87 protein-coding genes and 1 tRNA gene (1 of these 88 only partly in view) are annotated in these 111,426 nt (G+C 42.5%); 69 read left to right on the top strand and 19 right to left on the bottom strand.

All coding sequences use genetic code 11. The features are described from left to right. Window positions 1-690, bottom strand: partial view of a glycerophosphodiester phosphodiesterase family protein gene (locus tag L3V43_RS09495; RefSeq protein ID WP_102056053.1) — the 5' portion only. 33 nt of this gene lie to the left of the window's left edge; only the first 690 of its 723 coding nucleotides appear in the window; its start codon is at window positions 688-690; the stop codon falls past the left edge of the window. Next, window positions 687-1,550, bottom strand: a complete 864-nt coding sequence (locus L3V43_RS09500) for a DMT family transporter (RefSeq protein ID WP_237116445.1) — start codon at window positions 1,548-1,550, stop codon at window positions 687-689. Before L3V43_RS09500 ends, L3V43_RS09495 begins: the two co-directional genes overlap by 4 nt. 246 nt (window positions 1,551-1,796) lie before the next feature. Between L3V43_RS09500 and L3V43_RS09505 the strand changes: the two genes are divergently transcribed. The 5 genes from L3V43_RS09505 to rlmB all read left to right on the top strand — a co-directional run bounded on the left by L3V43_RS09505 (window position 1,797) and on the right by rlmB (window position 9,001). Beyond that, the gene (locus L3V43_RS09505) at window positions 1,797-2,777 is read left to right on the top strand and encodes a sensor histidine kinase (protein WP_237116446.1); all 981 of its coding nucleotides are present in this window, start codon (window positions 1,797-1,799) and stop codon (window positions 2,775-2,777) included. Beyond that, window positions 2,774-3,376: a response regulator transcription factor gene (locus L3V43_RS09510; RefSeq protein WP_010605828.1), complete on the top strand. Its 603-nt coding sequence runs from the start codon at window positions 2,774-2,776 to the stop codon at window positions 3,374-3,376. The genes L3V43_RS09505 and L3V43_RS09510 overlap by 4 nt, the downstream gene beginning before the upstream one ends. Window positions 3,377-3,479: 103 nt before the next feature. Beyond that, window positions 3,480-5,669: an ATP-binding protein gene (locus L3V43_RS09515; RefSeq protein ID WP_237116447.1), complete on the top strand. Its 2,190-nt coding sequence runs from the start codon at window positions 3,480-3,482 to the stop codon at window positions 5,667-5,669. A gap of 79 nt (window positions 5,670-5,748) precedes the next feature. After that, on the top strand, window positions 5,749-8,238 hold the full coding sequence (gene rnr / locus L3V43_RS09520; RefSeq protein WP_237116448.1) for a ribonuclease R: 2,490 nt from the start codon (window positions 5,749-5,751) through the stop codon (window positions 8,236-8,238). Window positions 8,239-8,260: 22 nt separating this feature from the next. Then, window positions 8,261-9,001, top strand: coding sequence for a 23S rRNA (guanosine(2251)-2'-O)-methyltransferase RlmB (gene rlmB, locus L3V43_RS09525; RefSeq protein WP_102056057.1), 741 nt, complete (start codon window positions 8,261-8,263; stop codon window positions 8,999-9,001). A 719-nt stretch (window positions 9,002-9,720) separates the two neighbouring features. Here rlmB and yjjG read toward each other — a convergent pair. From yjjG to L3V43_RS09540, 3 genes are all read right to left on the bottom strand, one after another. Continuing rightward, on the bottom strand, window positions 9,721-10,398 hold the full coding sequence (gene yjjG, locus L3V43_RS09530) for a pyrimidine 5'-nucleotidase (RefSeq protein ID WP_206471833.1): 678 nt from the start codon (window positions 10,396-10,398) through the stop codon (window positions 9,721-9,723). Continuing rightward, window positions 10,398-10,931: an inosine/xanthosine triphosphatase gene (gene yjjX / locus L3V43_RS09535; RefSeq protein ID WP_010605825.1), complete on the bottom strand. Its 534-nt coding sequence runs from the start codon at window positions 10,929-10,931 to the stop codon at window positions 10,398-10,400. The genes yjjG and yjjX overlap by 1 nt, the downstream gene beginning before the upstream one ends. Window positions 10,932-11,028: 97 nt before the next feature. Continuing rightward, a complete protein-coding gene (locus L3V43_RS09540; RefSeq protein ID WP_010368692.1) occupies window positions 11,029-11,928 on the bottom strand; it encodes a phosphoribulokinase in 900 nt (299 codons plus the stop codon). A 135-nt stretch (window positions 11,929-12,063) separates the two neighbouring features. Here L3V43_RS09540 and L3V43_RS09545 point away from each other — a divergent pair, with 135 nt between their 5' ends. The 3 genes from L3V43_RS09545 to phnW all read left to right on the top strand — a co-directional run bounded on the left by L3V43_RS09545 (window position 12,064) and on the right by phnW (window position 15,294). Further along, window positions 12,064-12,948 carry a hypothetical protein gene (locus L3V43_RS09545; RefSeq protein WP_174170452.1) on the top strand — a complete coding sequence of 295 codons (885 nt, stop codon included), beginning with the start codon at window positions 12,064-12,066 and terminating at the stop codon, window positions 12,946-12,948. A gap of 60 nt (window positions 12,949-13,008) precedes the next feature. Then, window positions 13,009-14,022: a UDP-glucose 4-epimerase GalE gene (gene galE, locus L3V43_RS09550; RefSeq protein WP_237116449.1), complete on the top strand. Its 1,014-nt coding sequence runs from the start codon at window positions 13,009-13,011 to the stop codon at window positions 14,020-14,022. Between the two features lie 165 nt (window positions 14,023-14,187). Then, window positions 14,188-15,294, top strand: a complete 1,107-nt coding sequence (gene phnW, locus L3V43_RS09555) for a 2-aminoethylphosphonate--pyruvate transaminase (RefSeq protein WP_237116450.1) — start codon at window positions 14,188-14,190, stop codon at window positions 15,292-15,294. A 165-nt stretch (window positions 15,295-15,459) separates the two neighbouring features. Here the strand turns inward: phnW and L3V43_RS09560 are convergent, their stop codons facing one another. The 8 genes from L3V43_RS09560 to L3V43_RS09595 form a co-directional block, all read right to left on the bottom strand. After that, window positions 15,460-15,732 (bottom strand): hypothetical protein, encoded by a 273-nt coding sequence (locus L3V43_RS09560; protein WP_237116451.1) that lies wholly within the window; start codon window positions 15,730-15,732, stop codon window positions 15,460-15,462. 121 nt (window positions 15,733-15,853) lie between these two features. Continuing rightward, complete coding sequence (locus L3V43_RS09565; RefSeq protein WP_237116452.1) at window positions 15,854-16,222, bottom strand: hypothetical protein; 369 nt, start codon at window positions 16,220-16,222, stop codon at window positions 15,854-15,856. A 127-nt stretch (window positions 16,223-16,349) separates the two neighbouring features. Then, window positions 16,350-17,042, bottom strand: coding sequence for a UTRA domain-containing protein (locus tag L3V43_RS09570; protein WP_088531664.1), 693 nt, complete (start codon window positions 17,040-17,042; stop codon window positions 16,350-16,352). A gap of 80 nt (window positions 17,043-17,122) precedes the next feature. After that, window positions 17,123-17,671: an HD domain-containing protein gene (locus tag L3V43_RS09575; protein ID WP_211867698.1), complete on the bottom strand. Its 549-nt coding sequence runs from the start codon at window positions 17,669-17,671 to the stop codon at window positions 17,123-17,125. After that, entirely contained in the window at window positions 17,668-19,086 is a 1,419-nt protein-coding gene (locus L3V43_RS09580) for an FAD-dependent oxidoreductase (RefSeq protein ID WP_237116454.1), read from the bottom strand. The genes L3V43_RS09575 and L3V43_RS09580 overlap by 4 nt, the downstream gene beginning before the upstream one ends. Next, the gene (gene phnX / locus L3V43_RS09585; protein WP_237116455.1) at window positions 19,086-19,895 is read right to left on the bottom strand and encodes a phosphonoacetaldehyde hydrolase; all 810 of its coding nucleotides are present in this window, start codon (window positions 19,893-19,895) and stop codon (window positions 19,086-19,088) included. The genes L3V43_RS09580 and phnX overlap by 1 nt, the downstream gene beginning before the upstream one ends. A 17-nt stretch (window positions 19,896-19,912) precedes the next feature. Continuing rightward, the gene (locus L3V43_RS09590) at window positions 19,913-21,259 is read right to left on the bottom strand and encodes a DUF5690 family protein (RefSeq protein WP_237116457.1); all 1,347 of its coding nucleotides are present in this window, start codon (window positions 21,257-21,259) and stop codon (window positions 19,913-19,915) included. Between the two features lie 85 nt (window positions 21,260-21,344). Beyond that, window positions 21,345-24,140, bottom strand: coding sequence for a TonB-dependent receptor (locus tag L3V43_RS09595; RefSeq protein ID WP_102056071.1), 2,796 nt, complete (start codon window positions 24,138-24,140; stop codon window positions 21,345-21,347). A gap of 242 nt (window positions 24,141-24,382) precedes the next feature. On the opposite strand from L3V43_RS09595, the gene L3V43_RS09600 reads away from it, so the two are divergent. Next, window positions 24,383-25,597: a cation:proton antiporter gene (locus L3V43_RS09600; protein WP_010605810.1), complete on the top strand. Its 1,215-nt coding sequence runs from the start codon at window positions 24,383-24,385 to the stop codon at window positions 25,595-25,597. Between the two features lie 175 nt (window positions 25,598-25,772). Further along, entirely contained in the window at window positions 25,773-27,437 is a 1,665-nt protein-coding gene (locus tag L3V43_RS09605) for an alkaline phosphatase (protein WP_102056072.1), read from the top strand. A 30-nt stretch (window positions 27,438-27,467) separates the two neighbouring features. Here the strand turns inward: L3V43_RS09605 and L3V43_RS09610 are convergent, their stop codons facing one another. Further along, window positions 27,468-30,563, bottom strand: coding sequence for an EAL domain-containing protein (locus L3V43_RS09610; protein ID WP_237116459.1), 3,096 nt, complete (start codon window positions 30,561-30,563; stop codon window positions 27,468-27,470). 327 nt (window positions 30,564-30,890) lie between these two features. Between L3V43_RS09610 and mraZ the strand changes: the two genes are divergently transcribed. The 16 genes from mraZ (at window position 30,891) to lpxC (ending at window position 48,555) form a co-directional block, all read left to right on the top strand. Beyond that, entirely contained in the window at window positions 30,891-31,349 is a 459-nt protein-coding gene (gene mraZ, locus L3V43_RS09615; RefSeq protein ID WP_010368661.1) for a division/cell wall cluster transcriptional repressor MraZ, read from the top strand. Window positions 31,350-31,363: 14 nt separating this feature from the next. Further along, the gene (rsmH, locus tag L3V43_RS09620) at window positions 31,364-32,296 is read left to right on the top strand and encodes a 16S rRNA (cytosine(1402)-N(4))-methyltransferase RsmH (RefSeq protein WP_039494187.1); all 933 of its coding nucleotides are present in this window, start codon (window positions 31,364-31,366) and stop codon (window positions 32,294-32,296) included. Continuing rightward, window positions 32,296-32,619, top strand: coding sequence for a cell division protein FtsL (gene ftsL / locus L3V43_RS09625; RefSeq protein WP_010368658.1), 324 nt, complete (start codon window positions 32,296-32,298; stop codon window positions 32,617-32,619). The genes rsmH and ftsL overlap by 1 nt, the downstream gene beginning before the upstream one ends. Then, window positions 32,616-34,430 (top strand): penicillin-binding transpeptidase domain-containing protein, encoded by a 1,815-nt coding sequence (locus tag L3V43_RS09630; protein ID WP_237116460.1) that lies wholly within the window; start codon window positions 32,616-32,618, stop codon window positions 34,428-34,430. Before ftsL ends, L3V43_RS09630 begins: the two co-directional genes overlap by 4 nt. After that, window positions 34,423-35,886 (top strand): UDP-N-acetylmuramoyl-L-alanyl-D-glutamate--2,6-diaminopimelate ligase, encoded by a 1,464-nt coding sequence (murE, locus tag L3V43_RS09635; RefSeq protein WP_237116461.1) that lies wholly within the window; start codon window positions 34,423-34,425, stop codon window positions 35,884-35,886. Before L3V43_RS09630 ends, murE begins: the two co-directional genes overlap by 8 nt. Next, entirely contained in the window at window positions 35,883-37,277 is a 1,395-nt protein-coding gene (gene murF, locus L3V43_RS09640) for a UDP-N-acetylmuramoyl-tripeptide--D-alanyl-D-alanine ligase (RefSeq protein WP_102056076.1), read from the top strand. Before murE ends, murF begins: the two co-directional genes overlap by 4 nt. Further along, on the top strand, window positions 37,271-38,353 hold the full coding sequence (gene mraY / locus L3V43_RS09645; RefSeq protein ID WP_010368649.1) for a phospho-N-acetylmuramoyl-pentapeptide-transferase: 1,083 nt from the start codon (window positions 37,271-37,273) through the stop codon (window positions 38,351-38,353). Before murF ends, mraY begins: the two co-directional genes overlap by 7 nt. Then, complete coding sequence (gene murD / locus L3V43_RS09650; RefSeq protein ID WP_237116462.1) at window positions 38,353-39,675, top strand: UDP-N-acetylmuramoyl-L-alanine--D-glutamate ligase; 1,323 nt, start codon at window positions 38,353-38,355, stop codon at window positions 39,673-39,675. The genes mraY and murD overlap by 1 nt, the downstream gene beginning before the upstream one ends. Further along, window positions 39,672-40,847 carry a cell division protein FtsW gene (ftsW, locus tag L3V43_RS09655; protein ID WP_010368646.1) on the top strand — a complete coding sequence of 392 codons (1,176 nt, stop codon included), beginning with the start codon at window positions 39,672-39,674 and terminating at the stop codon, window positions 40,845-40,847. Before murD ends, ftsW begins: the two co-directional genes overlap by 4 nt. Continuing rightward, complete coding sequence (gene murG / locus L3V43_RS09660) at window positions 40,844-41,911, top strand: undecaprenyldiphospho-muramoylpentapeptide beta-N-acetylglucosaminyltransferase (RefSeq protein WP_010605802.1); 1,068 nt, start codon at window positions 40,844-40,846, stop codon at window positions 41,909-41,911. The genes ftsW and murG overlap by 4 nt, the downstream gene beginning before the upstream one ends. 8 nt (window positions 41,912-41,919) lie before the next feature. After that, window positions 41,920-43,353 (top strand): UDP-N-acetylmuramate--L-alanine ligase, encoded by a 1,434-nt coding sequence (gene murC / locus L3V43_RS09665; RefSeq protein WP_235366800.1) that lies wholly within the window; start codon window positions 41,920-41,922, stop codon window positions 43,351-43,353. Further along, window positions 43,350-44,261 carry a D-alanine--D-alanine ligase gene (locus L3V43_RS09670; protein WP_010605800.1) on the top strand — a complete coding sequence of 304 codons (912 nt, stop codon included), beginning with the start codon at window positions 43,350-43,352 and terminating at the stop codon, window positions 44,259-44,261. Before murC ends, L3V43_RS09670 begins: the two co-directional genes overlap by 4 nt. 1 nt (window position 44,262) lies before the next feature. After that, window positions 44,263-45,048 carry a cell division protein FtsQ/DivIB gene (locus L3V43_RS09675; RefSeq protein ID WP_010605799.1) on the top strand — a complete coding sequence of 262 codons (786 nt, stop codon included), beginning with the start codon at window positions 44,263-44,265 and terminating at the stop codon, window positions 45,046-45,048. Then, window positions 45,045-46,277, top strand: coding sequence for a cell division protein FtsA (gene ftsA / locus L3V43_RS09680; RefSeq protein ID WP_010605798.1), 1,233 nt, complete (start codon window positions 45,045-45,047; stop codon window positions 46,275-46,277). Before L3V43_RS09675 ends, ftsA begins: the two co-directional genes overlap by 4 nt. Before the next feature lie 21 nt (window positions 46,278-46,298). After that, a complete protein-coding gene (gene ftsZ / locus L3V43_RS09685; protein WP_010605797.1) occupies window positions 46,299-47,543 on the top strand; it encodes a cell division protein FtsZ in 1,245 nt (414 codons plus the stop codon). A gap of 88 nt (window positions 47,544-47,631) precedes the next feature. After that, the gene (gene lpxC, locus L3V43_RS09690; RefSeq protein ID WP_010368639.1) at window positions 47,632-48,555 is read left to right on the top strand and encodes a UDP-3-O-acyl-N-acetylglucosamine deacetylase; all 924 of its coding nucleotides are present in this window, start codon (window positions 47,632-47,634) and stop codon (window positions 48,553-48,555) included. 44 nt (window positions 48,556-48,599) lie between these two features. On the opposite strand, the gene L3V43_RS09695 is transcribed toward lpxC, so the two are convergent. Next, window positions 48,600-49,085, bottom strand: coding sequence for a DciA family protein (locus tag L3V43_RS09695; RefSeq protein WP_237116464.1), 486 nt, complete (start codon window positions 49,083-49,085; stop codon window positions 48,600-48,602). 483 nt (window positions 49,086-49,568) lie between these two features. Here L3V43_RS09695 and secA point away from each other — a divergent pair, with 483 nt between their 5' ends. From secA to L3V43_RS09720, 5 genes are all read left to right on the top strand, one after another. Beyond that, window positions 49,569-52,277, top strand: a complete 2,709-nt coding sequence (gene secA / locus L3V43_RS09700) for a preprotein translocase subunit SecA (RefSeq protein WP_237116465.1) — start codon at window positions 49,569-49,571, stop codon at window positions 52,275-52,277. Window positions 52,278-52,340: 63 nt separating this feature from the next. Then, a complete protein-coding gene (gene mutT, locus L3V43_RS09705; RefSeq protein ID WP_010605794.1) occupies window positions 52,341-52,739 on the top strand; it encodes an 8-oxo-dGTP diphosphatase MutT in 399 nt (132 codons plus the stop codon). A gap of 271 nt (window positions 52,740-53,010) precedes the next feature. After that, complete coding sequence (locus L3V43_RS09710) at window positions 53,011-55,083, top strand: M13 family metallopeptidase (RefSeq protein ID WP_237116466.1); 2,073 nt, start codon at window positions 53,011-53,013, stop codon at window positions 55,081-55,083. A 325-nt stretch (window positions 55,084-55,408) separates the two neighbouring features. Next, entirely contained in the window at window positions 55,409-58,000 is a 2,592-nt protein-coding gene (locus tag L3V43_RS09715; RefSeq protein WP_102056083.1) for a family 20 glycosylhydrolase, read from the top strand. A 246-nt stretch (window positions 58,001-58,246) separates the two neighbouring features. After that, window positions 58,247-59,488, top strand: a complete 1,242-nt coding sequence (locus tag L3V43_RS09720; protein WP_171039497.1) for a sugar MFS transporter — start codon at window positions 58,247-58,249, stop codon at window positions 59,486-59,488. Window positions 59,489-60,207: 719 nt separating this feature from the next. On the opposite strand, the gene L3V43_RS09725 is transcribed toward L3V43_RS09720, so the two are convergent. Further along, window positions 60,208-60,283 (bottom strand) — tRNA-His (locus L3V43_RS09725). 201 nt (window positions 60,284-60,484) lie between these two features. On the opposite strand from L3V43_RS09725, the gene L3V43_RS09730 reads away from it, so the two are divergent. The 16 genes from L3V43_RS09730 (at window position 60,485) to L3V43_RS23805 (ending at window position 77,521) form a co-directional block, all read left to right on the top strand. Continuing rightward, entirely contained in the window at window positions 60,485-61,303 is an 819-nt protein-coding gene (locus L3V43_RS09730) for a mechanosensitive ion channel domain-containing protein (RefSeq protein WP_010605790.1), read from the top strand. 15 nt (window positions 61,304-61,318) lie between these two features. Further along, the gene (locus tag L3V43_RS09735; RefSeq protein ID WP_010605789.1) at window positions 61,319-62,110 is read left to right on the top strand and encodes a DUF481 domain-containing protein; all 792 of its coding nucleotides are present in this window, start codon (window positions 61,319-61,321) and stop codon (window positions 62,108-62,110) included. 163 nt (window positions 62,111-62,273) lie between these two features. Then, window positions 62,274-64,868 carry an SLBB domain-containing protein gene (locus tag L3V43_RS09740; protein ID WP_235366803.1) on the top strand — a complete coding sequence of 865 codons (2,595 nt, stop codon included), beginning with the start codon at window positions 62,274-62,276 and terminating at the stop codon, window positions 64,866-64,868. Between the two features lie 422 nt (window positions 64,869-65,290). Next, the gene (locus L3V43_RS09745) at window positions 65,291-67,108 is read left to right on the top strand and encodes a hypothetical protein (protein WP_102056085.1); all 1,818 of its coding nucleotides are present in this window, start codon (window positions 65,291-65,293) and stop codon (window positions 67,106-67,108) included. A 65-nt stretch (window positions 67,109-67,173) separates the two neighbouring features. Further along, window positions 67,174-67,890 (top strand): thioredoxin domain-containing protein, encoded by a 717-nt coding sequence (locus L3V43_RS09750; RefSeq protein ID WP_010605786.1) that lies wholly within the window; start codon window positions 67,174-67,176, stop codon window positions 67,888-67,890. 65 nt (window positions 67,891-67,955) lie between these two features. After that, entirely contained in the window at window positions 67,956-68,366 is a 411-nt protein-coding gene (gspG, locus tag L3V43_RS09755) for a type II secretion system major pseudopilin GspG (RefSeq protein WP_010605785.1), read from the top strand. After that, the gene (locus L3V43_RS09760) at window positions 68,347-70,011 is read left to right on the top strand and encodes a GspE/PulE family protein (protein WP_235366810.1); all 1,665 of its coding nucleotides are present in this window, start codon (window positions 68,347-68,349) and stop codon (window positions 70,009-70,011) included. Before gspG ends, L3V43_RS09760 begins: the two co-directional genes overlap by 20 nt. After that, the gene (locus tag L3V43_RS09765; protein WP_010605783.1) at window positions 70,008-71,198 is read left to right on the top strand and encodes a type II secretion system F family protein; all 1,191 of its coding nucleotides are present in this window, start codon (window positions 70,008-70,010) and stop codon (window positions 71,196-71,198) included. The genes L3V43_RS09760 and L3V43_RS09765 overlap by 4 nt, the downstream gene beginning before the upstream one ends. Beyond that, the gene (locus L3V43_RS09770) at window positions 71,185-71,652 is read left to right on the top strand and encodes a type II secretion system protein (protein WP_266069667.1); all 468 of its coding nucleotides are present in this window, start codon (window positions 71,185-71,187) and stop codon (window positions 71,650-71,652) included. Before L3V43_RS09765 ends, L3V43_RS09770 begins: the two co-directional genes overlap by 14 nt. Then, window positions 71,639-72,043, top strand: a complete 405-nt coding sequence (locus L3V43_RS09775) for a prepilin-type N-terminal cleavage/methylation domain-containing protein (protein WP_102056088.1) — start codon at window positions 71,639-71,641, stop codon at window positions 72,041-72,043. Before L3V43_RS09770 ends, L3V43_RS09775 begins: the two co-directional genes overlap by 14 nt. Beyond that, on the top strand, window positions 72,024-72,725 hold the full coding sequence (locus tag L3V43_RS09780; RefSeq protein WP_010605780.1) for a type II secretion system protein: 702 nt from the start codon (window positions 72,024-72,026) through the stop codon (window positions 72,723-72,725). Before L3V43_RS09775 ends, L3V43_RS09780 begins: the two co-directional genes overlap by 20 nt. Continuing rightward, the gene (locus tag L3V43_RS09785) at window positions 72,709-73,548 is read left to right on the top strand and encodes a type II secretion system protein GspK (protein ID WP_102056089.1); all 840 of its coding nucleotides are present in this window, start codon (window positions 72,709-72,711) and stop codon (window positions 73,546-73,548) included. The genes L3V43_RS09780 and L3V43_RS09785 overlap by 17 nt, the downstream gene beginning before the upstream one ends. A 2-nt stretch (window positions 73,549-73,550) precedes the next feature. Beyond that, entirely contained in the window at window positions 73,551-74,507 is a 957-nt protein-coding gene (locus L3V43_RS09790; RefSeq protein WP_102056090.1) for a hypothetical protein, read from the top strand. Window positions 74,508-74,566: 59 nt separating this feature from the next. Further along, window positions 74,567-75,046: a hypothetical protein gene (locus tag L3V43_RS09795; protein ID WP_158299099.1), complete on the top strand. Its 480-nt coding sequence runs from the start codon at window positions 74,567-74,569 to the stop codon at window positions 75,044-75,046. Next, window positions 75,043-75,522, top strand: coding sequence for a hypothetical protein (locus L3V43_RS09800; protein ID WP_010605776.1), 480 nt, complete (start codon window positions 75,043-75,045; stop codon window positions 75,520-75,522). Before L3V43_RS09795 ends, L3V43_RS09800 begins: the two co-directional genes overlap by 4 nt. A 1-nt stretch (window position 75,523) precedes the next feature. Continuing rightward, entirely contained in the window at window positions 75,524-77,521 is a 1,998-nt protein-coding gene (locus tag L3V43_RS23805; protein WP_010605775.1) for a secretin N-terminal domain-containing protein, read from the top strand. A gap of 603 nt (window positions 77,522-78,124) precedes the next feature. Here the strand turns inward: L3V43_RS23805 and L3V43_RS09810 are convergent. The 3 genes from L3V43_RS09810 to L3V43_RS09820 form a co-directional block, all read right to left on the bottom strand. Then, window positions 78,125-79,378 (bottom strand): O-antigen ligase family protein, encoded by a 1,254-nt coding sequence (locus L3V43_RS09810; RefSeq protein ID WP_010605773.1) that lies wholly within the window; start codon window positions 79,376-79,378, stop codon window positions 78,125-78,127. Window positions 79,379-79,381: 3 nt separating this feature from the next. After that, entirely contained in the window at window positions 79,382-80,095 is a 714-nt protein-coding gene (locus L3V43_RS09815) for a WecB/TagA/CpsF family glycosyltransferase (RefSeq protein WP_237116469.1), read from the bottom strand. Window positions 80,096-80,258: 163 nt separating this feature from the next. Then, window positions 80,259-81,167 (bottom strand): Wzz/FepE/Etk N-terminal domain-containing protein, encoded by a 909-nt coding sequence (locus L3V43_RS09820; protein WP_010605771.1) that lies wholly within the window; start codon window positions 81,165-81,167, stop codon window positions 80,259-80,261. 470 nt (window positions 81,168-81,637) lie between these two features. Here L3V43_RS09820 and wecA point away from each other — a divergent pair, with 470 nt between their 5' ends. From wecA to L3V43_RS09930, 22 genes are all read left to right on the top strand, one after another. After that, window positions 81,638-82,675 (top strand): UDP-N-acetylglucosamine--undecaprenyl-phosphate N-acetylglucosaminephosphotransferase, encoded by a 1,038-nt coding sequence (gene wecA, locus L3V43_RS09825; protein ID WP_039841210.1) that lies wholly within the window; start codon window positions 81,638-81,640, stop codon window positions 82,673-82,675. 838 nt (window positions 82,676-83,513) lie between these two features. Continuing rightward, window positions 83,514-83,993: a transcription/translation regulatory transformer protein RfaH gene (gene rfaH, locus L3V43_RS09830; RefSeq protein WP_010605769.1), complete on the top strand. Its 480-nt coding sequence runs from the start codon at window positions 83,514-83,516 to the stop codon at window positions 83,991-83,993. A 753-nt stretch (window positions 83,994-84,746) separates the two neighbouring features. Then, a complete protein-coding gene (locus L3V43_RS09835; protein ID WP_010605768.1) occupies window positions 84,747-85,862 on the top strand; it encodes a polysaccharide export protein in 1,116 nt (371 codons plus the stop codon). 12 nt (window positions 85,863-85,874) lie between these two features. Continuing rightward, a complete protein-coding gene (locus L3V43_RS09840) occupies window positions 85,875-86,309 on the top strand; it encodes a low molecular weight protein-tyrosine-phosphatase (RefSeq protein ID WP_010605767.1) in 435 nt (144 codons plus the stop codon). Between the two features lie 14 nt (window positions 86,310-86,323). Beyond that, on the top strand, window positions 86,324-88,558 hold the full coding sequence (locus tag L3V43_RS09845; RefSeq protein ID WP_237116471.1) for a polysaccharide biosynthesis tyrosine autokinase: 2,235 nt from the start codon (window positions 86,324-86,326) through the stop codon (window positions 88,556-88,558). Between the two features lie 751 nt (window positions 88,559-89,309). Continuing rightward, on the top strand, window positions 89,310-90,584 hold the full coding sequence (gene tviB / locus L3V43_RS09850; protein ID WP_237116472.1) for a Vi polysaccharide biosynthesis UDP-N-acetylglucosamine C-6 dehydrogenase TviB: 1,275 nt from the start codon (window positions 89,310-89,312) through the stop codon (window positions 90,582-90,584). Between the two features lie 79 nt (window positions 90,585-90,663). Next, window positions 90,664-91,683: an NAD-dependent epimerase/dehydratase family protein gene (locus L3V43_RS09855; RefSeq protein WP_237116473.1), complete on the top strand. Its 1,020-nt coding sequence runs from the start codon at window positions 90,664-90,666 to the stop codon at window positions 91,681-91,683. Further along, entirely contained in the window at window positions 91,680-93,092 is a 1,413-nt protein-coding gene (locus tag L3V43_RS09860; RefSeq protein WP_237116474.1) for an oligosaccharide flippase family protein, read from the top strand. Before L3V43_RS09855 ends, L3V43_RS09860 begins: the two co-directional genes overlap by 4 nt. Continuing rightward, window positions 93,058-93,630, top strand: coding sequence for a CatB-related O-acetyltransferase (locus tag L3V43_RS09865; protein ID WP_237116475.1), 573 nt, complete (start codon window positions 93,058-93,060; stop codon window positions 93,628-93,630). Before L3V43_RS09860 ends, L3V43_RS09865 begins: the two co-directional genes overlap by 35 nt. Then, window positions 93,599-94,843, top strand: a complete 1,245-nt coding sequence (locus L3V43_RS09870) for an O-antigen ligase family protein (protein WP_237116476.1) — start codon at window positions 93,599-93,601, stop codon at window positions 94,841-94,843. The genes L3V43_RS09865 and L3V43_RS09870 overlap by 32 nt, the downstream gene beginning before the upstream one ends. Window position 94,844: 1 nt before the next feature. Beyond that, window positions 94,845-95,948, top strand: coding sequence for a glycosyltransferase (locus L3V43_RS09875; RefSeq protein WP_237116477.1), 1,104 nt, complete (start codon window positions 94,845-94,847; stop codon window positions 95,946-95,948). Next, window positions 95,935-96,471 carry an acyltransferase gene (locus L3V43_RS09880; protein WP_237116478.1) on the top strand — a complete coding sequence of 179 codons (537 nt, stop codon included), beginning with the start codon at window positions 95,935-95,937 and terminating at the stop codon, window positions 96,469-96,471. Before L3V43_RS09875 ends, L3V43_RS09880 begins: the two co-directional genes overlap by 14 nt. Further along, on the top strand, window positions 96,468-97,556 hold the full coding sequence (locus L3V43_RS09885; protein WP_237116479.1) for a glycosyltransferase: 1,089 nt from the start codon (window positions 96,468-96,470) through the stop codon (window positions 97,554-97,556). The genes L3V43_RS09880 and L3V43_RS09885 overlap by 4 nt, the downstream gene beginning before the upstream one ends. Further along, entirely contained in the window at window positions 97,553-98,662 is a 1,110-nt protein-coding gene (locus tag L3V43_RS09890) for a glycosyltransferase family 4 protein (protein ID WP_237116480.1), read from the top strand. The genes L3V43_RS09885 and L3V43_RS09890 overlap by 4 nt, the downstream gene beginning before the upstream one ends. Beyond that, entirely contained in the window at window positions 98,662-99,258 is a 597-nt protein-coding gene (locus tag L3V43_RS09895; RefSeq protein ID WP_237116481.1) for a sugar transferase, read from the top strand. The genes L3V43_RS09890 and L3V43_RS09895 overlap by 1 nt, the downstream gene beginning before the upstream one ends. Continuing rightward, on the top strand, window positions 99,255-99,890 hold the full coding sequence (locus tag L3V43_RS09900; RefSeq protein WP_237116482.1) for an acetyltransferase: 636 nt from the start codon (window positions 99,255-99,257) through the stop codon (window positions 99,888-99,890). The genes L3V43_RS09895 and L3V43_RS09900 overlap by 4 nt, the downstream gene beginning before the upstream one ends. Beyond that, on the top strand, window positions 99,890-100,735 hold the full coding sequence (locus tag L3V43_RS09905) for a 3-hydroxyacyl-CoA dehydrogenase NAD-binding domain-containing protein (RefSeq protein WP_237116483.1): 846 nt from the start codon (window positions 99,890-99,892) through the stop codon (window positions 100,733-100,735). The genes L3V43_RS09900 and L3V43_RS09905 overlap by 1 nt, the downstream gene beginning before the upstream one ends. Before the next feature lie 3 nt (window positions 100,736-100,738). Further along, window positions 100,739-101,914 (top strand): DegT/DnrJ/EryC1/StrS aminotransferase family protein, encoded by a 1,176-nt coding sequence (locus L3V43_RS09910; protein WP_237116484.1) that lies wholly within the window; start codon window positions 100,739-100,741, stop codon window positions 101,912-101,914. A gap of 130 nt (window positions 101,915-102,044) precedes the next feature. Continuing rightward, the gene (locus tag L3V43_RS09915; protein WP_237116485.1) at window positions 102,045-104,006 is read left to right on the top strand and encodes a nucleoside-diphosphate sugar epimerase/dehydratase; all 1,962 of its coding nucleotides are present in this window, start codon (window positions 102,045-102,047) and stop codon (window positions 104,004-104,006) included. A 557-nt stretch (window positions 104,007-104,563) separates the two neighbouring features. Continuing rightward, entirely contained in the window at window positions 104,564-106,684 is a 2,121-nt protein-coding gene (locus L3V43_RS09920) for a YjbH domain-containing protein (RefSeq protein WP_237116486.1), read from the top strand. A gap of 766 nt (window positions 106,685-107,450) precedes the next feature. After that, complete coding sequence (locus L3V43_RS09925) at window positions 107,451-109,061, top strand: hypothetical protein (protein WP_237116487.1); 1,611 nt, start codon at window positions 107,451-107,453, stop codon at window positions 109,059-109,061. Between the two features lie 322 nt (window positions 109,062-109,383). Continuing rightward, complete coding sequence (locus L3V43_RS09930; RefSeq protein WP_010605745.1) at window positions 109,384-110,997, top strand: hypothetical protein; 1,614 nt, start codon at window positions 109,384-109,386, stop codon at window positions 110,995-110,997. Window positions 110,998-111,426: the final 429 nt, after the last annotated feature.

Consider the following 111,426-nt stretch of genomic DNA (forward strand, 5'->3'; position numbering starts at 1 on the left):
CTGTAAATACATTTTGGTTTGGCATGGAAAGTTAGTGAAAATACCATCCACCCCGAAATTTAGCATCATATCTATGTCTTGTTGTTTATCGACCGTATAAGCAAATACCTTTAATCCGCGAGATTTTGCGTCCAACACATATTCATGATTAATAAAGTTTTTGTCCATATGAATGCTGTAGGCATGGAGCGATTCGGCAAATTGCGCATAATGAATTGGGATCGAAGCGGTTAACGCGCCAATTCTTACCCAAGGTAATTTTTGCTTTAGCCACAATAGTTGATGATGGTCAAAAGAGGAGATGAGTAGCTGCTCTCTGGTGATCACGCCTTGCTGGATATGATCTTCAATATAGGTAACGAATTTATCTAGGCCAAAGGTATGCTTCAGTTCTAAATTGATATCTGTCTGTTTGCCGATGGTGGCAAACACTTGCTGCAAGGTTGGAATTGATTGTCCTTTACCGGCATCAAGCGTGGCAAGGTAGGCTTGAGTTTGTTCATTAACTCTACCCACGCCATTGGTGGTCCTGTCTAGCCAAGTGTCGTGGATAATGGCGTAATCATCCGCGCAACTTTGCACATCCAACTCAATACCATCAACGCCAATATGGAGAGCTGCTTCTATTGCAGCAAGTGTATTTTCTGGATAGCTGCCACTGGCTCCACGGTGCGCTAAGACTTGAATCATGCTTTTTTCCTTGTAATAGACCAAGTTTCAAAACAGGCTGCACTAACTACCAACAACCCGCCAAGTAATGTTGTAAGTGTCAACGTCTCGTGTAACAGAATATAAGCTAATAGCGTTCCATACAATGGTTGTAAACAAGAAATTAACCCTGCAGTGGTGGCAGATAAATAACGTAGGCTAGAGGCAAATAAGGCGTGTGGAATTGCCGTAAATATTGCTCCTGCAAGCAAGATTAACCAGAGATTTTCTGTGGATACTTGCTGAATTGGCACTTCCACAAATGCTAACAGCATGAGGCATGCAACAAGCGTTTGATAAAGCATCGTGTGTGGGCCGCTATAGTGAGAAAAGAAGCGCTTTTGGAGCAAGTTGCGTAGCGCAAAGAGTGCGCCCGAGAATACGCCCGTAATAATCCCTAAGGTAACTTGGTTGCCAAGGTTCGCTTCTGGTACTAACAGATAGATACCAAATAGCACCGCGCTCGCACTGATAAAATCTTTTAGCTGTACACGGTTGCGAGTGAAGAGCGGCTCTAAAAAAACGGTGATAACGGGGTAGGTGAAAAAGGCAATGATCCCAACTGCAATTCCCGCCATTTGCATGCCTGCAAAGTAAGTCACCCAATGAAGTCCCACGATGACACCGAGAACTAAAGCCGTTAGATAATCTTTTTTGTGTATTAATTTTATCGGCAGCCGTTGTATTTTGAGTAACAGTAGTAGCACAACGAAAGCAACGGCGGTACGGTAAACGGTGATATCCAATGCTGAGAGTGAAATTAATTTTGAAAATAATGCTGTTCCACCAAATAATAAAACGGCACTATGAAGCGAGAGCAAAGCGGATTGTTGTGGGCGCATATCGAATATTAGAACTGTTTTTTAGCAGTCTATCATTTAATCGCTTTGAGATGACAAGATTGTTGACACTTGTCACTCAACATTCTGCGCTTAAACGTAAATAATAATAAAAAGAGTGAACCAGAGAAGCTTGTGTCCATTACCACAGAATTTACCCTAGTAGAGAAACGGCGCTCATTTTGGAATGCCGGACCCCTTATATTTTCAACCTTTTACTTTTTCCCGTTAATATTTAGCTGGGCGCAATTGAGCGCAGTTAATATTGCGTTGCAAGTTGTTGTGTACCTTAGTTTTGTCTTGCTCTATTGGCAGAGTATTACAAAAACGGGCAATGCGTTGGTGATGAATTTAGTAGTGATGGCAGGGCTTTGTGTCGCAGGTAGTTGGGTGACGACCGGGACGAGTTCGTTATTTGGCTTTATTGCTTTTTTCTGCGGTTTTAATTTTCTGCCTCGCTATAAAATCATTGCGATGCTGGTCATCATAGCGTTGGTATTGCTAACGGCTAAATTTATCGCGACCCAGCAAACGGTTTATTTCTTGATGCCTGCACTGTGCGTGGCATGTGGACTCTTTATTTTTGGTTGGATGTCACACCGAGAGCGAGTACATCAAGAGTTGCAGAGGCAAAGTGAAGAAGAGATTAAGCGGCTAGGCGCCGTGGCTGAGCGTGAGCGTATTGCACGTGACCTACATGATTTACTTGGTCATTCACTCAGCTCGATAGCATTAAAAGCAGAGCTGGCGAGTAAATTTGCAGCTGCAAATGCATTAGAGCAAGCGCAATCAGAAGCGCAGCAGGTTGCAGACTTAGCGAGAGAAGCACTAAGCGAAGTGCGCCAAGCCGTCACCGGCTACCATCAGCTAGCGCTTGATGCTCAGCTGCACATTTTGGCATCGAGGCTAAAAGATAAGGGCATTGCCGTAACGCTAGAATTGCAGGCGGTCACTTTAGATAAAGTAAGCGAAGCCTGTTTGTGCTTTTTTGCTAAAGAGATATGCACCAACATTATTCGTCACAGCGACGCAGATAAGGTTTGCTTCACACTACGACAAACTGACAATAATGTCTTTGTAGAAATTAAAGATAATGGCTCTATAAAGTCCATAAAAGAAGGAAATGGTTTAATGGGGATCCGTACCCGATTGAAAGAATGTGGTGGCCAATTATTTTATAACACCGAACAGGGCGGATACTTTAAGGCGGTACTAGGGGAAGCAGGATGATCAAAGTTTTTATTGTTGAAGATCAAGCATTAGTAAGAGGAGCTATTGCGGCATTATTGAGCTTAGATAGAGAGATTGAGGTGGTTGGCGAGGCTGAAAACGGTCAAGTTGCAAAGGAAAAGTTAGCAAAGTTAACGCCTGATATCGTGCTAACGGATATTGAAATGCCACAAGTCACTGGGCTTGAGCTTGCTCAGCACTTACAACAAAAAATGCCAGACACAAAAGTAGTTATCATGACGACCTTTTCTAAGGCGGGTTATATTCGTCGCGCGATCACTTTAGGGGTAAATGGCTTTGTATTAAAAGAAGCACCAAGTGAGTACTTGCTATCAACGCTGAAAAAGGTAATGAACGGATATAAGGTTATTGACCCAGAGCTTGCTCTGTACGCTTTGGAGGATGCTGACCCGCTTACTGATAAGGAGCGAAAAGCGTTGCGTTTGGCCAGTGAAGGACTAAAAACTGCTGAAATCGCAGGACAGCTATTTTTGAGCGAGGGAACGGTAAGGAATTATTTATCCGACGCTATCGCGAAATTACATGCGACAAATCGAGTAGATGCAGCAAGAATTGCTAAGCAAAAAGGATGGCTGTAACTCGGTGTAATAGCATATATCCAGTTAATACTTCAAAATAATGCAGTGCGGTAATATACTGCACCATCCGCCAAGTAATAATAATGTATTAATTTTGAGTGTAATGATGGATCCTAAATTACTTATTCAAGTTACCGCAATAACGACTGTGGTTTGTACAGTTTTTATGGCCGTAAACTGGTTTATTAATAAAGGCCTACCAGGCACTCGAGATTGGCTTGTTTTCATTGCGCTTACCGCAATTGGGTGTGGCCTGTTGGCCGCCTATACACTTCCCATTACGTTCTCAATTTTTATTCCCAATCTTACTATCGCATTTGGACTTTTTTATCTGGCTCGTGGTGTTGATGCGTTTTTTAGTGTGAAAAGCAATTACATGCCTTGGTATGTATTAGCCGCATTGGGTATTCCAAGTTTTACTTACTTTTTGTACGTGGATTTTAATTTTATAGCTCGTGTCGGGATCAACTACCTAGTCTGGGCGATGGCGATGATTTACTGCCTGCGAGCGTTAAATAAAGGCCATAAATTATTATCACAACAGTTTAGTGTGGCACATTGGGCGTTTGGCCTATCGTGCTTGAGCTTATTGGCCGTGTTTACTTTTAGAGTGGTCATGCTTGGCGGCTACTCGGTGACAGATAGCCTGGTTTCGGCAAATTGGGTTAACCAGTTTTTTGCAGTTTCAGTGAGTACGATGCCGCTGCTGTTGTGTTTTTCTTTATGCCTGTTATGTAGCAGTCGTCGTGAAAAAGAACTATGCCTGTTAAAAACTGCTGCTGAGCAGTCAGCGCAAGTAAAAGGACAGTTTTTAACGTTATTAAGTCATGAACTGAGAACACCACTAAACGCTATTGTTGGTCACGCAGAATCACTTAAAAAAGTGCCGCGTGAGCCCAATCGCCATGCTCAACTATGCGATGTTATCGTCCACGCCGCGATGTCGATGTCAGACTTAGCCAATCAAGTATTATTGCAAGCGAAAGGGGAATATGCCGCGCAAAATCGCGTGCCTGTCTCGCTTTATAGTCTTTCGCAAGAGTTAGTTCGCCTTTTACAGCCGCTGGCATTGGCTAAAGGGTTGAGTTTGAGGGTCGAGGTTAAAGGTCTGTATCCACAGGACGTTCATGTCGTCGAGCAAGATACATTGTCTTTGGTACTCAGAAATCTGCTTTCGAACGCGATTAAGTACACAGATAAAGGCATTATTACGCTGATCCTTGAAGGCACAAGTCGCGCTGAGGATAAGCAAACTATTCGTTTTGCAATTAAGGATACGGGCAAAGGACTGACTGAAGTACAAATGGAAAAGATCTTCGAGCCCTTTGTCACATTAAATACTGAACAATCCATCTCGCAAAGTTCAGGATTTGGGTTGGCGTTATGCAAGCAACTGCTGCAAGGGCTAGACTCTGAGCTTAACGTCGACAGCAAGCTTGGCAATGGCACTGTGTTTAGCTTTGAGTTAGATTGCCAGTGTAGTGATTCACCGTTACAGAGCACAGAGTTTAATACAGAGAAGCTAGCACTCAATGTGCTTGTTGTTGAAGATAACCTCATGAATATTGATGTGATCAGCACTTATTTAAACGATATGGTGAGCGAGTTTTCTATTGCTAAGTGCCTTGCTGAAGCGGAAGTCGCACTATTAGAACACAATTTCGATATTGTTCTGTTAGACATGCGACTGCCAGATGGTAATGGTCTTGAGTGGTTTAAAGAAGGCTTCAACGAAATTGGCTTTACCTCCAGCGTTAAGGTGATAGCGTTAACGGGTGATGGCGATCCTGAATTGAAAAGACAATGCCTCCGAGCTGGCATGCAGGACTGTTTAACTAAGCCTATCATGCCAAGCCGTTTATATGCGGCACTGGAATGTGCGACTGTAAAAACAACATCTCGCTTGGAATGTAAGACTTTGATTGATCAATCAAGATTTATGGATCTCGCAAACCGTGAAAGTTCAGGCGTGTTGGCAACGAAGTTAATGTATTTAGCAGACAGGTTTGAATATGAGATTGCGCAAATTAAAGGACTCACAGAGTTAAATGTAACAGATTTAGCCATTGATAAACTAGCCTACATTGAAAATGAAGCTCTAGAGCTCGGCATGGTGAATTTTGCAGAGCTTGTTCAAGCAGCAACAGTACAGCTGAGTTACTCTGAAGAGCAAGTCGATTGGGACGGTCTTGCTATGGTTGCTAGACGCTCAGTTGAGCGTTTATTAGAGCTTCACGCCCAAATTGCAACGTTGGAATCGACATCAAATTCAGTGGTTAATCTATCTGCATAAAAAGATTCATCGATCTTGGCCTAGGTCATTAGGCTATTTTGGGTTAAAATAACAGCATAGCTTATTTAACAAGACAGTAATGCCAAAACAGGATCCCTATCTCGATAGAGAACAGCAAAAATACGACAATCCAGTACCTAGTCGCGAATTTATCTTAGAACACATTAAAAGCGCGGCCAAACCACCTTCTTTCTCTCAATTGTGTAACGATTTAAAAGTGCAAGACGAAGAACGTCAAATTGCGCTTAAACGCCGCTTGCGCGCAATGGAGCGAGACGGTCAACTGCACTTCAATAAATTTAAGTGTTACACCATTCCAAGTGATGATGGTCTAGTCAAAGGCCGCGTTGTTGGACACCGTGACGGCTTTGGCTTTTTAGAAGTCGAAGACGAACCCAAAGATTGGTTTATCACTAAGTATCAAATGGAGCGCGTGCTACATGGCGATTGGGTGTTAGCAAAGGCTGGCAGCCGAGGCTCAGGTGGTAAGGTGGAAGCGCGCATTGTGCGGGTACTTGAAAAAGAGCGTGCGCCAGTCGTCGGTCGTTATTTTGTTGAGTTTGGCATGGCAGTCGTGGTGCCAGAAGATCCTCGCATTACTCAAGATATCATCATCGTACCTGGCCAAGAAAATGGTGCTCGCCATAATCAAATGGTGCAGGTAGAGATCACTCAAAGCCCTAGCAAACAAATGAATGCAATGGGTAAAGTACTTGAGGTGCTCGGCGATCATATGGCACCGGGTATGGAAATTGAGGTGGCACTTCGCAATCATGACATTCCTCATGAGTGGCCAAGTGAAGTAGAAGCACAAGTTGCAAATCTTGGTGAGTTTGTTGAAGAGTCTGCTAAACAGGGCCGAGTTGACCTGCGCGACTTACCGTTAGTGACCATTGACGGTGAAGACGCACGTGACTTTGATGACGCCGTATATTGCGAGCGTAAAAAGTCAGGAGGTTGGCGTTTATGGGTTGCTATTGCGGATGTGTCTCATTATGTAGGTAAAGGAACTGCGCTTGACAAAGAAGCGATTGAGCGTGGTAACTCAGTGTACTTTCCTGAGCAAGTTGTGCCAATGCTACCTAAGGTACTATCGAACGGTTTATGTTCATTGAATCCAAAGGTAGACCGTTTATGTATGGTTGCGGAAATGACCGTGTCCGAAGCGGGTCGTTTGTCTGGCTACCGTTTTTACGAAGCCGTAATGAACTCTCACGCTCGCCTTACTTACACCAAAGTCCATGCGATTTTACAAGGTGACGAAAAGCTCAGAGCGGATTATCAGCCTCTTGTGCCTCATCTAACTGAGCTCCATAACATGTATATGGCGCTGAAGGCTGCAAGGCAGGAGCGTGGCGCGATTGAGTTTGAAACCCTAGAAACGCGCTTTGTATTTAATGCCCATCGAAAAATTGATTCTATCGTGCCTGTGGTTCGTAACGACGCCCACAAGCTGATTGAAGAGTGCATGATCTTGGCTAATGTGTCAGCAGCAAAGCTGTTGGAAAAACATGAAGCCCATAGCTTGTACCGTGTTCATGATGAGCCAGACCCTGAAAGATTGAGCCAGTTTAGACAATTCTTGCAAGACTTGGGTATCGAAAGTCAATTACCTAACGATCCGTCGCCAGAGGAGTTGACCCAAGCGCTTGAGTCATTGGGAGATCGCCCTGAAAAAGAATTGATCCAAACCATGTTACTGCGCTCAATGAAGCAAGCAGTATATCAGCCTGAAAATATTGGCCACTTTGGTTTGGCATTAAAAGCCTATGCACACTTTACCTCACCAATTCGCCGTTATCCGGATCTGGTGGTACACCGCGCAATCAAAGGCATTTTACAGCAGCAACAACAGCCCGTGAGTGGCGCTTACATCTACAATGAAGATGAAGTGAAACAACTGGGTGAGCAGTGCTCGATGACAGAGCGCCGCGCTGATGACGCTACTCGAGAAGTTGCTGATTGGCTTAAATGTGAATTTATGCAAGATCATGTTGGCGATGAATTTACCGGTGTGATCTCATCAGTCACCAACTTTGGATTATTTGTGAGGTTGGACGATCTACAGATTGACGGGATGATCCATGTTAGCAATTTAGGGCATGAGTACTTTCATTTTGATGGTGCAAAGCAATGTTTGATTGGCGAGCATAGTCGCACAGTGTTTAGACTCGGCGATAAACTTACTGTTGTGGTTGCTTCAGTTAGCTTGGACGATCGTCGTATCAACTTAGCTTTGGCTGAAGAAGGTCAGCAAGACAGGTATGCAAGGCGTCGAAAATCGCCAAAAAGCACAGCAAGTAGTGTTCGTGAGCAGCTAAAAACGGGTAAAATCCCGGGAGCTAAGCGCCGTGACGGTGAAACGTCTGGTCGCGACAAAGATAATAAAGGCGATGACAAAGCCAAAAAGCGCAAAAGAACGACCCCTAAGGGTGAGCTCAAACAGGCGAAAAAGGCAGGCACGCTGAAGTCGAAGAAAAAATCGACGAGTAAAAAAGCCAAAGCGGCAAAGGGCAAAGCAAAACGCCCGGGTAAAAACGAAAGAAATCGTAGCAAAAAAGCGCAATAGATTATAAAGCGGGAGCTTTAACGTGAGTAACGAATTAATTTTTGGCTTTCATTCAATCGAAGCCATTTTGAATAACGCGCCGGAGCGCTTTTTAGAAATTTATGCACTAAAGGGACGTGAAGATCAGCGTTTAAATCAAGTCGTAAACGATGCCCGTAAGTTTGGTATTTCAGTGCAATTTATGCAGCGTAAAGCGCTTGATAACAAAGCGAATGGTGAGCAACATCAGGGCATTATTGCCAATGTTAAAGCGGCGCGCGGATACAATGAAAAAGATCTTGATGAGATCATTCAAAGAGAAACCACACCATTTTTCTTGGTGCTTGATGGGGTAACGGATCCTCATAACTTAGGTGCATGTCTGCGTAGTGCTGATGCAGCAGGTGTACATGGTGTTATCGTACCAAAGGATAAGTCTGCAAAGCTAAACGGCACTGCAAGAAAAGTAGCGTGTGGCGCTGCAGAAACGGTTCCGCTTATCCAAGTAACCAATCTTGCTCGCACGTTGCGTGATATTAAAGAAGCCGGTGTGTGGGTTGTGGGTACGGCAGGTGAAACCGATACAGCTGTTTTTGATGCAAACCTGACTGGGCCTATGGCCATTGTAATGGGCGCCGAAGGCGATGGCATGCGCCGTTTAACTCGAGAGCATTGCGATGAGCTGGTTAAGATCCCGATGGTAGGTAGCGTGTCTAGCTTAAATGTATCGGTTGCGACCGGTGTTTGTTTATTTGAAGTGTTAAGACAGCGCTCAGCACTTTAATCACTTAATAAGCGCCGGCTTTCACGGCGCATCTTCAAAAGTTTTAAGAGCTCGCAAGGTAAACTTGCTCCTACACAGGTCTACCTTTGGTAGGAGCCGATTTTCTCGGCGCATCTTCAAAAGCTTTAAGAGCTCGCAAGGTAAACTTGCTCCTACTCAGGTCTACTTTTGGTAGGAGCCGATTTTCTCGGCGCATCTTCAAAAGCTTTAAGAGCTCGCAAGGTAAACTTGCTCCTACACAGGTCTACTTTTGGTAGGAGCCGATTTTCTCGGCGCATCTTCAAAAGCTTTAAGAGCTCGCAAGGTAAACTTGCTCCTACTCAGGTCTACCTTTGGTAGGAGCCGATTTTCTCGGCGCATCTTCAAAAGCTTTAAGAGCTCGCAAGGTAAACTTGCTCCTACTCAGCTCTACCTTTGGTAGGAGCCGATTTACTCGGCGAGCTTTTAATAATCCGCAAGGTAAACTTGCTCCTACTCAGGTCTACTTTTGGTAGTAGCCGATTTTCTCGGCGCATCTTCAAAAGTTTTAAGAGCTCGCAAGGTAAACTTGCTCCTACTCAGATTTACCCTTTGGTAGGAGCCGATTTACTCGGCGAGCTTTTAATGATCCGCAAGGTAAACTTGCTTCCACTCAGGTCTACCTTTGGTAGGAGCCGATTTATTCGGCGAGCCTTTAAAACCCGACAGGTCAGCTTATTCCCGCACAATTGTACAGGGTATTACCCCATTAAAATCGCTTGCAACTCTTTAAGAGACTCTACGGTATAGGTTGGCTTGATATGCTCGGGGCAGACTTTGCCATCATGCTTTAACCAACAGCTGTCAATCCCAAAGCGGTTTGCGCCTAAAATGTCACTCGCTGGTGTGTCGCCAACCATTAATACTTTGGATTTGTCGGGGTTCCCCAACAGCGCTAACGTATGCGCAAAAATACTCGGATCTGGTTTTGCTTTACCTACCAACTCAGAGATCACCACTTCAGAAAAACGATCTACAAGGCCGGTGTGCTCTAAGCGCTTTTGCTGAAGCGCGGCAAATCCGTTGGTAATAATAGCCAAAGTACATTGGCCTTTCAGGCTGTCGAGCAAGGCTTTAGCTCCCGGTAACGGTTGGCAAATTTCTGCCATCGCGGCCAAGAATCCCGCATTGAGTACTTCAGGCGCGATATCGAGTTTTTCAGCCCAGCGACTAAAGCGCGTTACCTGAAGTGTTTTTGCGTCAATCTCACCATTTTGATACTGCACCCAAAGTGGCGCATTTAAGCTGTTATATTCTTCGTAGTCCTCGTCAGTGAACACAACGTCATATTGAGTAAACAGCGTTTGTAATCCAAATTTGGCATTAAAGCTAAATAAGGTTTCGTCAGCATCAAATAAAATATGTGTATAGTTCGGCATTATAAATACATCTCGGGGTGATTAAAGGGTGCCATTGCGAGTAATAAGGCTTGCGTGTAGCTACTCTCTCTGGTGGCAAGATGGTTGGTTAGTAAACCGATAGCACCGCCTTGTTGCTTGATATTAGTGGTATTGAACAAGTCGTCCATTACATGTCCTAGCTCTTCACCTTGTTCAAGACGCGCGTAGACCGATGCCGGTAGCGGCAAATTACAACTACGGCCGACACTCGTACGACGGTTATCCGCAATGACGACATAAGCGAAAGTAGCTGCACCGTATTCAAATTTGGCAGCGCCTCCTTCCATGGCACAATAAAAATCGGCTTGATGATGTTGCTGTAAGTAAGTAACACGATTCTCTGCGCCTTCGCGGGTGGCTTGTTCACCTAAAGGCTGATCCGCAACGAGACTCGGCGCTGAGATACCCTGACAGTCAATTTTTGCATTGGGAAAGTACTGCGCAAAGATGGTTTTTGCAGCATTGATTTTTACTGGGTTTTTAGACCCCACTAAAATGGTAAGCACGTCCATATAACAACTACTCGTGATGCTCTAAAAGGCGTCAGTGTAAAGTGTGATATGGAGCGATGCAAGGAAGCTATTATTCCTAATCAAAACATAAGCTGGGTTAAATCGGTAAATCGACTGGCGCCATATTCTCAAGGGCACGTTTCTTCACTAATAATTCTTTGATAAGTGGAGTCAGTACTAACTCCATTGCCAGCCCCATTTTCCCGCCCGGCACAACTAACGTGTTTACACGAGACATAAAGCTGCCTTCGATCATTTGTAAGTAGTAAGGGAAATTAACATCTTCGATGCCACGAAAGCGAATAACCACAAAGCTTTCGTCTAATGAGGGTATGTCTTTAGCACTGAATGGGTTAGAGGTATCCACGGTGGGCACGCGTTGAAAGTTAATATGCGTGCGAGAAAACTGGGGAGTGATGTGATTAATGTAGTCATCCATTGAGCGCACAATTGACGTCATAACTGCTTCTTTGGAGTGGCCGCGCTCATTGGTATCGCGAATGAGCTTTTGGATCCACTCAAGGTTGATGATAGGCACCATGCCAATCAATAGATCAACGTTGCTGGCCACATCATATTCGGGGGTCACGACACCACCGTGCAGCCCCTCATAAAACAGCATATCGGTGTTTTGTTCCAGTTCTTGATAAGGAGTAAAAGTGCCCGGTAGCTGATTAAATGGCACGGCATCGTCAAACGTATGAAGGTAGCGACGGACTTTGCCGTTGCCGGTTTCGCCATAGCTTTTGAACAGACTTTCTAATGCGCCGAAGTCATTGGCTTCTTCACCAAAGTAGCTAATGTGCTTACCTTCTTGCAGCGCTTCGCGACGCAATTTATCCATTTCAGGGCGAGTGTAGCGATGAAAGCTATCGCCTTCGACATAGGCGGCTTTGGTATTAAGACTGCGGAATATATGTTTTATCGCGCTTGTCGTTGTTGTAGTGCCTGCGCCTGAACTACCAGTAATGGCGATAATAGGGTGTTTGTCTGACATAAATCTGCCTTAGCTTTCATCATCCGTTAATTCGATGTTACGCGAAGCAAAGTTTTTGGCAAGCTTTGCTTGAGGGCGAGTGTTGGGTATCATAGCGGGGTGATATAACTACAATGAAAAATCAAAGGAACGTCCATGCCTATTTCAATGCGTGTGAAGCTCGCAGTTTGTCTATTCGCTTTCGCGTCTTGTTTACCAGCTTATTCAGCCATGCCCAAAAGCCAAATTTGGCTAGCTGAATTAGGTGAACATTTCAGTGCTAAACCAATTACCGAAAACACCGCATATTTTAATCAACCGCTAGTGACTGATTCTGGGGTTTACTATACCGCGGAAGTAAGCGCTGATGGCAATAGCCAAACGGATCTGTTTTTTTACGACTTTCAAAGCCAAAACACAACCAACCTCACGCAATCCCCTGTCTCCGAGTATTCACCCACACTGCATCCGAATGGGAAAGGGTTAACGACGATTGTGGTTGAGGGATCCGGTAAGCAAAAACTGTGGTTTTATCCGTTTGATCAGGCTACAAAACCAAGTCGTGTTTTTGAGCATATTGAACCTGTGGGGTATCATGCTTGGGGGAGCAACCAAGATCTGATTATGTTTATTTTAGGTGCGACTGAGAGTGCTCCGCATACCTTACAGTACACAGATATTAATGGTCATTTACCACAAATTCTTGCCGAAGATATTGGCCGAACTTTGTCTTACAACCGTGCGCGTGATGTGTTTGCTTTTACATATCAAGTCAATGGCTTAATGTGGTTCGCAACTTACCACAGAGAGAGCGATCATATTCAGCGATTTTTTGCTCTTCCCAGTCAAGTGCAAGATTATACCTGGTTGGATGATAATAAAGTGGCATATGCACTAGATAATAAAATTTATTATCGGGATTTAAATGCGCCTAAAAAAGTCCACTTATTAAGAAACTTAAGAAGTTACTGTCAGACTTCAATTTCTCGCTTGAGCTTTTTTGATAACAAGCTGGCATTTGTATGCTACCGCCAAGACTGACAATAACAAATTGAGTAGAATGCTCGATGCGATGCGTAGACAACAACCATAGGAAGAGATATGACGATTCTTGTAACTGGTGGTGCAGGCTATATTGGCTCTCACACTGTATTAGAGCTGCTACAGCAAGGCAAAAAGGTAGTGGTCGTAGATAATCTAAGCAACTCTCAGCAGACTTCATTACATAGAGTCGCTGAGATAGTAGGAAAGGAAGCTATATTCCATCAGGGTGATATTCTTGATAAGGCATTTCTTGATAGTGTATTCGCGCAATATGATATTGAAGAAGTGATCCACTTTGCAGGCTTAAAAGCCGTAGGAGAGTCGGTTCAAAAGCCAATCGAGTATTATCAAAACAACGTTCAGGGTACGTTGACGCTGCTTGATGCGATGCGTGACGCCAATGTATTTAAGCTAGTTTTTAGCTCGTCAGCGACGGTCTATGGAGATCCTGCCAGCCTTCCTATTCGTGAAGATTTCCCTGTTGGTGGCACAACCAATCCTTATGGTACGTCAAAGCTGATGGTTGAAATGGTGCTGCAGGATGTTGCTAAATCAGACCCGCGTTGGGCCTTTGCTATTTTGCGTTACTTTAATCCGGTTGGCGCACACGAGTCGGGGCTAATTGGTGAAGACCCAAATGGTATTCCCAATAACTTACTGCCCTACATCTCACAGGTTGCTGTTGGTAAACTGGCGAGTTTAGGCGTCTTTGGTAACGACTATGACACCAAAGACGGCACGGGCGTGAGAGATTACATTCACGTGGTTGACCTTGCTATTGGCCATTTAAAAGCACTTGAGAAAATCGCAGTAGCAGCAGGCACACATATCTATAACTTAGGTACCGGCAATGGCTACTCGGTACTAGAGATGGTTACCGCGTTTGAAAAGGCAGCGGGCAAAGCTATACCCTATGACATTAAACCGCGTCGCGATGGCGACATTGCCGCTTGTTACGCTGCGCCTGAAAAAGCCAAATCCGAATTAGGCTGGCATGCAGAGCGTGGTCTGGATGCTATGATGCAAGATACATGGCGCTGGCAAAGCAATAATCCAAATGGTTATAAATAAAATAACCTGAACATCTGTTGCTTCTCTTCGCCTTTGCCAATCAGGGTAAAGGCGAGGCTTCATTGAACATCATTACCACATCAATTTTAGTTTCATAAAACTGTCATGCCGTTGTCACCTAAACTCGGTTAAATAATCTGGTATAGACCAGTTTAGAGGCAAGTTATGAACAACGATTATTTACTCCTGACGCCAGGCCCACTTAGTACCTCTCACACCGTGAAAGAAGCCATGTTGAAAGACTGGTGCACTTGGGATGATGAATATAACCAAGGTGTGGTGCAAGTTATTCGCAATCAGCTTTGTGAAATTGCGGTTGCAGATCCGCAGTATCGCAGTGACTACAGTGCAACCTTAATGCAGGGCAGTGGTACAGCAAGTGTAGAGGCGGCTATTGGGACTTTTATTCCTAAGTCTGGCACTTTACTGGTTATCAATAATGGTGCCTATGGTGCGCGTATTATTGAGATAGCCAATTATCTAAATATTAATGTGATAGCGCTCAACTTTGTTGAAACCGAATTGCCGCAACTTGAGCAGATCTCACAAACGCTTGAGCAACACCCTGAGATCACCCACGTAGCAATGGTACACTGCGAAACTACTACGGGGATGCTGAATCCGGCAAAACGCGTAGCGGAGCTTGCGAAACATCACAACAAAGTAATGATCCTTGATGCCATGAGCAGTTTTGGCGGCATTGAGATGGATATGCACGAGTGGCAAATTGATATCCTCATTAGCTCAGCAAATAAGTGTATTCAAGGTGTTCCAGGTTTTGGCTTTGTGATTACAAAAACAGCGCTCTTGGTTGCCTCTGAAGGACAAGCACGCTCACTCTCGCTGGATCTTCACGCCCAGTGGAAAACCATGGAAAACCATCACGGTAAATGGCGTTTTACCTCGCCAACGCATGTTGTCAGGGCTTTTGCCAAAGCACTGGAAGAATTGGCGCAAGAGGGGGGCGCTTCTGCGCGATTTAAGCGTTACAGCGAAAATCAAAAACAGCTCGTTAGCGGCATGAAAGCCCTTGGTTTTGAAGCCTTGTTACCAGAAGTAATGCATTCACCTATTATCACTTCTTTTTATTCACCAAGTGACGAAAGCTATGAGTTTAAGCGCTTTTATGAAGCATTGAAGCAAAAAGGATATGTGATTTACCCCGGCAAAGTATCAAATGCAGATTGCTTTAGGATCGGTAATATTGGCGAAGTGTATGCCGCAGATATTAGCGGACTACTTAAAGCTATCGCACAAGCAAAATACTGGTAAACCGTTAGAGTAGGAGCCGCTTTACGCGGCGATGGGTGAAGCACAGGTCGTGCGTCGGTTTTGCCATACAAAATCGACGCAGAAAGAATAAAATACCATACTTAAGCAAAAATAAGCTCTGAAATAGAGCTTATTTTTGCTTTAGAAAGTTCATATGGAGTTATTTCAATGATTATTTTTTTTATCGAAAAGTAGTTTAAGCAGTCTTTCATAATCTCTTGAAAGTGCCGTCACCATACTAAAGATACCCACTTGCAGAAAGTAGTTGGCTACGGAGCTATAAAACCACCCTAACCCCATCCAGAAAACAATACAAACAACGGATAGCCAACCAAAAATAGCAGTTACAATAGCATATCGCTCACTCTTATGTTCTCCACCGTATAAGTTGGCAAATATTATTATCAATGCTGGTATCCACGGGTTTACAGACTCCATAGTTATTTCTCTCGTATTTCAATACGCTTATTTGATAATAAAATACTAAAGCAACTATTCAACTGCCAGAGCACGATAAAAAATTAAATTAGCTGCAACACGTTGCTTTTTGCTTGCTTACTTATACTCTACATCCAGCAGCCTGTAAGCCACTCACATCTAGACCAAACTCTAACTGATATAAATACACAGCCTTTTGCCATGTTTCTTGATTATCTTCGTCTGGGATATGGTGTAAAAATGCGCCAAAGAGGTTTTCACAGTCATTGTGATACGCGAGTGTATCGGTGATATGCTCATGCCATACCTCATCGGCAAGTTGCGGCGGTGTGATTGGCGTATCTGGATATTTTGACTTTAACACAAGAAATTGCCTGTACAGCACTTCTGCTTGTAAACAATCAGCTTCTGTCATACCTGTTGCGATTTTGAGTCTATGTGTTATCTGGCTCAGATCTAGGCCATTAAGTCGCTCATTAAAATTAGCCATCTTGATGTTCCTTGCAGTTGTCAAATGTGGGAGTACCAAATTTAAACTTAGCGCTATTTCTAAAATAGGACAACCGCAGGTGATAGGAAAGGTTGTCGTGCTAAAGCACGACCTACGGGGACGGGGGTTACACGCCTTCAACAATCATTTCTATGGCGTCATGGAGCCAATATTCAATATTGTAATCCACCAGTGCTTGCTCGGCGTCATAGCGGGCGCGCAGTACCTTTAAGCAAGGTGCGCCGCTGTTCTTTTCTAATTTGTCGGCAACGTCATCGGGTAGTACGGTGACGCTTATTACACACTGTTCAAAGCTGACGTCAACTTGGTAATGGGTCGACATCACTTCTGTGATTGAGCCATCCAGCGGTTGGTTGTGCAAGTCGGCAAAACGTTCGGCTGCACAATAGATCTGTTCCATCATTATTGCGCGACCATCTAACGCGCGTACTCGAGTTAATTCATATACAGGCTGGCCGTTAAAATGAGAGTGGCTAAACTCAGGCTCTGTGGAAGGGGCATTAATTGCCACTACTTGAGTTGTTGGTGTAAAGCCTTGTTCAATGGCAAGGTGGTTAAAGTTCACTTTTTTAGCTGGATGCCATTTGAGTTTTTCGGGGGTGACAAACCAGCCGCGACGCTTTTGGCTAAAGATAAGTCCTTCGGCTTCTAGTCGTGCTAGGGCTTCACGGACGGTGATCCGTGTTGAACTAAATGTTTCTTGCAGCGCGCGCTCTGAAGGCAACTTGGCACCGGGCGTCATGCTGCCAGCGGCGAGCAGCGCTTGGATATGGTTTCGAATACGTTGATAAAGCAGCATAATTGAGTCGATAAAACCTTTTGTGACAAGCTTACTATCGTTTTATGACAGGATAAATAGACTTGTAAACTCAGATTGATCTAACTCGCCAAATAGGCTTCTATTTGGCTAAACCAATAACTACTAGGCAAAACGGCTAAGCTCGGATCTTTCCCTAAATCATCAAAACGACGCAGCGCGATAATGGCGTCCAATTCAGGCAGCTTGGAGAATGCTGCAAGTTCTTCGCTGCTCATCTTTCCGCCTTGTCTTGTTAGTGTTAATTGGCTGGCTGGAGAGAGGGTTTGGTAATACTTCTCATCCATACTCACCAGATAGCGTTTCGCATCTACGTGTTTGCGCACTAGCATTGTCACCGCGCGATCAAAGCCAAGCTGAGTTAAATGATCTGCCCCTAAATCGCCATGATTGCTATATCCTTGTGGGGTAAAGTCCGGGTTATTCTGAGATTGAGCAACAAAATGGCCAATATCATGTAAAAATGCAGCGATTTGAGTCGCTTGATCATAACCATTTTCTTTCGCGAGGGTGGCGCATTGCTCGGCATGATAAATTTGGCTGCATGCCTCGTCATAGGTGGCGTGACCATATTGCTCGAATAGCTGTTTTATTTGTGCAATGGCATTCACTTTATATACTCCTGCTTCACGTTCGGATCTAATTTTGCTGCGCTGCCACTAAGCTTGCTTAGCCAAACATCGAGTTTATGCGGTGGCGTGTTGTTATCCTCAGCGCTTTCTTTACGGCGAATGGCATTTCTCACCATTAAGGCCCCCGCGGTGCGAAATGGCTCGACGGGAAACTGTTTAAGCGTTTGGTTGACCAAGGCGCAGTGACGCCAGTCGTTATGTTGATTAAGCAGTAGACTCGCTAAGATTTGTCCACCTAAATAGGATTGCACCACGCCGTTGCCTGAGTAACCGCTGCCATAAAACACATTAGCTTGACCATTTAAATGACCAAAGAAAGGCATGCCAGAGACACTTCGGTCTGAGGGGCCGGTCCAAGTTCTGTCTATCTCGAGCTGGTGATGCTCAAAGAAATGGCTAAATGAGCGTTCAAGAATGGCTTGATAACGGCTGGCGCGGTGAAAGGAGTCTCTCACTTGGTTATTGAAACTAAAATAATTCCCGCCTTTGCCAAGCATTAATCGACCGCTTGAGGTGGTGCGGTAGTAATTCACAAAAATGCGTGCATCAATCACCGGAGCGCCGTGGTTCAACCCCATTGCCGCAAGCTTTTCAGGCGCTGGGGAGGTGATCGCCATATCGCTTGAAACCAACACCACACTGCGAGAAAACTGCGGCAATAAGCTTGGCAACCAAGCGTTAACGGCAAATACCAGCTGATTGGCTCTGATCTCGCCTTTGTCTGTGGTAATGGTTAGCGTGTCTTGGCCTTGGTGCTTTAGGTAGCGGGTGTGTTCAAATACTTTGACCCCAAGTTTTTTTGCCACCTTCATCAGTCCACGCACAAGCTTGGCGGGTTGAACACTACCGGCATGGGGGGAGTAAATTCCAGCAAGGTTGGCATTAGAGCCCGTTGCTTGCAACTGCGATTTATCCAGTGTTTGCCACGCATTAAGCTGGTGTTGCTCGAGTAGGGTGGTAATGGGGCCAAAGGCATTACGCTGGCTGTGATTAGAAGCCGTATAGTAAGTACCATCAACGCGGCAATCACATTCAATCCCGTATTTACTGGTAAAGGCTTTAATATCATGAACGGCCTGCTCAGACTGGCGCACTAAAAAGCAGGCTTGTTCTAAGCCAAACTCTTTAATTAAGCTGGCAAACTTAGTCGACCATGTCAGCATAGCTCCGCCATTACGACCCGAAGCACCTTGTCCACAGAGGTCCTTTTCAATGATGGCGATATTTAGCTCAGGTTTTTGCTTTTTCAGCGTTATGGCTGTCCAAAGGCCAGTAAAGCCGCCACCTATGATACAAACTTGGGTATCTAACGCGCCATGAGACGGCGCGCTTGCTGCGGCTTCAATATCGGCTTGAGCGATTGCTTCATCAAACCAAAAAGGCTGAAAACGCATTACGGGCGCTCTCCACGGGCGATACGAGCAGAAATATCCACCAAAACCATTTCGATGTCGGCTAGTGAATCAATCACATAATGCGCACCGGCTTCGCCAAGCTGCTGATAAGCATTAAGGGAATGTGCACTTTGCTCTTCGTGACCAAGCGCCGTCCATTCTTCTTCGCTAAGCCCCACCGCATTACCCGTTAACGCAAGTCCTACGGTCCACATACCAGCATTTAACCCTTCGCTTATTCCCGGCGCGGAATCATCGACTTTTACGCATCCTGATACGCGATTAATCCCAAGTCTTTGCACGTTTTCTAACGCCATCCAGGGACCTGGGCGAGAGCCTGCTGCACATTCATCACTGGCAACCACACAATCTGGCTGATAACCATAGTCGGCAGCGGCAGGCACTAGTACGTCCATCACAGGCTTGGGATACCCAGAACAACTGCCAATCTTAACGCCTTGTTGTTGTAATCGTTTGATCACCGCAAGCACGCCCGGAATGGGGGCAGCTCGGTCGGCGACTTTTGCTTGTTGGAGCGGCATAAAGGTTTGATAAATATGGTCAACATCTGCCCTACTCGGTGCCTGACCAAATTGCGTTATCCAGCGGGTGCGGACACTCTCCATTTGTAGCAAGGTATTAATGTGATCCCACTTGCCCATTCCCATCGGACCGCGCGCTTCAGCTAAGGAAATATCAAATTGATACGCTTGCTTAAATGCTTCAACAAAAATACTGGTAGGGGCAATCGAACCATAGTCGACCACAGTACCTGCCCAATCCAAAATTAACGCTTCAATGTGTTTCATGTTGCAAAGACTCCTAGCTAGGAAATATGTGATGAAAGTGCCGTGGTGCGTACTTGCGTTGACGCCTTACGTGGTCGCTTTAATTTCACGGCAAAATAAATAATTGAACTCACTACGAGGGCGCTTGCGATAAACGCTACCCAATAGCAAGCCATGGTAAAAAAGTGCAGCCAGCTGAGCTCAGGTGTGGCAAAAGTTTTATAGAGCAAAATGCCCACTGAGCCGATGTAGCCCGCCGAATCCGCCAGGTAAATCAAAAACCCTGCGTTCGCAGTCGAGCCAACTGCTGAGATCATGCGGTCAAACATAAAGCAGTTATAGGGGATATAACTGATATAAAGACCAGCCCCAAGCAGTACCATCCACGTTTTAGGATCGAGACTTTGGGTTTGGTATAAATACGTACTGCCAGCCAGCAGTGAAGCCCCGAGTAAGACAAAGCCATGGTTGGCAAAAAATGCGATGTGGTTATTTTTAATTAACACCAAAGCGGCAAGCGCAATGAGCACGATAAAGGCGATGCGGATCCCGGCATAAGCAAAAATCGCGGGTTCTTGCCCATACCCTAAGGCCTGCCAGATCTCGGCTGAAAAGTTATCTCTAAAGTCACGAAAGCCGGTAAAGAGTAAAAAGCTAAGCACCAGTACGGTTATTCCAAACCAATACTGTTTAAAAAACGCCAGCCGGGCTTTGCCATCCATTGGCGCGCGCTTTTGTCGTAATTGTTCATCTTCTTGTGTAGGTTCTGGAATACTATTAAGACAAGCAACGCTGAGTACAAGCAGCGGCAGAAAAATCGCTCCGGTTGCCGCTGGCATCCACAGTTCAGGCACATTGAGTTCGCTCACCAGCCATTTGCCCACAGTTCTGACCAATCCAGAGGCAAGAATAAAAGTAACGCTGAGTACCGCACCTAAGATTTCGGTGGTTTTACGACCTTCTAAAAAGCTAAAAACCAAACCCCAGATCATGCCAAGGGAGAGGCCATTGGCAAACAGCCAAACCAGATTCCAGCCCGTAGGAGTGATGGCAAATAGCACCAGTGCAAGCTCGGCGGCTAAAATCATGGCCAAAATCGCACGACCGCGATAATGATGCTGCATTTCAGCAATCACTTTAACGCCGATAAATTTCGCGCATAGGTAGCCAAACACTTGCGAAAGGATCAGGGCAATTTTAAAGCTAACAACCCAGCTCGGGTCATCAAAGGCTTCATAGGTATTGACCGAAAATGGCTTACGAAAGGCGTACATACAAAAGTAAGTCATAAACGCACTGGTCGCGGCAAATAGTACAAAGCCGATACCTTGGGCGTCTTTTAGCCAGCGCGGGCGGGCGTTAAATAGGGTGATCTGCAACATCATAGGATCCTCGGTAATTCGAGGGCAATCCTTTGTGGATTGCCCGTCAACCGGTGTATACCAATCGGCTTAATCAAGTGAATTGGTATTAAAATTGGTAGTTAATGCCGACCATGCCGCGGATACCATAGTATTCCACCTGTAATGGACGGCCCTGCTCACCTTGGTAGTACTGCAATGCTTCATTGGTGAGGTTACTCAGCTCTAGGTAAACTAACGTTTGTTCGTTAAGTTGGTATGACGTTGTAAAGTCGACGCTGGTATTGGCACCATAGTAGCTATCCGATTGGCTATCGCCGCCGTGCTCTTCGATATAAGCACCTTTATGATTAAGTGCTATTCGAGCGGCAAAACGGGTGTCGTCGTAATACAGCGTAAAGTTGTAAAGCTCATTGGCCTGACGTGGAATGGCTACTTTTTCTGTGCGCTCTGGGATCTGCATTTCAGAGTCCATAAAGGTCGCATTGGTCATTACCCCAAAGTTGCTCAAACTGTCAGAAATAAAACCAAGGTCGCGGTTAAATGCCAGCTCAATGCCCGCAAGCCAAGCGCTATCGCCGTTTTCAGGACGGATGATGGTCACGCCTTGCTTGTTGTTGTAATTGCCAACGCTGGTGGCTTGGAAGATTGGGTCTTGGATATCTTTGTAGAATACCCCCGCAGAGACCAAGCCAACGCGGTCAAAATAATGTTCCACCATCAAGTCGAGATTATTTGAGTACGTAGGGTCGAGCGCTGGATTTCCTGAGTTAAGCTGGTTGTCTTGCTCAAGGTAAGTTGCCCCTGGTGTTAATGAGCCAAAGTCAGGACGGGCAAAGGTGCGAGTTAGTGCGAGGCGATAATTGGTATCATCATTGGCACGATAAGTAACATGTAGTGCGGGTAATATGGACCAATAATCATTGCTGTTGGTGGTATCAACAACTTTGTCTTCGTCGGCTAAATAAGTGTAACCAGACACTTCGGTATCGGTGCGGGTAACGCGTAAGCCGCCTAATACTTCCCAGTTGTCGTTAGCTTGGTAAGTTGCCATACCGTAGAGCGAGGTGTGGGTTTCTTCAACATCGAAGTTTCTGCCCAGCGCTCCACCGTTGCTGATGAGTGCTGATTCACCCACATCTAGCTTGAACTTATTGCGATTTTGCGTCCAAAACTGGGCAAGAGCATCGGTGGAAGCCACCTGCGACAACTGCGTGCGATAATCAAACTTGGCTTCGCTTAAGTAATCGCTGCGACCGGGTTGATCGCTTAAGGCAAAGTCTGCAAGCGTTGGCGCTGCGCCATATTGTTCGCTGTCCCACGCGTAAAACTCGTCGGCAAAGTCAGCTTTACGGACTTTGTCACGGTATTTTGCCCCAAATTTAACGGCTAGCTGGTTATTGTATTGCCAGTCAAAGTCGGCATTGGCTACCAGTCTGTCTTTTTCGTTGACGTAGACTTTGTATAGCTCAACCCAAGACAAACCCATTTTGCTTGGATCGAGTGTAAAGCCCGAGGGGAAGTGATTGCTAATGGCGTTCCAAGGGTCACTGCCGCCGTCTACTTGGTTGTAGGCATAATTTTTACCGGTATCGCGGTCTTCAAGTCCAACATATCCAACCTCTTTTTGATCAAAACGGGCGACAAAATAGCTATTGTCTTCACTGTTGGGTTTGTCGCCATAGCGAAACTCATTTTCGTACGTGGCTAGTTGCCAAGAGAGCGTTTTATCAAAGCCAAAGTCATGTTCACCTGCAATTTCAAAGCCTTGCATTTCGGTGATGAGTTCGTTGCGAATATGCTGCAGCTCAGCACGGTCTTTATCAAAACGCAGCCTGTGCTTATAGTGGGTTTCATCATCAATCAGTGTGCCATATAGCGCGCTGGCGCTGAGCGTGCCGCTTTCAAGTTGATATTCCAGCGAGCCATTTAAGCCGTAAGTTTCACGGGTTCCGGTATAATCACGCAGCTCTAAACGGTAAATGCCTAAGCCATCGTTACCCCGGCGCGGCTCATAATTATCGGTTGCCCAATCACGCTGCCACGCTGTGGCGTTAATGATAAAACCTAGCTTGTCGTCGAGTAGACGGTCGCCATACACCACATTGGCAGAATAATTTGTACCATCGGCCAGTTCGTTTTGGCCCACAGCAAAGTTGGTTTTGAGGATAAAATCATCAGCGCCTTTTTTGGTCACGAAATTAACATTACCGCCAATCGCATCGCCTTCCATGTCGGGAGTGATAGCTTTAGACACTTCCACAAACTCAATCAATTCGCTTGGAAAAAAGTCGAACGCAGTGGCGCGGCTGGTGGTTTCCTCTTCTGCGGTTGGAAGGCGGTTACCGTTGATGCTGGCCGAACTCCATTGTGACGGTAAACCACGCACTGCAACAAAGCGGCCTTCACCTTGGTCACGCTCTATCGACACACCTGGAATACGTTGTACGGCTTCAGCGGCATTTCTATCTGGTAACTTACCAATCCCATCGGCAGAAATGATACTTTTGATATTACTGGCATTTTTTTGGTTATTTGCAGCGGCCATTGCGCCACGGAAGATTTGCCCAACCGTGACCACTTCTTCCATCGCTTGTTGATGGTTTAATAAGATTGGAGACAACGTAGTGACTTTGCCATCAGTAACCTCAACCTGTAGTTCAGTTTCCTGATAACCCATATATTTCACGACTAAGGTGTAGCGACCGGCATCCAGTTTTGGTAGTTCAAAGCGACCACGATAATCAGATACTGTGGATACATCTTGGCCTTTTACTGAGATAACAGCGCCAGAAAGATTACTTTGTGGGTCTTTTACAACACCAACGAGTTTACCTGTTGCAGCATATAAGCTGGGACTGGTGGCGAGTAACACGGCAGCAGCGATTTGGGTTAGTTTTTTCATTGCTCTTTTCTCAAAAGTTTGGGTTAAATTTCTGGTCTAGTCCAGTTTGTTGCAGATAGAGTAATGACGGTTTTTTACATTCCGATGACACAAAGGTGAAAAATTAACTAGCGCCTACTGCTCTTTGTTGTTTGATTCGCTTTAAAGGAGATAGGAGGATGTTGTTAGATGTTTGGCTTAACTGAATAAGATTTGTCATACTCGCGTTATCAGCGACAGGTTTTCAGTAAAGGAATGGCAACGTGATTTATGCTTTGATTGCGGCGATTGGACTTTCTCTTTTTATTTATAGCATTACAGCTCGACAACTAGATAGGGCGGAGCTCACCGCACCTATGTGGTTTGTGCTAACGGGCGGGGCGATAGGCTTTGTGCTTGGTAATATTGAAGGAGGGCAACAAGCTTTAGCGGTAGATATTAATGGCCTACAAACTTGGTTGCCGATTATTGAGTTGACGCTTGCGATTTATTTATTTTCCGATGCTGCAAAAACGCGATTACGGGTGTTATCTCACAGCTTCCAGTTACCGGTTAAATTATTACTCGGGCTGCCATTAACCATGGTATTTGGCGCGTGGGTGGCCCATGAGCTGTTCCAGTTATCTTGGTTGGCTTGCTTTTTAATTGCGGTGATCATCACCCCAACCGATGCCACTTTATGCAAAACCTTCATTCAGGATAAGTCTGTGCCCACCAGATTACGTGAGGCAATTAATGTGGAAAGTGGCTTGAATGATGGCCTATGTATTCCGGTATTTCTGTTTTTACTGGGAGTATTAGCTGAGCGAATGCAAGCGACGACCGAATCATTTGCTTGGATTTTTATACGCGAAGTGGGGATTGCACTCGTTGTCGCGGGGTTACTGACTGGGGTGATCATTTGGTTACTTAAACGCGCCTATCAACATCATTACTTTGCGTCTAAAACCAGCCCTTTTCTCTTTGTTGGCATCGCTTTTTTAGTTTTCTCGGTAACTCAAGCTTTGCATGGCAGTGGCTTTATTGCTGCATTTGTCAGCGGTTTGCTGTTTGATAAATATTATCGTGATGAGTTTAAAGATCAGCTTATCGAAGAAGGTGAGCACCTCGCCGAATTTGCGGCTTTTATGATCTGGATTGTGTTTGGTTTGTCGGCCAGTGTAGTGCTGCTAAACGTTACCCAATGGCAGGTTTGGGTGTACGCAGTGTTAGCAACTGCCATGTTTAGATTGATCCCGGTATTCCTCTGTTTGTTAGGTGGTGCACTGACAACCAAAGAGCGCTTTACGTTAGCTTGGTTTGGCCCCAAGGGATTGGCTTCGGTGGTGCTAACCTTAATGCTACTCAGCGAAGAGTTGCCAAATGGTTTGCAAATTACTCAAGTGGCAATGGCAACGGTGCTGTTGAGCATTTTTGTGTTTGGATTATCTAGTCGACCCATTTCTAAATTATTTACCAGTGCTTCTGGTCGAGAGTGATTACTCTAAATAACAATTGGTATAGCGTATGATTTCGTATCTGAATTGTACTGTTATATTGTAACTTGTTGTGAAATAAAATATTTTTTGTCACTTTGCTGAAATAAAAAAGTCATGTAACGCGCCTAGACTGTGCCCGCCTTACAGACAAATATTACGTTTCAGGAACAGTACAATGAATAAAAAGTTACTTACAGTTGCTATCTCTGCAATTCTACTTACCGCGTGTGATGACGATACAAAAACCGTTGAGGTGATCAAAGAAGTTGAAGTCATCAAAGAAGTACCAGTGCAAGAAGTGACACAAGTAAAAAATGTGATCCTTATGATCGGTGACGGTATGGGACCACAGCAAGTTGGCTTACTTGAAGAGTATGCTCAGCGCGCGCCAAACTCAACTTATAAAAACAAAGGCAATCAAACAGCGCTGTCTAAACTTGCTGCGGGTGGTCATTTAGGCCTTTCCATGAACGCACCACATGGCGCGACTGGCAGTCTAGTAACTGACTCTGCTTGTTCGGCAACTCAATTAGCAACCGGCCTTGCAGCAGGCTCAGAAATGATAGGCCTTGATGCCGATGGCAATAAAGTAGCGACTATCTTAGAAAAAGCTAAAGCCGCGGGTAAAGCGACGGGTCTTGTTTCAGATACGCGTATTACGCACGCGACGCCAGCGGCATTTGCTGCCCATATGCCGCATCGTTCATACGAAGCTGAAATCGCTGAGCAATTAGTTCGCTCTGGCAGCGTTGATGTGATGTTATCTGGTGGTGCTCGCGTATTTGTACCAAAGAGCACGCCTGACAATGCTGAAGTACAAGCACAACTCGACGCGCTTGGCATGCCTAGTAGCGTATATAAAAGCTCAAAGCGTGGAGATGAAACTAACCTAGTTGTTGAAGCAAAAGAGCAACATGGTTATGGCCTTGCTTTTGATAAAGCACAATTAAGCAGTTTTGAAGGCGAAAAAGTACTAGGTCTATTCGCAAACTCTGGTATGAGTGACGCAATTGCTTACAAAGCTTGTCAACAAAGCAACAGCTGTACTCAGCCTTCATTAAAAGAAATGACGGTGAAAGCGCTTGATATCTTGTCTAAAGATGAAGATGGCTTTTTCTTGATGATTGAAGGTGGTCAAATTGACTGGGCGGGTCATGCAAACGATGCAGGTTGGATGCTAAATGAGCTGCTTAAATTTGATGAAGCCGTTGAAGCTGTGCATGAATGGGTAAAAGACCGTAACGATACGCTAGTCGTTGTGACTGCAGACCATGAAACGGGTAGTTTTGGCTTTAGTTATTCAAAGCATGAGCGTCCTGAAGCACAAACGCTGTCTGGCGATGGTATGTATGTAAATGGTGTTGCTAAAGAATATCATCCTAAATTTAACTTTGGTCCACTTGCGCAACTAGACAAGCTTTACGCGCAAACAGGCACTTTCTTCGATATCCTTGCAGAAGCTGCGCCTGATGAAGCCTATGAAAATGTATCGGGTCCAACTTGGAAAGCGACCATTGAAGATATGACGGCTTACACGGTGACGCTAGATAATGCCGCAAAAGTCGGTCAGAGTGTATACGATGAAAATAGCGCAGATATGATCCCAGCGTTTGAAGACTTTAGTGACTTCTATGTATATGCCAAAGAGGATTACACCGGAAAAATTGCTCGCGCGATTGCCTCAGAGCAAAGTGTAGTGTGGGGTACTGGTACACATACGGCAGCGCCAGTACCGGTTTATACTTTTGGTCCTGCGGGCGTAACTAAGCAGTTCTCAACCATGCAGCACCATGTGGACGTTGCAAACAAAATGATGACTGCGCTTGGTTTAACTGAATAAGCCAAGCACCTAGATTTTAAGTAACTTCAGTTAAGCTACAGCAATGTGGCTTTTTTCTGTCATTAAGGTCAGAAATTCGCGTTGTGGTAGCGGCTTTGAATAGTAATAACCCTGACCAAAATCACATCCAGCCTGTTTTAATAGCTGATGCTGAGTCGCGGTCTCAACGCCTTCAGCGATGACTTTTAAGCCTAGGCGGTGAGCCATCAAAATAATGGTTTCACATAGGGTTAAATCGTCTGCATTGGTTGCAATGCCATCGACGAAGCGTTTATCAATTTTCACAAAGTGACAATCTAATTGTTTTAGATACGCGAGTGATGAGTAACCCGTGCCAAAGTCATCTAACGCAAATTGAAAACCTTGCTGCTTTAAGCGTTCAACTCGTTGTTTAGTGCGGCTATCATTGTGCATCATCATTCCCTCCGTAACTTCTAAAACCACGTGTTCAGGGGGGATCGCAAGCGTTGTGAGTTTGTCACTCCAGCTTGCTAAGGTGCAATTTTTAGCGGCAAATTGGACCGGTGACACATTGATGCTAATTTGTGTTGTATGGCCTAAGTGCTGTAGTTGCGTCAACGTGTCAATAGACTGCGAAAATGCTAAATCGCCAATATGATGAATGAGCTGGGTTTCTTCGGCTAACGGAATAAACTCAGCGGGACTCACCATACCTTGCTCTGGGTGTCGCCAGCGGATCAAGGCCTCGGCTTTGGCGACGCGATTATCGTCAAGTGATACGATAGGCTGGTAGTGCATTTCAAATTGATTGTTATGCAGTGCAGTACGAATACCTTTGAGCATGTGCATTCTAGATTCTGCGACTTTGCGTAAAGCGTCATCAAAAATCACATAGCCGTTACGACCTTGCTGCTTTGCTCGATACATTGCTTGATCGGCAGCCTTTAATAGGGCTTCTGCACCATTACCATCTGTTGGTGCGGTGGCAATCCCCATACTTGCAGTGATATGGCATTGCTCATCTTGGATCTCAAAAGGCTGTTTGAATGCGGACTGGATCTGAGCTGCTAGTGCTTTGCACTTTGCTTTATGTTCGTCATCCTCCAACACAAAGACAAACTCATCACCTCCAATGCGGGATAAAAACGCATGCGGAGCCATACTCTTTAAACGTTGTGCGACTAACTTCAAGAGTAAGTCGCCGTAATAATGGCCTAATGTGTCGTTAATATCTTTAAAATTGTCGAGATCGAGTAATAACACGGCGGTTTGTTGTTGTCCGCTGGCAACCTGTTTTTTTAAGTGTTTTTTAAGTCCCACACGATTATGAAGATCGGTTAATTCGTCAAAATGTGCTTGTTTCCAGATCAGCGCATCTTTACGCTTTACTTCGGTAATATCGGTGAAGATCGCGACGCGGCGGTAGATCTCACGGTTGCTATCGTAAACGCTATCAATAGTCAGCCATTCGGTGTAAAGCTCGCCATTTTTCTTACGGTTGACAATCTCACCTTGCCAACGGCCGTGTTCGTTGAGCTGCTGCCACATCAATTCGTAAAAGCTACGGTCATGTTGACCCGATCCTAACATGGCAGTGGACTTACCCAGCACCTCTGAGCGTGAGTAACCAGTTACACGCGTAAAGGCAAGGTTGACGTCCAAGATAAAGCCATTGGCATCCGTGATGATCATACATTCGCTGCTATTGTTGTACACCAATGCTGCAAGGTTTAGTGCTTCTTCTTGATGCTTACGTTGGCTAATATCACGGAAAATCAACAACGCCTGTGGATGTGACTCAATGGCACATAGGCGACATTCAACCACTTGATTACTGGTTGGTGAAAACTCAAGTTGCACATAGGTTTTGTCATTCAACAGTGCAAGCTCTGCGCGGATCCGTTTATAGATATGTTCTGGGAGCAATTCCCTAAGCGTTTGTGCTTTGTCTGTGTAATCGCCATAACGAGATAAGATCTGAGCCTGTTGATCTAAGCGCACATAGCTATCGGGGAGTGCATTAATCAGGGCTTTTACAACGGCAAGTCTATGATTTGCATTGTCTTCAGCGGCTAAGCGTGTTTGCGCCATATGAGCAAAACGCTCGGCGATATGCTCAAATTCACTGGGCACTTTGGTTGCGTTAAAACGGCGATCTTGCTTGCCCGATTCAAGTTGTGCAATAGCATGCTTGAGTGCGCCTAGCGGTTTTAAAAGTTGTTGCTTTAATTGCCAATGTGTTTGCCAAAACAAAATAGACACAAGCGCCAAAAATATTCCTAGAAAGAGTGCAAAACGCTTATCTATGCTGCTCAACTGGGACTCAAAATCGAAACTAAAGTAGATTTGTAACGCTCGGTTGCTGTTATTGAGTGATTGCTTTACATACACCAAGCGATTGCCTTCTGGGGTGTTTAGTAGCGTCGCCTGTGTGCCTAAATTGCTTGGCCAAGAACTGCTAACAGCACGGCCAAGTTCTGCATTTGCTGCTGGATATTGCGCAATGATTTGCGCTTTAGCGTCGGCAATCATTACCCGAGTACCAACAGGAAGAGGCAGTTTTGCAAGGGTCTGGCTCCAATGCGTTAAGCCTTTGACCGCGACAAGCATAAATAAAAATTGTTGCTGATCATCGTAAATTGGTAGCGCGAAGTTGACTGTTGCACGCTGCATGCTGCGGTCAATTTGATACTCACCAATACTAAACTGGGCAGTGCGCATTGCGGTTTTAAAGTAACCACGATCGGCGATATTGATCTCGCGTTGATCTGCTTGATGCGTAGTACAAAGTACATTCCCTTGTGCGTCAACTATGCCAAGGTTAGCTAGGTTGGGGCTGAGCAGCATCGCGTGATAAAGCAGCGGCGGGCATTTGCCGTGCTCTACCGTAAGATGATCGATACGGGTCGACAGTTGCTGTAAGACTTGTTCTGTATCTGCGAGCTCTACCTGCTGGATCGCCGCAACTTGTTTGGCGTAATGCAGCGCCTGTTGTGACTGTTGTGTTAATGCCTGCTGACGTTGCTCACATAATAGAAATAAAATAATGATCAGACATGGCAAGCACAGTAGAACGAGTAAGCGATAAAATCGAAACTGTATTGAAGATTTCAGAATAATCCCACCTATGGAGCTGATCAGAGAGCGCGAATGATACCGAATCAAGTTAGGACAACCAAGCAAATTTGCATAAATAATTCAGCTGCAAAAGCATCACTGAGCAAGGGCTAACAGATAGAATTTTTAATTTCTAAATTGAAAGTATGATGTGATTATCCGGTCAAAAAAAATGGCATTTTTTCATCTCTCCACTTTTTTCCACAAAATTCATGATCTTCCACAAATCCCGCGATTTTTCTGGCTTTCAAAGGCGTTAAAGGTACCGACTGAGCTTGACAAAAGTGCTTGTCAAGCCCTAGACTGTTCTTCTGTGGTAAAAAGTGGGTTTTAGTGGATCAAACTGGATCAACTAACTTAGAAATAGGATCACGCATGTTTCGAGGTGCAAGTTCGCTAGCTTTGGATGACAAAGGGCGTTTTGCGGTGCCGACTAAGTACCGTCAACCGCTGCTGTCTGAAGATCAGGGAACCGTTATTTGTACTATTGCGATCAACGAACCGTGCTTATGGCTCTACCCACTCTCCGAATGGCTAGAAATTGAGACCAAACTAAGTCGCATCTCTAACACCAATCCCAGGGTGAGACGCTGGCAACGGATGTTGCTAGGTCATGCTACAGAATACCAACTAGACAAAAATGGCCGGATTTTACTGGCGCCTTCATTGCGGTCCCATGCGCAATTAGGCAAAAAGATTATGCTAGTTGGGCTACTCAATAAATTTGAAATTTGGGACGAAGAACGCTGGTATCAGCAAATGCAGGCAGATACCGAAATTGAACACTCAGGAAACTTTGAGGAAAGCCCTGAACTGGAAAACTTTTCCTTGTAGGGGTAAACAAATTAATGAGCGAAGAGTTTAAGCATATTTCGGTATTAATGACCGAAACCCTAGATGCCCTAGCAATTAACCCTGAAGGTATATATATCGATGGGACGTTTGGTCGTGGTGGGCATTCAGGTGAAATCCTCAAAAGGTTGTCGACTGGGCGTTTACAAGCCATAGATCAAGACCCTCAAGCGATTAAAGCGGCTGAAAAGTTTGCTGATGATACACGTTTCTCTATAGCGCGAAGCCGCTTCTCGCAAATTAAATCTGTCGCGGAACAAGCCGGTATCTTAGGTCAGGTTGATGGCATCTTGTTGGACATTGGTGTGTCTTCACCTCAGCTTGATGATGCAGACCGTGGCTTTAGCTTTATGAAAGACGGGCCACTGGATATGCGTATGGATCCCGACTCAGGTCGCAGCGCTGCACAGTGGCTAGCTGAAGCAGAGCTTGAAGAAATGGTGTTTGTGATCAAAAAGTATGGCGAAGAAAAGTTTGCCACTCGTATTGCTCGTAAAGTCATTGAAGTACGTGAGCACACCGCGATTACAACGACGGCGCAATTAGCACAACTGATAGATGAAGCTGTGCCTGTCAAGGACAAACATAAGCATCCTGCAACTCGTACTTTCCAAGCTATTCGTATTTATATTAACAGCGAGTTAGAAGAAATTCAGACTGCATTGCAAGCGTCACTTGAGGTGTTAAAACCTGGTGGTCGGTTAGTGGTGATCTCGTTTCATTCTCTAGAAGATCGCATTGTAAAGCAGTTTATCAAGAAGCAGAGTAAGGGAGAGGCGATACCCAGAGGTCTGCCTTTAACGGATGAACAACTTAAACAAAATCTCACCTTAAAGGCAGTGGGTAAAGCCATTAAGCCTAGCGATGCAGAGATTGCACAAAATCCACGCTCGCGAAGCTCAGTATTAAGAGTGGCGGAGAAGCTCTAATGAATGCAAGTAAGCAACGTCAACCAAATCTATTTGTAGAAATAGGCTATTACATCATTGCTAATAAGTTGACGGCATTCTTGCTACTTACGATTTTGATTTCTGCACTCGCGGTAGTGCAAATTACCCATTTAACTCGCCAGCAATTGATACAGCAGGATGAGCTATTACAACAGCGCGATGAGTTAGACCTACAATGGCGTTACCTCGTTGTGGAAGAAGAGTTTTACTCTCAGCATGCAAGGATAGAAGAGATAGCCAAGATGCAGTTAGAGATGAAACGCCCAACCAGTAAAGATGAACAGGTGATTGTGCTGCCATGAATAAACAAAAGCAAAAAACTCAATCTATTATCACCTGGCGCTTTGCTCTAGTTTGCGGCGTGATGCTCACCGTTTTTATGACGCTTGTTGCACGCGCTGCATTTTTGCAAGTAATTGAGCCTGATAAGGCAATTGAAGAAAATGATAAGCGCACCGTACGGGTTGAGAAACTCAATGTCCAACGAGGCATGATCTTCGACCGCAATGGCAAAGAGCTGGCAGTGAGTGTGCCGGTTGTGAGCGTTTATGCAGATCCCCTTGCCATTGACAAGGCACTGGCCAAAAAAGTGTTACGTAAAGCCCGTAAAGAAGGTGAAGATTACAAAGCGTTAGAGCAAAACGACGCTGAGATGAAAATACGGAAACAAGCTTGGTACGATGATGAGCTCAGGTGGAAAGAGCTTGCGGACGTGCTCAGACTTAAACCAGAAAATGTCGATGAACGGCTTAGGGGAGACCCAAGCCGTCGTTTTGTCTATTTGAAGCGTCAAGTGACGGCGGTTGTTGCCAACTATATTCGTCAAATGCGCCTGCCGGGCGTGCACTTGCTTGACGAGTCCAAACGTTTTTACCCAAGCGGCGAAGTAACAGCGCACATGATTGGTGTAACCGATATTGATGGCAAAGGTATTGAAGGCGTCGAGCGTATGTTCGACTCTGCATTAACCGGTACGGCTGGTAAACGCACCATTCGAAAAGATGCGCAAGGTCGTGAAGTACAAGTACTTTCAGAAGAACAGCGTGTCGAGCCAGAAGATGTTTACCTGAGTATTGATTTACGGATCCAAGCCATTGCCTACCGCGCGTTAAAGTCGGCGGTACTGAGCTATAAAGCTACCTCTGGTTCGGCGATAGTTGTTGATGTACACACTGGCGAAATTTTAGCTTTGGTGAATAGCCCAAGCTTTAATCCTAACGATCTAAGTACTGCCGCACCTTATAAACGTCGCAATCGTGCTATGACTGACCTATTTGAACCCGGTTCAACCTTAAAGCCTTTAGCGGTATTGGCTGGTTTAAATTATGGTGCAGTTAAGGCAACAGACACGATAGATACTTATCCGGGCTGGATGAACTTAAGCGGTGGCTTAGTGAAAGACACTCGCAACAATGGTGAGCTGAGCTTAAGAGAGATCCTTAAAATCTCCAGTAACATGGGAGTTGCGAAGATCTCGCAGATGCTGCCAAAAGAGTATTTTATCAATCTATACCAACAAGTGGGTTTTGGTGAGCCAACGGGCTCAAACATGATTGGTGAAAGCGCAGGTCTATTTTATCCAAACCGCCGTTGGTCTAATTTTGAAATCGCAACACTCTCTTATGGTTATGCGGTATCAGTAAGCACCGCACAAATGGCAAGACTTTACGCCATGTTTGGAGCCGGTGGTATCTTGCGACCACTTACAATAGTGAAGCAGGATGAAATTCCTGAAGGTAAGCGTATTTTTAGCGAGCAAGATACGCATGCTGTGGTAGAGATGATGGAATCTGTGTTCGAACGTGGTGGTACCGCTCGTAATGTTAAAGTTGATGGTTATCGTGCCGCTGGTAAAACAGGTACTTCAGAAAAAGCCGTGGCGGGTGGCTATGGTGATGAGTACGTTGGTTACTTTGCGGGCGTTGCACCAGTAAGCGACCCAAGGCTTGCGGTTGTGGTGATGGTCAATGAACCAGCGGGAGACGTTTACTATGGCGGTCAAACCGCAGGACCTGCTTTTGCTGAAATCATGTCTAATGCATTGAGAATTCTAAACGTAGCACCTGATAAAGAGCGTGTGGCTTATATTTCTGGAGCAGATAACGATGCGTGATCTGGCTCAGGTACTCAGTGATTACGGTGTCAATATTGCCCCAATTGAGGTTGAGCATCTACGTATAGATAGCCGAGCGGTTGAGCCGGGTGATTGTTTTGTTGCATTACAAGGTCATGCCCAAAACGGTGCTAAATATGCCGCCAGTGCCGTTGCGCAAGGCGCTAAATGTGTGCTTGCAGAAACGGGAAGTGAGCTTAATATTGCACCAGAGCAAGCGATTTTTATCGATAATCTTGCTGATAAGTTGGCAGCAATTGCAGCGCAGTTTTATGCATACCCGAGTAAAAAGCTCAAACTCACAGGCGTTACTGGCACCAATGGTAAATCTACCACGACAGCGATGATTGCCAATTTAGCCAGCCTAATCGGTAGTGCCGGGGCTGTGATAGGTACGCTTGGTTATGGCCAGCCAGAGAGTCTTATTCCGCTGGCAAACACCACGCCGTCAAACGTAGATTTACAACGTATTTTGGCGTTTTTACAGCAACAGTATGATCAAGTCGCGATGGAGGTCTCTTCCCATGGCTTGGTGCAAGGTCGAGTTGACGAATGCGACTTTGATGTGGCTGTTTTCACCAACTTGACGCGCGATCACTTAGATTATCACGGTGATATGCAAAGCTATGCAGAAGCTAAGAAACTGCTATTCACTCGCTGTGCGCCAAATCACAAAGTCATCAATATTGACGATGAAGTGGGTGCAAGTTGGGCCGCTGAGTTTAATGACGATACAGTGGTTGTTTACGGTCGCTGGAGTGAAAAAAATAGCTACCAACAATATGTATTCTTTGATGCCGTGTCGGCACACCCAAATGGTTTGACGGCGACATTAAAAACCAGCTGGGGTGAATGTGAAGTCAGTGTGCCACTGTATGGTGAGTTTAATCTTTATAATTTAGCTGCTGCGATTGCGACTTTACTATTGCAAGGCACAAGTCTTGAAGCATTAAGCGAAGCTTGCAGCCAGCTCGCGCCAGTTGCAGGCCGCATGCAGCCATTTAGTGCCCCTGAAAAGCCTACGTGTATTGTTGATTATGCCCATACCCCAGACGCTTTGGCACTTGCACTACAAGCCTTGCGAGCACATGTTCCGGGCAATCTTATCTGTGTGTTTGGTTGCGGTGGTGATAGAGATAAAGGTAAGCGTCCTGAAATGGCGCGAGCTGCAGAGAAATATGCAGATAAACTGGTGATCACCAGTGATAATCCACGAAGCGAAGATCCCAATTTAATCATTGACGACGTTAAGGCAGGACTCATCCACCCTGAGTATGCTGTCTGCCAGCCAGATAGAGGGCTAGCCATTCAACACGCGATAGACCTAGCTGATGAAAACAGCGTGGTGCTGATTGCGGGGAAAGGGCACGAGGATTATCAAATCATAGGTACTGAGCGCATTGATTTTTGTGATAGGCAATGCGTTGCAGCGATTTTACGAGGGGAAAAGGCATGATCAAGATGGATTTTTCTTGGCTTGCAGCAGTCTTAAAAACCCCTTACGACGGGGAGAATTTGGCAGTCGCCAATATTAATACTGATACCAGAACAATACAGTCTGGAGAGGTATTTCTAGCACTTAAAGGGCCTAACTTTGACGGCCACCGTTTCTTGGGTGTGGCCAAAGCACACGGTGCTATCGCAGCTATTGTGTCTGAGCACGATGAAGATATCGATTTACCACAGTTTGTTGTTACAGATACGCGCATTGCTTTAGGCCAAATTGGCCGAGCAGTGATTGAAACTGTCGCCCCTAAAACCATTGCAATTACCGGCAGTGTCGGTAAAACCACAGTGAAAGAAATGTGTGCGGCGATTTTGGCGCAAAAAGGCAAAGTCCTTGCGACGAAAGGTAATTTTAATAACGACATCGGGGTACCGTTGACGTTATTGCGCTTAAGTGAAGATGATGAATATGCGGTGATAGAACTCGGCGCTAACCACTTGGGTGAAATTGCTTATACCACTGCATTAGTAAGTCCAGACGTGGCGACAGTATGTAACGTCGCACCAGCCCACATCGAAGGGTTTGGTTCAATTGATGGCGTAGGAAAAGCGAAAGGTGAGATTTTCTCAGGCCTAAAAGCTGACGGTGTCGCAGTCATCAATGCGGATAGCGATTATGCTCAGATGTGGCAGGAAAGCTTAGCTGTTTCTAAAGTGAAACGTTATAGCTTAAATGCTCAGCTTGATATTTGGGTGGAAGCAATTGAGTTGGATGAGCTAGCTCGCCCTACCTTCACGCTATGTCTGGGAGAAGAGCGTACCACCATTAGTTTACCGCTTAGTGGCCAGCACAACGTTGGCAATGCGTTGATTGCGGCTGCATTGACAACCGAGCTTGGCGCAAGCTTAAGTGAGGTGGCAACGGGTCTTGGAAAAATGGCTGAAGTAAAGGGCCGTGTCAACATGATCCAAGTCTCGGACACGTTGCGTGTCGTCGATGACACCTACAATGCAAACGTGAAATCTGTCAACGCGGCGATTGATTTACTGGCGTCTATGTCTGGCTATAAAGTATTGGCGTTGGGTGATATGGCAGAACTGGGTGAAGATGCTCGCGAATATCACCGTGAAGTCGGCGAGTATGCTAAGCAGCAAGGCATTGATGAATTGTTTTCATTGGGGGTGCTGAGTAGCAGCGCTAGCAATGTATTTGAAAAGCCAAATCGTCATTTCTCGACTCGCGAGAACTTAATGAAGGCGTTACGGGTTGTATTGGCCGAGCAATCAGGACAATGCACCGTTATCGTTAAAGGATCACGTAGTGCGCGGATGGAACTGCTCGTTGAAGAATTAGTAAACGCTGGCCAGTCGGATAGCGAGACAGGAGAAGTATCATGTTAGTTTGGCTAGCCGAGTATCTTACCCAATATTATTCTGGGTTTAACGTATTTTCTTACCTTACGTTGAGGGCGATTTTAGGCATTTTAACGGCCTTAATGATTTCGTTGTATTTTGGCCCTAAACTCATCGCTGCATTACAGCGCATGCAGATTGGTCAGACCGTACGTGATGATGGCCCTGAATCGCACTTGTCTAAGTCGGGTACCCCAACTATGGGTGGACTGTTAATTCTGGCTGCGATCTTTACCAGTACGCTACTGTGGGGCGACCTTAGCAACAAATATGTATGGGTGACGTTATTTGTCATTGGCAGCTTAGGTATTGTTGGGTTTGTGGATGATTACCGCAAGGTGATCAGAAAAGACAGTAAAGGCCTAATTGCACGTTGGAAATACTTTTGGCAGTCGGTTATTGCGATATCTACGGCGGCATTTTTGTACTTTACGTCTACCAGCGCTGCGGAAACCACGCTAGTCGTGCCATTTTTGAAAGATGTATTACCACAACTTGGTTTGTTCTATTTGGTCATGAGTTACTTTGTGATTGTGGGTACGTCAAACGCAGTTAACCTGACTGATGGTTTGGATGGTCTTGCCATTGTTCCGACCATTTTGGTTGCCTCAGCACTCGCGATTATTGCTTACGTTACTGGTAACGCGAATTTCTCAAGCTACCTGCATATTCCTCATTTACCACTCACGAGTGAACTGGTTGTGGTATGTACGGCGATTGTTGGTGCAGGCCTTGGTTTCTTATGGTTTAACACCTATCCGGCACAAGTTTTTATGGGCGATGTGGGTTCATTGGCGTTGGGTGGTGCACTCGGGATCATCGCTATTTTAGTACGCCAAGAGTTAGTGCTTATCATTATGGGCGGTGTATTTGTGATGGAGGCATTATCCGTGATTTTACAGGTAGGGTCTTACAAACTCAGAGGTCAGCGGATCTTTAGAATGGCCCCGATTCACCACCATTACGAATTAAAAGGATGGCCTGAGCCGCGCGTGATAGTCCGTTTTTGGATCATCTCGATTATCTTGGTTTTGGCCGGTCTTGCGACGTTGAAGATTAGATAATGACGTATATTGAGCAATTACAGAAAAAACATGTCACGGTACTGGGACTTGGAGTCACAGGACAGGGGATTGTGCGTTTTCTGCTGTCGCACGGTATAAATCCAAAAGTGGTTGATAGTCGTCCAGTACCTCCGGGCTCGGACTGGCTAAGTCACAACGCACCTGAATGTGAAGCGGTATTTGGCAATCTTGCTGATGCCGCTTTGGCGCAAACGGATCTGATTATCATCAGCCCAGGGATCCCGTTATTTGAACAAAGCGTTGCCGCTGCCATTGCCGAAGGCGTTGAAGTCATCGGCGATATTGAGCTATTTGCACGCCTCAATACCCGTCCAGTGATTGCCGTTACGGGCTCTAACGGTAAGTCCACCGTTGTTACGCTCGCGACAGAAGTATTGAAAGCCGCTGGCTTAAAAGTTGGGCTTGGCGGCAATATTGGCACGTCTGTGCTGTCGTTGTTAGAGCAGCCGCATGATGTTTATGTGCTTGAGCTGTCTAGTTTTCAGCTTGAAACCACTCATAGCTTGGCTTGTTTGTCGGCAATGATCCTCAATATTACTGAAGATCACATGGATCGCTATCCTGATTTTCAAGCTTATATTGAAGCGAAGCAACGTATTTACCAGCATGTTGAACATATTGTCTTTAATGCTGAAGATCATTATACCTTTGCGCAGCATGGGCAAGGCTGCAGTGTATCTCTCACTGAGGGGGATTATCACTTAATGACCTTTGACGGTGAGGCGTATTTCGCACACAAACAAACACCACTGCTAGCGGTAAAAACGTTGGCGATGGTGGGGCGACATAATCAATTTAACGCCTTGGCGGTATTAGCATTATTAGCGCCGATGCAATTGCCTATGCAGGTATTTGCCAGCGCGTTTGCGAGTTTCACGGGGTTACCTCATCGTTGTCAGTTGGTTGCCGATGTTGCTGGGGTTCGTTACTTCAACGATTCGAAGGCAACGAATGTTGGCTCGACGGTCGCCGCTATTGATTCTTTAGCTTCAGGTCGCAAAAATATTATTTTGATCGTGGGTGGTGATGCGAAAGGGGCAGATCTTTCACCACTCAAGACGCCACTCACTACGCATTGCAAAGCGCTATTTTGTTTCGGACAAGACGGCGCACAGTTTATGCCACTGCTGCGCAATAGCCATCAAGTCAACAATTTGGAAGAAGCCGTGTTGGCGGCAAAAACGATAGCGACTAATGGTGATATTGTATTATTAGCACCAGCCTGCGCCAGCATAGACATGTATCCAAACTATATGGCGCGTGGGGATGAGTTCGTCCGTTTAGTGGGGGAACATGCTTGATTAACGTCGCTGATATCAAAGAGGCGCTAACGCCTCGCCAGTCCGAGAGCTTATTTGACGTACCTTTGATGTACTGCATGCTCATGCTTATTGGAGTGGGATTTGTGATGGTGACAAGTGCTTCTATGCCGGTTGCCGAGCGACTATTTGATAACCCTTTTCACTTTACCATTCGCCACGTTATCTTTTTAGTGGGCTCGTTTATTCTCTTTTGGTTCGCGACAAGTGTGCCAATGACTTGGTGGAAACGCAGTAATCCATATTTGCTGCTTTTTGGCTTGGTACTGTTAGTGGCGGTACTCATTATTGGTCGCGAAGTAAATGGTGCAAGACGCTGGATCCCGCTTGGTCCTTTTGGTTTGCAAGTAGCAGAGGCATCTAAGCTATTTTTCTTCAGCTATATTGCCGGCTACTTGGTACGTAAACGCGATGAAGTACAAGAAAACATCAAAGGCTTCGCCAAGCCAATGATTGTGTTTGCGGTGTATGCGTTCTTAATTTTGATGCAACCAGATTTAGGTACTGTGGTGGTCATGTTTGTGACGACCGTTGGCCTGTTGTTTTTAGCCGGTGCAAGGCTTTGGCAGTTTTTTACCTTAATGCTTACCGGTGTCTCTTTGGTGGTACTGCTTATCATCATTGAGCCATATCGTATGAAGCGTGTCGTGGGCTTTTTAAACCCTTGGGAAGATCCATTTGGCGCCGGTTATCAATTGGTACAATCCCTAATGGCATACGGCCAAGGTGGCTGGTTTGGTCAAGGCTTGGGTAATAGCATACAAAAGCTACAGTATTTGCCGGAAGCACATAATGACTTTATTTTTGCTGTAATAGCGGAAGAGCTGGGCTTTATTGGGGTATTTAGCATTATTATTGTACTCGGCGTATTGGTTACTCGAGCGCTTTTTATCGGGCAAAAGGCCCTTAAAGCAGGTAAAGAATACGAAGGGTATTTTGCCTTGGGCATTGGTATTTGGTTTGCCTTTCAGGCAGTCGTTAATATTGGTGCGAGCGCTGGCATTTTACCCACTAAAGGTTTAACACTGCCATTTGTTTCTTACGGTGGCTCTAGCCTTTGGGTGATGACAATCGCGGCAGGCATTCTACAACGTATAGATTTTGAGACAAAAATGTCGACAAGGCAGGCAACATCCCGTGGAGGTAGGCGATGACAAAACGTCTTCTAGTGGTCGCGGGCGGTACAGGTGGACATATTTTTCCAGGTATTGCAGTGGCACAATTTTTACAGGCGCAGGCTTGGCAAGTGAGCTGGGTTGGCACTGCGGACCGAATGGAAGCCGATGTGGTGCCGCGTTACGGTTTTGAAATTGATTTTATTGCCATGAAAGGCGTCCGTGGTAACGGGGTCAAACGATTACTAACCGCACCATTTATGGTTTTAAAAGCGATACTTGCAGCAAAGCGTATTTTACAACAGCGCAAACCTGATGTGGTGTTAGCCATGGGCGGTTATGTAACTGGCCCTGTAGGTGTTGCTGCGAAACTGCTTGGGATCCCTTTGGTGATCCATGAGCAAAATGCGGTTGCGGGTATGAGCAATAAGTTGCTGGCGAAAATTGCAAGTCGCGTATTAGCGGGTTTTCCCGGCGCATTCAATGAAAAGCTCGCTCAGGTTGTGGGGAATCCGGTACGTGCAAGTGTTGCTGAGATTAGCGATAAACCCGTTTCAGTGCCGTTAAATCTATTAATTGTCGGTGGTTCATTGGGAGCAAAAGCACTGAATGAAACCGTGCCAGAAGGACTCAAGTTACTAAAGCTACAGGTGGCCAGTATCGGATTAAATATTCGCCATCAAAGCGGTAAACATAACCAAGACGATACACAACAACGATATGAAAGTGCAGGCATTAATGCTGAGGTCAGCGAGTTCATTCATGATATGGATGCCGCATACGCTTGGGCTGACTTGGTTATTTGCCGTGCCGGTGCGCTTACCGTGAGTGAAATAGCCGCAGCTGGGAAAACGGCGATTTTTGTGCCTTTCCCACATGCCGTTGACGATCACCAGACGGCTAACGCGCAATTTTTAGTGTCGGCTGGGGCTGCTTATATATTACAGCAAACTGCACTGACGCCAGAAACGCTAGCAACGACACTGCAGCCACTTGTTATTGAGCCGCAAAAAATTGCGACCATGGCAGCAAAAGCGAGACAATGCGGTAAGTCGGAGGCAACAGCGAAAGTTGCCCAAATTTGTACAGAATTATCGAACTAGGATATTAAATGGAAGCTTCAAGCAGAAGAGCAATGCGACGTATCAACACCATCCACTTTATCGGGATTGGTGGTGCTGGTATGGGTGGGATTGCAGAAGTGCTGGCCTTTGAAGGTTACCGAATTACAGGCTCAGATATCGCCAAAAGTACGATGACAGAGCGATTAACAAATATGGGCGCCGAGATCTTTATCGGCCACCAAGCTGAAAATGTAAAAATGGCCGATGTGGTTGTGGTATCGAGTGCAATCAACGACCAAAACCCAGAGATCCAAGCGGCGAAGGCAAACCGTACGCCAATCGTTCGTCGCGCCGAAATGCTCGCCGAGTTGATGCGCTTTCGTCACGGGATTGCGGTAGCTGGAACACATGGTAAGACCACAACGACGAGCCTGATTGCGAGTATTTTTGCGCGGGCTGAGCTGGATCCAACCTTTATTATCGGTGGCTTGCTCAATAGTGCTGGTAGTAATGCCAAAGTGGGCAGCAGTGAATACCTTATCGCAGAAGCGGATGAGAGTGATGCATCGTTTTTGCATTTGCAGCCGATGGTGTCGGTGGTAACAAATATCGAAGAAGACCACATGGATACTTACGAGGGTGACTTCGAAAAAATGAAAGACACCTACATCGAGTTTATCCATAACTTACCATTTTATGGTCTGGCGGTGGTGTGTATCGATTCGCCAGTCGTGAGAGAATTATTGCCACGCTTTGCAAGGCCGACAATCACGTATGGTGAGGCTAACGATGCGGATTATCAGTTATTGGACTTCAAGCAAACACAAAGTGAATCACACTTTAAAGTCAGAACCAAAGACGGTGAGTTACTTGAAGTGAAGCTAAATATGCCAGGTAAGCACAACGCATTGAATGCGCTGGCATCTATTGCGGTTGCAAAAGATCACAATATTGAAAACGAAGCGATTTATCAGGCGTTAGCCAACTTTGAAGGGGTAGGACGTCGCTTCCAGCATTACGGCTCATTCAATAATGAAGTGGGTGAGGTGATGCTGGTTGATGATTATGGTCACCATCCGTCTGAAGTTGCGATGACGATAAAAGCCGCTAAGTCTGGTTGGCCTGATAAGCGTTTGGTTATGATTTATCAGCCACATCGCTATAGTCGAACACGCGATTTATATGAAGATTTCGTAAAAGTGCTTTGCGATGTTGATAAACTACTGCTGTTGGATGTATATAGTGCCGGTGAAGCGCCTATCGTTGGTGCGGATAGTAAAAGTTTGTGCCGTAGTCTCCGTCAACGTGGCGTTGAGCCGATCCATATCAGTGACCATGGTGAATTGGCGAAAGTGTTGGCAAGCACCATGGAAGATGGTGATTTAGTGTTGACGCAAGGGGCCGGCAATATAGGTCAAATCGTGAAGCAGTTAGCCGCCACCGGGCTATCGATAGCGCAGTTAAAACAGAGTGAATTATGAGTAGTCAGTTTGGAAAAGTAGCCGTATTACTTGGCGGTAGTTCAGCAGAGCGAGAGGTGTCGCTAAAGTCTGGTAATGCAGTGCTAAATGCCTTCGTTAATCAAGGTATAGATGCGATTGCTTTTGATCCAGCAGAACGTAATTTATGGCAACTTAAAGACCTAGGTGTGGATCGCGTATTCATTGCACTGCATGGCCGTGGCGGTGAAGATGGTACTATTCAAGGTGCGCTTGAGTTTATGGGAATACCATATACAGGAAGCGGTGTACTTGGTAGTGCGCTTGCGATGGATAAAGTCCGCTGTAAGCATCTATTTCAGTCTGCCAAGTTAAGTACGGCACCTTATGCTGTCGTAAGCAAAGAGACGGGTTTTGATGCTAAGGCGCTAATCGCTGAGTTTGGCAAAGTCATGGTAAAGCCAAGTCACGAAGGCTCAAGCATAGGTATGGCTCAGGCAGACAGCGAAGAAACCCTGACTGCGGCATTAAATAATGCCTTTAAGTTTGACGATCAAGTTCTCGTTGAACAATGGATCACTGGACGTGAGTTTACCGTGTCTATGCTTGGTAAAGAGGCATTGCCTGTTATTGAAATGCGTACGCCTCGTGGCTTTTACGATTATGAAGCGAAATACCAAGTCAACAGTACCGAGTATTATTGTCCGGCGGATATTAGCGCTGCACACACTGAGCAATTACAAGTGATGGCAAAGCACGCTTTTGAATTGGTTGGTGCCACTGGTTGGGGACGTGTTGACGCCATGCAAGATGAGCAAGGTCATTTCTATCTACTCGAGGTAAATACTGTACCTGGTATGACTGAAAAGTCGTTGGTGCCGATGGCAGCAAAAGCAACGGGTGTAAGTTTTGAACAATTAGTTGTTCGCATTTTGGAGCAAACGCTTTAATATGCGAGCATTTTTGGCAGGGTTGAAGCTGATCGGTTCAAGAGTGAACTGGCCCCTTTTTTGGGGACTTGGCTTCTTCTTTGTGGTGATTTTTACATTGGTAAGAGGAACATACTGGGTAAGTGATTGGTTAGTTGCACATCATGATGCGCAAATAAAAACACTCAAAGTGCTCGGTAAACCGCATTATACCAATGAAGATGACATTGTGGCGGCAATTAAAACCGCAGATTTAAATAGTTTTTTTGAGCTTGATGTAAAAGCAGTCCACAAGGCGGTAAAGTCTTTGCCTTGGATTGCGACAGTGTCAGTCAGAAAACAATGGCCGGATACGCTGCAAGTCTATGTAGTGGAACATCAGCCGGTTGCGCATTGGAATAGCGATTCATTACTCAATGATGATGGCGAAGTATTCCAAGCGAGTAGTAACAAATTGCCGCAAGGGCTGCCTGAATTATATGGCCCTGAAGGAAGTGCTGAAGAAGCATGGCAAACATTTAAGCAGTTTAAAGCCTTGTTGGCGGTAAATCAGTTTACGTTGGAAAGTTTAGCGCTTTCAGAACGATTTGCTTGGCAGCTATGGCTGGACAATGGGATCCGCTTAAATTTAGGGCGTGAAGATAAAGCCAAACGAGTACAACGTTTTATCGACGTGTATCCACGTATGGAACGCCCTGAAGGTAAAGTAATCGATGTCATTGATTTACGCTACGACACGGGACTGGCAGTGAGTTGGAAAGAACCTACTGAGCAGCAAGAACAACAAAATAACAAGAGTGAAGCATGACAAAGTCGGCAGAAAGAAACTTAGTGATTGGATTAGATGTTGGCACATCAAAGGTCGTCGCCACAGTTGGGGAGATCACTGTGGACAATCAACTTAGTATTGTCGGTGTCGGACGCCAAGAGTCTCACGGCATGGATAAGGGCGGGGTAAACGATTTAGACCTCGTTTCTGAGTCTATTAAACGCGCTGTAGATGAAGCAGAGCTAATGGCCGATTGCAGAATAAGCTCGGTTTATTTGGGGATCTCAGGCAAACATATTCAGTGTCAAAACGAAAGTGGCGTGGTGGCAATAAACAATGCTGAAGTCACAGACGATGATATTGCCAATGTTATTCACATTGCACGTTCTGTGCCTATGTCTGCCGAACGCAAAATGCTGCACTCATTGCCGCAAGAATATAGCATCGACATGCAAGAGGGGATCAAAAACCCTCTGGGTATGAGTGGCGTAAGGATGGAAGCGAAAGCACATATCATTACGTGTTCGAATGACATGGCAAAGAATATTGAAAAGTGTGTTGAACGCTGTGGTTTACAGGTAGACCAATTAACGTTTAACGCCTTGGCGTCATGTTACTCAGTGTTGACTGAAGATGAAAAAGAGCTAGGTGTTGCGGTATTAGATATCGGTGGTGGCACCATGGATATTGCGATTTATGTGAATGGAGCGTTGCGTCATACTGCCGTGATCCCAGTTGCGGGCAATCAGGTCACAGGCGATATAGCAAAAATATTTAGAACACCTATTTCGCATGCCGAGTCTCTGAAAGTACAATATGCCTTCGCGTCGAGCCAAATGGCATCAAGTGAAGAAACCATCGAAGTACCAAGTGTTGGTGGGCGTCCTGCTCGGGTAATGTCTCGTCATACTTTGTCTGAAGTGGTAGAGCCAAGATTTAGAGAACTGTTTGAGCTTGCACAAGAAGAATTACGTCGCTCAGGTTTTGAAGATCAAATTGCGGCAGGTCTTGTTATCACAGGCGGTAGCGCCAAGATGCAAGGTGCACAAGAAGTCGCAGAAGATATATTCCAAATGCCAGTAAGAATAGGGAAACCAATTGGCATTAAGGGATTAACAGATTATGTGGATGACCCTGCATATGCAACGGCGGTAGGTTTGTTACAATACGGCCGTTCACTACAATCGATGAATGCACAGAAGTCGAAAGTAGATGCAGAGGGGAGTTGGTGGAACCGTGTTACAAAATGGTTCCAAGGCGAGTTTTAATACTCAAGTCGGAGAGTGAAGATGTTTGATATTATGGAACAGCACAGCGAAGAAGCTGTCATTAAAGTCATCGGTGTCGGTGGCGGCGGCGGTAACGCCGTAGAGCACATGGTAAACCAAGAAATTGAAGGCGTACGTTTTATCGTAGCGAATACTGACGCACAAGCGTTACGCCGTTCGTCTGCGGATATTACCGTACAGCTGGGTACTCAGATTACCTCAGGTCTTGGAGCTGGCGCAAACCCAGAAGTGGGCCGCAGCGCAGCAGAAGAAGATCTAGAAACCATCAAGAGCAGCCTTGAAGGCGCAGACATGGTATTTATCGCAGCCGGTATGGGCGGCGGTACAGGTACCGGTGCCGCACCTGTTGTTGCACGCGCAGCAAAAGAACTAGGTATTTTGACTGTGGCTGTAGTAACGCGTCCTTTCGATCTCGAGGGTAAAAAGCGCATGGCTGCGGCTGAGCAAGGTATTGCTGAGTTGTCAGAAATTGTAGATTCACTTATTACAATTCCAAACAACAAATTGCTTAAAGTTCTTGGTAAAGGGACTACACTGCTAGATGCCTTCGCAAAAGCAAATGACGTGCTTTATGGCGCGGTACAAGGTATTGCAGAGTTGATCACACGTTCAGGTCTAATCAACGTTGACTTTGCGGATGTGAGAACTGTAATGTCAGCAATGGGTACTGCAATGATGGGGACGGCTTCGGCAACAGGTCCTGATCGTGCACAAGAAGCAGCGGAAGCCGCGATTTCTAGCCCGCTTTTAGAAGATGTTGATCTAACTGGCGCGAAAGGCATTTTGGTGAATATCACTGCTGGCATGGACATTACTATCGAAGAATTTGAGGTCGTTGGTAACCATGTTAAAGCGTTAGCGTCTGAGAACGCGACTGTGGTAGTGGGTGCTGTTATTGACCCTGAAATGAGCGAAGAGCTTAGAGTGACCGTGGTTGCTACAGGCTTAGGTGGTGACCGTCGTCCGCAATTTGGTATTGTAGACAATAGCTTTAGACAAGCCTCAGGCTCAGATGCGGTAGGTGGCACACAAACTAGCTCACAAACGAGCATGTATGTGCCAAGCTTTACACAGCCACAAACGTCAGCGGCAGAACCGGAGCAACCAACTGAAGCGCCAGCACCACAAGTGCAAGAACAGAAGCCACAACAAGCTTCTAGTTCAGCAAGCGCAAAAGGCAACGACAGTAAAGAAAAAGGTGACTACTTCGATATTCCGGCTTTTTTACGTAAGCAGTCAGACTAAAGTTTGTATAAAAAATAAACAAAGATTGGCAGTTTGGTGGAACTATGTTATACTCCGCCGCCTATCTAGAATTTAAGTGGGCGAATATATGATTAAACAACGTACGATTGCACAAGTCGTTAAAGCCACAGGTGTAGGTTTACACAAAGGTGAAAAGGTCACGATCACTCTCCGACCAGCTGGTGTGAATACAGGTGTTGTATTTCGCCGCGTTGATCTAGACCCTGTTGTTGATTTTGAAACAACACCGGAAGCTGTGGGCGACACGCAACTGTGTACGTGTTTAACAAATAAAGACGGCGTTCGCTTGTCTACTACCGAGCATTTGATTGCCGCGGTAGCTGCGCTTGGGATTGATAACCTCATCGTAGAGTTAGACAGCGCCGAAGTGCCTATTATGGATGGCAGTGCATTGCCATTCATCTACTTAATTCAAAAAGGCGGTATTGAAGAGCAAAACGCTGCCAAGCGCTTTATTCGCATCAAAGAAAAAGTGCGTGTTGAAGATGGCGACAAGTGGGCTGAAATTGAGCCTTACGATGGTTTCCACATCGACTTTGAAATCGACTTCAATCACCCTGCGATCAATGCTAGCCGCCAACGTATTGGATTAGACATTACCGCTCAAAGCTTTACGGAAGAGATCAGTCGTGCTCGTACTTTTGGTTTTATGCGTGATATCGAATACATGCATGCAAACAACCTAGCCTTAGGTGGCAGCATGGATAATGCGGTTGTTTTAGACCAGTTTAAAGTATTAAATCCTGATGGCCTGCGCTATGCGGATGAGTTTGTTAAACACAAGATCTTAGACTGTGTGGGTGATATGTTTATGGCAGGTCACAACATTTTAGGTAAGATCTCATGCTATAAATCAGGCCACGGCCTAAACAATATGTTGCTTCGTGAAATCATGGCAACTGAGTCAGCGTGGGAGTGGGCAACGTTCGAAGAGCCAGTCAGTATGCCAGCACCAGGAATGGAAGCGGGTATCAATACCGCAACGGCATGAGACTTTTAGGCTAATACAGTTTGATAAAAAATGACGCTAAGGCGTCATTTTTTTTGCGTTGTGTTTGCGTGTTTAGCGAGTCTTTCTAGTTTCTCCTTAAGCGACGGTGGAGCGGACTGCGCCAGCGCTAGCAAATGCTCGCCAGTGGCTTGGCTCATACTGCGATTGGCTTGATAGGTCGAAGATTGGGATTCCACCTTGTTGGTGAGACGCTGCTGAGCTTCTGGATTTGTGGTAATTTTAACCAATGCACAGTCATGTAATCCAACTTTTCTAAATGCACTGAGAATATCCATTTTCAAAAAGTTTAATCGAGTAGCAAGCGTTGCTGAAGCAGCTTCTATTGTCAGTGTTCCTTCTTTGTAGTGAGCAACACGGCATTTCTTACTCAGGATAGGGCCTAGAGTCTCTTCCAAGCAGCTCTGTAACTGTGCCGCTTGGGCGCTTTTTTGGCCATATTGATTGAGTTTATCTGACCACCCACCCATCACTTCATCAAGCGGTTTTGGATTGTAGCGATTTTTAGCCAATGACTTACTTCCCATAGGTTGAAAAATAAAAAATAACCGCCATATCGGGATAATACGGAGTCAATTTACTCCGTACTGGTGGTTTCTCAGTCTTCTAAGTATATCAGAGACAAATTTTTGAGAAATCCAAAAGTACCAACATTTGTTGTCGAAAGCGCTTAGCTCTGTGCTCGAATAACTGAGTCGAGTTAGATGCTAACTAAACTTTATCACTTGCAACGGTACGCTTACGCCCAACAGTAAAGATTTCTTGCAATTGAACTTGGTATTATTTACCCAATAAGGTTTGCAGAAACAAAGAGTCTGGTATGATAGGGCATAATTTTAACTCGGCAAGATACAAAATGCTCACTCCTAAATTGGCAAAATGAAAACCGGAATTTAGGAACGCTTTTGTCGCCAACAGGACAAGCGCGACCCAGCCTTAACCACATTGGCTTAGAGAAATGGGTCAGCCAATACACAGAGTGAAACGGTTTAAACATGTTAGCAAATATTTTTACCAAAATTTTTGGTAGTCGTAATGATCGCACCATCAAAAACCTAAGAAAAACAGTCGCTTTAATCAATGCGTTAGAAGAGCAATATGACAAATTAAGCGATGATGAACTAAAAGCAAAAACGGCTGAATTTAAACAGCGTATTGAGCAAGGTTCAAGTCTAGATGATTTATTACCAGAGGCGTTCGCTACGGTGCGTGAAGCATCTAAGCGCGTATTTGGAATGCGTCATTTCGATGTGCAGATGATTGGTGGTATGGTGCTTCACCAAGGTCGTATTTCAGAAATGAGAACGGGTGAAGGTAAAACACTAACAGCAACATTACCTGCGTATTTAAATGCGGTTTCAGGTAAGGGTGTTCACGTTATTACCGTCAACGACTACTTAGCTAAGCGTGATGCCGAGACAAACCGTCCACTCTTTGAATTCCTAGGCCTTACTGTAGGTTGTAACGTACCAGGCATGATGCCACAGCAGAAAAAGCAAGCCTATGCAGCGGATATCACTTACGGCACCAATAACGAGTTCGGCTTTGATTACTTGCGCGATAACATGGCGTTTAGTGTTGAAGAGCGTGTACAACGTCCACTTAACTATGCGGTTGTGGATGAAGTGGATTCAATCCTAATCGACGAAGCGCGTACACCACTGATCATTTCTGGTCCTGCTGAAGATAGCTCTGAGCTTTATGCCGAAATCAATAAAATTGTGCCTGATCTTGTACAGCAAGAAAAAGAAGACGAAGAAGGCGTGGAAGGCGATGGCGATTTCACCATTGATGAAAAAGGTAAACAAGTTCACCTTACCGAGCGTGGTCAAATCAAAGTTGAAGAGTTACTGACTGAGCGTGGTTTGATTGAAGAAGGTGACTCGCTTTACTCAGCAGGTAATATTTCATTACTAAGCCATGTTTACGCGGCACTTCGTGCTCACAAGTTATATCAAAAAGACGTTGATTATGTTGTAAAAGATAACGAAGTTATCATCGTTGACGAGCACACTGGCCGTACGATGGAAGGACGTCGTTGGTCAGAGGGTCTTCACCAAGCCGTTGAAGCGAAAGAAGGGGTTCGTATTCAGAACGAAAACCAAACCTTGGCTTCAATCACATTCCAGAATTACTTCCGTTTATATAACAAGCTTGCAGGTATGACAGGTACAGCGGACACTGAAGCGTTCGAATTCCAGTCAATCTATGGCCTAGATACCGTAGTTATCCCAACCAACAAACCTATGGTTCGTGATGACCGTGCGGATCTTGTATATTTGACGCAAGAAGAGAAATTTGAAGCAATTCTTGAAGACATTCGTTCTTGCCAAGAACGTGGTCAGCCAGTGTTGGTGGGTACGGTGTCTATCGAAAGTTCTGAGTATCTTTCTCACTTCCTTCGCAAAGAAAAAATTGAACATAATGTACTGAATGCGAAATTCCACGCGCAAGAAGCGGATATTATCGCGGACGCGGGTCTACCGGGCAAGGTAACGATTGCGACGAATATGGCTGGTCGTGGTACGGATATCGTACTGGGTGGCAGCTGGCAGTCGGATGTTGAAAAATTAGAAAATCCGTCGGAAGAGCAAATAGCAGAAATTAAAGCAGCTTGGAAAGCGCGCCATGATGCAGTACTGGCTTCAGGTGGTTTACATATTATTGGTACTGAGCGTCACGAATCTCGCCGTATCGACAACCAGTTGCGTGGTCGTGCAGGTCGTCAAGGTGATGCTGGTTCAAGCCGCTTCTACCTATCGATGGATGACGCATTGATGCGTATCTTCGCAGGTGAGCGTATGACTAACATGATGCGCAAACTAGGTATGCAACGTGGTGAAGCTATTGAGCACCCATGGGTTAACCGTGCCATTGAAAATGCACAGCGTAAAGTAGAAGCGCGTAACTTTGATATTCGTAAACAATTACTTGAGTACGACGATGTTGCTAACGACCAGCGTAAAGTGGTTTACGAACAGCGTAACGAACTACTTGAAGAAGGCGATATCTCAGAGACTATCACCGCTATTCGTGAAGATGTATTGAATGCGACTATTGATCAGTATATTCCACCGCAAAGTCTGGCGGAAATGTGGGACATCCCAGCACTTGAAGAGCGCTTGAAAAATGACTTCCATGTTGAACTTCCGATTGCAAAATGGCTTGAAGAAGACAGTAAACTATATGAAGAAGTGCTACGCGATCGTATCGTAGAAGACGTTGATAAGGCGTACAAACAAAAAGAAGAGATGGTAGGCCCAGATGTATTACGCCACTTTGAAAAGGCAGTTATGCTACAAAGCCTAGATCAGCATTGGAAAGATCACTTAGCGGCAATGGATCATCTTCGTCAAGGTATTCATCTACGTGGTTATGCACAGAAGAATCCGAAGCAAGAATATAAGCGTGAGTCGTTTGAGTTATTCTCACAAATGCTTGAAAACTTAAAGATTGACGTTGTTAGCGTACTAAGTAAAGTTCAGGTTCGTGCTGAGGAAGATGTTGAGAAAGTTGAAGAGCAACATCGTAAGAGTGAGCAAGCACCACGTGAATATCAACACGAAGAGGTTGAGCGCGTAGGTGGTGATGCACCAGAAGGCGTGTCTGTTGCTCATAGAAATGAGCCAAAAGTAGGTCGTAATGATCCTTGTCCTTGCCAATCAGGCAAGAAGTTTAAGCAGTGTTGCGGAAAACTAAAATAACAGGCCCTAAATCTAAATTTGTATAAAAAGCGACGCTAAGTCGCTTTTTTTATGGAGTAAATGATGCAAAAAAAACGTGTTGAAGTCGCCGTTGGTGTGATTGAAAAAAATCAGAAAATCTTTGTATGCTTGAGAGGTGAAGATCAACATCAAGGTGGGCTTTGGGAATTCCCAGGCGGGAAAATGGAAGCCGGTGAAGATGTCTTTTCGGCATTGAAACGTGAGCTGCAAGAAGAGGTAGGCATTGAGATCTATAACTCATCTGAGCTAATGCGTATTGAGCACGACTATGCTGATAAAGCCGTATGTTTATACATTCATCATGTTGAGGACTTTTCCGGCGAAGCTCATGGCGCAGAAGGGCAGCCTTCTCAATGGGTTGCAGTTGAACAGTTGCATGAGCTCACGTTTCCTGAGGCCAATAAGGCGATTGTTGAATTATTACAAACGCGCAAAAATTAGTGACAAACTTTGTTACTAAATTAAGCACTCAGAGTCATAGTCATTCACTATGTGCATCGGTAGACTAGTGAATGACCGCTTACGTGTAAATAAACATCAGCTAACGACTTTCGTTGCTCTGAAGTTTGAGAGGACACACAGTTAGAAGGAATTCTTTTCAAGCCATCAGGTTATGTCTATATTCAATTCATTTGTATGTAATTTGAGCATTATTTTATCTAGATGAATGGGATACGACGTTTACAAGCGAAACTCTATCAGGGGAATAAAAATGAAAAAACTATCATTGACCGCTGCAAGTGTTGCACTTGCATTGGGATTGATTGGTTGTAGCGAACAACCGCAAACACAACAACAAAAACCAGCGGAACAAGCCGAAGCACAAAAGGCGGTTTTGAATTCTGGTATCGAATTGGAAAATATTGATAAATCAGTGCGTGCACAAGATGATTTTTACTTTCACGTTAATGGTCATTGGTTAGAGAAAACCAAAATCCCAGCAGACAAATCAAATTATGGTTCTTTCTCTCAGCTTTATGATGAGTCACAAAAAGCGCTGCGTAAAGTGCTTGAGAATGCTGCTAGCAACGGCTCAGCTAAAGTAGGTAGCGATGAGCAAAAGTTGGGTGCGTTTTATCAAAGTTATATGGACGAGGGCGCGAGAAACGAGTTGGGCTTAAACCCTGTTAAGCCTTATCTGAAAGAAATTCTAGACTTGAAGAGTAAATCGGAGCTACCAGCTATCTTTGCTAAAATGCGTTTAACCGGTGCTAGCACTCCATTCGGTTGGTATGTTAATAATGACGCTAAAAACTCAAGTGAAAATGCACTCTACATGTTCCAGTCAGGGCTTGGTTTACCTGATCGCGACTACTACCTGAAAGATGACGAAAAGTTTAGTAAAATTCGCGAGCAGTATCAGCGCTATATCGAACAATTGTTAGCTAAGGCTGGTCATAAAAATCCAGGCCAAGCTGCACTAAATATTATTGAGTTAGAAAAGCAAATTGCCGAGGCGCAATGGACACGTGTTGAAAGCCGCGACGCGACTAAAACCTATAACAAGCTAAGCAATGATGCGTTTAATCAATTAATGCCTGACTTTGATACATCAGCATTTTTAAGCGCACTTGGTATTAAAACGGATTCTCTTATTGTAAGCCAACCAAGTTTTTTTGAAGCGCTGTCTAAAATCATTGCAGATTCAAAGCTAGAAGCATGGCAAGACTACTTAACATTCCACTTTACCAATGACTACGCTGAGTTACTAAGTAAAGATGTAGTTGACCTTAAGTTTGGTTTCTTTGGTAAAACATTGACGGGTGTAGAAGAACAAGCGCCAACGTGGAAAAAGGCGGTGGATGCAAGTAATTCAGTACTGGGTGAAATGCTAGGCAAGATATACGTTAAGTCGTATTTCCCACCAGAAGCTAAGGCTAGAATGGAAGAATTAGTCGCAAACCTTATTAAAGGATTTGATCAAGCGATTGATGGCCTTGAGTGGATGAGTGCTGAAACTAAGATAGCTGCAAAAGATAAGCTCAATAAGTTTACGCCAAAGATTGGTTATCCTGACAAATGGAAAGATTATTCCGCACTTGAGATCAATCCTGATGATCTAGTCGGTAACTACGTACGTTATAGTCAATTTGCGAATCAGGAGATGATCGATAAATTAGGCAAGCCTGTGGACCGTAGCGAGTGGTTGATGACACCACAAACGGTGAACGCGTACTATAACCCAGTGAATAACGAGATTGTATTCCCTGCTGCGATTCTACAACCACCATTCTTTAACTTAGAAGCGGATGATGCAGTAAACTACGGCGCAATCGGTGCGGTTATCGGTCACGAATTAGGTCACGGCTTTGACGACCAAGGTGCGAAGTACGATGGTGATGGTAACCTACGTAATTGGTGGAGTGACTCTGACCTTTCACAATTCGAAGCGCGTAGCCAAAAGTTGGTTGAACAATTTAATGGTTTTAAACCATTTGAAGACGCTGGTGTTAATGGTCAACTGACACTGGGTGAAAATATTGGTGATTTAGGCGGATTAACTGTCGCTTATAAAGCGTACCAAATTTCACTAGGCGATCAAAAAGCGCCAGTTATTGACGGCTACACTGGGGAGCAGCGTTTCTTTATGGGCTGGTCACAAATTTGGCGTCGTAAGTATCGCGATGAAGAGTTGCGTAATCGTCTGATGACAGATCCGCATTCACCGAGTCATTATCGAGTGATTGGTGTGCTGCCAAATATGCCAGAGTTTTATAAGGCATTTGATGTGAAAGAAGGCGATAAGATGTATCTTAAACCAGAAGACAGAGTGAAAATCTGGTAATTTCACATTATGAATTCGCGGCGGTTTTATTGTGTTCTTTCAGTAAATCCGCCGCTTTTACAACATCTAATTACAGCCCTCTGAAGTTCTCACTAAATATCACATCCATTTCAGCACTTTCTGCAAGCACTCGCTATTTCTAAGGTCAAGTTCATCGCTATTTGATGGTATTTACAGCCAAATCAGAGTAGCTTCATTTTGTCTAACACAAGGATATGAAAAAATAATGATAGCGCTGTCATTTTAACTTTTATATGATGTTTAGGAACAATAAGTGATTAAATGATGTTCATTTAGAATTGAACATGAAGACTGGGAGCAAAAGATGAGAATAAAAACGACTTTGCTTGGGGCGATAATTGCTGGGTGCTCGTTCTATACACACGCATCATTTACGCAGCAGCAGTTAGCGCAATTTGCAAGTGACACGCATTTTGAATTTGCGGTAGAAAATAACTTTAGTAATGGTGCTGGGGGCTTTAGCGGTGCTATTACACTGACTAACAATTCAAAAGTTGATCTACCAAAAGGACAAAGCGATTGGCAAATCTATTTGCACTCAGTTCGTCATATTTCAACGGAAACAGCTGAAGGTCTGCGCTTTGAACATATTAATGGCGACCTTCATCGTATAACCCCTACCGATTCGTTCGCTGGCTTAAAAGCCGGTGAAAAGCTCAAGTTAGCTTTTGATGGTTCGGCTTGGGTTGCTGCATACAGCGATTTTATGCCGCGTGCCTTTATTGTGTCAGGTAAAAATAAGCCGGTCATTTTTGCAAATACTGATACAGAAGACATGACACAGTTCGTTGCGCCATTTGAGCGTGAGAACCAACTGAAAAGATACAATACACCTACCGATTACACGCAGATAGCGAATGCAGCGCTGCGTTTTGAACGTAATCAAAGCAATATTTCGGTCTCAAAAGAAGATGCGCTAAGACGTATCATTCCAAAGCCTGAGCACATCGACTTTAATCGTGGCGAAATCACCCTTAACAAAAACTGGCAGATCCGCTTTGCCGGACGCTTGAAGTCAGAAGTCGCCGTTTTTCAAGAAGACTTGTCAGAGTATGGACTGGATTTAAAAGCTGAAGCTAATCACGTGCCAGAAGGAAATATCCCGACGATCCGTCTTAAAGTTGCGAAAAGTCTAGGGCGCGATTATGACTACAACCAAGCCGGATCATATACATTAGATATTGATGATGATGTGATTGAAATCACGGGTATTGATAATGCTGGTGTGTTTTACGGTATTCAAAGTTTGCTTGCGCTATTTCCTGCCGATAGTAAAAATGAAATTACCTTGTCTCACGTAGAGATCAAAGACTCTCCGCGTTTTAGCTGGCGTGGTATGCATTACGACAATGCCCGTAACTATCATGGTAAAGATGCGTTATTTAAATTAATTGAACAGATGGCGCGTTATAAGTTAAATAAGTTCCATTGGCACTTCTCAGATGATGAAGGCTGGCGACTAGAGATCCCTGGGCTCCCTGAGTTAACGGAAGTCGGCGCATTCCGTTGTTTTGATTTACAAGAGCGTGAGTGCCTACTGACTCAGTTGGGCACAGGTCCTTTCAAAACGGGAAGTGGAAATGGTTACCTGTCTCGCGAGGACTTTGTAGAGTTACTTAAATTTGCCACCGCGCGTCATATTGAGATCATTCCAGAAATCGAAAGCCCAGGACATGCTCGTGCTGCGATTAAGTCGATGGAAGCGCGTTATCACAAATTGATGGAAGCAGGTAAAGCACAAGAGGCCAAAGCCTATCTTCTGAACGATATTGATGACACTTCAAAGTATCTAACCGTGCAACTCTATACTGATAACTCTATTAATGTTTGCTTGGACTCAAGCTATGCCTTTATGGAGAAGGTGGTATATGAACTGCAGGAAATGTATCGCGATGCTGGCACTATGTTAACGACAGTCCATTTTGGTGGCGATGAGGTTGGAAAGGGCTCATGGACTGAATCACCAGCATGTAATGAGCTATTTGCGGTCGCCGACAACGGAGTGGCTGGACCTAATGATTTAAAACCATACTTTACTCAAAAAGTTGCAAAATTGCTTGCTAAGCGTGGGATCACCCCTGCCGCTTGGGAAGATGGTTTAATGTATAACACCACGACGACCTTTAAACGTGATGAATTCCCAAATCCACAGTTTTTGGTAAATACTTGGGATAACATTTGGGAGTGGGGCGTTGCAGACAGAGCCCACCGTTTTGCAAACAACAATTACCAAGTTATTTTGTCTCACGGTACACATTTGTACTTTGATCACCCTTATGAAGCGCACCCTGAAGAGCGCGGCTATTATTGGGCAACTCGTTACACAGATACGAAAAAAGCATTTTCGTATATGCCAGATAATATTTATGCGAATGCGGACTTCACGCGAAACCGTGAGCCTATCGTGAACCTAGAAGCCTTAGTTGGTCGAGAGTTGCCCGCGCTTAAAAAACCGCAAAATATCCTTGGTATGCAAGGGCAAATATGGAGTGAGACCATTCGCTCGGAAGACCAAGTGTTACGATTGATTTTCCCTCGTTTGCTTTCGCTTGCGGAGCGTGCTTGGCATAAAGCGGATTGGGAAGGGCGTCGTATTAACCAAAAAGAGTTAAACAAGGACTTCTCAACCTTTGCCGCAGCCTTGTCTTTAAAAGAGATTGCAAAGTTACAAAACGATGGCATTAAGCCAAACCTTCCAGTTCCTGGTGCCAAGGTGGTGCTGGGTAAACTTGAAGCGAATAGTGCGTTCCCTTATCTTACAATTGAAGTGAGCTTAGACAATGGCGAATCTTGGCAGCCTTATACTGATCAGATGAGTGTCTCAGATGAAAGTAAGGTATTGTTGAGAACGCGAGCCGGAGAAAAAAATACGAGCCGTGTCACAGGGTTGAAATAAACCCTCGTATTCAGTTTATCGCAAAAAAGGGCAATGGCCCTTTTTTGGTGATAATTTTGCTCAAATTCTAACTGGTAATGAAATAGATTTTAACGTAAAGTTAAATGTCAGCGCTGTCATTTTTGTAAAAAAGCAGTGAGCAAAGCAAAAAATAACAAGGCAAAAAGCCATACAAACAATAAACGATGAGTAATGTTTATGGAAGCTACCGTGTCGAATACAACAAAACGAAGTAACGCGATCCCTATGGCAATTGTCGCAGCCATGTTTTTTATTCTTGGCTTTGTGACTTGGCTTAATGGGTCACTAATGCCATATTTGGAGCAAGTACTAAAACTAACTCCTCTCCAATCTTCATTTATTCTTTTCTCTTTTTATATTGCGGTGACATTTACAGCGGTTCCTTCCGCTCTAGTTATCCGTAAGGTGGGTTATAAAAATGGTATGGCCATCGCAATTGCGATGATGATGTGTGCAGCGTTGCTATATATTCCAGCGGCTAAAACACAAATGTTTGCATTGTTCTTGTTTGCTCAATTTACTATGGGTATTGGGCAAACATTATTACAAACTGCTGTAAATCCTTATGTGGTGCGTATTGGACCTGAAGAGTCAGCAGCTGTGCGCGTAAGTATTATGGGTATACTGAATAAAGGTGCTGGTATTGTTGCGCCGCTTGTATTTACCGCGTTGGTGCTGAGTAACTTTACTGATATGGCAGGTAAAGAGCTGACTCAAGCTGATATCGATGCAATGGCAAACGGTCTTATCGGGCCATATTTAGGCTTGGCTGCATTTATTGGTATTTTTGCCTTGGGTATTAAGTTTGCACCACTACCTGAAATAGAAAAAGATGATGAAGAAGAACATGGCTCAGTGAGAGAAGCGCTATCTCATCCTAATCTAAAGCTTGGTGTGATCGCACTGTTTTTGTATGTTGCAGTTGAAGTGATTGCTGGTGATACGATTGGTTCATTTGCGTTAGCGCTGGGTGTTGAAAAATATAGTGTGATGACCTCTTATACTATGGCTTGTATGGTTACGGGCTATATTTTGGGTATTATATTGATCCCGAGAGTAATATCGCAGGAGAGGGCGTTAACAGCATCTGCCGTGCTTGGTGTGCTTCTCACGCTCGCAATTTCATTTGGCAGCCCAGACTCATTTGTCATTTCAAATCTATTTGGATTATCAGCGTTGCCTGATATTCTATTGATGGTCGCTATTTTAGGTTTAGCAAATGCCATTATGTGGCCTGCTATTTGGCCACTCGCATTATCTGGACTTGGCAAGCTAACCAGTGTAGGCTCTGGTTTATTGGTTATGGGTATTGCCGGTGGTGCATTCGGTCCAGTATTCTTAGGTTTAGCTAAGGGCACATCTGGCACAGTGGAATCACAGCAAATTGCACACCTTGTAATGTTACCTTGTTATCTATTTATAATCTTCTACGCTGTGAAAGGTCATAAGATCAAAAAGAAAGCGTAGCAAGAAAATGTAAAGCATTTCTATGTATGTAGAAATAATCCCGTGTGTGATGCCACCTGAATAAGGTGGCATTTTTTTATGCCTAAATCACTCCCTTACCTGCAAAACCGGTTTAATGCTGAGATCTTTTTCGCGATATAAAATCGCTGCTACGCTGATGTCTGGTGCTTATTGTTTGGTGTTTGCCGTGTAGGAGCTACTTTATATAGCGAGGGTTTTATTCTTAAGTCGCGATATAAAATCGCTGCTACGCTGATGTCTGGTGCTTATTGTTTGGTGTTTGCCGTGTAGGAACTACTTTATATAGTGAGGGTTTTATTCTTAAGTCGCGATATAAAATCGCTGCTACGCTGGTGTCTGGTGCTTATTGTTTGGTGTTTGCCGTGTAGGAGCTACTTTATGTAGCGAGGGTTTTATTCTTAAGTCGCGATATAAAATTGCTGCTACGCAGGTGTTTAGTGCTTGTTGTTTGGTGTTGGTCGTGTAGGAGCTACTTTATGTAGCGAGGGTTTTATTCTTAAGTCGCGATATAAAATCGCTGCTACGCTGGTGTCTGGTGCTTATTGTTTGGTGTTGGTCGTGTAGGAGCTACTTTATGTAGCGAGGGTTTTATTTTTAAGTTGCGATATAAAATCGCTGCTACGCAGATGTTTGGTGTTTATTGTGTAGGAGTGATGTGTGCGTAAAAATATAAAATGGGAATGAATTTATAAAAAGAGTGGGGCGACTGATGGGACTTGAACCCACGACAACCGGAATCACAATCCAGGGCTCTACCAACTGAGCTACAGCCGCCACAAAAGACTTGAACACCTTGTCTGGTGTGGCGCGCATAATACATAAGTTTTTTCCAAATGCAAAGGGAAATATCGAAAAAACTTAATAAAAGTTTTTTTTCGGAGATTATTTCCGCATACAGCAAATATTCATATATCCTATGTATGATCCAGCCGATCTAATGATAAATAACTGCTTAATATAAAAAGGGGGATGAGTATGGAAGCTGTTTGGAAATGGGTTAATGAGAACTCAGATTTAATCTTACACTATGTGCTTCAAGGCGTTATAGCACTAATAATTTTCTTCGTTGGCTTAAAACTAGCTAAGCTCAGTGCTGATCTCACTGAAAAAGCATTTGGTAAACGCAAAGTAGATAAAGCGGTAGGCTCATTCGTTGCCAATATTGCTTATGCGATTGTTTTTGCCGCGACGCTGCTTATGGCATTATCTCAGGTAGGTATCGAAACCACCTCATTCATTGCTATTTTAGGTGCCGCAGGCTTGGCTGTTGGTCTTGCCCTGCAAGGCTCACTTTCTAATTTTGCATCTGGCGTACTTATTATTATGCTGCGTCCGTTCAAGTCAGGAGACTATATTGAAGCTGGCGGCAAAGCCGGTAGTGTACAAAAGATAGAAATCTTCTCTACAGAGCTTCGTACTCCTGATAACAAAGTAATTGTAATGCCAAACTCTGCCATTATGTCCGGTGCGATCGTTAACTACTCACGCGAAAAAACACGTCGTATTGACCTTGTAATTGGTGTTGGCTATGACGCCGATCTACGAGAAGCAAAAGCGGTATTAAAGTCTGTACTAGACAATGAATCACGTATTTTGAAAGAGCCAGCTTATACGGTAGCAGTGCTGGAGCTTGCCGACTCAAGTGTTAACTTTGTTGTTCGTCCTTGGGTTAAAACAGAAGAGTACTGGCCAACGTATTTCACGCTTGTGGAAAATATTAAGATTGCGCTAGACGAAGCTAATATTACCATTCCATTCCCGCAAATGGATGTTCACCTACACAAAGATCAGTAAAAAGGTTAGTTAGAAATGAAATTGAAGGTTTTAACCTGTTGTATTCTTATGGCTGCCAGCGCTAATGCAGCAGCAGAAGGTAAAGCTAAGAAACCACAGAAAGTTTGGGATGTAACCAGTGAAGTTGGTGCGATAATCACCAGTGGTAACACTGAGACAACAACGCTTAAAGGCGGGATCAAAGCTAAACACAATCTAACTAACTGGAACAACGAGTACAAGTTAGATGGCTTCTATAAAGAAGACACGCGTGAAAACGATGCTGGTGTAGACATTACATCTCGTACCAATGAAAAATACTCCGCGTCAGTTCAAGGCAACTATAAGTTAAACGAAGATAATAGCCACCTATTTGTGTTTGGTTCTTATGTTTCAGATTATTTTGGTGCTTACCGTAGCGAAGCAGTTATTTCAGTGGGTTACGGTCAACGTTTATTCGAAAATGACGATATGTATCTTAACGCTGAAATCGGTCCTGGTGTAAAGCGCTTCGAGCACCAAGACGATAGCACTGAACTTGACGATGATGGTGAATTGTTAGCTGGTACTTCTGAAAGCGAGTTCATTGGTGTCGGTAAACTAGATTACCAGTGGCAAATTTCAGAAAATGCGCGTTTTACACAGCTTATCGCGATTGAATACGGTGATACAAATACTAAGACAACCTCTGAAACGGCGCTGTTAACCAAAATAAATGGTTCGCTTCAAATGAAAGTGGCATATAACATTATCCACAACTCTGACGTTGCGGATGGCAAAGAAAATACTGATACAGAAACTTCACTTACTTTGGTTTACAGTTTCTAACAAGTATCTTCCCAAAGGGCACTCATGTGCCCTTTTAATTCTTCCAAACTTCGGTAGAATGCTCAAAGTTTAACAAAAGTCTATAATGGAAGAGATTTCAGTGAAGTTCTTCAGAATAATATTGCTCTCAGTTTTTATTCTTATATCGCACCAATCAGTTGCGATGACACCAAGCAAACAGCAAATAGAACAGTTCAAAAAGCTCCCTAAAGCTCAGCAGGAAGCCCTTGCGAAGCGCTATGGCATCGATCTAAGTACTTTAGATAGCAAAACATTAGGCAATAAAGAGAAAGAAGAAAAAGATACTTCGATTCAACCTCGAAACAAAAATGGATTGCTGGAAGAGGAAGAAGAGGAAGATAAGTTTAAGCCGAAGCAGGAAGAGCTAAAGCCTTTTGGTTATGAGCTTTTTGCAGGTGAGCCTTTAACATTTATGCCTTCTGAGTTGGCTGCAATTCCTGATACTTATTTGTTGGGTATTGGCGATCTGGTGAAGATCAATTTGTATGGTAAAACCAACGAAGAACATGAAGTTCAAATTGACAGAGAAGGGCGTCTTGCAATTCCAAACCTGAGCCCGGTTCACGTTATTGGTTTGTCATTTAAAGAGCTAAAAGCACTGATCACAAAAAAAATATCAGAAGAAATGATCGGAGTTCAAGCTTTTGTCTCTATGGGTGAGCTAAACCCTATGCGCATTATGGTAGTGGGTGAAGCATACAAGCCTGGTAGTTATACGGTTTCACCGCTTGCGACAGTGACCCATGCGCTATTTGTTTCTGGCGGTGTAAGTGATAGTGGTTCGCTTAGAAAAATTCAAGTAAAGCGAGCGGGTAAGCTAGTTACCACATTTGATTTATACGACTTATTGCTGTTTGGTGATAGCTCTGATGATGTAGTCCTAAAGCCTGGCGATGTTGTATTTATCCCGCCTGCAGCTAAGAAGATTAAAGTAAAAGGTGAAGTTAACCGCCAAGCCATCTTTGAGCTTAAAGAGTCAGACACGCTTGAGAGTGTAATGGCCATGTCAGGTGGTTTCAAAGCGAACGCAAACAAGTCAAAAGTAGTCGTATCACGTTACAACGGTGATGGAAGGCGCATTACCCTGAACTACAACTTTACTGAAAATACGAGTTATAAGCCGCAGAACGGTGATGAAATATCCGTAAATGCCGCATCAACTCGTTTTCAAAACACTGTAACTGTGGTTGGTGCAGTAACTAGCCCAGGGCATTATGAATGGCACCAAGGTAAGACGCTAAAGGATGTATTTAGTGCGCCAAGGGAAGATTTGTTATCTATCGCCGACTTCGGGTACTCACTGATTATCCGTGAAGTAAACTTTGAAGGTGATATTGAGATCATTCAATTCTCTTTGCAAGATATCTTTAACGGTAAATCTGGAGATATTGAGCTGGTTTCTAACGACAGTATTGTTGTATTTAGCCGCTATCAACTGAAAGAAGAAGAAGAGCAGTTGCTGGAAGACCTTGCTTATAATAAAGAGCAGCTGAAATTGCGTGAAAACGTAAAGCTGTGGGAGCAGTTTGAGCGTGATGAATTTTTAAAATATATCGGCTTAAAAGAAGATGAGCTGTTCGAACTTGAGGAAGAAGTTGAGCTGATCACAAGTATCGATGCGCTGTTCCAAGAGCCAAAAGAAGTAGAAGACGAAGAGTATGCGGTTTTTAGTCGTCAAAAGCTATTAGCACCTATTCTAGCCAAGCTGCAAAGACAGGCAACACCAACAGAGCCAGCGCAATTATTTGCTGTAAATGGCCAAGTTAAGTTTCCTGGCGTGTATCCTTTATCAAAAAATGCTAATTTTCAAAAAGCGGTACAGGCTGGCGGTGGATTTCTTGAAGCGGCTTATCTTGAGCAAGTGGAGTTGACCCGTGTTGTATACGATGATGGTAAACAGGTTGAACATATCCAATTTAATGGTGTAAATGAACTGGCGAATCCAACACAGGCGCTAACCAGCAAAGATACTGTAAACATCTTCCCTAGACCTAATTGGCAGGAAAGGCTTCAAGTTAAAGTTGTGGGTGAAGTTAAATTTCCAGGTACGTATACTATCAAACGCGGTGAGACGCTTGATAGCCTGCTTGAAAGAGTGGGTGGCTTTAACCAATTTGCACACAAAGAAGCGGCTATTTTTACTCGTGAGTCCATTAAGCGTAAAGAAACTTCACAAATCCAACGTTTAACACAAGAGCTAAGACGCGATATTATTACCAATACTTTCCAGAAGAGCGCGACTGCGAATACCTCAATGCCATATGAAGATATGGACAAGATTTTGAGAGATTTATCTAAAGTTGAAGCGTTAGGACGTCTTGTTATTGATTTAGACAAACGCTCGACACAAGCATTACAGCTAGAAGATGGAGATGCGCTATATATTCCTGCGGTACAAGACTCTGTCAGTGTTATTGGTGAGGTCAACTTGGCAGCAACGCACTTATTTGATTCGTCTAAATCAGTTGATGACTATATTAAAGCGAGTGGTGGTCTAAAACAAAAAGCGGATGATGAACGGATCTATATTATCAAAGCTAATGGTTCAGTAGAGCTCCCAGGCTCAGGGACTTGGTTTGCTGTGAGTAGTCATGCTAACCAACTAGCTCCTGGTGATACGATTGTTGTACCGCTTGATGCTCAACATATCGATAGCTTGACGCTTTGGAGTACTGCAACACAGATTATTTATCAATTAGGTCTAGCTGCTGCTTCAATTGCAACACTTAACAAGTAAAAAGTAACAACTAAATAATTGTCTTTAAGTCAAAGAACCTATTAACAATTATTTACGGAAAAACTGACTTTACTCATACAGGTATTGACAACCTCTGATGGTTGAGTAAAGTGGTGTGCGCTCAAGTGAACACTGGCTTAATTAAAGGTTATAAGCGCTTAAAGTTCACAAAATGAACAGTTTGTGGTTGATTGCAATTTATTGTGAGAAATTATTAACTTTGTAGAAATTTTAATTTATGATGGGGCTTGAATTAAATGTTAGTTCTTATCATAATGGTAGAGCCTAGATTTGATGCTACATGTTTGTGCAGTATCGGTCGGGCCCTTTAACTTATTTAACGTTTTGCTATACTCTGGTGTCCAGAGTGTGTAAATATTAACTGAAAACATAAAGTGTCCACCGGATACATGGAGATAAAAATGAAGCGTTTTAATAAAGTCGCTTTAGTTCCTGCTGCAGTTGCTGCTGTATTAGCAGGTAACGCTTACGCAGGTACAGAAGCTTGTTTCGAAATTTACGACACAACTGATGCTGCAGCTGTAGACCACATCAAAGCATTTGAAACACGTTATACTGGCGCAACTTGTATTGTAGAAAGCAAGCGTGGCGGTGCATCTGCTTCTGACCTTGAGCCAACAAAAGAATCAAAGGTAGCTTACGAGCTAACTGGTGATTTAGCGCTAGACTTTGACAATGTAAACTTATCAGCTGCTCCTGCTACTGAAAGAGACATTCAAATTGTTTACGTACCAACAACAAACATCCCTTCAAGTTCTAGATTAGTATTTAAACTAGATGGTGCGATTTTCCACGGTAACGCGAACAAAATCCACCTAGTTAAAGATAAAGACGGTGAAGCTGATGCTACTGGTGCTGATGACGGTTTCGAAGCGGTAGCGGATGCGGATGGCGTTTTTGACGGTTCTAACACGCTTACTTTCCTAACTAAAGACATCGAAATTCGCGCAGGAACCCGTTTAGTACTTTCTAGATCAGAAAATGCTGATACTACAACTGCAGCTACTCTAAAGCCTATCAGCATTAAGATTGAAAATGATGTATGTACATCAACAACTTCAACTAAATCTGTTACGCTTAAAGTAACTAGCGCAACTACAGATGGCGGTGGTTCAATCACTGGTGCAACGTCTGTTGCTCATAAGCTAGTTGATATTTCACCTCAGTTCTATGCACTACAAGATAGTGAGTCAACTGAAGTTAAAGTTAACGCTGAAAGTGAAGACTACGCAAACCAAGCTATCGTAGCTCGTACAGAGTTTGTTTACGAAAAAGGTACTTCAACTGTAAACAAGACACAAGCAATCTACCCAGCAGGTTTCTATGACCGCGCAACTCTGCTTGACCGTGCAATCACTCTTTCAACAGATGATCACCTAGAAACTAGCTTTGTTTCAAGTGGTGCTCCTGGCGCAAGTGTACAGTATGGTATCTACGATACTCGCACTGCAGCATCAGGTGTAGTTACTTCAGTAGCTGATGAAATCGCTGTAGAAACAGGCACTGCAAAAGGTGTTATCACTGTAGGTGATGCAACTAAGAAAGTGTATGATACTGAAGCTACAGACTTGTTTGTTAACGGTGCAGAAGCTAACCCTGCAGCTGCTACGGACCCACGTTTTGGCGCTCAATACAACCAAGCGTTCTACACAGTTGAAACTAAAGACTCAACTAAGATCATGAACTTCAACTATGAAGTTACTACTAACTACAAGCTTAACTTTGCTGATGACAAGTATCTTGATCACTGTGATATGAAGCCTGTTACTCACAAAGTTGGTGTAAATGGTGCGGTTCTTAAAGTTCCTTACACTGTTAACGCAGAAGGTAACTTTGTACGTGTAACTAACGAGCACGACAAATCAGCTGAAGTAACTGTTGACGTATTTGGTGAGTCTGCTGACGGTACTGAAGGTAAGCGCAGAGTACTAGCAGTTGACCTAGGTATGGTTCCTGCTCAGTCTTCAGTTGTTTACTTCGTTCCAGACGTAATCGCTCAAGCGGAAACGCAAAAAGGTTACACTGGTGCTGACGGTGGTTACGCTGCTAAGTCTCTAGGTGACAATGCATCTAACGCTGTATCAAGCAACGCTCGTCACACGCTAACATTCACTGTTACAGCTCCTAGAGATTCTGTACACGGTGTATCTGTACAGCGTATCACTGGCGGTGTTGACCGTGTAATGCCAGTTCTTGACCAAAACGAGTGGTCACAATAATTTAAACTAATTTAGTTTACTAAAAACCCTCGCGAATGCGGGGGTTTTTTTTTAAGGTTGAAGTAATGAAGAAGTTAATTTTACCAACATTTTTTATGGCTCTGGCAGGCTGCCAACCAGCGGATAATAGCGCTGAGCTGAGGCAAGAAATTGAAAAGCTAAAATCAAATCAGCAACAAATTGCTGTGCGTATTGGTATGGCCGAATTGGTTAAGCCTGACACTTTAGTTGTAGCAGAAGATGCAAAATGGATTGGTAATAAAGACGCAAATATTGTGGTAATGGAGTATACCGACTTACACTGTCCTTTCTGTAAAAAGTATCAACAGAATGTATGGCCTGAATTTAAAGAAACATTTGTAGATAGTGGTAAAGTGGCCTACGTTGCGCGGGAATTCCCATTAGCACAGATCCACCCTAACGCTCCATTTGCTGCTGTGGCACTCAAATGTGCAGATAAGCAAGGTCAATATGAAGAAGTAAAGAACTACTTATTCGAACTAGGCAATGACCTATCTAACGATACAACTGCAGAAATGGCAGAAAAGTTTGGTTTAGATAAAGAAAAGCTGGACGCATGCGTAGTTGATAAAGAAGTACATGCAGCAATTGATACTTCTTTACAAGAAGCTGCATTGTTAGGTTTAAAATCAACACCAACCTTTGTTATTGGTAAACAAGTAGACGGTAAAATTGAAGATTATCGAATTGTGGTTGGTGCTGGCGAAATTACAAAATTAAGCAGTGTGATCGACACTTTAAGCTCAGCAAAGCTGGACTAAAAAAATCACTATGGTAGATTGTGCGGGGGCTAATTGCCCCTGTTGTTATTTCTGGAGAATGCAAAGTGACTAATAAAAGTAAGGCCATTAAAGGCTTCACCCTAGTTGAATTGTTAATTGTAATGGTTATCCTCGGATTGCTGGCCTCAGTGATCGCGCCAAGGATGTTTAGTAAAGTAGATTCAGCTCGTGAGGCAAGTGCCAGAGCGCAGATGCAAGTATTATCCACCGCATTGGACGCATATAGACTCGATCTTGGCTACTATCCAAATAGTTTGGACGATCTCGTTCAAAGTGATTTACCTCAGTGGGACGGCCCTTACTTCTCTAAAGCTATTCCCAAAGATCCATGGAATAATGCCTATTTATACGAACGCAAAGCAAATGAGCAAGGCAGAGAAGATTTTCAGCTAAAAAGCTTAGGTCGTGATGGCAAGTTGGGCGGTGAAGGTGAAGATGCAGACGTGGAACTCTAAGGTTAAGTCTTGGGTAGAAAATAATGTTATCTTAGAGCCTGGAAGACTAGAACAGGCTGAACGATTTTTAATCGACACCGATGATAAGCTAGATACATTGTTGATTAACTCTGGATGGCTAGATGAAGAAAAAATTCCAAACCTTTATGCATCTTTGCTAGGTTGTAAAGTGTGGCAGGGGATCCCTGAGTACTCAGATGATGCACTAGCGGCATTAGAATCAATCAATGTTGAGTTTTTGTTGAATAATGACTTTATACCTTTAAATGCAAGTCAAAAATGTATAGAGGTTGGCTTTAGCAATCCACATTGTCCGCATGTCATCGACTATTTAAGATTACTAAATGCCGAAGTGGTTTTTTATGTGCTATCGAGCAAAGAGATTGAACTGCTCAAAGAGCATTGTAAAACGTTTATCTTTAAGCATGAAGTGACACCAGTAAATGCTGAAAACCTTAACGCGCTTAAAGAGCTTGCATTAGGCGCTCCTACTGTCAACTTGGTAAACAGTCTAATCAATAAAGGCGTTAGGCTTGGTGCATCGGATTTACATATTGAACCTGTCGATGGTCGATATCGAGCACGTTACAGAATTGACGGTATTTTAAAAGAAGCAGAACCGATCCCTAATAGCTTACAGCTTGCAGTTGTATCTAGGATAAAGATATTGTCGGGTATGGATATTGCTGAGAAGCGAAGACCACAAGACGGAAAGATTGCAATGAAGGCGGGGGCGACAGATTTAGATATCCGCTGTTCAACACTTCCTCTAGGGGAAGGCGAAAGTATAGTAATGCGGTTTTTGATTAAAAGTGCTGTACGCTTCAATTTGTCAAATCTAGGATATTCTGAAGATTTGATTGAAAAGATCAATGCTGATATCAAGAAGACGTCAGGAGTGATACTTATGACCGGTCCTACCGGTTCTGGTAAAACAACTTCTCTATACTCATTCCTAAGTCAGATAAATAGTCCTGATGTTAAAATTGTCACATTAGAGGATCCAATCGAATATCAGCTTCCCGGTGTTAATCAAGTTCAAGTCAATGCAGAGATTGGCTATGACTTCTCGACGGGTCTACGTAGTATTGTTCGTCAAGATCCAGACGTTATCATGGTTGGTGAAATACGGGACAATGAAACAGCAAAAATTGCGTTACAATCAGCTCTGACTGGTCACTTAGTATTTAGTACTGTGCATACCAACGACGCTCCGTCAGCCTACACGCGGTTGCTAGATTTAGGGATCCAAGAATATCTTTTAAATGCAGGCCTTGTTTCTATTATGGCGCAGCGTTTAGCGAGAAAGCTTTGCGAGCATTGTAAAGAACCTCTGTCTGCGCAAGAGTCTGAGTTTTTAGTATCAAAATATGGCTTAGATAAGTTAGCCGAGAAATCCATTTCTTTATTTAAACCGTCGGCTTGCTCCCATTGCGAGCAAACAGGTTATCAAGGGCGAGTAGCCTTTTTGGAGTATTTACCCTGCGATAGTGACGTAAAGAGAATGGCAAAAGATGAAAAGCTTTTAGACAACTTATATGAACTGATGAAACAAAAACATCTAAGAACGTTAAAGGAAGACGGCTTTCTCAAAGCAATCCAAGGGATCACGACAATTGATGAAGTGTTAAGGGTGGCTGGGTGAGTAAGTCCTTCAAATATAAAGTTGTTAATGAGTCAGGTATGGTGGAACAAGGTGAAGTCCATGCCACCAGTTTAGCTTCGGCGCAAGCTAAACTGGAAGAAGACTTTAAACTTGTGTTATCAGTAAAAGAAAATAGTACGCTTTTTGAACGTAACCGAGTCAGCTTGAAAGAACTTGAAGAAGCGACTAGTCAGCTTGCGACACTGTTACATAATGGCCTACGAATTGATAAAGCGATAGCCGTACTTGCTCAAGCAAGCAGTAGCTCAGCGATAGGGGGAGTTTGGCGTCAGGTATTATCTGATTTGAAGCATGGCGGTTCTCTTAGTGATTCGCTAGCAGATAAGCCTAATGTTTTTCCTAAGCTATTCGTTGAAATGACAAAGATTGGTGAAAGTACTGGAACACTACCCTTAGTATTTGAAAGATTGAGCCAGAATTTACGCTTTCAATATGAACTTAAAAGCAAGGTAATGCAGGCTGCTACCTATCCAATTTTTATTTTGATTGTTTGTATTTTAGCTATTTGGGGCATTTTTACTTTTGTAGTACCAAGTATGTCAGCAATGTTTGAAGGGGTGGATCAAGTTCCTGAGTACACTCAATTGCTGTTAAATATGTCGAGCTGGGTTATTCAATATCAAGGCGTTATATTTGTTGCACTCATTGGTATTCCAATCGGAGTTGCATTAGCCCTGCAAAAACATCAACTGAGAACTAAGCTACTAAACTTCTTAAGTGGTTTCCCGATAGCTAAAAGTCTAATTACGTTTTCAGATCGAATTAGATTTTCTACTGCCTTGCAGCTTACGTTGGAAAGTGGCGTTAGCCTTTCGTCCAGCCTTGAATTAGCAAGTGAGACAGTTATCAACCCTCAATTGAGCGATAAGTTGAAGAAAACAAAAGTCGAGGTTTCCAGTGGTGAAAGTATTTCTGGAGCGGTAGCTAAGCTGAAGCTTTTCGATGAAATTTCGCTTTCTCTGATCACTGTTGGTGAGGAGAGCGGCAATTTAGAAATGTCGTTTTCAGAAATATCACGGAGAAGTCGACAGTCTTTCGAGCAATGGTTAATGAAATTTACAGCGCTATTGGAGCCGCTTTTAATATTGATAATGGGTGGCATTGTTGGCTCAGTCGTTATCGTTATGTTATTAAGTATTGTGTCTATGAACGATGTCTCTTTCTAATAAAAAAGGTTTTACCTTGGTGGAGCTTTTGATTGTGCTTGCGCTTGTAGGGCTTGCAAGCTCCATTGTGTTGCCAAATCTATGGGGACAGTTAGATAAAATAAGATACTTGGCAGAGAAACGGCAAGTAACGGCTTTGCTTGAGTATGCGAGACTATACGCCTTTTACAACAACCAGCGTCTGTTGATTTCAAGCCAAGAGACTTCGTTAACCATTACCTTGCCTAAGCTTGAAACATCAGAGGTGAGCTCGGGTGAAGATGACAAGCCATCTAGCCTCGAGGACGATATTGACTCTGAAGTACCAAGTAGTCAGAGTGTTCGAATTGTAAAACAGGTGCACTTCAAACATGTAAAACTCAATGAAAAGGACTTTGAAATATCTCCTCTTTCCTATATCGCATTTAGCCATAGCAGCTTGGAACTAATAAAAGGGTCAAATGGTGAAAGCTAATAAAGGTATGACTCTAATTGAAGTTCTGATTGCGTCCATTTTACTATTCATCGCTATTACGAGCTTAACCTATGTTATGCGATCGTATTTCCTTTTTGAAAGTCGTCTGGATAGGAATCTTGTTCGCGCCAAAGTGGTTGAGCTAGCTTTGGACGAAATACAATACCAATATCAATATCTAAGCAAAAACAAAGGGGAGCTTGTTGTTGATGGTATGGTTTTCAACTGGGGAGTTGAAGTTTTAGAAAAGAAGAAAGCGCAGCGTGTGATTTCAGATGAGAATGGGCAGTCCTCCGAAGTGGGTGAAATCGTCCTGTATGAGGCCACGGTTTATGATGCTCTAGATGAATATGAGGTCGCGAAGTTTAAAGATGTATTTTGGCAATTTTAAACCAAAGCAAACAGCCTTCACGTTAGTTGAAGTACTTGTTGCGATGACTATTTTTAGTATTGTCATTGCTATATCCGTTTCTTCTTATCGGTTTGCGCTACAACAAATGGGTAAGAAGGTCGACAAGGCAGAGGTTCGAGCTTTAGCTTCTTTAAAAGTGTTGAGGCAGCAAATGAAAGGAGTGAAACCTTACTTCGTTAGCGTTTATGATAAGCCTAGCGATATGCCGTTTTTTGTGGGCAGTCAAAAAGAAATTACTTTTATTACCGAAGCTTCATTGCTCACAAAGTCCCCTCTTTCCATCGTTAGTTTGTTCTCTACGGATCAAGGGATAAGCTATTGCGAGTTGCCATTCGGCAGCGTAGGACTGCCGGATTATAGACAAGGGAATGATCGGTGCGAAAACCCTACTGTACTCTTTGAAGGGGAGAATGTACGTTTTCGCTATTTTGGTTGGAAAGACCAGTTTGAGTTTTATAACTACTTTTCTGAATATTTTGCACCTCCAACAAAACCTAAGCCAACATGGTATAGCAATTATGATGGAAGGGAGCGAGGGATAACTCCGATTTTTATTGAAATATTGTTTGATACAAACAACGGTGAAAGTGAGTCTTTTAAAGTACGACTACCAGAGTTTAACTACCTAGAGCGGAATACTCAAAATGCATTTGAAGGCTAAAAATGACGGTGCGGCACTGCTAATCGTTCTTATGATTTCAGCCTGCCTAGCAGCTATTATGATGTTTTTTTCTACTCAAGGGCAGTTAACCAATAATTATACTGAGATTTTGAAAAATAGAAGCAATGTTGAACTTGAGGTACACTCCATCCAGTCCGAGTTAGTATTTGAATTAATTACAACACCACTGAGTGTACTTGGGCCAACGAGTAGTTCGGGTGAGCAATTTACTGATAGTACATTTTTCGACAATATCAACGGTAAACCCTTTAAATATCGAGATTACGACATTGTAGTACAGGATCTGTTCGGTGTAGTTTCATTAATGCCATTTGATGAAAAGCGATTTCGGCAGCTTATTTTACGTGAAACAACGCCTGAAAATTTGCAAACTATTATGGACAGGCTTGACGATTGGCAGGATAAGGATGATTTAGTGAGGTTAGAGGGAGCTGAAAAGGGTGACTACGAGCAACCATTTCTGCCAGCAAACAAAACAATTCAAAGCAAGCAAGAATTACGTTATATCTTAGGTGATGAGTCGCTTTTTGAAAAAGTTGCAGGCAATCTTGTGATGTATGGTTCGCCGTACCTTGTTCGACAATTTGCACCAAGCAATTTATACTCCGTGCTTGGCTTTTCCAACAATAGCGACACCTCAGGCAGCGCAGAAAGTGGAAATGAGAGGGTATACCCTAGTGGTCGTTTTAAGATAAAAATTTTGTCTAGAACCAATTCAAATTATGCCAAGCAATTTGTTTTTTACAGAGGGGTTGGCTCGATACGCCCTTACTTTATTAGTAATGAGAAGTTAGTTTTTTAAATATGCATGAGAATCTGAAAAAGCTAGGCTCAGTCAACGCGTTACTGTGGTTGAAGTACACCATCAATGCGGCTGGAGAGTTGGAATCTACAGAACGAAAAAAGCCCTCGTTTGCGTTAGGGACAGCATGTGTTGTTGCTCGGCAGCAGCTTTGGGTAATTGAAAGAACATATGCGCTTAAGCTGCTTCCGGAATTAAAGAACCTTATCAACGCAGAGAAAGCGACTAAATTACCGCTGAAAGGTGAGGTATTTTGGCAATTTCGTCTGCTTAGTGACGCCAAAAAATTCAAGCTCACTTTTTTTGTCTTGCCGTCAGCGGCCAAAGAGCAAATTCCTGATGACTGTTTATATATTATACCTGAGCATGATCGGGTGGAAGATGAGTCGCCATTTGCACTCTTAAGTACTGAAGGAAGCACTCAAACTGAATTATTAAAGACTGCGGACACCCTATCTTATACTGACCTATTCAGTTTACGAACAAAAACTCAGGTCAGTAAAGCAACACAAAAAATGAGTAATAAAACGTTGGGGATTGCGCTGTCAGCGCTCGCAGGGGCCGCTCTGTTGTCTACTTCTCTCTATACTGAATACAAACTATCGACACTACAAGCACTGAAGTTAGCGAATGAACCAGTGGTTGATGAGGCATTATTAAAACGAAAGACCTTGGATGGTCGAGGGGCGCAAATTGAAGGATTAACAGTGTTTTTTGCAGAAAACCCGAATGTATTGAATAAGTTAGCTTTAATTGATACTGGGGATATAGAGGTGATGTACGATCAAGTTGTTATTATTCCAACAGGCGCACAGCTCCGAGGAAGGACTGCGAATGCCACTGCTTTGCTACAAAAGTATAGTGAAGCGGAACATGTATCAGAAGCAAAGTTTACTAGGGCGTTAATCAAACATAACTCAGGTAAAGAAATATTCTCAATACAGGTAGATTGGAAATGAGTGCGCAGTTAACACCAAAAGCAAAGTTAGGCTTAGTAGCGATCATAGGGATCCTTGTGTTGGAATTTTTTGTCTTTCCTTGGTGGGATTGGGTAGCTGATAAAAGAAGAGAAATTGATAGCCTTAATCAATTAATAAGCAAACAACAGAAGGTAATAACGTCCGTTGATCTATTAGACGAGAAACAAAAGCGCTTTGAAGCTGAACTGCAAACATTTGCCAACCTTCCCCGTTTGAAAAAAGACGATAATGTGAGCTTGATTTGGTTAAAAGCAATTGATGATGCAACTGCGGAACTCGAAATAGAAGTTAATAATAAATCTCCAAAGCGAGCGGTAAAAATAAATGATGGTTACTCAGCTTTTACAGGAAATTTGCACGTAGAAGGGCCGCTTAATCAGATCATTGCGCTGCTAGATAGTTTAGAAAACATAGAAAAAGGAAAAAAGGTGAGACAGGTATCTTTTTTCCAAGAAATTGCTAATCAAGGATTTGCAACGGCAAACATTGAATTTGTGCAGGTGTATTCAACATTATGAGAAACTTAGCCATTTTTTTTACGGCGTTAATTTTTGCCTGTTATTTGTTTATATCGTACATCATAAGCCTTCAAAGCTCGTATGAAGAGGTTAATTTAAACAACGAACTTGACCAAAACCAGAAAGCAAAAGTGACGTTTGAGAAGTTTGAACCAAAACGTTTCGCAGATTTTTTTAATGTTGAATACAAAAAAATCGAAAAAGTACAAAGTAATGAAAAGAAAGTCACAGAGGTAAAGGTTTCACCTATCGCAATATATGTAACCGGTGGAAAATCTCAGGCGCTGCTTAGGGTCACGGGTGACAATATTAATGAGATAAAACCAGTCTCAATTGGTGAATCATTTTTCCATTATACAGTTAATGATATTATTGCAGGTTCAGTTATTATATCTGATGGTAATAATATCAGCATTGAAATGTATAAAAGTGTTCTATTAGAGGTTGAAGTATCCCCACAAGCTGGAGACGTTTAAAGTGGTATTTTCAAAAATAAATCATAACGCCTTATTTTTTAGCGTGTTGTTGGTTTCCGGCTGTGCAGCCAACAACCCAAAGTTAAACAAGGAATTAAAAGTTACCCCTTCAATTATTAGCAGTGAGCGCGCTGCAATTGAAAGTGAAAATCTTGAAGAAAGCGGGAGTAAATCCGAACGCGTTTACAGTGAAACTGACATTAGTGACTGGGGCGGTGTATCGGCAGTAAATCAAGATTCTATTGATGTGCCTGCGTTAGAAGGGCCAAGTGTATCATTTGCCGCGGATGAACTGCCAATAAAAGAGTTTTCTAATCGTGCATTTCAAGAAATTTTGGGTATCAATTATGTACTATCTGCTGAATTAGCTGCATCTAGTAAAAAGCTGACATTAAATTTCTCTGAAGAAATTCCACGTCCTGAGTTTTACCAGGCTGTTATTAAAACAATGCAAGAAAGTGGAATTAGCGCGTACTACAAAGACAAAATTATCTACCTTACTTTAGCGCAGGGTAGGGACAAGAAAAACACAATTTCTGTTGGTATAGGTAAAGCTGTAGAAGATGTTCCTGATGTTGGAGGAGCTATCACTCAAATAGTTCCATTTGTATATAGCAGCAGTAGAAATTTAACTAGCATTTTAGATAAGTTATCGACAGCGACGGTAACCGTTTATGGAGCTCAAAAGTTACTTATATTAGAGGGCGAGAAGAGTGAAATAATTAGAGCGGTTAACCTGATTAATATGCTTGATGTCCCAAGAGCATACGGAAGAGAAATCAGATTATTTGAGTTTGCCCACATTGCACCTGACGATGGTGTTAAGAAAATTAGAGAGCTGCTAACTGAAGATGGATTAGCTATGGGCTCTAGCGGCGATGTATCCTTTGTTACCATTCCACGTATCAACTCTGTTGTTGTTTATGCCAGCAGTGCGGAAATTGTGGATAGAATGAGCTTCTGGGCACAAAAAATAGATGTGCCAATAGCTGGAGATGAGCGCCAATATTTTGTGTTTAAGCCGCTATATGCAAAAGCAGAAGATATGAAAACGGCATTAGCCCCATTATTGCAGAATTTCCAATCAGATAAAAACGGTGAGAGCAGCTCAGCTCAAGGCGGATCAACCCCTGATGGAAAGCTAAGCTTCTCTTTGAATAAACAACAAAACTCATTGATATTCTATGCGACAAAAGACGAGTACCGCTTGGTCGAATCTCTACTTGAAAAGATGGATTCTTTACCGGGCCAGGTAATCCTTGATGTCACTATTTTAGAAGTCACATTGACAGACTCAGCAGCCACTGGAGTTGAATGGGCGTATAACAGCAAGGGGATGAAGAAACCTGGAAGTAGTTTTACCCTGAGTAGTGCTGAAGGTGCTATTGCTGGTACGGTAATATCAGGCAACTGGAAAGCTGAACCTCAATGGAAAGATAAGAGCGAAGATATTCGAGTATTATCGAGACCATATTTTATTGTCAGAGATGGCGAATCTGCAACAATCAACTCTGGGCTGCAGGTACCAATTATTACCCAAACGGTAGAAGATATAGGTAATAATAACTCGGTATCAAATTCCGTACAGTATCGTTCTACAGGGATTAGTGTAAGTATATCGCCAACGATTAACTCACAAGGAGTTATCTCGTTATCCGTTTCTATGTCAAATAGTAATGCAGAATCGAATGAGTTAGGTGGTTCAAATTCACCGGTGATTACAAACCGTTCAATTAGCACCGAAATATTATCGAGTGATGGGCAGACGGTTGCATTAGGGGGGCTTATCCAAGAGTCTAAAAATGATCAGGACAATAGCGTCCCCTTACTTTCAGAATTGCCATTACTAGGTAATCTATTTAAAAGTAAGTCTGACTCTGTAACCAAAACAGAGTTAATCATGTTGATAACAACCAAGATTGTAAAAGAGTCTACCGAAGTGGATGACTTCACAAATGCACTGTCAGAGCTTTACAGTACACCTATAACGATTAATTAGGTCGGGTTGAAGCGCTGCTCACTAAAGGTGAACAGCGCTTTTGAGTTGGTTAAGAGTTTTGTAACAGCCTAGTACTAATTGGCTCATCCTGAAACTAATTTGATTTATTGAATTACTTGAAGATCTAAACGATCTTACTATCCTCAAATTTCTGCTTTTTGAATCACACAAGCAAAAAAATTGCAATTCAAGTGTAAGAATTGAAACCAAAATCAACCATGCACACTCCACAAAAACACCTGTTTTAAATCAAGCTGATTGATATTGTTTCACCGCGTTATGGGCTAGTGAAGCAGGTAAAACTCATTGATTGGTAGTGCTTTCTAAGTCGAGCAGATTCAGTTGCTAGGTGAGGTTTAGGCGACGCTTACAGCTTTTTTATGTTTAGCTATTAAAAGTGCAAAGCACTGTGCAATGGCAGTGACAGAAGTGCTGTTGACAAAGGTAATGCTCAGTTTGGATTGATTTAGTGCAGCCAGTCTGAGCATCAAAACGCCAATATTCAGAATCGACAGTCGACTTCCTGTGGTAAAAATACGCCATAGCTTATGCCGTGTTACGATATACATCGTCAGCAGTTAATGTTTCATTTTATGGAGGAAATTATGTGCTTTTGATATGGTCCTTACTCAGGTAATCAAGATAAACCATCAGTGCGGCGACAAACGCAGACCAAAGCGCAGAGCGGTAGGCATCTAAGGGAGTGCCTGTAAAAGCATAAAGAATAGCTGCGGTAACAGACAAGTGAGCTGATACGGACAGTTTAAGGTGTGTAAAACCTAAAGTAGCAATATGCCTTCTTGAAGTAAAACATACCTTCAATGAATAAAAATAAAAAATAATCAATACAGATGTAATAGCAATAAGACCAAATAGACCATATCTAAATAAGTAATCTAAATAGGTATTCTCTATGATCACTCCGTCATAGGCGAGAGGGGAACCTGAATACCAGTATTCAAGACCTTGGCTCAAAGCGGTAATTGTTTGGGCTTTTCTAGTTGACGTTGAGCCATCCAATTCACCTGAACTCATCAACTCAATAAATTGGACAATATACTGTAAATTGATATCTAGCTGGAGGATGGCAAGTATAGCTAGGCCTATAAAACAGCCTTTTAAAATAAGCAGTTTTTTTGCTATTCCTAAATTCAATGCAACGGATAAAGCTGAGAAGTAAATGGCAATTATTGCGGTGGCTAGATATCCCGTCTTAGATTGGGAAAGAAAAATGGCTAAGAAGATAAAAGTAATGCTAATGCCAGCTGCTACTTTCTTTTTTCCTAGGAAAAACTCCATAATGCAGTAGACAAGGAAAAAACTGAGGACATAGCAGGTGATGTATACCCATTCAAAGGTTCCTGGAGCTCTAAATCCGAAGCCAGCATAAACTTGCCTTGAGTTGATGATTTTTAATGCTGGTATATCACCTAAAATGATCTGCAATGCGATAAAAACTAGCTGCAGAATCATCATTCCAAGCAGCACTTTAGTAAGTTTTGGTAAGTCTTGTAGTTGAAAGTGTGTGCGTAACAAAGAAAAGAATGCTGCAGTATAAAAAAACAGAAAAAATGGCTTAATTAATACGCCAAAGTGGAAGCTTGAAAAGTGTTGCCACTGAAATGGAAATGTAATCAGCATTGCTACTGTAGGTAATAAGTAGACATATGCCAAGCTAGGTAAAGCGAACTTTGTCCTCGTTGCTAAAATGCTGATAGTCAACATTCCAAGCATTACAATAAAGTAAGACTTTTGCATAACCGTTGGCGCAATTGACGGTATGAAGTACGTAGGCCAATAGAAAAGAAGAAATATGGCCGCAAAAGTTACAAATTGAGGAAAGCTAGCTCGTTGCATTGACTACTTCTTTTTTAGCATGTGATATAGGTAGCTAACAATAAACTTCGGATATTGGCGGATAACGCGATCCCGAACATGTTTGTGTTTAACCATACGTTGTAGCCACCGTAGTCCTAATTTCTTTATTATAGGGTGGTAATAATCTGGTTTTATTGAAGTCTGTGTTAGAAATCCACCACAAGTAATGAACAGCATAGGTAAGTGAATTTTGTTTTTAGCGGTTACGCAGAATTGCTCTTGATATGGAGTACCCATACCAACTAATACTACATCTACGTTGCGTTCTTCCAACTCTTTCAATACGGGGGCTGTATCATCAATATACCCGTCTCGAGCATAAACAATATGAATATTTGGATATTGTTGCTTGAGGACCTTTACTGCTTTTTCATTTTCGTCTGCAGTTGCACCAATAACAGCTAAATTTAAATGTTCGTCACTAATATGCTGAAGAAACGGTGCTGCAATTGAGCTATAGTCAAAACTTGCACGCGTTATTTTAGGTAGAAACAAGTTATTTAGCTTACAAAGTAGCGCACCATCTGAAAAAAAGTAATCAATATTTTCGACCAGCTCAGGCCGTTTTTGTACTTCATGGTAAGAAAATGGGTTAACGAATGAAATCGCAACAGGCCTGTCTGCCTTTAAGGCATTTGCTCGTATTGCATCAAACTGGTCGCCTGAGTAAATTTTTTTATTGAGAAGGTCTTTCATAAAAAGTGAATTTTATTACCGTAGATTAGTTTATTGGCTTGTAATAGCCTTTTCGTATTCCGCTCACAAATAACAACATTGCTATCAAAAAGAGTAAATTACCAAAGTTGTAATTTGTATTCGTTGGTAACAACACTTTGATGTATTACCAACGTCTATGTGTTTATCTATTTCTTTGTGAGTAAAAGCGGACGAGATAGATAAAAGTTGCAAATAAACCACCTAAAATCGTTAAGATGATTACGATAAAAGCGCGCTTTGGTGCATACTTCTCTTCTTCGAAGCTTGGTGGATCAATTGTGGTAAAGATATATTCGTCTTCAATTTCAGTGAGCATTTTTTGCTTCGTTTGCTCTTCAATCAAACGATAAAAGACCACTTGCATATCTGCAATAGTTGTTTGTTCTAACTTTCTATTTAAATACTCAATACTTTTTTCAGCTTGCTTGATGTCGTAAGTTTGCATTGTTTGATTAATTTCGCTTATCAATGTGTCCAATATCTTCTGGGCAAAGTACGGCGAAAGGTGTTCAAACGAAATGGTAAACATCCCATTTCTTTGCTCTTCTACACTAAGCATTTTGGAAAAAGCTTTGTAGGTTTCCCACAGTTGTGCTCGTTCATCCAACTCAAGGAACTGAGTCGTCTTAGGGTCTATTATTGCCTCGTCAAGAGTGAGCGTATTAGTTTCAACATCCCATGATTTGGATGCGATGAGTGGAATGATTAAGTTCTGTTCATCAAATAATCGGTATAAAAATTCTTTGCTTTGAAGTTTTGCCAGTGCGACTTCAGTTTTAAATCCACCGTTTTGGGCTGGTGAAATTCCAGCTAATGCAGCAAGTCCTCCTAAAGAACTACCTAAGTCAGCTGATGCATTTTTCAAGCTTTGTGTTGGTGCTAACACTACGCTCGAACGATATGTGTTTGGTAAGCTGAGCGCTAACATCACTCCGGCGATAGCAAATATAAAACTGATGCCTAATATCATTAGTTTTGCTGACCATAAAAACTTAGCTAATTCTGAAAATTCAGGTGGTTCATTCCGCGTGATTAGTGTCGACTCGGACATTAGGCAATTATTCCATGATGCTTAAAAAAAGATGCATTATACAGGATTTGAAAGATCAATAAACAGGTTGCTATGTAATCTTAATAGGCATGTAAAGTATGGCTAAGCTTGGATATTTTTACTGATAAAACATGTGATTATCATTAGTTTGGACAGCGGGGCTGCTTTTGTTTAAGACAAGAGCAATTCACGGGTTAACGTTAAATAACAAAAGATCACAACAAGAACGTTTTTATTCGTTTCAAATTTATGTAAAACATCTATTGAAGCGGTTGTTTGGGTAGTGCATTGGTGGTATCAATCGGCTATAATGCTCCAGTTTTAAAGAACACACCTGCATGCGCTCACTGAAGAGGTTGTAAACGACAAAGAGGTCATAGAGTGGTTTTATATTTTTACATTCACAGATTTTGTACTTCAAACTCGACTATTCAGGTGAATTCATTAATGGAGAATCTATAGTGGAGCTCATGTTAGCCTTATTGTTTTCGTTCGCAATGTCTTTAGCCGCAATTGGTGTCGTGCGGCCCATGGCGATCCGTTTTAATTTGGTTGATAAGCCGAACGAGAGAAAGAAGCATGAAGGACATATACCCCTAATCGGTGGAATTGCCGTTTTTAGTAGTATTTTCATTACATCTAGCCTCTTTTTTCCTTTTAGTATCGAATTAGGTTGTTACCTTTTAGCATCAGGCCTCATGGTGCTGATAGGAGTGATGGATGACAAGCACGATTTGAGTGTGCGCTTTAGAATATTTTTTCAAATTGTTGTTGCTTCCCTAATGATATTCTCGATAGATAGTTATATTCAAAATCTAGGGGATCTTTTCTCATTTGGAGACATTAATCTCGGCTGGTTTGGCGTGTTATTTACCTACGTCGCTGTGATCGGAATCATCAATGCTTTTAACATGGTTGACGGTATTGATGGACTTTTGGGGACTATGGCTATCATTACGCTGAGCGCGATATCTATTCTGTTGTTTTTGAGTGGGCAAGAAAATTTACTGTCAGTTTTGTTGGTAGTCGCTCTAGTTCCTTATTTGATTTTCAACTTGGGTGCTTTTGGAACTCAGTATAAGAAAATTTTTATGGGCGATGCTGGCAGTATGTTCATTGGTTTTACCGTGGTGTGGTTACTTGCCATCAACACTCAAGGGGCGACAAGTTCTTTTAGGCCCGTAACAGCACTTTGGATAGTTGCTGTTCCTTTGATGGACATGGCGGCTATTATTATTCGTCGTATACGGAAAGGGAAATCACCATTTAGCCCTGATCGCGACCACCTGCATCACATATTTTTACGCGCCGGCTTTAACTCACGACAAGCCTTATTAGTAATCTCCCTGATTGGTGCTTTATTTGCGTCGATAGGCGTTGCGGGAGAGCTATTTGAGATTCCAGAATCTGTGATGTTTGTCGCTTTTATCGGAATTTTCTTAGTTTATAACTACGCAATTTTGCATGTATGGCGAATCCTAAAATGGTACAGAAAGCACCGCGCATAGGGTTCTCTTTGCTGAACAGTTAGCGCAGATCTGAGCAAGCTTAGGGTTGCGCTAATTCTTCAATCTAGATGATTAGTAGTTCAAAAATACAAGTAAATGGTGTGAATGCGCTTAAAGTTATTCATGTTTCAAAAACCATTCTCGGTCAGTGTTATCAAGTTTCAAAATCCTGCTAAAATTTCGCTATATAACCGGAACTCGGGATAAGAAGTTAGTTAAGCTATTAAAATACCTAAGTTCAAAAGCGCAATATCACGCTAGCCAGAAGTTACTTCTTAATACAAGGCAAATTTGTGCGCCAATAGCTAGTCTATTGCAAGCAAATTAACCAGTCCGCTCTTTTCTTTACTGTAAAATGCGCTTTTAACGCGCACTCTAACATTTGAGAGATCCTCAACTAAGTTACTCCTAGTGGGTGAGTAATACTCCATATAGGAGGTAAGGTTGAAATTTTGTTCTTATTATTAACAACTATGCAACTGTAAGTGTGCTAGGTCTTTATCGTTTTGAGTCACTGGTTTCCAACAGTATTTTTGAAAAGCCATATCTGAAATAACAGTTTTTGTACGAAGAGAACGAGTAGAAAGTGTTATCTATCTTTATTAGAACATAAGAGATCATGAGGTTCTACCTCACTTTAGTTTGTAGGGAGTATTCATTTATGTGCTTAAAATTAATGTTGTGTAATCGCACTTAACTAAATAGCTTGGCGTTACAAAGCGTTGCTAAAAAAGCTGCTGTTTGCGTTTTATTGGCACTGTTTTAGGGTGGACGCAATTGAGAATATACGTATAATAGTGAGCCTAAACCGTCAGGCTTATTTATAGGAACGCAACGCATGGAATGCTGGTATTTGCTCTACTGTAAACCAAAACAGGAATTCAGAGCACAGTCAAATCTTCAAAGTCAAGGGATCGTATCTTGCTTCCCGACTTTCATAAAACAAAAAAACTCAAGTGCGAAAGCGGTAACACAACCTCTTTTTCCACGGTATTTATTTGTTCGTCTTGATCCACATTCTTCACACTTTTCTGCGGTAAAAAACACTCGAGGTGTTGCTAATTTCATTCGATATGGAATGGATCTGCAAATAGTACCGGATGAACTAGTTAATGAGCTCATGCAATCTTGCAATGTTGAGGTGCAATGCGACTTGAAAGAGGGCGATCTGGTTCAGTTGACAGACGGTTGCTATAAGGATATTCACGCAATATTTCAACAACCTGACGGAGAAGTTCGAAGCATTTTATTAATTAAATTGCTTAATCAGTATACGAGAATAGTTGTTGATAACAGCACAATCAAAAAGGTACAATGAAAAATCAATCCTTTATTCTTATTTATTTGTAATATTAAAGGTGTACTGTGTTGTCGGTTAAGTTATCTGAAGTTGAAATTTAAACCTTCTCTACTCAAAAGAGCAAAAACAGAACGGTGTGAGTGGATTTGGCCCCTGTAGGCTGGATTTACTCTGCAACTTTGATTCTACTAAGAATAGTAAATTAGCTGGATAACACAGCAGCAAGCTACTGTAAAAGCACAAAGCTATGGCTGTTAGCTGAGCGGCACTTTATTTGGGTGCGTTAAGTTAAGTGTAGATACATCATCTTGAGATATATTTGCGGCCGAAGCACAACAAATAAAAACTAGAACAGCATTTAGGAGCTGCAACCTAAGGGCGGAAGCGTGCCTAAATATATTGAGAAGGGTTGAGTCAGGCAGTTGTGTCCCTAGATGGTAGATGAATAGACGTTCTATCTTAGTGAGACTGTATTAATTAGCTCTTCGTTCTATATTTAGTGTGTTAGTTGCGAAATGGTGAATAAAACGGGTTGTGCTAAATAAAGGGCTCAGGTGAAAATTTGCGGGATTAAGACACAAATTCTTATCACATAGCAGATAAAACACGGAACTAAGAGTGAGAACAGCTGCAAAACCTAGTACTCACTTGCGATTAACAATCGTGCATGCTTTAATTAGCCCACGAAATTTCTGTTGTCTATACGTTATTAAGTAAAAGGCAATAAAAGTAATTAAAAGAAAAGACTATAAACACTTTTGGGAAGATACAATGGCGCTACGCTGTAAAACTATCATTGCTTCAACTGTATTACTTGCAATGAGTGGCTGTACACTCGTTCCAGGTGGCCATTTCGAAGGAATAGGTTCTGGTGAACAAACTGCAAACCTTGAGCGAGATCTTGAAAAAGTAAATATTCATATTATCGACTCGCAATTGGTGCAAGAACATAAAATCAAACGAGCGAAACAAATTGATCACTCGTCGCTCGCGGGTATTGATGTTTCAAATTATGAATATCGTCTTGGCGTAGGTGATGTAATCACCATTGGTGTGTGGGATCATCCTGAACTCACCATTCCAGCAGCTGTACAACGAACAGCAGAGTTTGACGGTTTCCGTGTTCAAGCCGATGGTACAATCAACTTTGCTTATGCGCCAAAGGTTCCTGCTGCTGGTCGCACAGTAACCGAGCTTAGAACTGACCTTGCAAAAAGGCTAAGTCGTGTTATTGAAGAACCGCAAATCGACGTGAAAGTGGTTGGTTTTAAAAGCCAAAAAGCGTATGTAACCGGTGAAGTTACAAAACCTGGTGTGTATCCAATCACAGAAACTCCAGTGACACTCATTGATGCGATAAACCAAGCAGGCGGTTTAACAGAAAGCGCAGATTGGGAAACGGTAACCTTTACTCGTGGTGACAAAACAGAAGTTATTCAACTCGATGATTTTTATGCCGAAGGTGATATTTCACAAAATCGCTTACTTAGACACGGTGATATTGTACACGTAAGTCGTAATGATAAACGCAACGTGTATGTGTTGGGTGATGTGATTAAAGCGGGCAAAGTAGACGTAAACCGCTATGGTTTAAGCCTAGCTGAAGCGCTAACGGATGTTGGTGGCTTTAACGAGCGTACAGCAGACGCAAACGGTGTTTTTGTCTTGCGTAAGCGCGACCTGCAAAAAGATGGTGTGCTTGCAGATGTATATCAGCTACATGCTAAAAACGTAGCCTCTTTAGTACTTGCTGAACAGTTTGAACTTGAGCCACAAGATATTGTGTATGTGACTAGCGCGCCACTTGCTCGTTGGAACAAAGTTATCAGTTTATTATTGCCTTCACTGTCTACAGTGGATGCGATTCAAGATATAGAAAATCAGTAATTGTGAGTACTCATGTTTGATAGTGTTTTAATGGTTTGTGCAGGTAACATCTGCCGCAGTCCTACGGCAGAGTATCTGCTAAAAAACAAACTAAGTGGCAAAAATGTAGCTGTTTCGTCAGCTGGATTAACCGCCCTAGAAGGAAAAGCCGCTGATGCATTAGCGCAGGAGTTGGCGAAAGAACAAGGAATCGACATGAGTGAGCACCAAGGTCGCCAGTTAACTGGTACCTTGGTCGCACAAAATAGTCTCATCCTCGTAATGGAGCAAAGGCATTTAACTGATCTTTGCAGCCGTTACCCTCAAGCTCGTGGCAAAACCTTTTTACTTGGTAAATGGATTGGCGATAAAGAAATTCCAGATCCGTATCGCCAATCACGTGAAGCGTTTGAGCATGTTTATGAGCTTATCGATAGCGCCTGTGGCGCTTGGCAACAGTATTTATAAGGATCCGTGAGTATATGAATGCTCAGCCAAATCTTATCTCTAACCAAAAGTCATCAAAAGAAGAGACGCAAGAAATCGATTTAATGGCGCTAGTTGGCGCATTATTAGATGCTAAGTTTTTTATCGCAGGCATTACTGCACTATTTATGCTGTTAGGTATAGCCTACGCAATATTTAGCACGCCAATCTACCAAGCAACTGCAATGGTACAGGTAGAGGAAAAGGGCGGTTCTGTTCCCGGTTTTGATGATATGTCTGGTATGTTTGAAAGTACCTCTGCCGCAGTAACCGAAATTGAGCTACTAAAATCTAGAAGCGTTATTGGTGAAGCGGTCGACACATTAAATTTAGATACAGTGGTTAAACCTAAGTTGTTTCCGGTTATTGGAGGGCGCAGCTTCCGTAAGTTTGTTGCACAAAGTGAAGGTGAAGTAGCTGAGTCAAGCCTCGGCGCAAACTCTTACGCATGGGGTGGTGAGCAAGTTGAAATACACCGATTTAAAGTGCCAAGTGGTGCCATAGGTACTTCTTTTATTTTACAAGCTAGGGCTGATGAGTCATTTGCATTATTAACTAGTGATGGTGACGAAGTACTTGCAGGTAAAGTGGGCGAGGAAGTAAAGCAAGGTCAATTTGAGCTGACCATTAAGACTTTGATAGCACGTCCAGAGACCGAGTTTTCAATCGTTAAACGTAACCGTCTTCAGACGATTTTAGATCTGCAAAGTGCAATATCAGCGTCTGAGAAGGGGAAAGACTCAGGTATTATTAACTTGGCACTTCAGAGTGCTAGTCCTGAATATGCAGAAAAAGTGTTAGATAAAGTGGCTGGTATTTATGTGCGTCGCAACGTGGAGCGTAATAGCGCGGAGGCGCAGCAGTCTCTTGAGTTTTTAGAGGTGCAGCTTCCAGAAGTTAAACGTAACCTAGAACGTGCAGAAAAAGCCTTTAATGACTACCAAATTCGCCAAGAATCTATTGATATTAGCCTAGAAACACAAGGCGTTTTAGAGCAAATTGTAAAACTAGAAACTAAACTGCAAGAGTTAGAGCTAAAGCGTTTAGAACTTGGCCGTAAATTTAAGCGTGAACACCCCTCTTACCGCGGTGTGGTAGAGCAAATTGATACCGTAAAGCGCCAACGCAACGAATTAGCTGGTGAAGTACAAGGCTTACCAGAGACTCAGCGCGAGCTGCTACGCTTAAAGCGTGATGTAGAAGTAAATAACGAAATCTACACGCTGCTTTTGGGTAAAACGCAAGAGTTAGATATTGTACGCGCGGGTACGGTAGGTAACGTTCGCATAGTGGATTACGCAGAGGTAAATACTACCCAGCCAGTCAAACCTAAAAAAGCACTAATCGTTGTGATGGCAACCATGTTGGGCGGAATGTTAGCCGTTGCGATTGTACTGGTGCAAAAAGCACTGCACAAAGGTATTGAAGACCCAGCGGAAATAGAAGCATTAGGTTTGCCTGTATACGCCAGCGTGCCATTCTCAGAGTACCAAGTAAAACTCACCGGTTTTGCAAAGGCGCGTAAGGGCAAAGTGGCAAAGGCAAAATCTATACTTGCCATGGATAACCCAGCAGACCTTTCTGTTGAGGCGCTACGTAGCCTCCGTACTAGCTTGCACTTTGCTATGCTAGAAGCAAAAAACAATGTTATTGCTATCTCAGGCCCAAGTCCTGGCGTGGGTAAATCCTTTATTACCGTAAACCTTGCCACTGTGCTGGCGCAAAGTGGCAAACGCATTCTTGTTATTGACGCTGATATGCGTAAAGGCTACCTGCAAACTCAGTTTGGCATGAAATGGGATGACGGTTTAAGTGATTACCTCTCTGGCCGATTGAATTTAGCGCAGGTGATTAAGCCAAGCCAAGTTGAAGGTTTGCAAGTAATGACCCGAGGCCAAATACCGCCTAACCCTTCAGAGCTACTAATGCATGAAAACTTTAGCAAGTTGATTGGTGAAGTGAGCAAAATGTACGACTTAGTTATTATTGATACACCGCCAATCTTAGCGGTAACAGACCCTGCTATTGTGAGTGCGCATGCAGGCACAACATTACTAGTAACCCGTTTTGGTCAAAACCATGCAAAAGAGCTAGAAATTACACGAAATCGTTTTGAGCAAAATGGTATTGATGTAAAAGGGGTGGTATTCAACGGTGTTGTTCGTAAATCAACTAATGCCTATGGTTACTACGGCTACTACAACTACGAGTACAAATCAGATAAAGCATAGCAGGTTATGTCGCTGCAACCCGTAGCAGCGACTTTACGTCGCGACTCGTAGAACGGCTTTACGTTACGGCTCGTAGCAGCGACTTTACGTTACGACTCGTAGCAGCGACTTTATGTCGCGACTCGTAGAACGGCTTTACGTCGCGACTCGTTGCAACGATTTTACGTTACGACTCGTAGCAACGATTTTACGTTACGACTCGTAGCAGCGACTTTACGTCGCGACTCGTAGCAACGGCTTTACGTTACGACCAGTAGCAGCGACTTTATGTCGCGACTCGTAGAACGGCTTTACGTTACGACCCGTAGCAGCGACTTTACGTCGCGACTCGTAGCAGCGACTTTATGTCGCGACTCGTAGCAGCGACTTTACGTCGCGACCCGTAGCAGCGACTTTACGTCGCGACCCGTAGCAACGACTTTATGTTACGACCGTAGCAGCGGCTTTACGTTACGACTCGTAGCAGCGACTTTATGTTACGACCCGTAGCAACGATTTTACGTTACGACTCGTAGCAGCGACTTTACGTCGCGACTCGTAGCAGCGACTTTATGTCGCGACTCGTAGAACGGCTTTACGTTACGACTCGTAGCAGCGACTTTACGTTACGAATCGTAGCAGCGACTTTATGTCGCGACTCGTAACAAAAATTAAAATTGCGGCCAAATATAAAACGACAAGAGCGGTCGGACATATTCCTTAACTTTCTTCTAAAGAAATCAAAATTAAACATTCACCAAGCGAGATGTATATGGATTTAAATAAAGTAAAAATTGGTGTTATAGGGTTAGGCTACGTCGGCCTTCCTCTAGCGGTAGAATTTGGAAAAAAATATGCAACACTTGGTTTTGATATTAACCAAAACCGAGTAAATGAATTACTTGCAGGGCATGACTCAACGCTAGAAGTCAGTGATGAAGAGCTAAAAGAAGCACCACACTTGCAATACTCTTATAACGTAGGCGATCTTAAAGCATGTAATCTATACATCGTAACTGTACCTACTCCAATAGATAAGCACAAACAGCCTGACTTAACACCACTAATTAAAGCCAGTGAAATGCTAGGAAAGGTCGTCGACAAGGGCGATATCATTGTTTATGAGTCCACTGTATATCCTGGTGCAACAGAAGAAGCATGCTTACCTGTTGTAGAGCAAGTTTCTGGTCTTAAGTTTAATCAAGACTTTTTTGCTGGGTACTCACCTGAGCGAATTAATCCAGGTGATAAAGAGCACCGAGTAACCAATATTTTAAAAGTAACCAGTGGTTCAACACCTGAAGTTGCTGAGTTTGTAGATCAGTTGTATAAGTCAATTATTACAGCAGGCACACATAAAGCGAGCTCAATTAAAGTTGCAGAGGCGGCCAAGGTAATAGAAAACACCCAACGTGATGTAAACATTGCCTTGATAAACGAGCTCTCTATTATTTTTAATAAACTCAATATCGACACCCTTGAAGTACTTGAAGCGGCAGGCACCAAGTGGAACTTTTTACCATTCCGCCCAGGTTTAGTGGGGGGACACTGCATTGGCGTTGACCCATATTATTTAACCCATAAAGCACAAAGTGTTGGTTATCATCCTGAGATGATCTTGGCCGGTCGTCGTCTAAATGATGGTATGGGTAAACATGTGGTATCTGAGCTAGTCAAAAAAATGCTGAAAAGACGCATTCAGGTTGAAGGTGCAAATGTTTTGGTGATGGGATTAACCTTTAAGGAAAACTGCCCAGATCTTAGAAATACCAAAGTAGTGGATATTATTACAGAGCTTAGTGAATACAATATCAACGTAGATATTGTCGACCCTTGGTGTTCAAATGAAGAAGCACAACATGAATATGGCCTCTCATTGACTGCTGAGCACAAGCATGGCCACTACGATGCGATTATTCTCGCTGTAGGTCACAATGAGTTTAAAGAGCTTGGTGCTGAGGAAATCAAAAAGCTAGGCAAAAAAGAGCACGTATTGTACGACTTAAAATATGTGTTACCAAAACAAGCCGTGGATATACGGCTATAAAAACAGAGTCTAATCAAACAGAAAAGGGGTTTTATTGACCTCTTTTTAATTTTAAACTAAATTGAATTAAAGAGTCCTCATGCCTCGTTACGAAGAAGTTAAAGCTGAACTACAAAACAATCCAAAAGTCTGGCTAGTCACTGGTGTGGCTGGATTTATAGGCTCCAATCTACTTGAAACGTTATTAAAGCTAGGCCAAAAAGTAATAGGACTAGATAACTTTGCCACGGGCCACCAACATAATTTAGATGAAGTACAAAGCCTAGTGACTGCAGAGCAGTGGCAGCGGTTTACTTTTATTGAAGGTGACATTAGAGATTATGCCACCTGTGAAACTGCTGTAAGTAACGTTGATTACGTTTTACACCAAGCCGCACTGGGTTCAGTACCCAGATCAATCGCAGATCCAATTACCAGCAACGCTGCCAATATCACGGGCTTTTTGAATATGCTCCAAGCTGCTAAAGAAGCCAACGTGGAAAGCTTTACCTATGCAGCAAGCAGCTCGACTTACGGTGATCATCCAGCTTTACCTAAAGTGGAAGAGAACATAGGTAATCCACTATCGCCTTATGCTGTAACTAAATATGTAAACGAACTTTACGCAGGTGTTTACGCTAGAACCTACGGCTTTAAATCAATTGGCTTACGTTATTTTAATGTATTTGGTCAACGACAGGATCCCAATGGCGCTTATGCAGCGGTTATTCCTAAGTGGACTGCGGCCATGATAAAAGGGGAAGATGTATACATTAATGGCGATGGTGAAACTAGTCGTGACTTTTGCTTTATAGAAAACACAGTGCAAATGAATATTCTCGCAGCTACTGCATCTGATGAAGCTAAAGATAATGTTTATAATGTGGCTGTTGGAGACAGAACAACCTTAAATAGCCTTTATGAAGCTATACAAATTGCATTAAATAATAATGGAGTTAAATCCACCGCAACACCAAAATATAGGGACTTTAGAGAAGGTGATGTCCGGCACTCTCAAGCAAATATATCTAAAGCAAAAGGTTTACTTGGCTATGAGCCTAAATTTACTATTGGTGAGGGTATTAAATCAGCAATTGTTTGGTATATTAGTCAGAGATGAATAAGTCGAAAGAGCTTAGAGTATTATCAATAGACTCGATACTTCAAGTTGTTCTTCAAATTATTTTATTATCTATTACTTCTCATTATGTAGACCCTGCCAGCTATGGTGTATTTTCTTTAGCTTTCTTGATTATTAATTTGATAAAAAATTTCGGGTTGTCAGGGATTTCTATTTCAATTTTAAGAAAAAAAGGAGAAAAGCATATAAGTACAATAGTTGGGGTGGTTGTGGTTTTTACATTATTTATAACCACATTGCTATTGTTTTTTAATATTCAGTTGGTGGGGGTTTTAAATAGCCCTAAATCATCGGAATCATTATTCTTCCTCAGTATATTTTTGCTGGTTTCGACTTTATCTCTTGTTTTAGAGTCTTATCTTGTTAAAGTAGGGCGTGTTTTAGAGTTGGCATTTGCTAATCTAGTTACATTTGTAGTTAACTTAACTTCCTTTCTAGTTTTAGTTGATGTTTTCCCTAGCTTAAGCGCTTATCTTTGGCTTACTTATTCGTATGTTTTGTCAGTGGTAGTTCGATTTATAGTTTTTGCTTTTTTTATTGCAAATAAAACCCATGTGTTTAATCCATTTCGTTTAAAGGAAGTTGATGAGTATAAATCAACTATAAAAGAGTTGGTTCAAGTTTCATCAGTGTCTTTTGTTAACAGTGTCGCTCTGAATGTTGATTCTTTTTTGGTTTCTAAGTATTTAGGTTCTGGAGCTCTAGGGCTATATACAAGGGCATATCAAATTAATAACTATGTGTCATCTATTTACAGTAAAGTTATTTCAAAATTTGGGGTGAAAAACTATGCTAATTGTGAAACTAAGGAAGAAATATCCTATAATTATAAAATTATAATTATCGCTACAGGTTGTATTTCTGTTTTCTTTGCAATGAGTGTTTCATTAGGTTCACCATTGATTGTTGAGCTTCTATTTGGAAATGATTGGGGGGGGTTAACGGCTCCTCTAAAAATACTGTCCCTTTCATTGATATTTAGATTGTTGTACAAAGCTGGTGATACTTATCAATTAACGTTTGGTTATATGAGAGTTTCATTTTGTTTTCAAATTTTATTATTGTCAAATGTTTTAATTTTTGTTGGTTTTGCCTCTCAATTTAGTTTAGAAGCTGTATGTTATGCTATTTTATATGCAGTAGGTATGCAGTTTTTTGCAATGTTGATATGGTCTATCTTTAATGGAGTAATAGACTTAGCTTTTGCTTTTAAGTTTATTGTGTATTTGCTATTTTTAAATTTTATTTTTTATACGGTTTATTTCTTTTTTTATGATTCTATTCCGTTAAATGGTTTTTCATTGAGTTTGTTCTCTTTGTTTCTTTCACAGTTGATATACTTTGGTGTTAGCTATGCGATTTATAAAAAAGCTATTTCTTGGTTTTAAAACCAAGGCTTCAAATGAACGTGAAAATGTTAGAGTGGAAAAAGGTGTTAGATTAAATAAAAAAGTCAAAATAGGTTTTTATACATTTATTGGTAAGGATTCTAATATAGGGGATAATTGTTCTGAAATAGGGCGGTATTGTTCTATAGGACAAAATTCGCTAATCGGTCCAAATATTCATCCATATAATAGACTATCAACATCTGCTATATTTTACAGTTCGGCATGGGGGGTTGTTAGCGATAATGAGAAGGAGTCACTTAATAATAGGCCTGTAACATTAGGTAGTGACGTTTGGGTTGGTGCATATAGTATAGTTTTGCCAGGAGTTAAAGTTGGTCACGGAGCTATAATAGGTGCAAATTCTGTTGTGACAAAAGATGTTCCAGATTATGCGATTGTAGCAGGGAATCCAGCTAAGATAATTAAATTTAGATTTGATGAAGAGGTAATAGTTAGGCTTCTCGAATTATGTTGGTGGGATATGAAACCTGAAGAGGCTTTAAATGAGTATAGAAAATTTGAAGAAGAAAAGTAATTATTATTACATATATATTTTCTTGCTTTTTAACACCCTGCTTTCGGTTGCATTTTTTGCAGGGACAAGTTTAGAAAGTCAGTTAAATTTAAGCGGTGGTGAAAGGTTTTTTATATCTAGTACAATTCTTTTTCTTATTATTAATTCAATAAGTGTTATATATCTAATTTTCGGGAAATATAAGGTTGATGGTAATTCTAATTATCTTCTTTATTTTTTCTCAACTATTATAATTTTCAAAGGCTTTCTGTCATTTAATGCGGATGAGAATATTTTGTTTTCATTTAATGCATTTTTGTTGTTGGTTTTAACTGTCAATGCATTCCTATTATCTTATTTTATCCTAGGTAAGGAACTTTATGTTGAAGGTTTAGTCAATGTTGTCAGAGGGTTTAGTGCTATAAGTGTATTAATAGGGGGCGTAATGTTAATAAATGGAGAGTTTCCACTGCTCTTTACGACTCTCAATCAGTTTGGGAATTACCCTAGAATGTATAGCTGGTATGGAAATCCAAATATAATGGCTACGACACTAGGGGTCGCATTACTTTTGACCTTCAAGCCTAAAAATAAAATAGAAACTGTTCTATCATTTCTATTTTTTATAGGGCTTCTTTTTACGGGAAGTAAAGGCGTAATTTTAGCACTTATCCTTACTATTTTAATTTATCTATTAATAAATTTTATATACCTTAAGAAATATTCTAGTTCTTTTAGGGGGAAGGTAAGTATTATTATTTTTTTAATTCTCTCTCTTTTATTAGGGGTTAGTTTTTACGACTTCTTTTATGAATCGATTTTTAGAATGAATGCAGATGATATTAGTTCCGGATCTGGTCGACTGGATATTTGGATGGAAGTGGTCCGAACAATGGAAGTTATGTCCAGTTGGGAATTATTATTCGGTATGGGTTACGGTAGCTTTTCAGAGGACTTTTCAAAATCTGCTCATTCATTTTATGTGAAAACCATTTATGAAGATGGGGTTCTATTTTTAATTATGTTTTTTGCTTATATTTTTCTTAGTGTTATTCGATCATTGAAAGATTATAATAAAAGTTCTGACTTTGTATCTATCTCTTACTTTTTTATTTGTACTTTTTTGCTGCTTAGAGGTGGTTCTAGTCCTACTTTTTTTCAGGGGAAAGTTGAGTTTTATATATTTTTAATACTTTCTATCCCTTTATTCTTTAAATCAAAGTGTAAGGTGTAAAGTGAATTTATTATATTTGGCAAATTCGATTGTTCCTTCTCGGACTGCTAATAGTGTACATGTGATGAAAATGTGTAGCGCTTTAGCTGATAATAGAACTGGAGTTGTTAAACTCTATGTTCCGGATGTGGACTCTGAAAGTGATGTTTACTCTTATTATGGAGTTGATGAGAATTTTGATATAGTTAGGCATAAAAAGAATAAAAATAGATTTTCATGGTATTCATTTAGCCTGAGGCAATATATTTATGTTTTGAATAGAGAAAGTAAAGACTCTCTAATATATGGTAGGAATTTATTATCTTGCATGATGCTGGCTCTGTCTGGGTATAAGGTTATTTATGAATGTCATTCACCAATTTCAAGATATAACTTTTTAATTAGAATGTTATTCAGCCTGTCAAAAAGTAATTTTATTAAAATTGTTGTTATTTCTGAAAAGCTAAAAGATATTTTATTTCAGGAAGGTGTACCCTCTGATAAAATTGAAGTTCTCCATGATGCGGCTGATGAAACACCTGAATACCTTTTAGAAAAAGTCACTAATTCTAACTTTAACATCGGATATATTGGACACTTATACGAGGGGCGGGGAGCAGATTTAGTGATTGAGGTAGCAAAAAAAATTCCTAATGCTAACTTTCATTTTTATGGTGGTGAAGAGTCGGATATTTCAAATCTAAAGAATATAATTGATTCTAGTAATATTTATTTTCATGGTTTTTTACCTCCCGCAAAAATTCCAGAAGTTAGAGCTAGTTTAGATCTTTTATTAGCACCATACCAAGAATCAACTTCTATCCAAGGAAAGGTAAATACTTCTCAATATATGTCTCCTTTGAAAATTTTTGAATATATGTCTTCTAATCGGCCTTTTATTTGCTCTGACTTACCCGTGTTAAGAGAGGTGCTTGTGAATGAGCACAACTGTATTCTCGTGAAACCTGATTGTATAGAGGGTTGGGTTGATGCAATCAATCGAGTTATTTCAAATCAAGAGTTTTCAGATTCAATTGCCAATAATGCTTTAAATGACTTTAAAGTTAAATATACTTGGAAGAATAGAGCTATTAAAATTAGGGGAATGTTTGATGAGAGTGTTTAGCTTTATATATGACTTGTTTTTATTTTATATAAAAGGTGGCGTTGAATATGCAAGAAAAAAAGGAGTTTCTGTTGGTTCAGGATGTCGAATTTATATTAAATCTTGGGGGAGCGAACCTTTTTTAATATCGATTGGAAATAAGGTTACAGTGACTTCTGGTGTAAAATTTCTTACACATGATGGCTCCACATGGCTTATTCATGATGAAAACAATGAACGGTATCAAAAATATGCAGAAATAAATGTAGGTGACAATGTTTTTATTGGAGTTAACTCTATTATAATGCCAGGTGTTTCCATTGGAAATAATGTTGTTATTGGTGCAGGAACAGTGGTAACAAAAGATTTACCAAGCGATGGAGTTTACGTTGGTGTCCCAGCAAAAAGAGTGGGCGGGTTTACTGAATTCTCACAAAGAGTCAAGGAAACCTGTATCAGCAATAGTGAAATAGATTCTACTCCATCAACCTCTTATAAAGCTCGAGTAATGAGAGCAATAGAACTTCAGAAAGATAAGCAATGAAAAGGATTTTAATTGTATTACCGACAGATAGTTTAGGTGGGGCTGAAAGAGTTTCACTTAACTTAGTAAACTACTTATCTAAATGTAACTTTGAAATCACTGTTTATTTCCTCTCTCGTGGAGATAATGGTAGCTGGCACTCGGTCAAAAAAGTGGATAATGTGAAATTGTGTTTCGGATCGGCGAGCAGGGAAGTTAAAGGAATCTTGGGGTTTTTAAGGTGGTTAAAAGAGAACAATAAATATGACTATGTTTATACAACTCACCTTCATGTTAACTCATTTATTTCTTTATTAAGAAATCTGCATATATTAAAAGCTGGTAGGCATGTTGCGAGAGAGTCTACTGTTATATTTGATCGTTTTTTTGGTATTAGAAGGTTTTTATTTAAATTTCTTTATTTTTTTTACAGAAACTTAGATCTTTTAATATTTCAAACTGATTTTATGCAGAAAAGACTGCTTGAGGAAGTTGGTAGTATTTCTAAATTGAATAGAAAAGTAATTAGAAACCCTCTAGATATTGATTTCATAAATAATAGTAAGAATACGTTGGTAGAAAGAGAGGTTAATGAGATAGATGTATTTAGAATTATTTTTGTTGGTAGATTGATTGAGTTAAAGAATTTATCAGGTTTGTTAGATGTTTTGTTATTATGTAAACAGAGAGAGATGAAGTTTTTTTGTGAAATTTTAGGTGATGGGCCTTTGAGAGGCCAGCTGGAAAATCAAGTTGTAAGCTTAGGTTTAAAGCAATCGGTGATATTTAAAGGAGTGGTTGGCAATCCTTATTCATATATGAATGGTGCTGATTTGGGGGTTATTAACTCTTTTAAGGAAGGCTTTCCTAACGTGCTGATTGAAATGATGGCTGCGGGAACTAAAAATATAATAACAACGCCTTGTGCTGGAGAACTTAATTCATTACCCAAAGTAACTGTTTTAAATGGCTTTTCTAATGATGAGTTATTCGATGCGATCTTTCAAGCTTATAGCGCTAAAACAGATTATTCGGCCGAATATTTTTCCTACGCACAGAGTATTAGGGTTAGCTCTTTTTGGCATAGTATAGAGAGCTGTTTATGAAAGCATTAGTGATTGGCGCTTTCCCTCCTTCGCTTACAAGGTTTAGGGGGGACTTAATAAAGGGACTCGGTTCTAAAGGCATTTCTGTTGTTGCATTAGCTTGTAACGCCAAAGAAGAGGATATTGCTGCAATAGAGCTTCTAGGTGCACGGTATGTGAATTATTCAGTTGAAAGAAATGGACTTAGTATGGCTAGTGATATTAAAACACTTCTTCAGCTTATCCAGATCTTCAGAAGGGAAAGACCAGATTTGGTTTTATCCTACACAATCAAGCCTATAATCTGGGGAGCTTTTGCCGCTCGCCATGTTCCTAATTGTGGATTCTATGCTCTAGTTACAGGTTTAGGTTTCGCTTTCCAAAAGGGAAGTTGGAAGAAAAATCTGTTAATGAAATTGGTTGTTTTTCTATATAAAGTAGCATTGAAGCGTTCAAGCAAGGTTATTTTTCAAAACCCTGATAATAAAAAGATTTTTATTGATTTGGGAATAGTTCCTGAAAATAAAGCTGTGGTCGTGAATGGCTCAGGTGTTGATATCACGCACTTTAATGTTAAGTCTTTACCTAGTCTTCCAAAGTTTTTACTTATTGCTCGTTTGCTGGGTGATAAAGGTATTCGCGAGTATATAGAAGCGGCCAGGATAGTGAAGGAAAAGTATTCAATGGCAGAGTTTCAATTAGTCGGCCCTGTAGATCCTTCGCCAGATGGTATTTCTTTGAAAGAGCTCGAATGTTTAAATGGTAATAGTGCCGTTAACTATTTAGGTGAAACAGACGACGTAAGGCCTTATATAGAAAGTTGCAGTATTTTCGTATTGCCCTCATATCATGAAGGATTACCACGAACTGTTTTGGAAGCGATGGCTACTGGTCGACCAATATTGACAACAGATGTTCCAGGTTGTCGAGAAACTGTTGTAAATGGTGAGAATGGTTGGTTAGTTAAAAAAGGCGATGCTGAACAGCTTGCCGAAAAAATGATTTGGTTTATAGAAAACCAAAGTGAATGGCAAAGAATGGCAAATGCAAGTAGAGCAATGGTTGAAGATAAGTTTGATGTTCATAAGGTTAATACGGAACTTTTGAAGATAATGGAATTAAATTAATGAAACGCATCTTTGATTTTTTAGTTGCCCTGTGCGCAATACTGACTTTACTGCCTGTAATAATTGTAGTTGCTTTGCTTATACGCTTAAAACTGGGGTCACCTATTTTATTTACTCAAGACCGCCCTGGTTTGAATGGTAAAATTTTTAAAATGATGAAGTTTCGTAGCATGTTCGATACTAAAGATAAGCAGGGGAACTTATTGCCAGATGACCAGCGTATGACCAAGTTTGGTGGTTTTTTGCGTTCAACTAGCTTAGATGAGCTACCTGGGTTGCTAAATGTGATTAAAGGGGATATGAGCTTAGTTGGACCTAGACCTTTACTCGTTCAGTACTTACCTCTTTATAGTCCTGAGCAAGCGCGTCGCCATAATGTCCGTCCTGGGATTACTGGTTGGGCACAAGTGAATGGCCGTAATGCAATTAGCTGGGAAGACAAATTTAAGCTTGATGTTTGGTATGTAGAAAACCAAAGCTTTTTACTCGATATAAAAATACTCTTTTTGACCGTAAAAAAAGTATTTGTACGTGAAGGTATCAGCGCTGATGGTGAGGCGACAATGTCTCTTTTTAAAGGGAGCGATAAGAAATGAGAGAAATTATAATTATAGGTGGTGGAGGGTTTGCTAAAGAGGTTGTTTGGCTTGCTCAAGATTGTAATCGTAAGGTAAGAGGTGTGCTAGATGATAATGCTTCGACACATGGTACCGACGTCCAAGGTGCAATCGTTTTAGGTTCAGTTAACTCTTGGGTAGATTACTCTGTAGATTGTGAGTTTATAATAGCTATCGGTAATCCTAGAACACGTAAGGCTGTTTTAGATAAAATGCATCTATTAGGAAAGCCGAATTTTGCAACACTGATCCATCCCAGTGTTAGATATTCCAATACTGTTTGTATCGGTAAAGGCAGTATTATTTGTGCAGGCTCAATACTAACTGCTGACATAGAGCTGGGGACTCACAATATATTAAATCTTAATGTGACGGTTGGACACGAGTGCAATTTTGGTGATTTTATAACTGTCGCCCCCATGGCTGCTGTTTCTGGAAATGTATTATTAGATGATTTAGTTGAAATTGGTACGGGTGCAACAATTAGGCAAGGTTTAAACCTTCAGAAAGGCTCTATGCTTGGTATGGGAGGAGTCTTGACTAAAAATATCCCTGAAAGAACGATTTTTGCAGGTAATCCTGCAAAGAAATTAAAGGAGATAGCTGAGTAATGGAAGTGTCAATAGTTGGCTCAGGCACAATGGCTACAGGTATAGCTCAAGTATTATGTTTAAGTAATGAGGTTTCAAGAGTAAATTTAATTGCAAGAACTGAAGATAAAGCTATTGCTTCAAAAAGTACATGTGAAAAAAACATATCTAGACTTGCTCGCAAAGGAAAAGTTTCAGTAGAGCAGTCAAGTATGGCAATAGAAAAGGTATTCTGTTTTACAGAGCTTGCCACAGTATGTAATTCAGATTTAATTATTGAGGCGATTGCTGAGGATTTCATTGCTAAAATGGAGTTATTTTCCAAACTTGCCCAATTTATAAGTGAGTCAGTAATTGTTGCTTCTAATACTTCATCTCTCTCTATAACTGCTTTTGGTAGCGTTTTACCAAACCCTCAAAATGTAATTGGATTGCACTTCTTCAACCCAGCGCCGGTTATGGAACTAGTTGAAATTGTCGTTGGTCATGAAACTAGCCCTGAAGTAGTTGGTAAACTTCAAGTTCTGACTAAATCATTAGGGAAATCTCCTGTTGTAGTACAAGAAGCACCAGGTTTTGTTGTGAACCGAATGCTGATCCCAATGGTTAACGAAGCTGTGAGTATTTTAGCTGAAGGTGTTGCTTCAGCTGAAGATATTGATAAGGCAATGAAACTAGGAGCCCATCATCCAATGGGACCATTAGCTCTGGCAGATTTAATCGGCAACGATGTAAATTTATCGATAATGGAGTCACTCTATAAAGAGACTGGAGATCCTAAGTACAGAGCACATCCTCTTTTGAGGAAAATGGTACGAGCAAATTGTCTTGGGCGTAAAACAAAAAGAGGCTTTTTTGAGTATTAATCTATGTTAAATTCCCCGTTTTCCCCTTGGCCTAGCTTTACTCAGCAAGAAGCAGACGCAGTAAGTAAAGTTGTACTTTCTAACAAAGTGAATTACTGGACAGGTACAGAAGGGCGTGAATTTGAAAAAGAGTTTGCAGCTTGGACTGGCGCTGAATATGCGATTGCACTTGGTAATGGCACATTAGCGTTAGATATTGCGTTGAAAGCATTGAACGTTGGTGAAGGAGACGAGGTTATTACTACTCCTCGTACTTTCTTAGCTTCTGCAAGTAGTATTGTTACAGCGGGAGCTGCACCTGTATTTGCCGACGTTGACTTAAATAGCCAAGCTATTACTGCTGAGTCTATTAAAGCGGTTTTAAAACCTCAAACAAAAGCAGTGATTGTGGTGCATTTAGCTGGGATGCCTGCTGAAATGGATGCAATCATGGCCCTCAGTAAAGAGCATGGCTTCTATGTTATAGAAGACTGTGCTCAGGCACATGGTGCTAAGTATAAGGGGCGTTCGGTTGGTACTATAGGCCATATAGGTGCTTGGTCATTTTGCCAAGATAAAATTATGACCACAGGTGGTGAAGGTGGAATGGTTACTACAAACTCCAAAGACCTATGGTTAAAAATGTGGAGTTATAAAGACCACGGTAAAAGCTTTGATGCCATTTACAATCGTGAACACCCCCCGGGATTTCGCTGGTTGCATGAGAGTTTTGGCACTAATTGGCGTATGACAGAAATGCAAGCGGTGATTGGGCGTATTCAACTTACTCGTATGCCAGCCTGGACGGCTAAAAGGCAAAGCAATGCTCAGGCGATAGATCAAGTTGCAAAAGCATTCAATGTGGTACGTACAGTGCGCGTGCCGGATTATATTGAGCATGCAGAGTATAAACATTATTTGTTTGTAAACTCTGCGGCGCTTAGGGAAGGTTGGACAAGAGATCGCATAGTCGACGAAATCAACACGCTTGGCGTGCCTTGTTTTCAAGGTAGCTGCTCAGAAGTTTACCTAGAAAAAGCCTTTGATAGTACGCCTTGGCGACCAAAAGAGCGTTTAACGAATGCAGTAGAGTTAGGTGAAACATCTTTAATGTTTTTGGTGCACCCAACGCTTACTACTGAAGAAATCAGCAAAACTTGTGAGGTAGTAAAGCAAGTACTTCACAAAGCATCACTATAAATAGGAAGGGTGCGCACGCATCCTCCATATTTTCCTCATACATTTTTGCTACTTTTGTGTATACTGCAACATGTACTATGCTTTAGTTCGTCTGCGGTTTTAATTCGGATTGGAATAAAAAGGGAACACAATGGATAGTTGGTTTCGCGCCTTACTTGGCGCTTCTCGTAGCCAAAAACGACTTCTCACGCTCGTATTAGATTCAGTTTTTATAGTCTCCGCCTTTTGGTTAGCGCTTATTGTTCGCCTAGATAGCTTTGCGCCACTGGCTAATTTTAATAATTGGCTAATCCTCGCCTTGTTACTCCCAATTAGCTTGGTGATATTTGTAAAACTTGGTTTGTATCGTGCTGTGCTCCGTTACGTTGGGGCAAATGCCGTTGGTGCAGTTGTGCTGGGTACAGTTATTAGTACTGTGATTTTAGTGTTGTCTTCATTTTTTACGCAAACCGCTATCCCTCGTACTATGCCCTTTATTTATGCGTGGTTGATGATACTTTCAGTGGGTGGTTCGCGTATTTTGGTGAGAGCACTTATTTGGCGATTAACCTCATTTACTAAAACTCCAGTGGTTATTTATGGCGCTGGAGATGCTGGTCGGCAGTTAGCTACTGCGCTAGCAACAGGGCCTGAGTATTATGTTACGGCGTATGTAGACGATGACGCTACCAAACATAATGCTATTATCCAAGGGATCCCCGTTGTCGCCTTTGACGAAATCTATAATTTGATAGATAAAAAGCGAGTGCATAAGGTTTTGCTTGCTTTACCAAGCGTATCGCGCTCACGCCGTAAAGAAATACTCACTAAGTTAGAAAAACTGCCGCTCGAGGTGATGACGGTGCCAGGTATGGCAGACGTTATCGACGGTAAAGCGCAGCTTAATGAGATAAAAGAAGTCGAAATTGAAGACTTATTGGGCAGAGACCCAGTAGCGCCACAAGCAGAGCTGATGGCTGCAAATATAAAAGATAAAGTCATTATGGTAACTGGTGCAGGCGGTTCTATAGGCTCTGAACTATGCAGGCAAATTATATTAAATGGACCTAAAAAGCTGGTGCTTTTTGAGGTGTCTGAGTTTGGTTTATATAGCATTGAAAAGGAGCTGAATCAGCTTGCATTGAATAAAGGCGTATCATTGGAAATAGTACCAGTGATGGGGTCGGTGCAACGTATCAACCGTATTGAAACTTGCATGAAAGCCTTTGGGGTGCAAACTGTCTACCATGCCGCAGCCTACAAGCATGTACCGCTTGTAGAGCAAAATGTTGTTGAGGGTGTTCGTAATAATGTATTTGGTACTTATTACACGGCTAAAGCCGCTATTAACGCAGGAGTAGAGACCTTTGTATTAATCTCTACAGATAAAGCGGTGCGCCCTACCAATGTTATGGGTGCAACCAAGCGTATGGCAGAGTTAGTGTTACAAGCCTTGGCTGAAAGTAAAGTAACGTCTAAAAATACCCGTTTTTGCATGGTACGTTTTGGTAATGTACTTGGTTCTAGTGGTTCAGTTGTGCCTCTATTCCGTAAGCAGATTAAAGAAGGTGGACCAATTACCTTAACGCATAAAGATATCACCCGGTTTTTTATGACCATACCAGAAGCCGCGCAGTTAGTTATTCAGGCGGGTGCCATGGGTAAGGGTGGTGACGTATTTGTGTTAGATATGGGTGAATCTGTTAAGATCAAAGACTTAGCGACCAAAATGGTGCATCTTTCTGGCTTAGAAGTTAAATCAGAGTCAAACCCTCATGGCGATATTGAAATTGAATGCACAGGATTGCGCCCAGGTGAAAAGTTATATGAAGAGTTATTGATTGGTGACAATGTAGAAGAAACCTCTCATCCACGGATCATGACGGCCAATGAGGTAAAACTACCAATGGCAGAGCTAGAGTCTTTTATGAGCGCAATGGACACGGCTTGTCATAATTTTGATCATGAGCTTATTCGTAAATTGTTGTTAGAGGCGCCTACAGGCTTTAATCCTACAGACGGTATTTGTGATTTGGTGTGGAATGAAAAACGCCAAGTGCTTGAAGCGCAACGTGAGTCCGAGCAGAAAGTGGTTAATTTAAGAAACGTGTAACGATCTTATCGCGGAGTTATGTATTCGTAGCAGCGACTTTATGTCGCGATTTTTTATCTCGGGGTAAATCCGCGGTTACGGGGATGGTGTTCGGAACCCTTGTCGCGGGATAAACCCGCTGCTACGGGGGGGCGTTTCGATGCTGCTGTCGCGATGCTCTTATCTCGGGGTAAACCCGTTGCTACGGGGTTGGCGTTTGGAACCCTTGTCGCGGGATAAACCCGCTGCTACGGGTGTGGTGTTTCGGTGCTGTTGTCGCGGGGTTATGTATTCGTAGCTGCGACTTTATGTCGCGATTTTTTATCTCGGGGTAAACCCGCCGCTACGGGGTTGGCGTTTGGAACCCTTGTCGCGGGGTAAACCCGCTGCTACGGGGTTGGTGTTTCGGTGCCGCTGTCGCGATGCGCTTATCTAGGGATAAACCCGCTGCTACGAGGTTGGGTTTTTCTATACTTCATTGTACGATGTCTACATAATACTTATAACGGTGGCTGAGCTGGTTAATTTGCTCTGCCACATTTAATTCAAGAATTGAAAATAAAAATCGGTCTGCGCACATGTCAAAAATAAATACGATTCTTGCAGGTAGCATTGCACTTGCAAGCATACCTGTTTTAGCTGATACCCAAATAAATAACTACACTGCATTTGCGGGGTACACTGGTATTTTTAATACCCCTACTGCTGAGGTACTCGAAAAGGGAAGTATAGATATTGGTTACAATAACCAACTTGATCACAGTGGCAATGGCTACTTCGATGGTCACAACTATATTTTCTCAGCGGGTGTGTTTGACGGTTTAGAGGTAAGCGGTATGATTGCTTCTAATACAATGCACGACAATCTTTTTACTGCTAAAGCTAATGGTGAAAATCAAACTCGCGACCTTTCGTTTAACTTAAAATACCAACTCCCTTTTGTGCCTAAAGAGTGGTTTAACTTAGCTGTAGGTGGTAAAGACCTTGGCGGTGCCGCTAATAAATATGAAACCTATTATTTGGCAGGTTCTCGTGAATGGAACGACTTTAGATTTTCAGCGGGTTTTGCGGTAAGCGATCGCGCAACCGGGCAAATGGATGGCGCATTTGCGGGTATTGAGTGGCAGCCACTAGACTGGCTAGCTGTGCAAGTGGAACATGATGCTGATGCGGTTAATGCCGGTTTGCGTCTAACAGTACCAAAAGCATGGATTTATGATGTGGGTACTTTAACGCTTACCAGTAAGTTTTACAGTAATACTGATCACGCTGAAAAAGACACCTTTTGGGGTATAAACTTCTCCATGCCTTTGTTTGAGCAGGCAACATTAAATGACCCACTAGAAGCAGCTCCAGCGCCAACGCTTGACGCAGACGCCAAGCGAGAAGCGGCATTTAAAGCTCATTATGAGGAGCAGCGCCGTCTCGCCCGTAAACCTCTTCCTGAAGCGAAAAAAGAAGTCACAGAGCGTGATGAATATAAAAAATCTCTAACAATGCAAACGCGCGCTTTAAAAGCGGCGCTCTTGGAAGACGGCTTTGAGTCGGTAAGTGTTGGCTTCAATCGAGACCCTCATGTTGTCGTGAGTTTTGAAAACTATGTTTTTAATCGCAACGACATAGATGCAATTGGTTTAGTATTAGGTCGTATTGCTGAACATGTGAACGAGCCGAACGCGCAGTTTACTGTTCAATTGCTAAATCGTGGTATTCCAATGTTAGCATTGCGAGGCCACATTAATAATTATAGAGAGTTCGTAAATACTGGCACTACACCTGATATGGATATTCGTCGAGGCGAAATGGACCCAATTGGTAGTGTGTCTTGGGTTGGTATGCCAAAGGCAAATAGCGCGTACTTTAAACCAAGATTAACCGTTGGTCCTGCACTGGACTCAAGGTTGGCAACGGAGCTGGGAGTTTATGATTTTTCACTCGCCTTAAAAGCAGATGTTGATGTACCAATGTGGTATGGCGGTGGTATTAATTTAAGTGCCGAAACCGAAGTTGCGAATACGAGTGACTACGATGATGGAAAAGCATTTGGTCGTTTGGCTAAACAAAGTGGCTTAACACAAGCGACTATCTATCAAACATTTGCACTGCCTTATGGTATTTATAACCAAACACATATCGGCTTTTTTAAAGAGTTTAATGATTACACAGGTATTAAGAACGAAACAACTTGGTTGAGTGGCAATGGTCGTCATCAATTTTCAGCAGAGCTTGGATACTTTGAGTACGATGATTATGACTTAGATAAGGATTATCAAACCTTGTCTTATCGTTATAATTGGGTTGAGCAAGATGTTAGTTTTCATGCCACAGCAGGTAAGTTCTTTTATGAGGATAGTGGCGTTAAGCTAGAAACGCGCTTTTGGTTTGGTGATAGTTACGTGTCCATATTTGCGCAAGATACAGATGTGCAAATCGCTGGTATATCTTTTAGCATTCCACTTACACCTAGAAAAGACATGGCACCAACACGTTATGGTCAAATTAAAGGAAATGAGGCGTGGCGTCATGCTGCAAGCTCTCGAATAAGTGAGTCAAAAAATGCCATTGCGATTGGTCGAGGCCATTTAGTTAATACGCCGGTTAATATTGATAAAACATTCCTCAATCAAGGTCGTTTATCGAGCAGCTATGTATATAGTAACTTGGCTCGACTAAGAGAAGTGTATTTGACCTATAAATAAGAGATGGTCACGGTAAGCCTGCTGCTATGGAGGTGGTGTTTCGGTGCTGCTGTCGCGGGATAAACCCGCTGCTACGGGTGTGGTGTTTCGGTGCTGCTGTCGCGGGATAAACCCGCTGCTACGAGGTTGGAGTTTGGAACCTTGTCGCGAGGCTATGTATTCGTAGCAGCGACTTTATGTCGCGATGCTGTTATCTCGGGGTAAATCCGCAGCTTTAGGTGTGGTGTTTCGGTGCTGCTGTTGCGGGATAAACCCGCTGCCACGAGGTTGGAGTGCTTGTCGCGGGGCTATGTATTCGTAGCAGCGACTTTATGTCGCGACGCTCTTATTACGGGATAAATCCCGGTTACGGATCGCGATTCTCTTTTTTATTTTATCTCGTGACGATAGCTGCACTGAAGCTATCGCTACACATTTACAATTTATACCTCGTTAATAAACAACCATTATGTTGCAATTATTTACGATAAATTTAACTTCATTCATTGTGTATTTAGTGTACCAACGGTATCCTACTTTCAAACTAAATCAAGCGGTTGGATCTAACGCTTTACTGTGATAAATTAGCGGGGTCATCGTGGGCTGTTTCTATCTTGGTCATAGTTTTGACTACAAAGCTCGCGTTGAATCGGGTCAGGGAGTGACTTAGTCCCTGTCTACCATACAAATTTTTAATTTAAAGCTTTCATTGCTAGCAATGAAGCTTTTTTTGTGTGTTAACACGCTAACGTGGCGTTGTTAATAAAAAAGAAAACAAGGACTAATCATGATTGCAAACAAAAAATCTCTTCTTGCGCTGTCAGTCGCATCTGCGTTGACGCTTTCAGGCTGTTTCAGCGACGATGACAATAACACAACAACTCCACCACCAGAGCCTACAGATCCTGTGGTAGTAGCACCTGATGCTCCTAATGCTCTTTCTCTAGTTGTGAATGGTAGCGTTGTTGATAAAAACAGCACTAACGTTGTTCCTGCTACAATCGCATTCCTAGAAAATGGTGAAGCTTCTGAAAACATCGTAAATACCAAAGGCGAAGTAACTGCAACAGTTGAAACTGGTGATGCTGGTAGTTTTGTATTTACTGTTAAAGAAGGTGCTGAGCTTTCTCAAGTAACAGCCGTTGTTACAGCGAACGGTTACTTCTCAAAGAGCTTCAACATTGATCTAACTACGGAAGAAGATGTTGCTGAAGTTGCGGTTCAACTAGCACTTGTTTCTAAAAATACAGATTCAACTGTTGAAGAAGTTGTAGAAACTGAAGTTGAAGGCGGTGTTGTAGACGCTGCAATCACAGCAACAGCAGCTAAAGGCAAAGCTGGTGCTAACGTGGTAATTCCTGCTGGCGTTGTACTTCGTGACGCAAATGGTGAAGCTATCACTGGTACAAAAGTATCACTAAACGTTGGTTCTGCAGATCCTACATCTTCAGCTGCCGGTGCAGTGCTTCCTGAAGGGCTGAATGCAGATAGCGCTGCGACTTTAGCAGCTCCAGTTGGTGTTGCTAATGTAACAATGACTGATGAGAATGGCGTTAAGATCAAAAAGTTCAGCAACCCAATCTCTATCTCAATCTCTATTCCAAAAGATACTGTACTAGCATCTGAAGGCCGCGCTGTTGAAACTGGTGATGTATTAGGTCTTTCATCTCATAACGAAGATACAGGCGTTTGGACTAAAGAGACTAATAATGAAGTTACTGTTGGTGCTTTAAACGAAGCAGGAACTGCGTACAAAGCTTCGTTTATGACCGACCACCTTACATTCTTCACCGCAACTGATGAAGTTGCTGTATGTAATAATGATGTTTCTGTAAACATCACTGGTGACGTACCTGCAGGCGGCTTATTTGTTGATGTGCAATCATCTGATATCAATGCAACTAAGTTCATTGCTTCAGGAGCAACTTCTAAAGTTATTTACACTGCGGAAAACGCGGGTAAAAATAACGTAAGTGCAGACGCGACAGCACGTATTGTACTTCGTGATGCTGAAGGTACAGTTTGGTTTGATACTGAAAATGAAGTAGCTGTATGTGGTGAAGCTGTTGCAGCAACGTTAGAAGCGCCAGCGGTTGAGTACACAACAGCATCATTTGACTTAACGGGTGTTTGTTCTAATGATGAGTCGGTTTCTGTTCCAGTACAAAACTCAGTGATTACTTACCGTCGTGCTGACAAAGCAACATACCTTGCTGCAAATGCTGAAGGTACATATTCGTTAAATAACCTAGTTGTTGGCGAGACGTACACTGTAAGCATTGATCCATTATCACTAGAAGTTGCAGAAGGCCAAGCTACATCGTTTACTTTTGAAGCGGGTGCTGAAGTTGCAGACCAAGAGCTAAAAATGGCTTGTGAGACAGTAACTGGTTCTTAATAACGTCTGTTATTAAGCCTTAAAAAAGCCGCTGAATAGCGGCTTTTTTTGTTGTCAAAAAAGTTACAAACATCCTAACATAAGTACACTTAGCAAAGTTTGGACGTCATAAATATTATTAAAGTAATATTACGCTTGTTATACACTTGCTTCTATTAAAGGGACTTGAAGTAACTTTGTATACGAAAATCTTTAAAAATTATTAAAAACTTATACTATCAAGCTGGACAATCTTAAAACCTTCTCTATATTTAAACTTCGATGTATTAAAACGCGCGACGGTGCCGCCTGGCGCTTTCAAAAAAGGGAACAAGGACCAATCATGATTTCGAACAAAAAATCTTTACTCGCTTTGTCTGTAGCTTCAGCTCTAGCATTATCTGGCTGTTTTAGCGATGATGATGATAATGTAGTTGTTAAGCCGCCAGAACCAACAGATCCTGTGATTGTGGCGCCAGAAACGCCAGCTGCTCTAGCATTTGCTGTAAGCGGTAACGTAGTTGATATTGATACTGTTGATATCGTTGCACCGGCAACAATTGCCTTTTTTGAGGATGGAGAGCCTGCCTCAAACTTGGTTAACGTCAATGGTGATGCAATAACACAGATTGCAACAGAAGATGGTAGCTACACCTTTACCGTAAAAGAAGGTGCAGACGTTGGGATCGTAACTGCGGTTGTAACTGCTGACGGCTATTTTTCAAAAAGCTTTGAAATTGATTTAAGTAACGAAGACTCTGAGGCAACTTTAGAAGCTGAATTGGCGCTCGTATCAAAAAGCGGTGATGAAGTTGTTGAAGCAAGCGTTTCTGAAAGTGTAGCTAATGCAACAACTGCATCTGCTGTTACTGCTGCGGCAGCAAAAGGTAATGCAGGCTCTGATGTCACTATTCCAGCCGGCGTGCAATTAAGAGATGCAAACGGTAATGCAGTTACAGGTACTTCTGTTTCATTAACTGTTGGCTCTGCGGATCCTACATCCAGCAAGATCTCCGCTGTTTTGCCAGCTGGATTGAGTGCAGATAGTACAACCAGCGTTAAAAAGCCAGTTGGTGTAAGCAATATCGTGATGCAAGATAACAATGGAACTAAGATCAAGCAATTTAGTCAAGAGATTGATGTTTCTGTTTCACTTCCTGTCGCAACCTTAGCACCATCTGGTGATAGAACAATTCAAACGGGAGACCTGTTTGATGTTTCTTCGAATAATGAAGATACAGGTAAATGGCAGTCAGAAACGAATAAAGCAACTGTTGGTGCGTTAAATGCTGAAGGTACGGCTTATAAAGCATCTTTCAAAACCGATCACCTTACGTTCTTTACATTGTCTCGTTCAGTTCCAATCTGTACGCAAGGTATTACTGTTAATGTGACTGGTGATACTGTTCCGAGCTCAGGTCTATATGTAAGTATGACTTCAGCAGATGCAAGCGTATCAAGTTATTTACGTGGTGGTAGTACGTCAAAAACAGTCGTTTCTGCAAGCACTTCAGCTCGTTACGGTATTAGCTCAACGGCATCAGCACGTGTAGTTATTCGTGACGCAGCAGGTAACGTGTGGGGGAATGCTTCTGCAACGAATGCTGAAGTTCCGGTATGTGATGGCCCAATTTCGATCGCGCTAGCAAATCCAATTCAAACCACAGTTAATGAAAATGTAACTGTTAGAGCAGTTTGTTCTAACGATACAACGGTAACAGAAGTTATCCCAGGTGCGATTGTAAAGTATAGAGCTAGTACTACTAAGCCATTCCGCACAGCAGCAAATAATGGTGACGGTACTTTTGCACTTTCTGCACTTAACGGTGATATCGCATCATATGCTGTTAGCGTAGATCCTCGAATTTCGGCACCATTCACAACGTCTATTACGCCTGATGGAACAGATGAGACCATCGATGTTTCAGTAGCGTGTGACACTGTAACGGGTAGCTAAGAAAAGAATGATTAGTCCAATCAGTTAAGCCGCGGAGACGCGGCTTTTTTCTTTTCTCAATTAAATATATACATGTAGGTATTACTCGTTATCACTTTTTCGCGGGATAAACCCGCTGCTACAAACTTGGCGTAGCAGCGACTTTAGGTCGCGACTCTTTTATGACTTTAGGTCGCGACTCTTTTATGGCTTTAGGTCACGAGTCTTTTTTATTATTTTATGCCACAACTCTTTTCTTTACGCGCTTGTCGCGGGATAAACCCGCTGCTACAAACTTGGCGTAGCAGCGACTTTAGGTCGCGACTCTTTTGGCTTTAGGTCGCGGTTCTCTATTATTGTTTTATGCCACAACTCTTTTCTTGACGCGCTTGTCACGGAATAAGCCCGAAGCTACAAACTTGGCGTAGCAGCGACTTTAGGTCGCGACTC

Source organism: Pseudoalteromonas sp. L23, assembly GCF_021728455.1.
Classification (GTDB): Bacteria; Pseudomonadota; Gammaproteobacteria; order Enterobacterales; family Alteromonadaceae; genus Pseudoalteromonas.

Excerpts from the sequence above, each read along its gene's own strand:
- L3V43_RS09880 (WP_237116478.1), top strand. The coding sequence starts at position 95,935 with ATGAGAGTGTTTAGCTTTATATATGACTTGTTTTTATTTTATATAAAA.
- phnX (WP_237116455.1), bottom strand. The coding sequence starts at position 19,895 with ATGAAACACATTGAAGCGTTAATTTTGGATTGGGCAGGTACTGTGGTC.
- L3V43_RS09760 (WP_235366810.1), top strand. The coding sequence starts at position 68,347 with ATGCAGACGTGGAACTCTAAGGTTAAGTCTTGGGTAGAAAATAATGTT.
- L3V43_RS09910 (WP_237116484.1), top strand. The coding sequence starts at position 100,739 with ATGTTAAATTCCCCGTTTTCCCCTTGGCCTAGCTTTACTCAGCAAGAA.
- rnr (WP_237116448.1), top strand. The coding sequence starts at position 5,749 with ATGCCAAAACAGGATCCCTATCTCGATAGAGAACAGCAAAAATACGAC.
- L3V43_RS09905 (WP_237116483.1), top strand. The coding sequence starts at position 99,890 with ATGGAAGTGTCAATAGTTGGCTCAGGCACAATGGCTACAGGTATAGCT.
- murF (WP_102056076.1), top strand. The coding sequence starts at position 35,883 with ATGATCAAGATGGATTTTTCTTGGCTTGCAGCAGTCTTAAAAACCCCT.
- L3V43_RS09730 (WP_010605790.1), top strand. The coding sequence starts at position 60,485 with ATGGAAGCTGTTTGGAAATGGGTTAATGAGAACTCAGATTTAATCTTA.
- L3V43_RS09715 (WP_102056083.1), top strand. The coding sequence starts at position 55,409 with ATGAGAATAAAAACGACTTTGCTTGGGGCGATAATTGCTGGGTGCTCG.
- L3V43_RS09890 (WP_237116480.1), top strand. The coding sequence starts at position 97,553 with ATGAAAGCATTAGTGATTGGCGCTTTCCCTCCTTCGCTTACAAGGTTT.
- L3V43_RS09630 (WP_237116460.1), top strand. The coding sequence starts at position 32,616 with ATGAATAAACAAAAGCAAAAAACTCAATCTATTATCACCTGGCGCTTT.
- phnW (WP_237116450.1), top strand. The coding sequence starts at position 14,188 with ATGAACAACGATTATTTACTCCTGACGCCAGGCCCACTTAGTACCTCT.
- L3V43_RS09885 (WP_237116479.1), top strand. The coding sequence starts at position 96,468 with ATGAAAAGGATTTTAATTGTATTACCGACAGATAGTTTAGGTGGGGCT.
- L3V43_RS09840 (WP_010605767.1), top strand. The coding sequence starts at position 85,875 with ATGTTTGATAGTGTTTTAATGGTTTGTGCAGGTAACATCTGCCGCAGT.
- L3V43_RS09930 (WP_010605745.1), top strand. The coding sequence starts at position 109,384 with ATGATTTCGAACAAAAAATCTTTACTCGCTTTGTCTGTAGCTTCAGCT.
- L3V43_RS09865 (WP_237116475.1), top strand. The coding sequence starts at position 93,058 with ATGCGATTTATAAAAAAGCTATTTCTTGGTTTTAAAACCAAGGCTTCA.
- L3V43_RS09500 (WP_237116445.1), bottom strand. The coding sequence starts at position 1,550 with ATGCGCCCACAACAATCCGCTTTGCTCTCGCTTCATAGTGCCGTTTTA.
- L3V43_RS09915 (WP_237116485.1), top strand. The coding sequence starts at position 102,045 with ATGGATAGTTGGTTTCGCGCCTTACTTGGCGCTTCTCGTAGCCAAAAA.
- L3V43_RS09785 (WP_102056089.1), top strand. The coding sequence starts at position 72,709 with ATGCATTTGAAGGCTAAAAATGACGGTGCGGCACTGCTAATCGTTCTT.
- secA (WP_237116465.1), top strand. The coding sequence starts at position 49,569 with ATGTTAGCAAATATTTTTACCAAAATTTTTGGTAGTCGTAATGATCGC.
- L3V43_RS09735 (WP_010605789.1), top strand. The coding sequence starts at position 61,319 with ATGAAATTGAAGGTTTTAACCTGTTGTATTCTTATGGCTGCCAGCGCT.
- L3V43_RS09570 (WP_088531664.1), bottom strand. The coding sequence starts at position 17,042 with ATGCTGCTTTATCAACGTATTCGAAACCATATCCAAGCGCTGCTCGCC.
- mutT (WP_010605794.1), top strand. The coding sequence starts at position 52,341 with ATGCAAAAAAAACGTGTTGAAGTCGCCGTTGGTGTGATTGAAAAAAAT.
- lpxC (WP_010368639.1), top strand. The coding sequence starts at position 47,632 with ATGATTAAACAACGTACGATTGCACAAGTCGTTAAAGCCACAGGTGTA.
- L3V43_RS09670 (WP_010605800.1), top strand. The coding sequence starts at position 43,350 with ATGAGTAGTCAGTTTGGAAAAGTAGCCGTATTACTTGGCGGTAGTTCA.
- L3V43_RS09710 (WP_237116466.1), top strand. The coding sequence starts at position 53,011 with ATGAAAAAACTATCATTGACCGCTGCAAGTGTTGCACTTGCATTGGGA.
- L3V43_RS09815 (WP_237116469.1), bottom strand. The coding sequence starts at position 80,095 with ATGAAAGACCTTCTCAATAAAAAAATTTACTCAGGCGACCAGTTTGAT.
- L3V43_RS09580 (WP_237116454.1), bottom strand. The coding sequence starts at position 19,086 with ATGCGTTTTCAGCCTTTTTGGTTTGATGAAGCAATCGCTCAAGCCGAT.
- L3V43_RS09925 (WP_237116487.1), top strand. The coding sequence starts at position 107,451 with ATGATTGCAAACAAAAAATCTCTTCTTGCGCTGTCAGTCGCATCTGCG.
- L3V43_RS09515 (WP_237116447.1), top strand. The coding sequence starts at position 3,480 with ATGATGGATCCTAAATTACTTATTCAAGTTACCGCAATAACGACTGTG.
- L3V43_RS09770 (WP_266069667.1), top strand. The coding sequence starts at position 71,185 with ATGTCTCTTTCTAATAAAAAAGGTTTTACCTTGGTGGAGCTTTTGATT.
- L3V43_RS09900 (WP_237116482.1), top strand. The coding sequence starts at position 99,255 with ATGAGAGAAATTATAATTATAGGTGGTGGAGGGTTTGCTAAAGAGGTT.
- rfaH (WP_010605769.1), top strand. The coding sequence starts at position 83,514 with ATGGAATGCTGGTATTTGCTCTACTGTAAACCAAAACAGGAATTCAGA.
- L3V43_RS09790 (WP_102056090.1), top strand. The coding sequence starts at position 73,551 with ATGCATGAGAATCTGAAAAAGCTAGGCTCAGTCAACGCGTTACTGTGG.
- L3V43_RS09895 (WP_237116481.1), top strand. The coding sequence starts at position 98,662 with ATGAAACGCATCTTTGATTTTTTAGTTGCCCTGTGCGCAATACTGACT.
- wecA (WP_039841210.1), top strand. The coding sequence starts at position 81,638 with ATGTTAGCCTTATTGTTTTCGTTCGCAATGTCTTTAGCCGCAATTGGT.
- murC (WP_235366800.1), top strand. The coding sequence starts at position 41,920 with ATGGAAGCTTCAAGCAGAAGAGCAATGCGACGTATCAACACCATCCAC.
- ftsA (WP_010605798.1), top strand. The coding sequence starts at position 45,045 with ATGACAAAGTCGGCAGAAAGAAACTTAGTGATTGGATTAGATGTTGGC.
- yjjX (WP_010605825.1), bottom strand. The coding sequence starts at position 10,931 with ATGGACGTGCTTACCATTTTAGTGGGGTCTAAAAACCCAGTAAAAATC.
- L3V43_RS09750 (WP_010605786.1), top strand. The coding sequence starts at position 67,174 with ATGAAGAAGTTAATTTTACCAACATTTTTTATGGCTCTGGCAGGCTGC.
- L3V43_RS09810 (WP_010605773.1), bottom strand. The coding sequence starts at position 79,378 with ATGCAACGAGCTAGCTTTCCTCAATTTGTAACTTTTGCGGCCATATTT.
- L3V43_RS09745 (WP_102056085.1), top strand. The coding sequence starts at position 65,291 with ATGAAGCGTTTTAATAAAGTCGCTTTAGTTCCTGCTGCAGTTGCTGCT.
- L3V43_RS09845 (WP_237116471.1), top strand. The coding sequence starts at position 86,324 with ATGAATGCTCAGCCAAATCTTATCTCTAACCAAAAGTCATCAAAAGAA.
- L3V43_RS09775 (WP_102056088.1), top strand. The coding sequence starts at position 71,639 with ATGGTGAAAGCTAATAAAGGTATGACTCTAATTGAAGTTCTGATTGCG.
- L3V43_RS09545 (WP_174170452.1), top strand. The coding sequence starts at position 12,064 with ATGCCTATTTCAATGCGTGTGAAGCTCGCAGTTTGTCTATTCGCTTTC.
- tviB (WP_237116472.1), top strand. The coding sequence starts at position 89,310 with ATGGATTTAAATAAAGTAAAAATTGGTGTTATAGGGTTAGGCTACGTC.
- L3V43_RS09605 (WP_102056072.1), top strand. The coding sequence starts at position 25,773 with ATGAATAAAAAGTTACTTACAGTTGCTATCTCTGCAATTCTACTTACC.
- L3V43_RS09820 (WP_010605771.1), bottom strand. The coding sequence starts at position 81,167 with ATGTCCGAGTCGACACTAATCACGCGGAATGAACCACCTGAATTTTCA.
- L3V43_RS09920 (WP_237116486.1), top strand. The coding sequence starts at position 104,564 with ATGTCAAAAATAAATACGATTCTTGCAGGTAGCATTGCACTTGCAAGC.
- murD (WP_237116462.1), top strand. The coding sequence starts at position 38,353 with ATGACGTATATTGAGCAATTACAGAAAAAACATGTCACGGTACTGGGA.
- L3V43_RS09540 (WP_010368692.1), bottom strand. The coding sequence starts at position 11,928 with ATGTCAGACAAACACCCTATTATCGCCATTACTGGTAGTTCAGGCGCA.
- L3V43_RS09780 (WP_010605780.1), top strand. The coding sequence starts at position 72,024 with ATGTATTTTGGCAATTTTAAACCAAAGCAAACAGCCTTCACGTTAGTT.
- L3V43_RS09675 (WP_010605799.1), top strand. The coding sequence starts at position 44,263 with ATGCGAGCATTTTTGGCAGGGTTGAAGCTGATCGGTTCAAGAGTGAAC.
- ftsZ (WP_010605797.1), top strand. The coding sequence starts at position 46,299 with ATGTTTGATATTATGGAACAGCACAGCGAAGAAGCTGTCATTAAAGTC.
- murG (WP_010605802.1), top strand. The coding sequence starts at position 40,844 with ATGACAAAACGTCTTCTAGTGGTCGCGGGCGGTACAGGTGGACATATT.
- mraY (WP_010368649.1), top strand. The coding sequence starts at position 37,271 with ATGTTAGTTTGGCTAGCCGAGTATCTTACCCAATATTATTCTGGGTTT.
- murE (WP_237116461.1), top strand. The coding sequence starts at position 34,423 with ATGCGTGATCTGGCTCAGGTACTCAGTGATTACGGTGTCAATATTGCC.
- yjjG (WP_206471833.1), bottom strand. The coding sequence starts at position 10,398 with ATGCCGAACTATACACATATTTTATTTGATGCTGACGAAACCTTATTT.
- L3V43_RS09835 (WP_010605768.1), top strand. The coding sequence starts at position 84,747 with ATGGCGCTACGCTGTAAAACTATCATTGCTTCAACTGTATTACTTGCA.
- ftsL (WP_010368658.1), top strand. The coding sequence starts at position 32,296 with ATGAATGCAAGTAAGCAACGTCAACCAAATCTATTTGTAGAAATAGGC.
- galE (WP_237116449.1), top strand. The coding sequence starts at position 13,009 with ATGACGATTCTTGTAACTGGTGGTGCAGGCTATATTGGCTCTCACACT.
- rsmH (WP_039494187.1), top strand. The coding sequence starts at position 31,364 with ATGAGCGAAGAGTTTAAGCATATTTCGGTATTAATGACCGAAACCCTA.
- L3V43_RS09565 (WP_237116452.1), bottom strand. The coding sequence starts at position 16,222 with ATGGCTAATTTTAATGAGCGACTTAATGGCCTAGATCTGAGCCAGATA.
- L3V43_RS09560 (WP_237116451.1), bottom strand. The coding sequence starts at position 15,732 with ATGGAGTCTGTAAACCCGTGGATACCAGCATTGATAATAATATTTGCC.
- L3V43_RS09860 (WP_237116474.1), top strand. The coding sequence starts at position 91,680 with ATGAATAAGTCGAAAGAGCTTAGAGTATTATCAATAGACTCGATACTT.
- L3V43_RS09800 (WP_010605776.1), top strand. The coding sequence starts at position 75,043 with ATGAGAAACTTAGCCATTTTTTTTACGGCGTTAATTTTTGCCTGTTAT.
- mraZ (WP_010368661.1), top strand. The coding sequence starts at position 30,891 with ATGTTTCGAGGTGCAAGTTCGCTAGCTTTGGATGACAAAGGGCGTTTT.
- L3V43_RS09870 (WP_237116476.1), top strand. The coding sequence starts at position 93,599 with ATGAGTATAGAAAATTTGAAGAAGAAAAGTAATTATTATTACATATAT.
- L3V43_RS09855 (WP_237116473.1), top strand. The coding sequence starts at position 90,664 with ATGCCTCGTTACGAAGAAGTTAAAGCTGAACTACAAAACAATCCAAAA.
- L3V43_RS09590 (WP_237116457.1), bottom strand. The coding sequence starts at position 21,259 with ATGATGTTGCAGATCACCCTATTTAACGCCCGCCCGCGCTGGCTAAAA.
- L3V43_RS09510 (WP_010605828.1), top strand. The coding sequence starts at position 2,774 with ATGATCAAAGTTTTTATTGTTGAAGATCAAGCATTAGTAAGAGGAGCT.
- L3V43_RS09595 (WP_102056071.1), bottom strand. The coding sequence starts at position 24,140 with ATGAAAAAACTAACCCAAATCGCTGCTGCCGTGTTACTCGCCACCAGT.
- L3V43_RS09740 (WP_235366803.1), top strand. The coding sequence starts at position 62,274 with ATGACACCAAGCAAACAGCAAATAGAACAGTTCAAAAAGCTCCCTAAA.
- L3V43_RS09720 (WP_171039497.1), top strand. The coding sequence starts at position 58,247 with ATGGCAATTGTCGCAGCCATGTTTTTTATTCTTGGCTTTGTGACTTGG.